The 113,372-nt window shown below is 60.2% G+C and carries 111 protein-coding genes, 1 tRNA gene, 2 rRNA genes and 1 pseudogene; 59 read left to right on the top strand and 56 right to left on the bottom strand.

What is annotated here, in order from left to right:
* Nucleotides 1-317: 317 nt before the first annotated feature.
* Together EOW68_RS09595 and EOW68_RS09590 are read right to left on the bottom strand one after the other, a co-directional pair.
* A complete protein-coding gene (locus EOW68_RS09595; RefSeq protein WP_128224939.1) occupies nt 318-884 on the bottom strand; it encodes a DUF7524 family protein in 567 nt (188 codons plus the stop codon).
* A 73-nt stretch (nt 885-957) separates the two neighbouring features.
* A complete protein-coding gene (locus EOW68_RS09590) occupies nt 958-1,152 on the bottom strand; it encodes a methytransferase partner Trm112 (RefSeq protein ID WP_128224938.1) in 195 nt (64 codons plus the stop codon).
* A gap of 232 nt (nt 1,153-1,384) precedes the next feature.
* On the opposite strand from EOW68_RS09590, the gene EOW68_RS09585 reads away from it, so the two are divergent.
* The gene (locus tag EOW68_RS09585) at nt 1,385-3,748 is read left to right on the top strand and encodes a PAS domain-containing protein (protein WP_128224937.1); all 2,364 of its coding nucleotides are present in this window, start codon (nt 1,385-1,387) and stop codon (nt 3,746-3,748) included.
* A gap of 546 nt (nt 3,749-4,294) precedes the next feature.
* Complete coding sequence (locus tag EOW68_RS09580; protein WP_128224936.1) at nt 4,295-4,975, top strand: HD domain-containing protein; 681 nt, start codon at nt 4,295-4,297, stop codon at nt 4,973-4,975.
* On the opposite strand, the gene EOW68_RS09575 is transcribed toward EOW68_RS09580, so the two are convergent.
* Both EOW68_RS09575 and EOW68_RS09570 read right to left on the bottom strand, forming a co-directional pair.
* Nucleotides 4,967-5,647, bottom strand: a complete 681-nt coding sequence (locus EOW68_RS09575) for a LysE family translocator (RefSeq protein ID WP_128224935.1) — start codon at nt 5,645-5,647, stop codon at nt 4,967-4,969. The two genes, EOW68_RS09580 and EOW68_RS09575, sit on opposite strands and share 9 nt — an antisense overlap.
* Before the next feature lie 73 nt (nt 5,648-5,720).
* Nucleotides 5,721-6,023, bottom strand: a complete 303-nt coding sequence (locus EOW68_RS09570; RefSeq protein ID WP_128224934.1) for a DUF7116 family protein — start codon at nt 6,021-6,023, stop codon at nt 5,721-5,723.
* 217 nt (nt 6,024-6,240) lie between these two features.
* Here EOW68_RS09570 and dhaK point away from each other — a divergent pair, with 217 nt between their 5' ends.
* The 3 genes from dhaK to dhaM all read left to right on the top strand — a co-directional run bounded on the left by dhaK (nt 6,241) and on the right by dhaM (nt 8,395).
* On the top strand, nt 6,241-7,239 hold the full coding sequence (gene dhaK, locus EOW68_RS09565; protein WP_128224933.1) for a dihydroxyacetone kinase subunit DhaK: 999 nt from the start codon (nt 6,241-6,243) through the stop codon (nt 7,237-7,239).
* Between the two features lie 62 nt (nt 7,240-7,301).
* Nucleotides 7,302-8,009 carry a dihydroxyacetone kinase subunit DhaL gene (dhaL, locus tag EOW68_RS09560; protein WP_128224932.1) on the top strand — a complete coding sequence of 236 codons (708 nt, stop codon included), beginning with the start codon at nt 7,302-7,304 and terminating at the stop codon, nt 8,007-8,009.
* Nucleotides 8,009-8,395 (top strand): dihydroxyacetone kinase phosphoryl donor subunit DhaM, encoded by a 387-nt coding sequence (gene dhaM, locus EOW68_RS09555; RefSeq protein ID WP_128224931.1) that lies wholly within the window; start codon nt 8,009-8,011, stop codon nt 8,393-8,395. Before dhaL ends, dhaM begins: the two co-directional genes overlap by 1 nt.
* Here dhaM and EOW68_RS09550 read toward each other — a convergent pair.
* Both EOW68_RS09550 and EOW68_RS09545 read right to left on the bottom strand, forming a co-directional pair.
* The gene (locus EOW68_RS09550) at nt 8,392-8,670 is read right to left on the bottom strand and encodes an HPr family phosphocarrier protein (protein ID WP_128224930.1); all 279 of its coding nucleotides are present in this window, start codon (nt 8,668-8,670) and stop codon (nt 8,392-8,394) included. The genes dhaM and EOW68_RS09550 overlap by 4 nt on opposite strands.
* Nucleotides 8,671-8,716: 46 nt before the next feature.
* Complete coding sequence (locus EOW68_RS09545; RefSeq protein ID WP_128224929.1) at nt 8,717-8,956, bottom strand: DUF5816 domain-containing protein; 240 nt, start codon at nt 8,954-8,956, stop codon at nt 8,717-8,719.
* Nucleotides 8,957-9,103: 147 nt separating this feature from the next.
* Between EOW68_RS09545 and EOW68_RS09540 the strand changes: the two genes are divergently transcribed.
* The 4 genes from EOW68_RS09540 (at nt 9,104) to EOW68_RS09525 (ending at nt 11,598) form a co-directional block, all read left to right on the top strand.
* Entirely contained in the window at nt 9,104-9,511 is a 408-nt protein-coding gene (locus EOW68_RS09540) for a universal stress protein (protein WP_128224928.1), read from the top strand.
* Nucleotides 9,512-9,572: 61 nt separating this feature from the next.
* Entirely contained in the window at nt 9,573-9,956 is a 384-nt protein-coding gene (locus tag EOW68_RS09535) for a helix-turn-helix domain-containing protein (RefSeq protein WP_128224927.1), read from the top strand.
* Between the two features lie 44 nt (nt 9,957-10,000).
* The gene (locus tag EOW68_RS09530) at nt 10,001-11,056 is read left to right on the top strand and encodes a glycosyltransferase family 4 protein (protein ID WP_128224926.1); all 1,056 of its coding nucleotides are present in this window, start codon (nt 10,001-10,003) and stop codon (nt 11,054-11,056) included.
* Nucleotides 11,057-11,181: 125 nt separating this feature from the next.
* Nucleotides 11,182-11,598 (top strand): DsrE family protein, encoded by a 417-nt coding sequence (locus EOW68_RS09525; RefSeq protein ID WP_128224925.1) that lies wholly within the window; start codon nt 11,182-11,184, stop codon nt 11,596-11,598.
* A 6-nt stretch (nt 11,599-11,604) separates the two neighbouring features.
* Here the strand turns inward: EOW68_RS09525 and EOW68_RS09520 are convergent, their stop codons facing one another.
* The gene (locus EOW68_RS09520; RefSeq protein WP_128224924.1) at nt 11,605-13,089 is read right to left on the bottom strand and encodes an FAD-binding protein; all 1,485 of its coding nucleotides are present in this window, start codon (nt 13,087-13,089) and stop codon (nt 11,605-11,607) included.
* A 163-nt stretch (nt 13,090-13,252) separates the two neighbouring features.
* Between EOW68_RS09520 and EOW68_RS09515 the strand changes: the two genes are divergently transcribed.
* The 3 genes from EOW68_RS09515 to EOW68_RS09505 are packed head-to-tail and all read left to right on the top strand — an operon-like array spanning nt 13,253 to nt 15,476.
* Complete coding sequence (locus tag EOW68_RS09515) at nt 13,253-13,600, top strand: winged helix-turn-helix domain-containing protein (RefSeq protein ID WP_431358845.1); 348 nt, start codon at nt 13,253-13,255, stop codon at nt 13,598-13,600.
* Nucleotides 13,601-13,653: 53 nt separating this feature from the next.
* The gene (locus EOW68_RS09510) at nt 13,654-14,607 is read left to right on the top strand and encodes a ribose 1,5-bisphosphate isomerase (RefSeq protein WP_128224922.1); all 954 of its coding nucleotides are present in this window, start codon (nt 13,654-13,656) and stop codon (nt 14,605-14,607) included.
* Entirely contained in the window at nt 14,607-15,476 is an 870-nt protein-coding gene (locus EOW68_RS09505) for an ATP-dependent ribose-1-phosphate kinase (RefSeq protein WP_128224921.1), read from the top strand. Before EOW68_RS09510 ends, EOW68_RS09505 begins: the two co-directional genes overlap by 1 nt.
* Before the next feature lie 26 nt (nt 15,477-15,502).
* On the opposite strand, the gene EOW68_RS09500 is transcribed toward EOW68_RS09505, so the two are convergent.
* Together EOW68_RS09500 and aroC are read right to left on the bottom strand one after the other, a co-directional pair.
* Entirely contained in the window at nt 15,503-16,516 is a 1,014-nt protein-coding gene (locus tag EOW68_RS09500; protein WP_128224920.1) for a halocyanin domain-containing protein, read from the bottom strand.
* A 129-nt stretch (nt 16,517-16,645) separates the two neighbouring features.
* Entirely contained in the window at nt 16,646-17,875 is a 1,230-nt protein-coding gene (gene aroC / locus EOW68_RS09495) for a chorismate synthase (RefSeq protein WP_128224919.1), read from the bottom strand.
* 103 nt (nt 17,876-17,978) lie between these two features.
* Between aroC and EOW68_RS09490 the strand changes: the two genes are divergently transcribed.
* Both EOW68_RS09490 and EOW68_RS09485 read left to right on the top strand, forming a co-directional pair.
* On the top strand, nt 17,979-18,479 hold the full coding sequence (locus EOW68_RS09490; RefSeq protein ID WP_128224918.1) for a DUF7978 family protein: 501 nt from the start codon (nt 17,979-17,981) through the stop codon (nt 18,477-18,479).
* A 218-nt stretch (nt 18,480-18,697) separates the two neighbouring features.
* The gene (locus EOW68_RS09485) at nt 18,698-19,717 is read left to right on the top strand and encodes a threonine ammonia-lyase (RefSeq protein WP_128224917.1); all 1,020 of its coding nucleotides are present in this window, start codon (nt 18,698-18,700) and stop codon (nt 19,715-19,717) included.
* Between the two features lie 8 nt (nt 19,718-19,725).
* Here EOW68_RS09485 and EOW68_RS09480 read toward each other — a convergent pair whose 3' ends face one another.
* A complete protein-coding gene (locus tag EOW68_RS09480; protein WP_128224916.1) occupies nt 19,726-21,297 on the bottom strand; it encodes a cryptochrome/photolyase family protein in 1,572 nt (523 codons plus the stop codon).
* 99 nt (nt 21,298-21,396) lie between these two features.
* Here EOW68_RS09480 and EOW68_RS09475 point away from each other — a divergent pair, with 99 nt between their 5' ends.
* Entirely contained in the window at nt 21,397-21,858 is a 462-nt protein-coding gene (locus EOW68_RS09475; protein ID WP_128224915.1) for an MGMT family protein, read from the top strand.
* Nucleotide 21,859: 1 nt separating this feature from the next.
* Here the strand turns inward: EOW68_RS09475 and EOW68_RS09470 are convergent, their stop codons facing one another.
* The 3 genes from EOW68_RS09470 to EOW68_RS09460 all read right to left on the bottom strand — a co-directional run bounded on the left by EOW68_RS09470 (nt 21,860) and on the right by EOW68_RS09460 (nt 24,341).
* A complete protein-coding gene (locus EOW68_RS09470; protein ID WP_128224914.1) occupies nt 21,860-22,570 on the bottom strand; it encodes a DICT sensory domain-containing protein in 711 nt (236 codons plus the stop codon).
* 2 nt (nt 22,571-22,572) lie between these two features.
* Nucleotides 22,573-22,959, bottom strand: a complete 387-nt coding sequence (locus EOW68_RS09465; RefSeq protein WP_128224913.1) for a DUF7344 domain-containing protein — start codon at nt 22,957-22,959, stop codon at nt 22,573-22,575.
* 119 nt (nt 22,960-23,078) lie between these two features.
* On the bottom strand, nt 23,079-24,341 hold the full coding sequence (locus EOW68_RS09460) for an NAD(P)/FAD-dependent oxidoreductase (RefSeq protein ID WP_128224912.1): 1,263 nt from the start codon (nt 24,339-24,341) through the stop codon (nt 23,079-23,081).
* Nucleotides 24,342-24,432: 91 nt separating this feature from the next.
* Here EOW68_RS09460 and EOW68_RS09455 point away from each other — a divergent pair, with 91 nt between their 5' ends.
* Nucleotides 24,433-25,611, top strand: coding sequence for a threonine synthase (locus EOW68_RS09455; RefSeq protein ID WP_128224911.1), 1,179 nt, complete (start codon nt 24,433-24,435; stop codon nt 25,609-25,611).
* A gap of 52 nt (nt 25,612-25,663) precedes the next feature.
* Nucleotides 25,664-26,542, top strand: coding sequence for a hypothetical protein (locus EOW68_RS09450; RefSeq protein ID WP_128224910.1), 879 nt, complete (start codon nt 25,664-25,666; stop codon nt 26,540-26,542).
* A 4-nt stretch (nt 26,543-26,546) separates the two neighbouring features.
* Here EOW68_RS09450 and EOW68_RS09445 read toward each other — a convergent pair whose 3' ends face one another.
* The 12 genes from EOW68_RS09445 to radB all read right to left on the bottom strand — a co-directional run bounded on the left by EOW68_RS09445 (nt 26,547) and on the right by radB (nt 38,392).
* Entirely contained in the window at nt 26,547-27,242 is a 696-nt protein-coding gene (locus EOW68_RS09445) for a V-type ATP synthase subunit D (protein WP_128224909.1), read from the bottom strand.
* A gap of 69 nt (nt 27,243-27,311) precedes the next feature.
* Nucleotides 27,312-27,506, bottom strand: a complete 195-nt coding sequence (locus tag EOW68_RS09440; protein ID WP_128224908.1) for a hypothetical protein — start codon at nt 27,504-27,506, stop codon at nt 27,312-27,314.
* Nucleotides 27,507-27,532: 26 nt separating this feature from the next.
* Nucleotides 27,533-28,321: an HAD-IIA family hydrolase gene (locus EOW68_RS09435; RefSeq protein WP_128224907.1), complete on the bottom strand. Its 789-nt coding sequence runs from the start codon at nt 28,319-28,321 to the stop codon at nt 27,533-27,535.
* Between the two features lie 57 nt (nt 28,322-28,378).
* On the bottom strand, nt 28,379-29,623 hold the full coding sequence (locus EOW68_RS09430) for an aminotransferase class V-fold PLP-dependent enzyme (RefSeq protein ID WP_128224906.1): 1,245 nt from the start codon (nt 29,621-29,623) through the stop codon (nt 28,379-28,381).
* 180 nt (nt 29,624-29,803) lie between these two features.
* A complete protein-coding gene (locus tag EOW68_RS09425; RefSeq protein ID WP_128224905.1) occupies nt 29,804-30,595 on the bottom strand; it encodes a CBS pair associated ParBc domain-containing protein in 792 nt (263 codons plus the stop codon).
* 39 nt (nt 30,596-30,634) lie between these two features.
* Complete coding sequence (locus EOW68_RS09420) at nt 30,635-32,134, bottom strand: DHH family phosphoesterase (RefSeq protein WP_128224904.1); 1,500 nt, start codon at nt 32,132-32,134, stop codon at nt 30,635-30,637.
* A gap of 58 nt (nt 32,135-32,192) precedes the next feature.
* Complete coding sequence (lrpA1, locus tag EOW68_RS09415) at nt 32,193-32,621, bottom strand: HTH-type transcriptional regulator LrpA1 (RefSeq protein WP_128224903.1); 429 nt, start codon at nt 32,619-32,621, stop codon at nt 32,193-32,195.
* A gap of 85 nt (nt 32,622-32,706) precedes the next feature.
* Nucleotides 32,707-33,645, bottom strand: a complete 939-nt coding sequence (locus EOW68_RS09410; RefSeq protein ID WP_128224902.1) for a thiamine pyrophosphate-dependent enzyme — start codon at nt 33,643-33,645, stop codon at nt 32,707-32,709.
* Nucleotides 33,646-33,647: 2 nt separating this feature from the next.
* Nucleotides 33,648-35,543, bottom strand: coding sequence for a 2-oxoacid:acceptor oxidoreductase subunit alpha (locus tag EOW68_RS09405; RefSeq protein WP_128224901.1), 1,896 nt, complete (start codon nt 35,541-35,543; stop codon nt 33,648-33,650).
* 136 nt (nt 35,544-35,679) lie between these two features.
* Nucleotides 35,680-36,834 (bottom strand): acyl-CoA dehydrogenase family protein, encoded by a 1,155-nt coding sequence (locus EOW68_RS09400; protein WP_128224900.1) that lies wholly within the window; start codon nt 36,832-36,834, stop codon nt 35,680-35,682.
* Between the two features lie 104 nt (nt 36,835-36,938).
* Nucleotides 36,939-37,541, bottom strand: a complete 603-nt coding sequence (locus EOW68_RS09395; RefSeq protein ID WP_128224899.1) for a chemotaxis protein CheC — start codon at nt 37,539-37,541, stop codon at nt 36,939-36,941.
* A 98-nt stretch (nt 37,542-37,639) separates the two neighbouring features.
* Nucleotides 37,640-38,392 carry a DNA repair and recombination protein RadB gene (gene radB / locus EOW68_RS09390; protein WP_431358849.1) on the bottom strand — a complete coding sequence of 251 codons (753 nt, stop codon included), beginning with the start codon at nt 38,390-38,392 and terminating at the stop codon, nt 37,640-37,642.
* A 58-nt stretch (nt 38,393-38,450) separates the two neighbouring features.
* Here radB and EOW68_RS09385 point away from each other — a divergent pair, with 58 nt between their 5' ends.
* Nucleotides 38,451-40,031: an ATP-binding protein gene (locus EOW68_RS09385; protein WP_431358844.1), complete on the top strand. Its 1,581-nt coding sequence runs from the start codon at nt 38,451-38,453 to the stop codon at nt 40,029-40,031.
* Nucleotides 40,032-40,063: 32 nt separating this feature from the next.
* Here the strand turns inward: EOW68_RS09385 and EOW68_RS09380 are convergent, their stop codons facing one another.
* From EOW68_RS09380 to EOW68_RS09370, 3 genes are all read right to left on the bottom strand, one after another.
* Nucleotides 40,064-40,951: an ATP-grasp domain-containing protein gene (locus EOW68_RS09380; RefSeq protein WP_128224896.1), complete on the bottom strand. Its 888-nt coding sequence runs from the start codon at nt 40,949-40,951 to the stop codon at nt 40,064-40,066.
* 53 nt (nt 40,952-41,004) lie between these two features.
* Nucleotides 41,005-41,496 (bottom strand): hypothetical protein, encoded by a 492-nt coding sequence (locus tag EOW68_RS09375; protein WP_128224895.1) that lies wholly within the window; start codon nt 41,494-41,496, stop codon nt 41,005-41,007.
* Nucleotides 41,497-41,652: 156 nt separating this feature from the next.
* Entirely contained in the window at nt 41,653-42,183 is a 531-nt protein-coding gene (locus tag EOW68_RS09370) for a 50S ribosomal protein L16 (RefSeq protein WP_128224894.1), read from the bottom strand.
* A gap of 19 nt (nt 42,184-42,202) precedes the next feature.
* On the opposite strand from EOW68_RS09370, the gene EOW68_RS09365 reads away from it, so the two are divergent.
* Together EOW68_RS09365 and EOW68_RS09360 are read left to right on the top strand one after the other, a co-directional pair.
* Nucleotides 42,203-42,409 carry a hypothetical protein gene (locus EOW68_RS09365; protein ID WP_128224893.1) on the top strand — a complete coding sequence of 69 codons (207 nt, stop codon included), beginning with the start codon at nt 42,203-42,205 and terminating at the stop codon, nt 42,407-42,409.
* A gap of 38 nt (nt 42,410-42,447) precedes the next feature.
* Nucleotides 42,448-43,446, top strand: a complete 999-nt coding sequence (locus tag EOW68_RS09360; RefSeq protein WP_128224892.1) for a glutathione S-transferase family protein — start codon at nt 42,448-42,450, stop codon at nt 43,444-43,446.
* A gap of 168 nt (nt 43,447-43,614) precedes the next feature.
* Here EOW68_RS09360 and EOW68_RS09355 read toward each other — a convergent pair.
* From EOW68_RS09355 to EOW68_RS09320, 8 genes and pseudogenes are all read right to left on the bottom strand, one after another.
* A pseudogene (locus tag EOW68_RS09355) lies at nt 43,615-46,302 on the bottom strand (valine--tRNA ligase).
* A 226-nt stretch (nt 46,303-46,528) separates the two neighbouring features.
* Nucleotides 46,529-47,182, bottom strand: a complete 654-nt coding sequence (locus EOW68_RS09350; RefSeq protein ID WP_431358843.1) for an HAD family hydrolase — start codon at nt 47,180-47,182, stop codon at nt 46,529-46,531.
* Between the two features lie 70 nt (nt 47,183-47,252).
* Nucleotides 47,253-48,287, bottom strand: coding sequence for an NAD(P)/FAD-dependent oxidoreductase (locus EOW68_RS09345; protein ID WP_128224890.1), 1,035 nt, complete (start codon nt 48,285-48,287; stop codon nt 47,253-47,255).
* Nucleotides 48,288-48,434: 147 nt separating this feature from the next.
* The gene (locus EOW68_RS09340) at nt 48,435-49,025 is read right to left on the bottom strand and encodes a riboflavin synthase (RefSeq protein WP_128224889.1); all 591 of its coding nucleotides are present in this window, start codon (nt 49,023-49,025) and stop codon (nt 48,435-48,437) included.
* A gap of 64 nt (nt 49,026-49,089) precedes the next feature.
* Nucleotides 49,090-50,931 carry a UvrD-helicase domain-containing protein gene (locus EOW68_RS09335; RefSeq protein WP_128224888.1) on the bottom strand — a complete coding sequence of 614 codons (1,842 nt, stop codon included), beginning with the start codon at nt 50,929-50,931 and terminating at the stop codon, nt 49,090-49,092.
* A 52-nt stretch (nt 50,932-50,983) separates the two neighbouring features.
* The gene (locus EOW68_RS09330; protein WP_128224887.1) at nt 50,984-51,280 is read right to left on the bottom strand and encodes a DUF7521 family protein; all 297 of its coding nucleotides are present in this window, start codon (nt 51,278-51,280) and stop codon (nt 50,984-50,986) included.
* A gap of 122 nt (nt 51,281-51,402) precedes the next feature.
* The gene (locus EOW68_RS09325) at nt 51,403-51,750 is read right to left on the bottom strand and encodes an ArsR/SmtB family transcription factor (RefSeq protein WP_431358842.1); all 348 of its coding nucleotides are present in this window, start codon (nt 51,748-51,750) and stop codon (nt 51,403-51,405) included.
* A 123-nt stretch (nt 51,751-51,873) separates the two neighbouring features.
* Nucleotides 51,874-52,953 (bottom strand): ATP-binding protein, encoded by a 1,080-nt coding sequence (locus EOW68_RS09320; protein WP_128224885.1) that lies wholly within the window; start codon nt 52,951-52,953, stop codon nt 51,874-51,876.
* 118 nt (nt 52,954-53,071) lie between these two features.
* Here EOW68_RS09320 and EOW68_RS09315 point away from each other — a divergent pair, with 118 nt between their 5' ends.
* Entirely contained in the window at nt 53,072-54,628 is a 1,557-nt protein-coding gene (locus EOW68_RS09315) for a TrkH family potassium uptake protein (protein WP_128224991.1), read from the top strand.
* A 15-nt stretch (nt 54,629-54,643) separates the two neighbouring features.
* Here the strand turns inward: EOW68_RS09315 and EOW68_RS09310 are convergent, their stop codons facing one another.
* Nucleotides 54,644-56,158 (bottom strand): TrkH family potassium uptake protein, encoded by a 1,515-nt coding sequence (locus tag EOW68_RS09310; protein ID WP_128224884.1) that lies wholly within the window; start codon nt 56,156-56,158, stop codon nt 54,644-54,646.
* Nucleotides 56,159-56,177: 19 nt separating this feature from the next.
* Nucleotides 56,178-57,515, bottom strand: coding sequence for a Trk system potassium transporter TrkA (gene trkA, locus EOW68_RS09305; RefSeq protein ID WP_128224883.1), 1,338 nt, complete (start codon nt 57,513-57,515; stop codon nt 56,178-56,180).
* A 341-nt stretch (nt 57,516-57,856) separates the two neighbouring features.
* Between trkA and EOW68_RS09300 the strand changes: the two genes are divergently transcribed.
* The 5 genes from EOW68_RS09300 to EOW68_RS09280 all read left to right on the top strand — a co-directional run bounded on the left by EOW68_RS09300 (nt 57,857) and on the right by EOW68_RS09280 (nt 63,382).
* The gene (locus EOW68_RS09300) at nt 57,857-58,726 is read left to right on the top strand and encodes a bacteriorhodopsin (RefSeq protein ID WP_128224882.1); all 870 of its coding nucleotides are present in this window, start codon (nt 57,857-57,859) and stop codon (nt 58,724-58,726) included.
* 149 nt (nt 58,727-58,875) lie between these two features.
* Nucleotides 58,876-60,876, top strand: a complete 2,001-nt coding sequence (locus EOW68_RS09295) for a bacterio-opsin activator domain-containing protein (protein WP_128224881.1) — start codon at nt 58,876-58,878, stop codon at nt 60,874-60,876.
* A 41-nt stretch (nt 60,877-60,917) separates the two neighbouring features.
* Complete coding sequence (locus EOW68_RS09290; protein ID WP_128224880.1) at nt 60,918-61,400, top strand: hypothetical protein; 483 nt, start codon at nt 60,918-60,920, stop codon at nt 61,398-61,400.
* Between the two features lie 111 nt (nt 61,401-61,511).
* Nucleotides 61,512-62,351 carry a lycopene cyclase domain-containing protein gene (locus tag EOW68_RS09285; RefSeq protein ID WP_431358841.1) on the top strand — a complete coding sequence of 280 codons (840 nt, stop codon included), beginning with the start codon at nt 61,512-61,514 and terminating at the stop codon, nt 62,349-62,351.
* A complete protein-coding gene (locus EOW68_RS09280; RefSeq protein WP_128224879.1) occupies nt 62,348-63,382 on the top strand; it encodes a Brp/Blh family beta-carotene 15,15'-dioxygenase in 1,035 nt (344 codons plus the stop codon). Before EOW68_RS09285 ends, EOW68_RS09280 begins: the two co-directional genes overlap by 4 nt.
* Nucleotides 63,383-63,459: 77 nt before the next feature.
* On the opposite strand, the gene EOW68_RS18665 is transcribed toward EOW68_RS09280, so the two are convergent.
* On the bottom strand, nt 63,460-66,588 hold the full coding sequence (locus tag EOW68_RS18665; RefSeq protein ID WP_431358840.1) for a hypothetical protein: 3,129 nt from the start codon (nt 66,586-66,588) through the stop codon (nt 63,460-63,462).
* Nucleotides 66,589-66,714: 126 nt separating this feature from the next.
* Nucleotides 66,715-66,927 (bottom strand): hypothetical protein, encoded by a 213-nt coding sequence (locus tag EOW68_RS09270; protein ID WP_431358839.1) that lies wholly within the window; start codon nt 66,925-66,927, stop codon nt 66,715-66,717.
* A 134-nt stretch (nt 66,928-67,061) separates the two neighbouring features.
* Here EOW68_RS09270 and ribH point away from each other — a divergent pair, with 134 nt between their 5' ends.
* From ribH to EOW68_RS09245, 5 genes are all read left to right on the top strand, one after another.
* Complete coding sequence (ribH, locus tag EOW68_RS09265) at nt 67,062-67,475, top strand: 6,7-dimethyl-8-ribityllumazine synthase (protein ID WP_128224878.1); 414 nt, start codon at nt 67,062-67,064, stop codon at nt 67,473-67,475.
* Nucleotides 67,476-67,483: 8 nt separating this feature from the next.
* Nucleotides 67,484-68,641 (top strand): pyridoxal phosphate-dependent aminotransferase, encoded by a 1,158-nt coding sequence (locus EOW68_RS09260; protein ID WP_128224877.1) that lies wholly within the window; start codon nt 67,484-67,486, stop codon nt 68,639-68,641.
* Nucleotides 68,642-68,817: 176 nt separating this feature from the next.
* Complete coding sequence (locus EOW68_RS09255) at nt 68,818-69,840, top strand: ABC transporter substrate-binding protein (RefSeq protein ID WP_431358838.1); 1,023 nt, start codon at nt 68,818-68,820, stop codon at nt 69,838-69,840.
* Nucleotides 69,837-70,679, top strand: coding sequence for an ABC transporter permease (locus EOW68_RS09250; protein ID WP_128224876.1), 843 nt, complete (start codon nt 69,837-69,839; stop codon nt 70,677-70,679). Before EOW68_RS09255 ends, EOW68_RS09250 begins: the two co-directional genes overlap by 4 nt.
* 20 nt (nt 70,680-70,699) lie before the next feature.
* The gene (locus EOW68_RS09245) at nt 70,700-71,485 is read left to right on the top strand and encodes an ABC transporter ATP-binding protein (RefSeq protein WP_128224988.1); all 786 of its coding nucleotides are present in this window, start codon (nt 70,700-70,702) and stop codon (nt 71,483-71,485) included.
* Between the two features lie 120 nt (nt 71,486-71,605).
* On the opposite strand, the gene EOW68_RS09240 is transcribed toward EOW68_RS09245, so the two are convergent.
* The gene (locus EOW68_RS09240) at nt 71,606-74,689 is read right to left on the bottom strand and encodes a sensor histidine kinase (RefSeq protein ID WP_128224875.1); all 3,084 of its coding nucleotides are present in this window, start codon (nt 74,687-74,689) and stop codon (nt 71,606-71,608) included.
* 192 nt (nt 74,690-74,881) lie between these two features.
* On the opposite strand from EOW68_RS09240, the gene EOW68_RS09235 reads away from it, so the two are divergent.
* Nucleotides 74,882-75,685: a sulfite exporter TauE/SafE family protein gene (locus EOW68_RS09235; RefSeq protein ID WP_128224874.1), complete on the top strand. Its 804-nt coding sequence runs from the start codon at nt 74,882-74,884 to the stop codon at nt 75,683-75,685.
* 7 nt (nt 75,686-75,692) lie between these two features.
* Here EOW68_RS09235 and EOW68_RS09230 read toward each other — a convergent pair whose 3' ends face one another.
* Together EOW68_RS09230 and EOW68_RS09225 are read right to left on the bottom strand one after the other, a co-directional pair.
* The gene (locus EOW68_RS09230; protein WP_128224873.1) at nt 75,693-75,998 is read right to left on the bottom strand and encodes a DUF7344 domain-containing protein; all 306 of its coding nucleotides are present in this window, start codon (nt 75,996-75,998) and stop codon (nt 75,693-75,695) included.
* 213 nt (nt 75,999-76,211) lie between these two features.
* Nucleotides 76,212-77,069 (bottom strand): eIF2B alpha/beta/delta subunit family protein, encoded by an 858-nt coding sequence (locus EOW68_RS09225; protein WP_128224872.1) that lies wholly within the window; start codon nt 77,067-77,069, stop codon nt 76,212-76,214.
* A 122-nt stretch (nt 77,070-77,191) separates the two neighbouring features.
* Here EOW68_RS09225 and EOW68_RS09220 point away from each other — a divergent pair, with 122 nt between their 5' ends.
* From EOW68_RS09220 to arlJ, 15 genes are all read left to right on the top strand, one after another.
* Complete coding sequence (locus EOW68_RS09220; RefSeq protein ID WP_128224871.1) at nt 77,192-77,812, top strand: methyltransferase domain-containing protein; 621 nt, start codon at nt 77,192-77,194, stop codon at nt 77,810-77,812.
* Between the two features lie 59 nt (nt 77,813-77,871).
* On the top strand, nt 77,872-78,600 hold the full coding sequence (locus tag EOW68_RS09215) for a DUF7500 family protein (protein ID WP_128224870.1): 729 nt from the start codon (nt 77,872-77,874) through the stop codon (nt 78,598-78,600).
* An 86-nt stretch (nt 78,601-78,686) separates the two neighbouring features.
* The gene (cheY, locus tag EOW68_RS09210; protein WP_128224869.1) at nt 78,687-79,046 is read left to right on the top strand and encodes a chemotaxis protein CheY; all 360 of its coding nucleotides are present in this window, start codon (nt 78,687-78,689) and stop codon (nt 79,044-79,046) included.
* A 2-nt stretch (nt 79,047-79,048) separates the two neighbouring features.
* Entirely contained in the window at nt 79,049-80,257 is a 1,209-nt protein-coding gene (locus tag EOW68_RS09205; RefSeq protein WP_128224868.1) for a chemotaxis protein CheC, read from the top strand.
* A 3-nt stretch (nt 80,258-80,260) separates the two neighbouring features.
* Complete coding sequence (locus EOW68_RS09200) at nt 80,261-80,782, top strand: chemotaxis protein CheD (protein WP_128224867.1); 522 nt, start codon at nt 80,261-80,263, stop codon at nt 80,780-80,782.
* Nucleotides 80,783-81,118: 336 nt separating this feature from the next.
* The gene (locus EOW68_RS09195; protein ID WP_128224866.1) at nt 81,119-82,498 is read left to right on the top strand and encodes a FlaD/FlaE family flagellar protein; all 1,380 of its coding nucleotides are present in this window, start codon (nt 81,119-81,121) and stop codon (nt 82,496-82,498) included.
* Between the two features lie 10 nt (nt 82,499-82,508).
* Complete coding sequence (gene arlF / locus EOW68_RS09190; RefSeq protein ID WP_128224865.1) at nt 82,509-82,952, top strand: archaellum stator protein ArlF; 444 nt, start codon at nt 82,509-82,511, stop codon at nt 82,950-82,952.
* A 2-nt stretch (nt 82,953-82,954) separates the two neighbouring features.
* Nucleotides 82,955-83,422, top strand: coding sequence for an archaellum stator protein ArlG (gene arlG, locus EOW68_RS09185; RefSeq protein WP_128224864.1), 468 nt, complete (start codon nt 82,955-82,957; stop codon nt 83,420-83,422).
* 89 nt (nt 83,423-83,511) lie between these two features.
* On the top strand, nt 83,512-84,684 hold the full coding sequence (locus EOW68_RS09180) for an actin-like salactin (protein WP_431358837.1): 1,173 nt from the start codon (nt 83,512-83,514) through the stop codon (nt 84,682-84,684).
* Between the two features lie 163 nt (nt 84,685-84,847).
* Nucleotides 84,848-86,365: a FlaD/FlaE family flagellar protein gene (locus EOW68_RS09175; RefSeq protein ID WP_128224863.1), complete on the top strand. Its 1,518-nt coding sequence runs from the start codon at nt 84,848-84,850 to the stop codon at nt 86,363-86,365.
* Nucleotides 86,362-87,129: an archaellum protein ArlH gene (gene arlH, locus EOW68_RS09170; protein ID WP_128224862.1), complete on the top strand. Its 768-nt coding sequence runs from the start codon at nt 86,362-86,364 to the stop codon at nt 87,127-87,129. Before EOW68_RS09175 ends, arlH begins: the two co-directional genes overlap by 4 nt.
* Nucleotides 87,130-87,193: 64 nt before the next feature.
* The gene (locus tag EOW68_RS09165) at nt 87,194-88,291 is read left to right on the top strand and encodes an actin-like salactin (RefSeq protein WP_128224861.1); all 1,098 of its coding nucleotides are present in this window, start codon (nt 87,194-87,196) and stop codon (nt 88,289-88,291) included.
* A 74-nt stretch (nt 88,292-88,365) separates the two neighbouring features.
* Entirely contained in the window at nt 88,366-89,529 is a 1,164-nt protein-coding gene (locus EOW68_RS09160; RefSeq protein WP_128224860.1) for a flagella accessory protein C, read from the top strand.
* A gap of 303 nt (nt 89,530-89,832) precedes the next feature.
* A complete protein-coding gene (flaI, locus tag EOW68_RS09155) occupies nt 89,833-91,509 on the top strand; it encodes an archaellum flagellar ATPase motor FlaI (RefSeq protein WP_128224859.1) in 1,677 nt (558 codons plus the stop codon).
* Nucleotides 91,509-93,269 (top strand): archaellar assembly protein ArlJ/FlaJ, encoded by a 1,761-nt coding sequence (arlJ, locus tag EOW68_RS09150; protein WP_128224858.1) that lies wholly within the window; start codon nt 91,509-91,511, stop codon nt 93,267-93,269. Before flaI ends, arlJ begins: the two co-directional genes overlap by 1 nt.
* On the opposite strand, the gene EOW68_RS09145 is transcribed toward arlJ, so the two are convergent.
* A complete protein-coding gene (locus EOW68_RS09145) occupies nt 93,270-93,863 on the bottom strand; it encodes an NAD(P)/FAD-dependent oxidoreductase (protein ID WP_128224857.1) in 594 nt (197 codons plus the stop codon). It lies immediately after the preceding gene.
* Nucleotides 93,864-94,025: 162 nt separating this feature from the next.
* Here EOW68_RS09145 and EOW68_RS09140 point away from each other — a divergent pair, with 162 nt between their 5' ends.
* Nucleotides 94,026-94,439, top strand: coding sequence for a DUF5807 family protein (locus EOW68_RS09140; RefSeq protein WP_128224856.1), 414 nt, complete (start codon nt 94,026-94,028; stop codon nt 94,437-94,439).
* 42 nt (nt 94,440-94,481) lie between these two features.
* Here the strand turns inward: EOW68_RS09140 and EOW68_RS09135 are convergent, their stop codons facing one another.
* A complete protein-coding gene (locus EOW68_RS09135) occupies nt 94,482-95,564 on the bottom strand; it encodes a DHH family phosphoesterase (RefSeq protein ID WP_128224855.1) in 1,083 nt (360 codons plus the stop codon).
* A 58-nt stretch (nt 95,565-95,622) separates the two neighbouring features.
* Nucleotides 95,623-96,054, bottom strand: a complete 432-nt coding sequence (locus EOW68_RS09130; protein ID WP_128224854.1) for a universal stress protein — start codon at nt 96,052-96,054, stop codon at nt 95,623-95,625.
* 134 nt (nt 96,055-96,188) lie between these two features.
* Here EOW68_RS09130 and EOW68_RS09125 point away from each other — a divergent pair, with 134 nt between their 5' ends.
* Nucleotides 96,189-96,638 carry a universal stress protein gene (locus EOW68_RS09125; protein ID WP_128224853.1) on the top strand — a complete coding sequence of 150 codons (450 nt, stop codon included), beginning with the start codon at nt 96,189-96,191 and terminating at the stop codon, nt 96,636-96,638.
* Here the strand turns inward: EOW68_RS09125 and EOW68_RS09120 are convergent.
* Complete coding sequence (locus EOW68_RS09120) at nt 96,627-97,148, bottom strand: GNAT family N-acetyltransferase (RefSeq protein ID WP_128224852.1); 522 nt, start codon at nt 97,146-97,148, stop codon at nt 96,627-96,629. The genes EOW68_RS09125 and EOW68_RS09120 overlap by 12 nt on opposite strands.
* Nucleotides 97,145-97,507 (bottom strand): universal stress protein, encoded by a 363-nt coding sequence (locus EOW68_RS09115; protein ID WP_128224851.1) that lies wholly within the window; start codon nt 97,505-97,507, stop codon nt 97,145-97,147. Before EOW68_RS09115 ends, EOW68_RS09120 begins: the two co-directional genes overlap by 4 nt.
* A gap of 172 nt (nt 97,508-97,679) precedes the next feature.
* Here EOW68_RS09115 and EOW68_RS09110 point away from each other — a divergent pair, with 172 nt between their 5' ends.
* Nucleotides 97,680-98,357: a DUF5806 family protein gene (locus EOW68_RS09110; protein ID WP_128224850.1), complete on the top strand. Its 678-nt coding sequence runs from the start codon at nt 97,680-97,682 to the stop codon at nt 98,355-98,357.
* Nucleotides 98,354-98,785, top strand: a complete 432-nt coding sequence (locus tag EOW68_RS09105) for a hypothetical protein (RefSeq protein ID WP_128224849.1) — start codon at nt 98,354-98,356, stop codon at nt 98,783-98,785. Before EOW68_RS09110 ends, EOW68_RS09105 begins: the two co-directional genes overlap by 4 nt.
* 161 nt (nt 98,786-98,946) lie before the next feature.
* Here the strand turns inward: EOW68_RS09105 and EOW68_RS09100 are convergent, their stop codons facing one another.
* Nucleotides 98,947-100,323, bottom strand: coding sequence for a dihydroorotase (locus EOW68_RS09100; protein WP_128224848.1), 1,377 nt, complete (start codon nt 100,321-100,323; stop codon nt 98,947-98,949).
* A 140-nt stretch (nt 100,324-100,463) separates the two neighbouring features.
* Nucleotides 100,464-101,144: a lipoate--protein ligase family protein gene (locus EOW68_RS09095; RefSeq protein WP_128224847.1), complete on the bottom strand. Its 681-nt coding sequence runs from the start codon at nt 101,142-101,144 to the stop codon at nt 100,464-100,466.
* Nucleotides 101,145-101,301: 157 nt separating this feature from the next.
* Between EOW68_RS09095 and pan2 the strand changes: the two genes are divergently transcribed.
* A complete protein-coding gene (pan2, locus tag EOW68_RS09090; RefSeq protein WP_128224846.1) occupies nt 101,302-102,522 on the top strand; it encodes a proteasome-activating nucleotidase Pan2 in 1,221 nt (406 codons plus the stop codon).
* Nucleotides 102,523-102,567: 45 nt separating this feature from the next.
* Here the strand turns inward: pan2 and EOW68_RS09085 are convergent, their stop codons facing one another.
* Complete coding sequence (locus tag EOW68_RS09085; RefSeq protein ID WP_128224845.1) at nt 102,568-103,131, bottom strand: maltose acetyltransferase domain-containing protein; 564 nt, start codon at nt 103,129-103,131, stop codon at nt 102,568-102,570.
* 172 nt (nt 103,132-103,303) lie between these two features.
* Between EOW68_RS09085 and EOW68_RS09080 the strand changes: the two genes are divergently transcribed.
* The 5 genes from EOW68_RS09080 (at nt 103,304) to EOW68_RS09060 (ending at nt 107,604) form a co-directional block, all read left to right on the top strand.
* Entirely contained in the window at nt 103,304-104,206 is a 903-nt protein-coding gene (locus EOW68_RS09080) for a serine/threonine-protein kinase RIO2 (RefSeq protein ID WP_128224844.1), read from the top strand.
* Between the two features lie 165 nt (nt 104,207-104,371).
* On the top strand, nt 104,372-105,373 hold the full coding sequence (locus EOW68_RS09075) for an NAD(P)/FAD-dependent oxidoreductase (RefSeq protein ID WP_128224843.1): 1,002 nt from the start codon (nt 104,372-104,374) through the stop codon (nt 105,371-105,373).
* 180 nt (nt 105,374-105,553) lie between these two features.
* A complete protein-coding gene (locus EOW68_RS09070; RefSeq protein WP_128224842.1) occupies nt 105,554-106,717 on the top strand; it encodes an acyl-CoA dehydrogenase family protein in 1,164 nt (387 codons plus the stop codon).
* Between the two features lie 48 nt (nt 106,718-106,765).
* A complete protein-coding gene (locus EOW68_RS09065; RefSeq protein ID WP_128224841.1) occupies nt 106,766-107,215 on the top strand; it encodes a MaoC family dehydratase in 450 nt (149 codons plus the stop codon).
* A gap of 149 nt (nt 107,216-107,364) precedes the next feature.
* Nucleotides 107,365-107,604: a hypothetical protein gene (locus EOW68_RS09060; protein ID WP_128224840.1), complete on the top strand. Its 240-nt coding sequence runs from the start codon at nt 107,365-107,367 to the stop codon at nt 107,602-107,604.
* Between the two features lie 130 nt (nt 107,605-107,734).
* Here the strand turns inward: EOW68_RS09060 and EOW68_RS09055 are convergent.
* Nucleotides 107,735-107,810: transfer RNA gene (locus EOW68_RS09055), tRNA-Cys, on the bottom strand.
* A gap of 679 nt (nt 107,811-108,489) precedes the next feature.
* Between EOW68_RS09055 and EOW68_RS09050 the strand changes: the two genes are divergently transcribed.
* Nucleotides 108,490-108,792, top strand: coding sequence for a hypothetical protein (locus tag EOW68_RS09050; RefSeq protein ID WP_128224839.1), 303 nt, complete (start codon nt 108,490-108,492; stop codon nt 108,790-108,792).
* Between the two features lie 20 nt (nt 108,793-108,812).
* On the opposite strand, the gene EOW68_RS09045 is transcribed toward EOW68_RS09050, so the two are convergent.
* Nucleotides 108,813-109,730: a response regulator gene (locus EOW68_RS09045; RefSeq protein ID WP_128224838.1), complete on the bottom strand. Its 918-nt coding sequence runs from the start codon at nt 109,728-109,730 to the stop codon at nt 108,813-108,815.
* A gap of 373 nt (nt 109,731-110,103) precedes the next feature.
* Between EOW68_RS09045 and EOW68_RS18660 the strand changes: the two genes are divergently transcribed.
* Complete coding sequence (locus EOW68_RS18660) at nt 110,104-110,238, top strand: DUF7503 family protein (RefSeq protein WP_431358836.1); 135 nt, start codon at nt 110,104-110,106, stop codon at nt 110,236-110,238.
* A 49-nt stretch (nt 110,239-110,287) separates the two neighbouring features.
* Here EOW68_RS18660 and EOW68_RS09040 read toward each other — a convergent pair whose 3' ends face one another.
* The 3 genes from EOW68_RS09040 to EOW68_RS18655 all read right to left on the bottom strand — a co-directional run.
* On the bottom strand, nt 110,288-112,411 hold the full coding sequence (locus tag EOW68_RS09040) for a caspase family protein (protein ID WP_128224837.1): 2,124 nt from the start codon (nt 112,409-112,411) through the stop codon (nt 110,288-110,290).
* Between the two features lie 239 nt (nt 112,412-112,650).
* Nucleotides 112,651-112,773 (bottom strand): 5S ribosomal RNA (rrf, locus tag EOW68_RS09035).
* A gap of 118 nt (nt 112,774-112,891) precedes the next feature.
* A 23S ribosomal RNA gene (locus tag EOW68_RS18655) occupies nt 112,892-113,372 on the bottom strand; the annotation flags it as partial.

Genomic DNA, 113,372 nt, shown 5'->3' with positions numbered 1-113,372 from the left:
CTGGACCGTTCAGCCGGGGTGACAAATCGCAAGACACACCCGGGGCAATAGCTAAATAGCGATTTGTCCGAAAGATATTTAAATATACCGGTATCGTATTTTTTCCGTCCCGCAGAACCGCCGACGAGACGATATTCGGCAGTTTTGTTTATCGTCTTAAATGTGGTATTTAATCGTGTTTCGGAAAATTTAGCGGGCTCACGGGCTATATCCGTACTACTCGGAAGTTCGACATATATAATTATAAATCATTATCGATCCTGGGCGGCCGGTCACGGTAACAGGCAGTTCAAAGCGATCCGGATCAGATCGGAGTATCAGCCAGTGTTCGAGAGAAGGAGCAACGCCGTGACGACACCGGCAAAGACGATCAGTGCACCGGCAGTAACGACCGTCTGCTGGAACAGGATCGCCGAAAGCACGGCGATCAGGAGCGCGACGACCCCCAGTACGAGAACCGGGAGCTGTTGGGTATCGAGGAGCGGCTCCCGAGTGGAATCTTTCGGTTGTGGATTCGCGAGCGATTCGTCGATCTCGATCGAGTCGGGAGTCGGATCCGGCTCGGTGAGTTCGACGTCGATCCACCGCGTCTCCGCGCCGTAGGCGGTAGCGACTTTGAGCTTTCCGAAGTGGGGCTGTTCACCGAGCGCGTCGGTGTCGACCTCGACGCGGACCCGGCGTTCTGTCTCCCCCTCGACGTAGTGGTTGCCCGCATCGAGGGTAGCAATCTCGGAGAGTGGATCGTCGAGGTGGAGATGGACGTGCAGGGACTCCGCGTGGTTGATCAGCCGGATATCGAACGATCCGTCCGCCTCGAAGGAGGCTGGTACTTCGAGGCTGTGGAGCTGGTCCCGGCTTATGTGAACGGGCAACGACTGTGGCACATCTGTCTCTCCACCCGGCGAGTAGAAAAATGTTGATGCCCCACGAGAACCGACGCTCCGGGACAGGGGATGCTCAGGCCGGGGACTCCTCGCGCATATCCGGCGGCAGAAGATTCGGAATACCGTCCTCGATCGGATACTGTTCGCTGCACTCCGTACAGGTGAGCGTCCCAGCGAGAATCTCGTCGTCGTCTTGCGCGTCGATTTCGAGTTCGAGTTCGTGTTTGTCGAGTGGACAGCAGAGAATCTCCATCAGTTCCTCTTTCATACCCAATCTCTGGGTGGGCCAGATCAAAAGCGTTTGTGCTTCGCTCCACGAAGGCGGCCGTGAACACTATACGATCTGGTTTGCATAAAACATCTGCAGAAAGTCGGAAATATATATCCCCCTTCAAAATGAAACGTGTGGACGGCTGTGTGACGAGTCGTCGTGTGGCGGATGCCCTGGGAGCGCGAAGAGAGATCTACAGCCAGACGCACCCTCCCAGCGGTGACCGTTCGTGAAGCTACGGAACCTCTTTGCGGTAGTGTTGCTCCTCGTTACCGTCGTCCTCCTCGTCGCCGTCGTCTCCGGGTTCCAGCTCTACGGGTCGGCCGTCTCCGAAAACGAGATGGAGTCACTGGAGGCGACGGCAGAAGCGACTGCCACACAGCTCGACGCCCTGTTGTCCGAACGCATCCAGACTGTCGAGTTGCTCGGGACTGATCCAGTGGTTTCCGAGGGGCTTCCCGAGCCATCAGCCACTGACTCCGACGCCGATCAACGGCAAACGTTACAACGGTTTATCGATTCGACAGAGTACCAGGGGGTCTCGATCATCGACGCCGATGGCCGGATGGTCGCCATCGAATCAGACGGTCTCACCGACGCAAACCGGATCCAGTTGCTCGGAACGAACTTCAGCGATCGAACGTATTTCCAGCAGGCGATTGCTGGAGAACCGCACGTGAGCGAACCAGTCGAGGCCGAGACTGGGAATTTTATCGTGACAGTCAGCGTCCCGATCGAGCGAGACGGGACAGTCGTCGGGACACTGAACGCAGCGCTGCACCTGCAAGACGGCTCGTTTTTCGAGTCGATCGATCCGGAGGCCGACAGTGATCTGGCTGTCAGAGTGTCGGGAGCCAACGAGATACTCTACGAGGAAGGCAACTGGGACGGAACGTCGTTGATCACTGCCAGTGCCGAAAAAACGACGACAGGCTGGACGGTGACCGTCGCCCGGCCTGAATCGGCAGTCGGCGGCCAGGCACAGACAGTTACCATGCTGCAGATCGGGGCCGTTGTCCTCGTCATCGGAACACTGCTCGGGTTCGCCCTCTGGTTCTATCAGTCGAGTATCCGGCAGACAGAACGAGTTCTCGATGGCTTCGACAGGCTATCGAACCGCGAGTACGGGACCGAAATCGACGTCGGTGGGACCGAAGAGTGGTCGAAAATCGGCACACGATTCAACCAGGTCAGTACGGAACTGGCTCGCCACGAGCGCGAACTCAAACAGTACAGGGAGGTCGTCGAGCGGCTGGAAGAGCCGATATTTCTGCAGGATACCGACGGGCGGTTCGTACTTCTGAACGAGGCAATCTCGCTGTTTGCGGAGGACAGCGAGGACGAACTACTCGGGAAACCGATCTCGACGGTCGTCGACGACGAGACAGCGACAGAACTCGACGAGCGACGGCGTAAAACGCTGGACGAGGGCCACCCGATCCAGTACGAGATCGAACCGACGTTCGAGCGGACGGAGAGCCAGCCAGTGTTCAGCGTCCGCCAGAACCCCTACTACGACGATACTGGCGAGCTTGCCGGGACGATCAGCATCTGGCGGGACGTGACTGGGCTGAAAGAACGCGAAACAGAACTGACCCAGTACAAGCGAGCGATTCAGGAAGCGACGGATCTGATCTGCGTGGTCGACACCGACGAACAGTACCAGTTCGCGAACCCACAGTACCGGAGCTACCACGGGTTCGAAGAGGAGGAACTCACCGGCCAGACGGTCAGTGACGTCCTCGACGGCTCGGAGTCCGAGAGGATACGATCCTACCTCGAACGCGCCCTTTCGGGGGCGATCGTGAAGTTCCAGTCGACACGGATGCATCCGACACGTGGGGAACGGACCCTGGACGTGCGATACTATCCGCTGGACGAGGCAGGGGAAACAACCGGGATGGTCGCTGTTCTGCGTGACGTAACAGAGCGCGAGGAACGGGCCCACCAGCTCCGCGTCGTCGACCGTATTCTCCGACACAACCTGCGGAACGATCTGACGGTCATCGGGCTACAGGCCGAACAGATCAGATCGAACGCTGCCGGGATAATCGAAGACTCTGCAGACGAGATCCTGGAACACGCGAACGGTCTGTTGACGACGAGCGAAAAATCACGGAGTATTACCGAGGTTCTCGGCGGCGACCCGACCGTTCAGTCTGTCGATATCGTCCCGCTGGTCAGGGAGGCGGCCAGTTCGCTCGCAGACGAGTACGGGATCCAGATCTCGGTCGGTGCACCAGACGAACTCTACGCGAACACGACGGTGTACTTCCGCCAGGCGATCGAGGAAGTGATCGAGAACAGTATCGTCCACAACAGTGCGCCCCAGCCATCCGTCGAGCTACAGATCGAGTCCGACGACAGCCAGGTTGTCATCCGTGTCATCGACGGCGGTCCCGGTATCCCACAGATGGACAAGGACGTCCTCGAAACAGGGCGCACAATCGACGATCTGTACCACGGGAGTGGACTGGGGCTCTGGCTCGTCTACTGGATCGTTCACCGCTCGGGCGGATCAGTCACAGTCAGAGACGAGAACTGTCCCGGAACCGTCGTCGAGATCCGACTCGCCCGTGCCGGACCAACGTGAGCCTACCCGACAGGCAATCTGACTGGCCAGCTGACAACCACTCCTTAAATTCCTAGAGTGTATATCAGATCATAGAATAATAGTACATACGTTCAGGGAAACAGCTTTAAACCTGTATGTTCGAATCGAAACTGTCGAAGAAGAAAACTATAGGACAACTGCGACGACAATACTCGGTCACGACCGTATCGGGTCGCGCGAACGCCTGTCAGACCAGCATCCACCTGACCAGTCTCTGTGAGTTCAGCCGGGCTATGTGTGAGCCCGGCTGATAGTGGTTTTTGCCGTTAGTTTCGCACCCACGACACGGGTCTCGGTATCTCACGGCGTGGTACGTATATTCTGTTTCGACAGCGTGGGACAGAGTCGTACCAACCAGTATGAGTTTTCTGCTGACCGAATCCAGCGAAAACCGGACAGTCGTTGCGCCGGCGACTACTGAACCGCAATCCCTTCGAAAATGTGTCGTAACGCTAAAGAGCCAATCAGTCCATCTATTATGTAAGATGAATATTACACGTGCTGTAGATCAATGGGGGTGGTGCCGTGGGTGTTGAGATACGCGAGTCACCCGTCTCGGAGGATGAGTTTGCGGCGATGGAACGGTTCGTCCACGACTACCTCGAAGCGAGCGTCCAGTCAGAGGATAAAGGTGGGCGTATGCGGTGGTATCCGTGGCATTCCGCGGACTACCGGTTCAACCACATCCGCAACGTGATCAAACTGTCCGGAAAGATCGCGAGTCAGGAAGGTGCCAACACCGACGTCACACGGGTTGCGGCACTGTTTCACGATATCGCCAAACTCGAAGTCGACCAGGACATCCACGCCGAAGAGGGTGCTCGTATCGCACGGGAGTATCTGGAGATCCAGACCGATTACCCCAGTTCCTTCGTCGAACAGGTCTGTTCGGCGATCGAGGACCACTCCTACCAGAGAGAGATAACCGACCTGCCACTGGAGGCACGCTGTCTCATCGAGGCCGACATCCTCGACAAGATCGGTGCGAACGGCGCTGCGCTCATGCTGCTCCGGATGGGGTACGAATCCCGCACGCACATGGACAGCGCCGAGATGGTCGAACGCGTCCTCGAACGGGGAATCGAGGCGAAAAAGCGTGTCCGGAGTCAGACGGCCAAAGATATCGCCGACCGCAGGCTCAAACGCGTCCGGTGGTTCAAGGAGTGGCTCGAGATGGAGATCGCAGGGATCGATACGTCAGAGTAGGCTTCTCAGTCCGTCGGAGAGAAACAGGACACCGAATGCAGCGAGGACAATCGCACTGAGGACCGCGACGGCCGGTGCGAGCGTATCGACACGTTCTCTGCCTGCCACGAGCACTGTCGGGAACGCGGTGATCCAGAGAACGATCCCCGCGAACAGTCCCGCGAGTAGGACTGGACTACCCGTCTCGACGATCAGGACACCTGTGAGTGCATCACCCACGTAGGGGGTATAGCCCAGTACGTCGATCCGGCCCGGTTCGAGTAGTCCGATCCCAACAGTCAGCCAGAACAGGATCTGGTACGGGTTGGTCAACGCGAGGACGAACGTTTTCGAGAAACTGCGCGCGGTCGCGTCGAGTTCACCACCAGTAAGTGTCTGGTCGGCGCTCTGGACCGCACCGACTGCGAAATACAGCATGAGAACGCCGCCAACAGTCACCATGACAGCACGGAGGGTGGGGCGATTCGCCACGACGGTGACCATCCCGGCAACTGCGAGCAGGAAGAACACGAAATCGGCGGCCATCGCGCCCAGTCCGGCCCTGAACCCTGCCAGTCGCCCCCTGACGACACTCTCCTGGGCGATGATCGCGTTCATCGGTCCCGGGGGTGCAGCCAGCGCCAGGCCGAAGGCGATGCCGGCACCGAAGGTCACGAGAGTCTCGGCCAGCATTGGGTTCGAATGCGGACTGCGAGAATATAACTGGATTGCCTCGACGAAAAGCAGTTACCGAACAGTCCCCCGATCAGGACGACCGACGGCGCACGACGTAGTCGTCGTCGTTCGTAACCCCGATGATCGCCCACTCGTAGTCGGGGTTTTCCCGACTCAGCTTCCGCTCGAACTGTGTGACCGACTCCGCGAAGGTGACGAAACACCGCATCGATCCCGACGAGGGGATCTCGTCTGGCTCTTCGGTCGGTGTCACCTGCACGACCCGCCACTTGCGTTCTGCCCGTATCTCCCCCGCCTCCGGGCTCACCGTGTACCCCAGATCGGTAAAGATCGATTCTGCCTCACGTTCGAGTGCTGTGCTAACAGTACTCATTCTTCTTTCTTTTCAGACCGCATCATCTTAAACGTATCTACCTGTTAGCTACAGGATACATCAATAATCGTATGAAATTAGCCAGTTGACTTCTCAGATCCGGTCATATAACGGTATACGTGCTTGATTCTGCTTCCTTAGCAGTTGTATGAAATATCAGCCACTATTTAAGATTGTAAAAGATTATACTCGCTGCGCTACAATGGTAGCGTGTAGCATGAAGAAACTCATCAACGAACCGGATGCCGTGGTCGACGAGATGCTCGATGGAATGGTCGCCGCCCACGACGGGCTCCGACGACTCGACGGGCAGGAGGTCGTCGTCCGCCACGATGCACCGGTCGAGGGGAAAGTCGGAATCGTATCGGGAGGTGGAAGCGGTCACGAACCGACACACGGGGGATTCGTGGGCGACGGCATGCTGGATGGCGCCGCAGCCGGCGAAATCTTCACCTCGCCGACGGCCGACCAGCTCGAAGAGATGGTCCAAGCCTGTGACAGTGGCGAGGGCGTCCTCGCCGTCGTGAAAAACTACGAGGGGGACGTGATGAACTTCGATACAGCAGGCGAGATGGCGGAGATGGACGGCGTCGAGGTCGAGCAAGTCGTCGTCGACGACGACGTCGCTGTCGAGGACTCACTGTACACGAGCGGCCGTCGTGGGGTCTGTGGCACGATCCTCGTCCACAAAGCTGCCGGTGCGAAAGCAGCCGAGGGCGCAGAGCTTTCAGAGGTCGTGAGAGTCGCCGAGAAGGTCATCGACAACGTCGGAACGATGGGCACCGCGCTCACCTCCTGTGTCACCCCGGAGAAAGGGGAGCCAACTTTCGATCTCGGCGAGGACGAGATCGAACTCGGGATCGGGATTCACGGCGAGCCCGGGGTCGAGCGCGTCGATCACATGCCAGCCGACGAGATTACGGACGAACTCACCGAGAACGTCCTCGACGATCTCGACCTCGACGACGGGGCTGAAGTGATGACGATCGTCAACGGGATGGGCGGGACACCGCTGTCTGAACTGTACATCGTCAACCGCCGACTCCAGCAGCTCATGGACGATTACGACCTGACGGTCTGGGACCAGTGGGTCGGCGACTACATGACATCGCTGGATATGATGGGCTGTTCGATTACCATCTGTGCCGTCGACGAGGAGATCAAGGAGTTACTCGCTGCACCGGCGGACACGCCAGGGCTGACGGTAACGGAGTAACGAGGCACGCACTTTTGTGCCTGTGCACAACTACCAAACCGAATGCAGACGGGAATATACGTATGAGTGAATCCAACGAGCAGACCGAAGTTGTACTGGCGGTACTACAAGCGATCGCAGACCGGATCGAAGCCGAAAAGAAACACCTCACCGATCTCGACTCGGCGATCGGCGACGCAGACCACGGCGCGAACATGCACCGCGGGTTCCAGGAAGCGCTCGAACAGGTCGAGGGGATGGACGACGAGGAGCCAGCGACCGTCGTCAAGAATATCGGGACGGCGCTGATCTCGGAGGTCGGCGGTGCCGCCGGGCCGCTGTATGGCGGGTCGATCATGAGCGCGAGCCAGGAGTTAGAGGAGGGTATCACACCGGAGACCTCGATCGCGTTCGCGGAGGCGTATCTGGACAAACTCCAGGACCGTGGCGACGCCCGGGTCGGCGACAAGACGATGGTCGACGCGCTCGTGCCAGCAGTCCACACCTACAAGAAGTCGATCGAATCGGACGAGCTGCCACCACTGACGGCTCTCTCGAAAGCCGTCGACGCCGCAGAGCGTGGTGTCGACTTCACTGTCGGCCTGCGCGCGAGCAAGGGGCGAGCCTCCTATCTGGGCTGGCGCTCCGTGGGTCACCAGGACCCCGGCGCGACGTCGACGCTGTTCATGCTCGAAGAGATCCTCGACGTCGCAGCCGACCATCTGGAGGGTGAGATCGACCGCGACGCACGCTCGCCGACCATTCCGGACGAAGAGCCGGAGGATGCATAATGGTCAGTATCGTCGTCGTCTCACACAGCAAGAGGGCCGCCGAGGGGATCCGTGACGTCGCCCAGGAGATGGGTGGCGACGCGACGATCCTCCCGGTCGGTGGTGATCCGGACGGTGGCATCGGGACGACCGCGCCGGCAATCGAGGAGGGTATCCGCGAGGCATCGGATGGATCGGGCGTCCTCGTCATCGCGGATCTGGGCAGCGCGGTGATGAACGCCGAGATCGCCGTCGAGGCCGTCGAAGGAGAGATCGAGGCGACGATCGCGGACGCACCGATCCTCGAAGGCACACTCAACGCGGCGGTGAGCGCTGCCCAGCCCGACGCGTCACTGTCGGAAGTGCTCGAACGCGCGGAGGAAGCACGAGAGCTGCGCAAACTCTAGTCTTCGAGTTCGTCGGCGGGTTTTTGCAACAGTGCTTCGAGGGCATCCAGCGCCGCCTCGGCGTCTGGCCCCTCGGCGGTGATCCGGACGTCCTCACCACCTGTAACGCCGAGACTCGTGACCGCGAGCATACTGTCCCCACGGGCTGGCTCCCGATCACCGTCTGCAGGTGCGACCGTGATCGCGGCGTCGAACTCGCCGGCAGTGCTGACAAAGGCCGATGCTGGGCGAGCGTGTAAGCCATCTTCCGGCACAACTGTCACAATCCGTTCCATACGAAAGATAGTTCGTCTGTTCCCTTTAGACTGTCTGTACCCTCGATCACTCGTGGGCAGCGTCCCACTCCTCGGCTTTCGTCCGGTTGCTGCAGTGGTTACACTGGATCCGGCCCATCGAGTCGACGGCGTTATCGAGGGTATCGCAGTTGCCACAGAGAAATCCCCAGCGGTTCGTCGCCCCGTCGTCCGTGTACACCACGAAAAACGGTCCTTTCTGTCCACGCTTGCCGGCAGTTGGATCGACATAGAGAGTCTCGCCGTCCGGACCACTAACTGTCTCCATAGGGGGGACAACGCGCTGGTGGGGTAAAATCCTGACTTTCCCCGCCGTGGACTGTTCAAATCCGGAGACAGCACGGGGAGGTAGGTAAGACAGACCTACTGACTGCAGTCGACAGCCTAACGGTGACGGCCATCCAAGCTTGAGTGAATGACCCAGATCGTTGTCCCTGTGCGGTATCCGCTGAGCGAACATTCCAGGGCGACGCTCGCGGAGGCGATCGAGATTGCACAACAGGAAGAAGGGTCACTGACGGTCCTGCATATCAATCTCTACCAGAACGGTACCCGGGCCAGCCGGAGCGAACTCAAACGTGCCGTCGAGTCGGAGTTCGGCCACCTGCCGGATACGCGGTACTCCGTCAGGAGCGGGCTGCTGGTCGAAGAGACGATCCTCGACGAGATCGCGTCAGAAGAAACTGATATCGTCGTGATCGGCAAGAAACAGGCCGGCCGATGGCGGAAGATGATTCAGCGGATCACGGACGACCCGGATGTCGAGACGTATCTCAGACAGCGTGTGAACTGCGAGATTGTGACAGTTTCACCCGACCTATAAAAACCAGCCCACATATCCGTGGTCAACCCTGGCGGGATGTGGATGAGTACAGTAAGATACAATGAGCTCCACCCCTAGTTCGACTGCCCCAGCAGACTCCCAGCACGAAACCGGTCGGGCCGCGGAGGTCGACGTTGCAACCCTTCTGGGCGCACTCGAAGACGACGACTGCCGTGCAATCCTCGAAGCGACGAGCGAACAGGCGCTCTCGACGAGTGAACTCTGCGAACAGTGTGATCTGTCGACATCCTCGGCATACCGGAAAGTCGACGAACTGACCGAGGTGGGCCTCCTCGAAGAATCAGTTCGCCTGCGCCCAGCCAAAGCCCACACCAGCGAGTACCGACTTGCCGTGAGTAAACTCGAAATCTCGCTGGACGGCGGCCAACTCGAACTGTCGGTCACCTCGCGGCAAGGGAACCCACCGTCGATCCTCGCCGATTAGGGGAGATGGCAGGGGTTTTTGAGCGGTGACTGCCTCTTGCCTGTATGCGTATCGCGTTCGTGACGCTGCAGACGACCAAGCAGACGAACACGGAAGGGGCACGTCGGTTCGAACGCGTCGCTCGCTTGCTCGCCGAGCAGGGACACGAAGTGGTACTGTTCTGTGGCCAGTGGTGGGACGATTACGACGACACCTTCGTCGAGGATGAGCTTACCTACCGCGGTGTGACGCTCGGAACGGCTGTCTCCTCTTTCTGTACGCGACTCCCCGCGCTGCTCGCGCGGTTCGATCCGGATCTGATCACCGTCAGACCCACGCCCGCAAAGCAGGTGGTGGCGGCCCGGACCGGGAGCAAGCTGGCGAGAGCACCCCTCGTCGTCGAGTGGTTCGGCGACGAGAACTACGACCCGGACGGCCGCAGCACGCGATGGGCAGCCAGCACCCCGGACCGGGTCGTTACCCCATCTGAGCTCGTACGAACGCAGGTCCGGGAACTGGGCGCCGATAGCAGACAGACCAGGGTCATCCCGGAGAGTATCGAGTTCGACCGGATCGAGACCGTCGAACCGGACGAAACCAGCGAACTCGTCTGGGGACACCCCCTGGAGACAGGTGCCAACATTCAGGATTTTCTGCTCGGGCTCGCGGAGTTGCGGGAGCGAGAGTGGTCGGCAACGATCGTCGGCGACGGTCCGAAACGCGCCGAGTTCGAACAGGAAGCAGCGGATCTGCGGATCGACGACCGGGTCCGCTTTGTCGGGGCGTGTGACCGCGACCGTCGACTCGAAATCTATCGCGGGGCTCACGCCTTCGTGCAGACGGCCTACCGGGAGTATTTCGCGACGGAGTTGCTCTGGGCGCTTGCCTGTGGCTGTATCGGCATCGTCGAGTACCAGGCCGAATCCAGTGCGCACGAACTGATCGAAAACGCCGACCGAAGCTACCGAGTCACGAACCCACAGCAACTCGCGGATGCGATCGTCGAATCCGGTGAATTCGACTTTCTCACCAGCGACAGCACCTGGAAATCGTTCGACCACGGGGCGGTCATCAGGAACTATCTCGAAGAGTACCGAGCGCTCACCGGTGCCGACCAGTAGACGGGACGTGTCGGCAGGAATACAGCAATGTATAAGATATAAAACTATCGTAGTCTGACGAATCGTCCGGACAGTGGCAATCGAACTAGACATATTGTTGTGATATCTGAAACTGTCCGGTAACGATGGGTATCTTACAATCTGTCCTCGGGAGCGGATCGGAGGAATCGAAACCGACGAAACGAAAGTACGCAGTTCTGTTGAACGCGGGACCGGACAGTACATCTGTTGCTGGGAATGGGTTCAACTACGCGCTCGAACTGGCCGACGAGGGGTTCGAGGTCGAACTCTTCCTCGACGGCGAAGCGACGGACTGGCCCGCGGAGTTCGTCGAAAACCCCGACAGACCGTACGACAGCGACTGGGAGCGCATCCAGCGAGAGGGGCTGATCGCCGGGGTCTATGGCTACTGTGCGAACGCCTTCGATGTCGTCGAAGAGTGCAAATCCTCCGGGGTCGGGCTACTCGGCGAGGAAACCAACCACGCACCCTCGGTGCCGGAACTCGCAAAACAGAACTACGAGATTCTGACCGTCGGGTGACCCCGCTCAGTACTTCCGGTCGTCACCACTCAACTCGAGTGCGTCGTAGAACCGCTGGTCGATCCGGTTGCGCCGTGAGAGCCAGTCCTCGAATCGAGCCCTGTCGTCCGGATAGTGCTCGTAGTGCTCGTCGTACTCCTCGACAAAGCCCTGCGTCTTGCGGACGCCGATGACTGCCTCGTAGAGTTCACTTTTCGTGATACCGAGCGCTTCGAAGGTCCCCCCTCGGTACTCGGAGATGAGATTTTTCGCGACGCCGAGCCCGACCAGTGCCTTGCCCTTGAGCGTCTCGATGTCGGTCTCCGTGCCGACGATCGTCTTGATCTCCTCTTCGGGTAACATTGCGGCGACGGCCCGCAGGATGTTCGGGTTGATCGAACTCGCTGCGACGTTGTAGGCGTCCCGCGAGGCGAGTTTCGGCCCCTCGTCGTGGTCGAAAATGTATCTGTTGTGGTCCCAGAGTCCGTACTCGGAGACGTCGCCGTCCGCGACGGCCTTGGCTGCGGTTTTCCCCGCGGAGTACCCCGAGATGGCCGCGCCACGGATGCCCTTTCCCGAGATGGGGTGGGTCATGCCTGCTGCTCCACCGGCGGCGAGATAGCCCGGTGCGACCATCGAATCGAGCGGTCGTCGGAGTGCGATCGACGAGCCGAGTTTGTCCTTCTCCCCGAATATCTCGGCGATTTTGGCGTCGTCGAACTCCGGACGGCGCTCCATATCCTGCCGGAGTCGGTCGTTCAGCGGGATCGGTCCCTTGGTCATCTGGAAGCCGAGTCCGACGTTTATCGTCGTCGGCGTGCGGGGGAAATACCAGATATACCCCATCTCCTCCAGCGGTTTGCCGACGATCGCGTTCTGGTAGTCGACCGGTTCTTCCGTTTCGACGATCTCCCGGTACGCCGAGCCGAAGTGGGTGTAGTGGGGCATCTCGAAGGTCGTCTCACCCCCAGTGTCCAGATTCTCGAACTCGATCAGATCCTGCAGGATAGACTGTGCACCGGCACCGTCGATCAGGACCTGGCTCTCGTAGCGGACGGGTTCGCCCTTGCGGACGGCCTCGACTCCGGTTACGCGGCCGTTCTGTGTCACGTCGTTGACCACGGTATCGAAGTGCTGGTCGACGCCGAAGTCGGCAGTCTGTTCCAGCAGTCGCTGGCCGAAGACGTACCGGTCGATGACGTTGCTGTGGCCGTCGTAGGGGATGACCTTCCGGACGTCGACCTCTTCGTCCCACCACTCGATCTGGTCGATGTTCCAGTCGATGAGCGCATCGGCGTCGTCCTCGATTGCACCCATGTCGATCGGGCCGGGGTACATCTTCGGTTTGTTCGGGCTCTTCATCGCATCCCCACAGGCGATGTGTCCACCTCGCTCGCGGGGTTTCCGTTCGAGCTGGACGACATCCGCCCCCTTCGAGGCCGCCGTCGCCGCCGCGAAGCATCCTGCAATACCCCCGCCGACGACGATCACTTCGTATGTTTCGCTCGACATAGATGGGTAACTAACACCACGTAGGCGAATTGTGAATGTAATTCTTTGGAGTCGAGACGGACAGATAATTTCTGAGTCGGGTCAGAACATATCACCGGAATAGTAGACGATATCGTTTTATTTCCAGCAACGAACAGCCCCCAAGCCAATTACTGGGTCGAGTTTGACCGACGACGTCTTTCGGGCGTTGAGTCATCCACTTCGACGCGAGATCCTCTCTCTCCTGAATCCGAGAGATGGCGAGACGATCGAACGCGAAACACTGAGTGAGGTCCTCTCGACCCTGTACGACATCTCCGAAGAGCGCACGGCCACAGCCCTCGATCACCACCACCTCCCGAAACTCGAATCTGCCGGCTTCCTCGAGTACGACATGCGATCCGGTGTGATTCGATACGACACGAACAGGCTCGTCACCGTACTCCGTGAGAACGACCTGATCGAGTGCAAGACGTGTTGCGACCAGTGCGAGACGCCGGAGATCAGACAGAAAGAATTATCGTCCACCTGACAGATCGACTCGTCGACAGGGTACTTTTCAGGCGGCACCGAGTAGGCGGTAGCATGGCCAGTATCGAGATCCACCCCGATGTCGAGGCGACCGCCGAAGAGATCGCCGCGATGGAGATCCGGGGTGCAGCAACGATTGCAGCAGCGACAGCGGGCGCACTCGGCAGTCAGGCAGCGGAGTCCACCGCGGAGACCCCCGAGCAGTTTCACGACGAACTGCAGACAGCGGCACAGCGGTTGCTCGACACGCGGCCGACGGCGGTGAGCCTCCCGAACGCACTCCGGTACGTCTTCGAGCGCATCGACGGAGAGACAGTCGAGGAACTCGCGACGAGTACGGTTGCGGGCGTCGACGAGTTTCAGCACAGACTCGACACCGCGCAAGACGACCTCGGTGCGATCGGTGCGAACCGGCTCCGTGACGGTGATACCGTGCTCACGCACTGTCACTCGACGGACGTCCTCGCCTGTATCGAGGCCGCCGTCGGTCAGGGGAAATCACTCTCGGCGATCGTCAAAGAGACCAGACCCCGGAATCAGGGACATATTACAGCCAAACAGCTTCGAGAACTCGACGTCCCGGTGACACTCATCGTCGACGGGGCGGCGGGCCGGTATCTCGACGAGGTCGATCACGTCTTCGTCGGGGCAGACTCGATCGCCGCCGACGGCTCCGTCGTCAACAAGATCGGAACCAGATCACTCGCAGTCACCGCCAGAGAGCGAGACACGCCGATGGTCGTCGCCGCCCAGACGATCAAACTCGATCCGGCGACGCTGTCGGGACACACCGTCGAGATCGAGAGCCGGTCAGAAGCGGAGGTGATCGACACCGATCGCCGGGAGTCGATCGGTGAGATCGAGGTCGGAAATCCGGCATTCGACGTGACGCCACCCCGGTACGTGGACGCGATCGTCACCGAACACGGTCAGTTCCCGCCGGAGAGTATCGTGATGGTGATGCGCGAACTGTTCGGTGAACACCACCGGACACCCTGGACGGAGTGATGACGCGGATCGTCTGTGCGGGCCACGTCAACTGGGATGTGACCCTCCGCGTCGAGCAGTTACCCGACCCCGACGGCGAGGCACAGATCACCGAACAGTGTCAGTCCGGTGGTGGAAGTGCCGCGAACACCGCCACCGTCCTCGCGGGACTGGATCACGACCCACTGCTCGTGGGTAGCCTCGGTGGCGATCGGTACGCCAAACTGGTCGAAGAAGAACTCGACCGGACAGGTGTCGACTGCCGGTATCTCCGGCGGTTCGACGGGCAGGAGACGACTGTCAAATACCTCGTCGTCGACGAGGATGGCGAGGTGTTCGTCTTCGCAAACGAGGGGGCAAACGAGGCGTTCAGCGCTGACGACCTGCCACGGGAGCGTCTCACCGAGACCGGCCACCTGCATCTGACCGGCCAGGCACCGGGGACCGCGGCAGCGTTGCTGGATCGGGCCGACGAACTGGACGTGTCGGTGAGCTTCGATCCGGGCCGACGGCTCGGACAGCGCCAGTACGAGCCCATCGTCGAGGCTGTCGATCTCCTCTTCGTGAACGAACGCGAGGCCAGCGCGGCGCGGAACCGGAATCTCTTCGAACGCCGCGAGGGACGGACGGTGATCAAGCGGGGAGACGGCGGCGCGACGCTACTCGACGGTGCCCGGACACTCGACTGCGATGGATTCGACGTGACAGCAACCGATACAGCAGGGGCCGGTGACGCATTCGCTGGTGGGTTTCTCGCTGCCGAACTCGACGGCAAAGACGACAGACAGGCACTCCGGGTGGCCAACGCCTGCGGCGCACTCGCTGTCCAGTCAGTCGGAGCCCGGGTCCCGATCTCCTGGGAAACGGTCGAAGAATATCTCGATCGCTAGCTCACCGAGCGCCCGGAGCGATCAGATTATGCCGTCTCGTTGCCGCCGGTTTCGTTGCCAGCCGCCCCGTCCCCGGTTTCGTTGTCGCCGGTCTCGTTGCCACCCGTGCTACCATCTGCGCCGCCTTCGACGACAACGACACCGTGCATGCCGATGCTGCTATGCGGTTCGCAGTGATAGAAGTGGTTTCCGCCCACCTCGAACGTACGCGAGTAGGTTGTCCCCGCTTCGGAAACAGCCTCACCGCTGCTGAACTCCGCTGGTGCCTCTGTCGAGACGACGTTGTGTGCGCCGCCGTTGCCGGTCCACTCCCAGGTAACCTCTGTGCTGGCCGAGACAGAGACTGCCGGTGGGTCGAACGAGAAGCCCTGTCCGCCAGCCCCCACTTCGACCGTGACCGAATCTGCGTCGGTTTCATCGGTAACCTCGCCCTCCCAGAGGTTGACCTCGTTTTCTTCCATGTAGGCCGTGATTGGGTCGGAGTCTCCACCGCCGCCACCACCGTCGCTGACCTCCCCGACGACGATGGCTCCGTGCATTCCGGAACCCGTGTGTGGCTCACAGTGATAGAATTGATTGCCCGCCTCCTCGAACGTGTGCGAGAATGTCTCTCCCTCTTCGTCAACTGCTTCGCCGCTGTCGAACTCGTCGGCGGAGTCCTCCCTCGAGACGACGTTGTGTGCGCCGCCGTTGCCAGTCCACTCCCAGGTGACCTCCGTTCCAGGGTCGATATTGACTGCTGCGGGAGCGAACGAAAACCCCTGCCCGCCTGCACCGACCTCGATGGTGATGGAGTCCTCGCCGGTCATGTCCTCCAGTTCCTCCTCGTAGCCGTTTGCGCCGTTGTCGGTGAGATACGTATGGACATCCTCGGGGACACCCGACGGCCCGCCACTCCCGTCTTCGTCTTCGATGATGTCGGACTTGCCGGGGACTCCCCGTCCGTCTGCCAGAATACCAGTACAGCCGGCCAGTGCTGCCACAGTGCCGGTCAGCCCCGCTGCGAGAAACTCCCGTCGGTTCTCTTTGAAAGACGTCATTGATGTTGCTCTGATCGGAGGTTATGGGCACGCCTGATTGAAACCTTCGGTTTCTCTGCCAGCGACGACCACACCCACACGACGCCAGAACAGCCGCCTACCGTCCACGCAAACCCCTTGCGGGGGGAGTTACTCCTCGTCGACGGTGTCGGCGTGTGTCGCGGCGTCGTCCGGATCGTCGACCGGACTCGTCGGGTGATACTCGGTGTCGTACTCGCCGGGCCGCCCATCCAGCCGATCGGGGTTGAGTCGACCACCGAGCAGCATGAAATCCAGAATCGTCAGCCGGAGCATCGCCTCGACGACCGGCACTGCGCGGGGCATCAGCGTCGGGTCGTGTCGCCCGACGACCTGAATCTCCTTGCGCTCGCCACTCTCCCAGTCTGCGGTCGTCTGGGATTTCGGGATGCTCGTCGGCGCGTGCCAGGTCGCCTCACCGTAGATCGGTTCGCCGGTGGTGATCCCTCCCTGCAGGCCGCCGTGGTCGTTGCCGACCGGCACCGGATCGCCCTCCTCGCTGACGGTCTCTGGGTGTGACTCGCCGTCGTCGAACTCCCAGTCCTCGTTGCGCTCGATCCCCCGCATCGTCCGGGTGTCTCGCCCTTTCCCGAACTGGAAGGCACTCGTCGCCGGAATCGAAAAGATAGCCTGCCCGAGTCGTGCCGCAAAGGAGTCGAACCGCGGCGCGCCGAGGCCACGCGGGACGCCCCGACACTCGAAGTAGACAGAGCCGCCAATCGAGTCCCCCTCCTTCTGGTACTCGTCGATCGCCTCGCGCATCTCTTCGGCAGTTTCGGGGTGAGCACACCGGACCTCGTTTTCCTCGGTGTGTTCGAGCATCTCCTCGAAGCTCACCTCGGGTGCCTCGATGTCGCCGACCTGGTTGACGTGGGCTTTCACCTGGATGTCGTACTCGCTCTGTTCGAAGACCTGCTTCGCGATCGCGCCGGCGGCGACCCAGTTGACGGTCTCCCGAGCGGAGGAGCGACCGCCGCCGCCCCAGTTCCGGGTGCCGAACTTCGCGGAGTAGGTGTAGTCGCCGTGGGAAGGGCGTGGTGCGGTGACGAAGGGTTCGTACTTGCCCGACCGTGCGTCTTTGTTCTGGATCACCATGCCGATTGGCGTCCCCGTCGTGTAGCCGTCCTGGACGCCGGATTTGATCGACACCTCGTCCGGTTCGCCCCGCGAGGTGGTGATCATCGACTGGCCCGGCTTCCGGCGGTCGAGTTCCGCCTGGATATCTTCCTCGCTCAACTCGACACCGGCCGGACAGCCAGAGACTGTACAGCCCATCGCTTCGCCGTGGGACTCGCCAAACGTCGTAATCTGAAAGAGTCGGCCGAATCGGTTGCCGTTCATTGTCATACCCGAGGTGTCCGGACAAATAAAATGCCACGACTTCCGGCCGCTGGCAGAACTGTTTTGGGTCGCTCGTGTCATCTCTCTACTACCGCGACTCTCTATGACTGGCCGATACTCCGACGGCGTCGATCTGCGGGTCAGCGCACTCGCCGGCACAGCAGCCTATCTGCTTGGCGCCCTCGTCGTCGTAGCGTCGGGTCGGTTCGGGCTGCATCCCGACGCAGGCGTCTGGGTTCGGGCAGACAGCCTCGGTGAGTATCTCGTCGTCCACATGGGAGCACACCTTCCCGTCTGGAGTGGTGAGGTGCAGATTGCAGTGCTCGGGCAGACGGTCGTATTGCTTGCGCTGCTCGTGGCCGCTGGGTATGTTGTGACGTTTATCTCCGACGACGGAGAGAATTCAGTTCAGGTTGGTGGTTCGGTTGTCCTGGGATATCTCGGTTGGACTGTCCTCGGGAGTGTGTACACTGTCTTTACCGTGGCAGCGATTACCTGGACCCAGCTGCTCGCACCGGCAGTACTCGTCGGATTTGTGCTTCCAGTCGTGTTCGGTGGATTCGGCGGGGGGCTGTATTCCCGGATGCTGGAATCTGGTACGTGATTGATTTCTTCCGAGGTGGGCACGACTGATCCACTATCGACGTCTCCAACAGCAAGAAAGCCCCCGTCCGCTCGATGTGGTTTTCCAGGCTGGGCGGGACCGAAAGGGGCGGGGCTTTCTTGCTGTATTGAATGCTACTGACCGAGGTGTTCCCAACGCTGAATTCGACATCCACTCCTCAGCCCGAAAACTAAGACCGTCCCCGTCCACCTACCAGTATGGTTGCCCGGTACGAACCCGTCGAATCACCAGACGAAACCACAGTCTTCCCGTATCACGATCTGACACCACCGACGACGGCCGATATCTACAGTGCAAAACCGATCGTCGAGCGCTACCTCCCCCGAACGCCACTCGTCCGCTGCGAGTGGCTCTCGGCCGAACTCGACGCCGACGTCTATCTCAAACGGGAGGATACACTCCCGACTGGCGCGTTCAAAGTCCGTGGCGGCGTCACCCTCGTCTCACGACTCGACGAGGAGTTTCGCGACCAGGGACTGATCGCAGCCAGCACCGGAAACCACGGCCAGTCGGTCGCCTACGCCGGCCGGGAGTTCGACGTGCCGGTGGTGATCTGCGTCCCCGAAGATGCGAACCCTGGAAAGGTCCGAGCCATGGAACGTCTCGAAGCCCAGATAGAGCATCACGGCGAAACCTTCGACGACGCCCGCGAACACGCCGAGAAACTCGCAACAGAGGAGGGGTACAGGTACGTCCACTCGGCAAACGAACCGACACTCGTCGCCGGCGTCGGCACCGCCGGGCTCGAAGTCGTCGAAGACTTGCCCGACGTGGATGTCTTCTTCTCACCAGTCGGCGGTGGCTCCAGCGCGTCGGGGTACTGCCTGACCGTCGGCGAACTCACCGACGCAGACGTGATCGGCGTGCAGTCCGCATCCGCACCGGCGATGCACCGGGCGTGGTCGGAGGGAACGCTGGCGGCACACGAGAAGATGGAGACGACGGCCGAAGGACTCGCGACGAGCGTCCCCTTCGCGGTCACGACGGAGATACTGCGCGAGCGACTGGACGAGTTCGTCCTCGTCGAGGACAGTGCGCTGTGGGATGGCGTCGAGCGGATGCTCGCCGAGGATCACGTCCTGATGGAAGCGGCGTGTGCAACTGGCGTCGCGGCCGCGCTGGAACGGAAGGAGGAATTGGCTGGAAAAACAGTCGCCTTCCCTGTTTCGGGTCGAAATCTTGCTCTCGACAAACTGCAGTCGGTACTCAGATCCTGAGCAGTCAGTTATAGCTCTCCGTCCGCTGCCAGCTTGCGGAGGTCTGCGACGCGCTCACGAATCTCCTGCAGGTCACCGTTCTCACGCTTCGTATCGACGTGGCTGTACATCAATCCCATCCGATGGTTAGAGCGTAACTGGTCTTCGTTCCGTGCGAGAAAATCCCAGTACAGTGCGTTGAATGGGCAAGCTCCCTCGCCCGTGTCCTTCGTTTTGTAGTAGTTGCAGTCCCCGCAGTAATCGCTCATCCGGTCGATGTAGTTCGCCGAGGAGACGTATGGCTTCGTCGCGAAGACGCCGTGGCCATACTGGCCCATCTCGACGACGTTCGGCGTCGTCACCCAGTGGTAGGCGTCGACGTAGGTCGCGTGGAACCACTCGTTTAGCTGCTCTGGCTCGACACCCCACAGCGTGGCGAAGTTCGCGAGCACCATCAGACGCTGGATGTGATGAGCATACCCGCGTGCGTGAACATCGTCGACAGAGCCGGAGACACAGGCCATCTCGGTGTCGCCACTCCAGTAAAACCCGGGAAGATCCTGCGCTGCGCCGAGTTGGTTCGCCGTCGCCAGTTCTGGCATCGAATGACGGTAGACGTGGCGCATGAACTCCCGCCAGCCCAGAAGCTGTCGGATGACACCCTCGGCAGAGTTGAGTGAAATCGTGTCGTTTGATTCGAAAGCCCCCTCGATCGCGGTGATCGCCTCCCAGGGATGGAGCAAGCCGAGATTGAGACTCGGCGAGAGCAGTGCGTGGGCCATCGCCCACTCCTCGCTGCGCATCGCGTCCTGGTAGGGACCGAACTCCGGCAATCGCTGTTCGCAGAAGTGATCGAGCATCGACCGGGCCTGCGATCTGGTGACCGGCCACTCGAAGGGCTCGTGCTGCCCCCAGGTATCGAACTCCGTGGCGACCCAGTCGCTCACCTCGGCCGTGAGTTCGTCGTGGTCGGGACGGTACCGGTCCGGTGGTTCCCAGTCGGCGGGTGGAAACTCCTGGTTTTCGTCGTCGAGATTCCACTCGCCACCGACGGGGTCGCCCTCGGCAGTCAGCAAAACGCCGGACTCGCGGCGCATCCACCGGTAGAAATTCTCGTGTGTGAACGGCTGGCGGTCGGTCGTGTTGGCCCACTCGTCGAAGGACCGTCGCGTACTCACGAACAGCCCGTTCTCGACGACGTCGAGGTCTCCGCCGACGTCGGCGACCAGTTCGGCCATCCGCGGCCCACTCCGATAGCTGGGTGAGCGCATCATAACGAGCGTATCCTCGGGATATCGCCCGAAGTACGTCGCAAGCCCGTCGCGAAAGGTTTCTGCCACGATATATTCGACGTCGTACCCCTGCTCTCGCAACTCCTCGCGGAACTGGCGCATCGCCGCGAAAACGAGCGTGAGTTTCTGGTGGTGGTAGGGCTTGCGCCGCGCGAATGCGTGGGCCTCGATCATGAGCACACGACTGTCCGCCGGCGTGTCGCCGAGGGGGCCGGCTCCGGGGTGGAGCTGGGTCCCCAGTACCCAGGGAACACGCTGCTCGTCGGTCATGTCGTGGTCGGGAATCGTCCCGACAACAGGGCCACCCATCGGTGTACTGTTGGTCTGCAGCGACTTATATTCCGCCACGGATCACTGTCGAGAACCGGTGGCGACACACACAAAGCCGGGCAGAACGGAACTGTTCCCATGAGCGACGTCGCCGGAATCTACGCGCGCGAGTCGGAGCATCTCGATAGGTACATCCAGTTCGGTATCGCCCAGGGGCGGGTGCTCTCCGTCGAGTTTCCCGAACAGCCGGATCCCGGCGCGGACGCCGAGCACGAACTGCTGGACCGGATCGAGGCCTATCTCAACGGCGCAGACGACAGCTTCGAGGACGTGACTGTCGCGATGACGATGCCGACCGATCAGGGGACAGTGTTAGAGAAAGTCCGGGAGGTGCCTTACGGCGAAGATGCGACAGTCGAGCAGATCACGATGATGGTGCCGGGCCACAACCCCGAAGACAGCGAGGACAGGCAGGCGGTCCGCGACGCCCTGGCATCGAACCCAGCACCGATTTTCATCCCGACACATCGGGTCGGTGACGGGCCGAGTGGACTCCCCGGGGACGTCGAGCGGCGACTCCGGTTGATAGAAGGAATCTAGTTCAGCGCGAGGAATCGTCACAGTCCGCGAGTGTCGACAGAATCTCGTCGACGAGCGCTGGATCGTACGTCCAGAACCCATCGTATCCGTTCGGTGTTTCCCGGGCGACGAGTGCACAGCTCTGTGACTCGTGATCTCCGCCGTCGAAGGCGAGCGACCAGTAGCGATCGAGTTGCGCTCCCCGGTGGTACGTGACGCCGGGAATCGGCGACGCGTCGGCCGGCTCGATGCCGTAGATGTGGATATCGAGATCGGTGTGGCTGGCGAGATACCGATACAGTTCGATCTGCGGTTCGAGCCGCGATCGGTTCTGGAAACTCGCCCGGAGTGTCCCCGTCCTGACGCGAGTGGCGCGGTCTTCGATCTCGCGGCTGACTGCGAGTAGCTGTTTGCGGTTCATCGCGGTGAACACTGTGTCGTCGAGCACCTCGAAGAGGACGCCGAACCCCTCCGAAACGTCGGTCCGTTCTCCCGGGCGGACGATCGGTGGCTCGATCAGTTTCTGGAGCTCGTCGACGGGGAGCGCTCCGGCGAACTCGCCGTCCTGCTCGATAACGACGAACGGCGCAGGGCCACCTGGCGGAAGCTCTTCCTGACGAACGGACACTGCATGCGTCTCGAACTGGGATGGAATCCCGCTCTCTTCGTCCCCTTCGTAGACCGTAAACTGGCGGCCCTGATTCTGGATTTCGGCGAGCAGGGGGTCGAACATCGTTACGAGTGTTGCTGGCGCTCTGATTCGACGCTCCGGGAGATCAGGTCGGCGACGGGCTGATCCACCGGGCCGAGCGATACGACGCCACTCCGTCGATCGTAGGTGATCAGATCGGATTCGGCGAGCAGTGGGAGGTGGTGGTGTTCGAGCGCAGTGAGGATATCCCTGCGGTCTTCCGGTGTCGCCATCCGGCCCGTCTCGGTCGCACCCCAGCCCGCAAGGACAGTTGCGAGTTTCTGGACTGTACTCTCCTCTTCGACGAGCAGCATGTACAGCAATCGGCGCCGCCGTCTCGAAGCGAGCGCACGGTACAGCTCGTCGTCGTCGAGGTGGATTGTGCCGACGGGTTCGTCCCCCTCTGTTTCACTGAACTCATTATCGGTCATGCGTACTAGATAAACTCTATATTAGTGTATAATTATTATCGTTTATTATTACATAAGTTCCTTAAATTAGATGCCACTTGTATCAGATATATCCCAGCTCCGGACAGATCAGGATGAGATTACAGGTCACGACGTGCGGCCTGTGCGGCCCGGCGACCACTCTCCATCGCGCCCTGAATCGCGGACCACTCGGTGTACTCCCCCGCGAGATAGACCGCGCCGTCGGGGTCGTCGACGTCCGGTAAGCGCTTCCTGAATCCGGGCGGCTGTGCGAACTGGGCGAAGGGAATCCTGTGGGTTTCGAGCAGTTCCAGTTCCGAGAAGTCGTGCTCGGGATACCACGAGTCGAGTGTTTCCCGCACCTCCGCAGCCAGTTCGTCGTCAGTTTCCTCGGGTGTCCCGAGGAAGGTCGCACTGAGAAGCTCGCTGTCGTGCGGTGCACACTCGGGGGCGACTTCCGAGATCGGTGCCACCGTGTTCGGGCGGGCATCGACCGTATTGAGCAGGAGTCGCCGGTCTGTGTCGAGTCGCTCCGAGGCCGGCAGCGAGAAATGCTGCGTGACACAGCCGTCGCCCTCGGTCGGGATCCCGGCACAGCCAGTCAACCCGGCGGCAGTTTTCGGGTCGGTCGCGACGACGGCGGCATCGGCAGTGATCGTCTCGCCGTCGGTTTCGACAGTCACGCCATCGCCGTCCGGTGAGACGACGTCGACTGTTCGCCCGGTGTCGATCCGGGCTCCGGCCTCGCGGGCCGTCTTCGCCAGCTGTCGGGGAATCGCACCCATCCCCTCGGCCGGGACGACGATCTCGCCCTCGGAAAGCATCTTGAAGGTGTACTCGAAGACCAGCCGTGAGGAGGAGAGCGATCGATCGAGGGTAATACCGCCGTAAAATGGTGCGGCGAACCGTCGACGGAACTTCCCGGAGAAGCCCTTCCGTCGGAGATATTCGTCGATCGAACAGTCGTCGGCAGCCATGATCTCCGCGAGCGGTTTGCGGGCGAGTGTTCGTCGGAGGGCGAGAATGCGGAGTTTGTCGGCGACGGTCACGTTGCGATTGAGAAGCGAGGGGACGAGTGCACTGGGATCACGGAGTGGGTCGGCAAGCGTCGTCCGCTCGCCGGGGCGGGCGAGAATCGCACCGGGTCGAAACGAGCGCAGATCCAGGCTGTCGAGATCGAGTTCGGCCTGGGCGGCAGGATAGGCCGTAAACAGCACCTGGAAGCCACGGTCGAGCGTAAAGCCGTCGACCTGTTCGCTTCTGACCCGGCCGCCGACATCGGCTGTGGCTTCGAGTACTCGGACACGCACCCCATCCGCGGCGAGGTGTCTGGCCGCGACGAGTCCGGCCAGCCCCGCACCTGCGACGATCACATCGGTCATACCTCAGTTGTCGGCTTCGACCACCAAAATGGCTCTGGAGCGACCGACAACGACCCAACGAGGATTAGTGACCACAGCCCAACGGGTAGGTATGCAGACGACCGACGGATTTGCCGGGCTGCGGTGTATGGACTGCGAGAGTACGGTCGAGGTCGACAGCCACCGCTGTCCAGACTGTGCGGGCGCACTCGCTCCCGTGTACGACGAGGACAGCCTGCACGAGGCTCACCAGACAATCGCATCCGGACCGGACTCCGGCGTCGGTATCGATCGCTTCGCGAGCGTTCTTCCCTTCGAGGCGGAGACGATCACGACCATCGGTGAAGGACTGACACCCACGGTCGAGGCCACATCGCTCGCTGACCGGTTCGGTGTCGAGCGCGTGCTCGTCAAAGACGAGGCGCGGAACACGACCGGTGCAGTCGTCGATCGCGGGATCGCACTCGCAGTGACGGCCGCCAGCCAGCAGGGGACAACCGACGTCGCACTGCCGACGACCGGCAACGGGGGACAGGCGGCAGCCGCCTACGCCGCGCGCGCGGGAGTCGATTCACACAGTTTCGTCCCCACGCGATCGACGTTCGCCAACAAGGCGATGATCAACGTCCAGGGTGGCGATATGAACGTCGTCGGCGGCCGGTACCCCGACGCAGTCGAAGCCTTCGAGGACAGCGACGAGGAGTGGCACTCGCTGGCCCCATTCGAGACGCCCTACCGCCACGCGGGACAGAAAACGATCGCCTACGAACTGTTCAGCCGGCTCGAGGATCTCCCGGACGCGATCGTCCACCCGACGAGCCACGGTACTGTCCTCCTCGGCCTCTATCGCGGTTTTCGAGAACTGCAACAGACCAGTACTATCGAACAGCTCCCGCGGCTGTACGCCGCTCAGCCCGAGGGCTGTGCACCGATTGTCGAGGCCCACAGAACTGGATCGGACGAGCCAGTGCCAGTCGACAGCCCGGACACGATCTCCGGACCGCTCGAAGTGCCGGACCCCGCGGGCGGACGGTACGCACTCGAGGCGATCGATGCCACCGACGGCGGCGCAGTCACGGTGACCGACGACGAGTTACTCGAAAGCGCTGTCTCGCTGGCGAAGGCAGGCGTCCCGACGAGTGCGACCGGTGGCGTCGCGATCAGTGGGGCCGAACAACTCGCCGACGACGGTGCCTTCGACGGCGACGAGACGGTGCTGTTGATCAACCCCGCGACAGCCAACCGGGAAAGCGACATCCTCCGGAGCCACCTGATGCGACAAGGTGTATAGCTGTCTGGGAAAATACAAAAGCTCTACTGCATCCAGCAGTAACAGCCAGCACATGACGCCCTGTAGACGCTGTGGGGCACCAGCAGCAGACTCGCGCTGCGAGCGGTGTCACGGAGTACGTCGGCTGGTCCCCGACGGTGGCGAACGGGAGGCAGACAGGTGGAATCCGGCTCTCAACGAGGAGTGGGACAGCCAGGCAAGAGCGGCGTATCTGGAGCGCCAGGCACGCTCGAACGATCAATCACCCAGTAGTGAGTCGGCCAATAGCTCCTCGAAATCGACAGCAAACAGCCCCACGGGAGCGCCAGATGGCGAGAGCCAGGCGGATTCCGACGAGTTACCGAAGGACGAGCGACAGTCGGACGGGTCGGGCGTGACCGATCGGCTGACTCGTCGCAGACTGTTGCTCGGCGGTGCTGGCCTCGCCGTCGTTGCGACCGGTGGCCGCCAGCTTCTCTCCGGCGGGCTGGATGGAGCAAAAGGCGTTGCCGAGAGCTACATCGAGGCGGTCGCAGCCAACGACTGGGAGGCAGCCGGACAGCTGTACCACGAGAAGTCCCGTATCAGACAGGATATCGACGATCGAGGGAGTGTCGAGAGTTACGAAGACGTCATCGACGAACGTGGGGACCACCAGTTTCTCTCGGATATCGAGCCGGAGATCGAGGGTATCCACGAGTGGAGAGACGTTCCCGACCCAAACGCGGAGCGGCCCGATGCGCGGTTCGTTCCCAGTGGTGCGAGCGAGCTGGACGGTTACAAACAGATCATCGCCATCGTCAGTCTCGACGCCGTAACGCTGTACAGAGCCCGGGGGATGGACGATATGCTGGAACAACTGGAAGGTGAGAGAACAAACGAGGTCTTCCAGATCGGCACGGTAAAAGATCTGACAGAGTGGTCGCTCTGGAGTGTCTCGTACCCGGTATGATCCGCTAGTCGTCTGCAGAGACGGTCTCCTTCTCGCGCGCTCTCTCTTCTTCGGCCTCGCGTTCGGCTTTCTCCTCCTCTTCTTTCTTGGCTTTGATCTTCTTCATGCGGAAGATCTCCTCACGTTCCTGCTCTTCGAGTTTCTGCTCGATGTACTCCTGGTTGTCGCGGAGATCCGGCAGGAGTTTGAACTCGAGGGCGTTGACACGCCGTTTCGTCGTCTCGATCTCTTCGAGCATCTTCTTCATCGCCGTCTCGACCTCCGCAGCGAGGATGATCTGATCGAGCAGATCCTCGTAGGCCTCGGCGGCCTCGTCGATCCGGGCGCTCGTACCGAGCAACCCGTAGCCCCGTTCCTGGAGGTTCTTGCTGACTTTCGTCGACTCGATCTGCGGGACGACGACACCCATGATGTTTTTCGACTGCGTCGTGATCTCCGGATGTTCTTTCAGCGCTGCCGCAGCCCCCCGGACTGCGACGTCGCCCTCCATCGCCCGCGCCATGTCGATCGAGCGCTGGGCGTCCTGGTAGGTGCCTTCCAGATCAGATCGGACGTCCTGAGCCTGATCCAGGATATCCATAAACTCCATGATGAGCCCATCACGTTTCTTTTCGAGTGTGTCGTGGCCTCGCTCGGAGAGTTCGATGCGGTCCTCGATCTGCATCAAATTCTTCCGGGTCGGCTTGACATCCTTGGCCATTTGCTCACAGGTTGTGTACGTAGCCAGTTAACCGTTTCCAGTCTTTCCCACCAGCGAGTCCCCCATCGGTCAAAACGACTCCGACCGCTGGTAGTACAGCTTCGAGGCGTAGAACACGACGACACCGAGTGTCCACAGCGCCGGCACGGTCAGTCGGCTCCCGTCGACGAAGACGAACTCGTAGATACTCAGCCCGAGCAAGACGACGATCAGGACCAGAAATCCGTTCCGTGCGGCGCGCATCACCGGATCTGCTTCGACCATCGACTGTCCGTACTCCAGCCGGCTACTTATCCCTGCTCAAGCACGGTCTCGATCTCGCCGAGATTCTCGATGACGTAATCCGGATCGACATCGGAGTTAGTGATATCGGCGCGGTCGCTCACGCCAGTCAGGACGAGCACGGTCGTCATCCCTGCGTTCGATCCCATCCGGAGATCGGTATCCAGCCGGTCGCCGACAATCAGACACTCCGAAGGATCGATTTCGAGTCTATCGAGTGCGGCCTGCAGTGCAACGTCGGATGGTTTCCCGAGGACTTTCTCGGGTTCGATCCCCATGACGGACGCGACGGAGCCGATGATCGCACCCGACCCCGGAACCATCGACTCTTTTTCCAGCGGGAAGGTCCGGTCGGGGTCGGTGCCGTAGAAGGCGATCTGCCCGTCCGAGGCGTCGAGTGCGTCCTGCATATCTGCGAAGTCGAACTCGGGCGTCCACGAGGCGACGATCACGTCCGCTGCCGCCGGATCGTCGGTTACCGGGAGTTCGGCAGCCCGGAACTGATCGCGCAGCCCCTCGTGACCGATCAGGAAGATCCGATCGTCGCTGTGGTGGTCGACGAGATAGTCGGTGGTGACAGCGCCCGCGGAGGAGGCCGCGCCCTTCGGGACGTCGAGCCCCATCTCGCGGAGTCGGCGGACGTACTGCTCGCCGTCTTTGATCGGGTTGTTCGAGAGAAAGAACAGGTCGAGACTCGCTGCCTGCATCGCGTCGATACCCTCTCGCGTGCCATCGAGCAGTTCGTCGCCGCGGTAGACGGTTCCGTCGAGATCGACGATCGCACCTCTGAGCGTCATTATAGACAGAATGGGCGGGAGCAAATTAACCCCGACGGTCGGAGGTAGTGGCCGGTATCAGGCAAACAACTGCCGTGCGTCGTCGAGTGCCTCGACGAGCGTGTCGATCTCGGATTTCGTGTTGTAGATGTAGAAGGATGCACGCGCTGTCGCGGCGACGCCGAGTTTGTCGTGTAGCGGCTGCGTACAGTGATCGCCGGCCCGGATCGCGACGGCATAATCGTTCAGGATCTCGGAGAGGTCGTGGGCGTGGACACCCTCGACGTTAAACGAGACCAGCCCACCACGGTGTTCACCGGCTGGCGGGCCGAACACCTCGATGTCGTCGAACTTCTCGAACTGCTCCAGTGCGTACTGGGCGAGTTCGTTCTCGTGGCGCTGGATCTTCTCCATCCCGATCTCGTCGATGTAGTCGACGGCCTCCGCGAGGGCGATCCCCTGCGCGATGGCGGGCGTGCCGGCCTCGAACTTCCAGGGGAGTTCGTTCCAGGTCGAATCCTCGTAGGTGACTTTCGTGATCATATCGCCGCCGTAGAGGTACGGCTGCATCTCTTCGAGGATCTGCTGTTTACCGTAGAGGACGCCGATCCCGGTCGGCCCGCAGAGTTTGTGCCCCGAGAAGGCGAAGAAGTCGGCGTCGATCGCTTCGACGTCGACCGGCCGGTTCGGGACAGATTGCGCGCCGTCGACGAAGATGTAGGCGTCGTTGTCGTGGGCCAGATCAGCGAGTTCGCCGACGGGGTTGATCGTCGCGAGCACGTTCGAGGCGTGGACGACGGAGACCATCTCGGTGTTCTCGTTTATCAACTCTGCGGCGTGGTCCATATCCAGCCGTCCATCCTCGTCGATCCGGATGTAGTTGACGTCTGCGCCAGTTCGTTTGGCGATCTGTTGCCAGGTGACCAGCGAGGCGTGGTGTTCCATCTCCGTGAGGACGACCTCGTCACCCGGACCGAGTTCGTTCAGCCCCCAGGCGTAGGCGACCAGGTTCATACTCTCGGTCGTGTTCTTCGTGAAGACGATCTCCTCGCGGCCGCTCGCGCCGATGAACTCCGCGACCCGGTCGTGGGCCGTCTCGTAGGCGATCGAGGCCTCCTGGGAGAGCTGGTGAAGCCCGCGGTGGACGTTCGCGTTCGTCTCGCGGTAGTAGTCACTGATCGCGTCGATCACCTGCTCGGGCTTCTGTGTCGTCGCGGCGTTGTCGAGATAGACGAGTTGCTGGTCTCCGAACTCCCGCTCCAGAATTGGGAAATCAGCTCTGATCGCCTCGACGTCGAGGCTGTCGGATTCAGTCGTTGCCATTACTGGATTGAGGGGCCGAACGGACAACATTATTTCGGTTCGCCAAAACCATCTTTGTCGCTACGGTAACCATAGTGGTTGTTGCGAGTCTTTATCAAAGGCTATGTGGGGTCTGTTGTGTCACGACGTGAGCGACCTGATTCCCGTCGCCATGGCTGAAAATAACCGCAACAACCACGATCACTCCTGGAGACGCTGGGTTCGCTCGACGAGCGGATGGTGTGCGTAGTCGACGATATCGATGTCGTCGACCGATTCGAGGCTCTCTTTCCGGGCAGTTTCGGCCATCCCGAGTTCGACCGGGTCGTCGATGACGATGACGTAGGCGTCCATCTCCGTGATCCCGAGCGCTTTCGCCGCCTTCGTTCGGTGGTGGCCGTCGGCAAGGAGGAGATCCGTCGGCGTCTCGATGACTACCAGTGGTTCGGCGAGTCCACGCTGGAGTTCGTACTGTCTCCCCTGGAGTTCGTCGGCGTAGACTTTCCCTTGCGTGGGTGTCAGCCTCGCCAACTCGACGTCGCGGCGCGTTTCGCTGGCCTCGACACCGTGGATATTTTCCAGTGTTGTCACGAGCTTCTCGACTTTGCTCGGTGTGGCCCGTTCGATCTGGCTGCGGATCACGTCCGCATTCGAGATGATCCCGACGAGATTCCCCGCGTCGTCGACGACCGGGAGCCGTCGGATGCCAGATCGCAGGATGACGCGGGCCGCATCTGTCAGTTTCATCTCGGGATGTGCGACGAGCAGATCCGTCGACATGATTCTGAAGATCGGCTCTTCGTCCCGTTCGAGAAGGAGATCCCGCGCGCTGACAAACCCCTCGACGTGGCGGCCGTCACAGACCGGAAAGCCGCTGTGGTCGTCGCTGTGAGACATCCGTTCTGCGACCTCACGGACAGTGTCGTCGGGCGAGACTGTCGCGACATCCCGGGTCATATAATCCTGGACGGTCGGTTTCGCTTCGTCTGCCATTGCAGTTGCTAACGACCGGTGTCCGGAAAAATCTCTCGTCTACTCGTCCGTTTGCTCGCTGTCCGTCGGAAGATCCTCGACGAGGTACTCCTCGCTGATCGCGTCGGCCATGTAGGCCCCTGTCCCCGGTGGCTCGATCCTGTTCGACATGACGTCGAGAAACCGGGAGTTGACCACCGCCTCGACGACCTCCGTCAGTGATTCCTCACGGTCTTCGACTGACTCGAGCACCCCCAGTTCGATCTGTGCGCCGGCCATATCGACGTGGCCACCAGCACTCCCGATCTGACCGAACGCTTCCCGGAGACTCTCGCCGATATCGATATTGGAGCCACGAGAGCGGGCGGAGATGTAGATCTGGCCGTCTTTGATGCCGTAGACGAGCGTCGTCGAGATACCATCGAGTGCCAGTAGCCGATCTGCTGCCTGTGCGAGTGCATCGCGTTCGCTGAGCATCCCGACACAGCTCAACAGCACCTCGTCTCTGACCTCGCGATTGCTGATCGCGCTGGCGATGGTTTCGAAGGTCTGCTGGCTGATCCTCGGTGATTCGATCCGTTCGAGCATCCCGAAGTTCGCCGTCGACGAGAGTTTTGCCGCGGCGGTGAAATCCTCCTGTGAGACTTCTCGCGAGAAGCCGGCCGTATCGACGTGGATGCCAAACATGAGTGCCGTAGCCATATCTTCCTCGATCGGGACGTTGAACCGGTCGAAATAATCGACGAGCAACGTACTGGTCGCACCGACACCACTCCGGAGGTCGACGAAGCTGGCATCGACCGGCGACCGGGGTGGATGGTGGTCGATGACGATATCCACCGGTGCGTCGGGTGGCAGCTGGTCGTTGACACCGGGACGGGAGTGATCGACGAGTGCGAGACCGTCGAACTCGGAGAGATCTTCCTCCGGATCGAGATTCCGCAACTCGATGTCGAGAACGTTGATGAACGCCCGGTTCTCCTGGTGGGTGATATCGCCGTAGTAACACAGCTCTGTGTCACAGCCAGCTCTGGTTGCGAGCGCCGCCAGAGCGAGTCCGCTCGCGATCGCATCCGGATCCGGGTTGTCGTGTGCGATGACAGCGAGCCGATCGATCCCCCGGAGTACTCGCTGGAGCTGGCGCATTCGCTGCCCACTCTCGCCCAGCCGGGCCCGAATGTGATCTACCAGCTCCCGGTCGGGATCGACGATCATATCCGCGACGGATTCGAGGGTCGGTCCGGAGTGATCGTCGTTGCCCTCCCGCTCGGCACGGTAAACGACGAGTTTTGCCTCGGGAAACACGTCGCGAACGGTGATCGCGAGCGACCGGTTCGTGGCCCGGTTCTGGCCGAACACTCCGACGATGTCGGGCCGGTCGAACGAAAGCAAGACACCGCGGTTGATCTCGTCGACATCGCGAACTCCAACGGTTCCCTGAACTGACTCGGCGAGCGCGCCGTCGGTCGTCGCAACCTCGATACTGCCCGGCCTGGTCTGGAGTGATTCGACTACGGTCGACAGGAGCGAACCAGAACCAACGAGCAGTCGGTTCGTCATACGGAGTCTTGGAGGACGTCCGTATAAAAACCAGGAGTTCCGGTCGGGAACAGAGGCATTATTTCAGACGTTCCTGGAGAAAAGAGGGATGCGCAGCGTCGACACCGTCGAGATGGATGATATCGTCGTTGATGATTTTACCCAGCGAATCGCCATCCGGCGCACGGACCTCCGCCATCAGCGTGTGATCGCCACTCGACGTGTACAGCTTCTCGATCGCGTCGAGTTCTTTCAGTTGCTGGGTGACCTCGACGTACTGTTCGCTGGCGACGTCGATCCCGACGATGGCGATAGACTGCCCTGAGAGTTTCTTCGGATCGACGTCTGCGGAGTAGCCGACGATGACTCCCTCCTCTTCGAGTTTCTGGATATACTTTCTGACTGTGGGTTTCGATACGTCCGCCCGTTGTGCGATCTCCGCGTACGACGCCTGTGCATCCTCTTCTAAGACAGATAGAATTCGTTTTTCCGTAGCCTCTGCGCTCATAGCTGTATATTTCACTCCGGCGGAAAAATATCTTCCGAATGCACAAAGCGAGATTTCGACCCGCAAACAAATGTGTGGCGGCGATTCAGGTGTGGCGTCCGACGAGTTCGTCGGCCGACCGCTCCCACTCGACGTCGTCGTCGAAGTAGCGCTCGGCGAGTGGCTGTTCTGGCATCTCGCCGGTCGATCGTTTCTCTTCACCGTAGGATGGCCGCTCGGAGTCCTGATAGAACCGACCCGTGAGGACCTCGCCCTCGTAGAGGCGGTTCTCGGCCTCGAGCATCACGTCGGCCGCCTCTCGACGGTCGGTGATGTCGAAGTCGAACTCGTCGTCCTGCTGGATGTCAGTGTAGGGGACGTACTCCTTTGCGTCCTTGTTCCAGGTCGGACACTGCGTGAGGAAATCGATGTGTGCGAAGCCGTCGTGTTCGATCGCCTCTTTCAGGATCTCCTGGGCCTGCCGCGGGTTCGTCGCGGCCGTCCGGGCGATGTACGAGGCACCGGAGGCAAGCGACAGCGTGAGCGGTCGGACCGGATCCTTCGCGGAGCCACTCGGCTGTGTCTTCGACTTGTGGCCTTTCGGACTCGTCGGTGAGGTCTGGCCTTTCGTCAGGCCGAAGATCTCGTTGTTGAACACGATATAGGTCATATCGTGGTTCTCGCGGGCGGTGTGCATGAAGTGGTTGCCACCGATCCCGTAGCCGTCACCGTCGCCGCCCGCTGCGACGACTTCGAGGCCCGGGTTCGCGAGTTTCGCCGCTCGTGCGACCGGCAGTGAGCGGCCGTGGATGGCGTGGTAGCCGTAACTCTCGAAGTAGCTGGAGAGTTTGCCCGAACAGCCGATCCCCGTGACGAGCATCACTTCTTCGGGGGAGCGGCCGACCTCCGGCATCGCTCCCTTGAGTGCTTTCAGGACCGCGAAGTCACCACAGCCCGGACACCACGTCGGCTGTGGTTCCACACCGGGGGTGAAATCGTCTTTGCTCGATTCGACGTCCGCACCGATTGCTGAGAATGCTGTCATGATCAATCACCTGCCGCTGGTTCAATTACCATGTTTTTGCCCGGCGGCTCTCCGCCGTTGACGCTCGATTCGAACCCTTCGACGACCTCGCCCGGCTCGAACGGCTCACCGTCGTATTTCAACAGGCTCGAAAGCTTGTCACCGAACCGACCCAGCTCCTTTTGTGTCAGTCCGCGGAACTGCCCGGTCGCGTTCATCTCGACGACCAGACAGTCGTCGACGCTTTCGAGGAACGCAGTGACATCGCTTTCGGGGTACGGCATCAGATCGCTGACGCCGAGTGCTTTCACTTCCTCGCCACGGGCGTTGAGTCGGTCGACAGCCTCGAACACCGTATCCTGCTGGCTCCCCCAGACGAGGATACCCTGGTCGGCGTCGGCCGGACCGTGGTAGGTCTGGTGTGAGGAGTCCATACTGTCGAGGTCCTCACGGATCGAACTGAGCTTGCGCATCCGCCGATCCATCTGTGCTTTGCGGTTGTCCGGATCCTCTTCGATGTGCCCGACTGCCTGGGACTCGTTACCGGTCGCGAGGTGTCGGCCACCCTTCTGGCCTGGGATCGACCGTGGGTTGCTGCCGTCTTCGACGTCGTGACGGTAGCGCTGGAACTTGCCAGCCTGATCGTGGGCGGCCTCTTCGAGTTCTTCCTCGGTGAGGACACCTTCGAGTTCCTCGGTTGGCTCCCGGTCGAAAAAGTCGATGGGAACGGTCCGGAGCTCTCCCTGGATCTTCTGGTCGTAGACCACGATCGCCGGGAGGTTGTAGCTGTAGGCCAGTTCGAAGGCCTTCCGTGTCTGGTCGTAGGCTTCACGCACGTTCGCCGGCGCGAAGACCACACGACAGGAGTCACCCTGGCTCGTGTACAGCACGTGTTCGAGGTCGGACTGTTCGGGTTTCGTCGGGAGACCCGTCGACGGGCCTGCCCGCATCGCCTCGACGAGGACGACCGGTGTCTCGGTCATCTCTGCCAGTCCGAGCGGTTCGCTCATCAGTGCGAAGCCACCACCCGAGGAGCCGGACATCGCCTTGACGCCCGCGTGAGAGGCACCGAGTGCGAGCGATGCCGCGGCGATCTCGTCTTCGACCTGCTCGGAGATCCCGCCGAAGTGTGGCAGATTCTGGGACATGATCGTGAACACGTCCGTCCACGGTGTCATCGGGTAGCCGGCGATGAACCGACAGCCCTCGTCGAGTGCACCGTAGGAGATCGAGTCGCTACCGCTCATCATCGCCATTTCCTCGTCGTGGCTTCCTTCTGGCACCTGGAGATCGTGTGTCGTCTCCATCTCCTGGGCCTGCTCGTAGGCGATGTTCAGGATCTCGATGTTCGCGTCCTTGGCGTCACCGGACATCGCCTCGCCGATCAGTTTCTCGAACGGCTCGGTCTCGATGCCCAGCATTGCGGCCGTGAATCCGATCCCTGCCGTGTTTCGCATGACCTCTCGGCCGTGTTCGCGTGCGAGCCCACGGAGATCGATCGGGTAGACGTGCCAGTCGTTCTCCTCTGCGCGCTCTTCGAGATTGATCTCCTCGGTTGCCTCCTCGTCGATGAGCCCGGTGTCGTAGATGATGACACCGCCTTCGTTGAGGTCGTCGAGATTCTCGGAGAGGGGTTTCAGTTTTTCTTTGCCGTACACCGCCCCTTCCTTCTCGCTCCGTGCGAAGCTGTCACCGAGCGACAGCAGGAAGTTGAAACCGTCACCGCGGGATTTGACGGGTTCGTCGTCGGCGCGGACCTCGACGTACGTATGGCCACCCCGGATCCGCGATGGGTAGTGTCTGTGTGTGAAGACGTACAGCCCCGAACGCATCAACGCTTTCGCGAAGTTCTGGCTCGTCGAGTCGATACCGTCACCCGACCCACCAGCGATGCGCCATTTCAGGCCTGAATCGCTCATTGATGCCACCTCGTTTCTACTACTGACGCCATATGCGAGTGCACGGGGGCCTCCGTCTTTAACTTTGTCAAAATGTAACAGAGAACATGGTTAATCACCAAAGATTTCGTCCGCGGTGTGTGTGATTTTTGCCGGTTTATCGGGGCGCTTGCCGGTAGATCAGGTTGCGCTGGATCGGGTTCGCGCCTTCGTAGATCACGGGCACCCTGACATCTCTGTAGACGCGGGAGATGCGGTTCTCCTCGAGGACGGATCGGCCGCCGTGGAGTTGCATCCCGCGTTCGGCGCACTCGGTTGCGGCCTCCGTCGCGACTGTCTTCGCGAGTGCCGCCCAGTAGCCAGCGTTGTCTTTGTTCGCGACTTTCTCGCAGGCCCGCCAGGTGAGCGCGCGCGCGGATTCGAATTCCATGCGCATCTCGGCCAGATCGTGCTGGACGGACTGGAACTCGTCGACGGTTCGGCCGAACGACTCCCGGTCGTGAACGAACGCGGAGGCTTCCTCGATGGCTGCTGCGGCGAGTCCGATCCCGTGCCCGGCGACGATGGCGCGACCGTGGTTGAAGAACTCGGCCAGAATATAAAATCCCGACCCTTCGACGCCGATCAGATGGTCCTCGGGAATCCGGCAGTCATCCAGCGTGATGTGGGCCTGCTTCGAGGCGCGATAGCACATCTTCTCGGGGATGTGTTCGGCCTCGTAGCCGGGTGCGTCGGTCGGAACGATAAACAGTGAGTAGTTGCCGTACCGGTTGTTCTGATCGTCGCCAGTTTTGGCGTAGATCGTCAACCAGTCTGCCTCGACGCCGTTGCCGACCCAGTACTTCTCACCGTTCAACACCCACTCGTCGCCCTCCTTCTCGGCTGTGGTATCCATCCCGGCGAGATCACTGCCGGTTTCCGGCTCGGAGACGCCCAGTCCGGAGATCTGCTCGTTGGCCGCGACGGGCCGGAGGTACTCCTCGATCTGTTCCTCGCTGCCGTGTTTTTCGACGATATCGACACCGAAGCCGGCGAGCTGGAGGGTCAACGCGATGCCGGCGTCGGCCCGGTAGAACTCCTCGGCCATCGCCAGCGTGTCGGCCAGCGAGAGCCCACGACCACCGTACTCCTCGGAGATGTTCTGGGCAACCAGCCCCGCATCCATCCCCGCTTCGAGGATCTCCCAGGGGTACTCGCCCCGGTCGTAGTACTCCTCGGCGTTCGGTTCGATCTGTTCGGCCGCGAACTCGCGAGCGTCCTGTTTGATGTCACGGGCCGCTTCGGGAACGATGCTCTCTTCCAAGAGATTCATGGTTTACATTGAAAGGTAGACTAAATAAAAGTTTTACAACGGAATGAAACGGAACTGGTGTGTAGTCACGATCGTCCACGTGTGCGTGACAGAAAATATGTCCGTCAGACTTCGATCTCCTGCATCAGGCTCACGAGTTCGTCGAGTTCGGGGAACGTGTACACCTTGACGTTGATATCGGAATCCAGTGCCTGGACACGTGAGTCGAACATCAGCGCCATCTCGTCGTCGCGGTCGCCGACGAGTTCGTTGACCATCCCGCTGCCCGGCCCGTAGGTGAAGGTGGGTGTCGACATGTCGATCGTGGTGTTGAGCACGTTCGCCCAGCCGTCGATGAATCCCGAGGTCATGATGTTGCCGATCTCCTGGATCGCAGACCGTTCCATGTCGGTAAAGCCGTTTTCGGATTCCTCGCCGTTTGCCATATCACCCATCATCCCGTGTGCGAGTTTCTTCGCGTCGGTCGCGTTGAATAGAAAGAGGATGTGACCGTACGGACGTTCGGTCATCTCGATGCTGATACCGATCTGTTTTTCGTCGCCGACGTGGGCCTTGATATCCGGGATATCGATGAAGTTGATCTTCGTAATCTCCATCTCCGTCTCCATCCCCGTCATCTGGCTGAGGTGACTGGCAACCGTGTTCCCGCCCTGCTTGGCCATCTTGTTGAACAGTCCGAGCTTCCGGATATCGATCATTAAGCTCATAAGTAGCGTTCTTGTGCTCCCGTTTTTGCCGGACATATATAATACGCACCCCCGCATTTTCGTCGCCGAGAATTGCTGACCGTCTCGACGGACGCCGACTACACCGAGTCGCCGGCTAGCCCACTGTCGGTGATCTTGAACTGGGCAGTGCCGCCGGCCGCTTTCGAGTGGTGTTTCTCTAGCGTCGCGCGCCGATTCCCCCCGCGGAACCGATCCAACCGGACGATGACAGCCGACCAGTGATCGAGCGTGTGGCCGCCGAGTCCGTTCGTCGTCTCGTCTTCGGGATTGGTGTACACCTGGTTGGTGAAAGCGACGGCGATATCGTGTTTGCGCGCGAGCGAGAGCAGGTGTGTGATCTGTCTACCGACCGCGCGCAGGGCCTCGCCCTCGTCCTGTTCGGTCCGTTCGAGCCGGTAGAAGCCGGTTGCACTGTCCAGTGCGATGAAATCGACCTGCCCCGCGAACTCGGCGGCGTCCTGGACGGCCTCCTGTTGTTCCTCGAAGGTGAGTGCCTCGGTGATGATGATCCGGGAGGCGATCTCGTCGACAGAGTCGTCGTAGCCACTCGCGAGCTGTTCGAGCCGCTGGATCGGCATCCCCTCGGTATCGATGTACAGCGCGGATTGCCCCGCTGCGGCAGCCTCGACGGCTGCCGAGAGAACGAGATTGCTCTTGCCCGCCGCCGGCGCACCGTAGATCTGTGTGACCGCACCGCGCTCGAACCCTGCACCGATGAGGTCGTCGATCGGGCTACAGCCCGTCGGGATGGGATCTGTCACTGTCGAACGTTCGTGCCCATTCGCATTTAAAGAGTGGTTTTGTCGTCTGTCGCCGCCGCGTGCAGAAATGCGTCTGTTGAGTCACTCCCCCAAACTTTTTTCGAGGGGTAGTCAGTTCCTACTGGTAATGCACTGGCGTTCGCTGTCGGCGAGTGGGCTGGTGATCGCGCTGATCGGGTTCTTCCTGACCCGATTTACAGTCACGCTGGCAGCCGACGAAACGACTTCGCAGTTCCTGTTCGCCGGCATCGTGCCCCTGGTCATGGGGCTGTCACTCACGGCCTTCGGCGTCATTCTGACCGTCGGAAGCTACGATCCCAAGCTGGTCCGGACGACAGCACGGTGGTGTGCAATCGGGACGGCATCGATGGCACTACTGGTCGCACTGACCCTGCTCGGCGCACAGCCAGACGGGATGATGGATCCGGCGGTACTACGCGAACAGACCTACCTCTCGAATTTCATGATCGGCGGTGCAGTCGGTGGGACGCTTACCGGGCTGTACGCTGCCAGGAACAGGCGCCACCGGCTGGAGCTGCGACAGCAGGCAAACAGGCTTATCCTCCTCAACCGACTCCTCCGGGATCAGGTCATCAACGCCGCCACTGCGATCAAGGGTCACTCCAGTCTGCTCGCCGAGGACGACAGCCAGGAGTCGATCGAGGTGATCGACAGACAGGCACAGGCTGTGATCGACACCGTCGAAGACGTCAAATATCTCTCGAACACGGCAGACAAGGCGGATCTCACACTCGGTCCGACCGACGTGGTTGCCTGTCTGGAGGGAGAACTCGAAGCCGCCCGCGAGCGGTACCCCGAGGCGACGTTCGAGTGGACTGCCCCCGACGAGCGGATCGACGTTCGTGCGAACGCCCAGCTAGCGGAGGTGCTGGGACAGCTACTCGAAAACGCAGTCGAGTACAGCGAGAACCCACAGATCCATCTCACAATCGAGACGATACGATCCAGAGTGATGGTTCGGGTCGCCGACAACGGCTCTGGACTCCCGGATGCACAGCAGCAACTGCTCAAGCACGGGGAGATCGCCGAGTTCGACGATCCGACGACCGGGTTCGGGCTCAATATCGTCCGGCTCCTCGTCGAGAGTTTCGACGGTGAGATCGAAACGGCAGTCGACGACGGAGGCACACTGATTACGGTCGAACTCCCACGAGCCGACTCCCGACCGGACCCGGGCCGTGCAGGTAGTTCGCTCACCGTCCCGGGTGTCACACCCCCGGAGGCCGCGATCGCAATCGGAGCCGCCCTGGTCGCTGGTGCGACGATGGGGGTCGCGATGGAGGCGACCGGCGGCGGGATTCCGATCATCGGAGCGCTGTACGGGATCGAAGAGCTGGCTGTCGGCATCATCAGCCACGAGTTTCACAGCATCGTCTTCGGCCTGCTCTACGCAGGCATTCTCTCTGCGGTCCCGGCAGCCCGTTCCCAGGAAATCCACACCCGAATCGGAATTGCACTCGGTGTCAGCCTGTTTCTCTGGCTCGTCGCAGCCGGGTTCGTCATGCCGCTGTGGCTGAATCTCGTCGGCCTCTCGACGCCGGTGCCCCTGCTCACGGCTCCGTCGCTGGTCGGCCATCTCGTCTGGGCAGTGACGCTCGCTGTCCTCTATCACTACGGAACGGCCTGGCTGACCTGGACGGAGACACACGACAGGAGCTATCTGGTTGGGCTGCTCGAACGTGGCTAAAACCGGAGCGCCCACGCCGATGCAGGCGGCTGCTACACCTGCATCCGGATCAGGTCGGCAACGTCGTCCCAGAATCCGTCTTCGTACTTCGTCGCCGAGTCGATCGTCGGCCGCGCGTTTGTTTCGTTGACGACAGCGCGACCATCGCTGATGAGCAGATCGACACCGAGCCAGGGAATATCGAGTGCCTCGGCAGCGGCCCTCGCGAGTTCTCGCAGATCGTCGTCGAGTGATACGCCGCTTGCCTCCGCGCCGCGGTGGACGTTGTGTTTCCACTGACCAGCCTCGATGGCCTCGTCGGGGAGTCGGCGTTCGACTGCGCCGACCACCTCGCCGTCGATCAGCATGACCCGGAAATCGCGGGCGTCCGGGAGATACTCCTGGACGAGGAAGGACTGGTCGCCAGTGGCGCGGTAGTCGTGGACGAGATCCAGATAATCACAGATCCCGAGAAAGGAGTCCATATCGTGGGCTTTCGCGACACCGATTCCCCGGGTGGTGCTGTTGGGTTTGACGACCACGGGCCCCTCGATGCGCTCGAAGGCAGTTTTGAGGATCGCCTCGTCGGCCGGGTTCGAGACGACGACGGTCTCCGGTGTCGGAACACCAGCCTGGGAAAGTCGTGCGAGTGTCTCGCCTTTCTGTCTGGAGCGCAAGATCGCCTCGCGGCCGTTGACCCACGGTATCTGGAGGAGTCCGTCGGCGACGCCACCTTCGGCCAGTCGTGGCGGGAAGACGAAACCGACGTCGAACTGGCTGGACACAGACTGATCCTCGGTCGCGTAGACGTCAGGGCCGTCAGAAAGTACCACTGTCCGCTCTGCAGTCGGAATATGGTCGGGGTCGATCCCCCGTTCCCGGAGTGGCGACTGCATTCGCTCGTACGTTTCGGCGTTCGTGGCCACCGCGAGCCGAAGCATACCCTCTGGTTAGCCAGGAGTGACAAAAGTTGCGGGGTCCGGTCGCCACCGACCTACCACTCTTCGAGAAACGGGAACAGCAGTCCGAGCACGAGTCCGTAGAGTGCGTGCCAGCCCAGCAGTGGGAACGTAATCCACGGGATCTCCGGCGGACTCGTCAGACCCACGAACTGTGTCCAGACCGGTAACAGGAACCCGGTCCCGACGATCGCGAGTGTGAGAGCGAAGATCAGTCCCGCGAGGACGGTTTTCGAGATCCAGTTGGTGATGTAGATCAACCCCGGATCTGAGAGCACCGCCGCAAAGATGAGGCCGAACAAGGTCCCGTGGACGAGGTGGGCAATCAACCCCACGAAGAACATCCCCTCCAGCCCGTACATCCCGGCGATCGTCTCGCTGAACATTGAGGCGTTCGTGGGGAGAATCACGAGACTCGTCGCGACTGTCGCGATGAACCCCGCCGTAACGCCACCCCGCCACGCGATCGGGGCCTCTAACTCCGATACACTCTCCTGATCACGTCCGTAGTGGTCCTCGATTGCCATTGTCTAGCATATATTTGGGCCGGAAAAGTAAATAATTAATCATGGTGGAAAGTGAAACCAGCGTGAGAAAATGCCAGGAGAGGTAAACAGTCAGCAGAGATCCACCAGAGCAGCCACTGGCGGTCGTAGGAACAAGATCAGCCCGACTGCGGGGCGTCAGGAGATAAGGAGTTCTTCGCCGCGTTCGACGACGATGCGACACGGCGGTGTGATCTTGTTGTAGGCACGGCGGTAGGCTTCCTTGACTGCCTCGGCCTGGTCGACCTCGACGTAGGCGGTGAACAGCCGTTCGCCAGCGTTGATCCGTGCGGCGGTACCGACGATCTTCCCGAAGGACTGGCGCATCCCGTCGGAGACACGGTCCGCACCCGCACCGGTCGCCTGTTTGTTCTCACGGAGCACCTGGTGTGGGAACTTCCGGAGGATCATCTTGTAGTTGTTCTCGCCGAGTTCCTGAATCAGGTGGCGATTCGCCGAGAGGCGCGAGGCTTCGAGCGAGCCGTGACGGATCTGGACGGACTCCTCGACGACGAGGGAGATCTGGACCGGGTAATCCTCGGGTTCAGTGTTCTCGTCGCCCATCTTGTGCTGTGCGATCTTCGAACCGGGGATGCCCGTAATATACTCTTTGCGGGTATAGGCGGGCTTGTCGATGTCCCGGTACATCGATGCTGGTTTTTCGGACATTGTTATTCTTAAAAAGAACGTGGCCAACAGCGAGGATAAAGCCTTCGAAACGGAGGGCGCGTGTGCACGACTGACGGCGTGGGTACCTGCCGGTGCCCGGTATCTGGACGACGCTGGCATCCGGGAGCTGGACAGACGCGCTGAGAGACGGATCTATCTCTTTCCCTGTATTTATAGCTGGAAAGAACGTATCAGGGAAGAAGACACGTTGGTAACACTCGGTTAACTGCCGCTCTTTTGCCCCTACAACCCCTACTGATCAGTATGAATATGCTCGTCGACGGCGAATGGCGGACCGATACGTACCAATCGACAAACGACAAGGGTGAGTTCGAACGCTCGGAGACGAGTTTCCGGGACTCGATCAGTAGCGATCCCGACGCACGGTTCCAACCCGAATCCGGCCGGTACCACCTCTACGTCTGCTATGCTTGCCCGTGGGCCCACCGGACGCTGCTCGTGCGCGCGCTGAAGGGTCTCGAAGACGCGATTACGGTCGATTACGTCGACCCGTTCCGCGACGAGGACGGCTGGCAGTTCACACCCGAAAAGGAGGGCTGTACGGAAGATTCCCAGTACGGCAACGACTACCTGCGTGAACTCTACCAGAAAGTCGACGACGAGGTGACCGGCCGAGTGACTGTCCCAGTGCTCTGGGACAAGAAAGAGGAGACCATCGTCAACAACGAGTCCAGGGAGATCATGCGGATGCTCGACACCGAGATGGAGGAGGTCGCGACGCGGGACGTGGATCTCTACCCCGAGGGCTACCAGGACGAGGTCGACCGAGTCATCGACGAGATCTACGAACCGATCAACAACGGAGTCTACCGGACTGGCTTCGCAAAAAGCCAGGAGGCCTACGACGACGCGGTCGACGAACTGTTCGATGCACTCGATCACTGGGATTCGGTGCTCGCCAACCAGCGATATCTGGCCGGCGACCAGTTGACCGAAGCGGATATCGCGATGTTCACGACGCTCGTCCGGTTCGACCAGGTGTATCACACGCACTTCATGTGCAACAAGCAGTTCATCCACCAGTTCGACAACCTCTGGCCGTACCTGCGCGATCTCTACCAGACGCCCGGCGTCGCCGAGACGGTCAACATGGACCACATCAAGGAACACTACTACACGACCCACCCCGACGTGACACCGACGCGGATCATCGCTGCTGGCCCGGATCTCGATTTCGAGGCCGACCACGACCGAGAGGAACTCCCCGGCGGGCCACCGAAAGCACTCGTCGCTGCTGACTAACACTGGTTTCATAGTGTTTGTTGCAGTAATTTTTGTGACCACGTCACAGATATCGGTGTTTCACGCCGTGTGACCGATATCTTGTTGCACCGTCGCGGTAAAGACTCGCAACAAACACTATCAGTCGTCGCCACGGACTCTTCGTAGAAAGGTGGCCTCGTTCGAACGTTATTCGGTGTCGACGATCACGACTGCGTGCTCGGTTTCGATCATCTCCCCGTCGCCGGAGTACCGTCGCTGTTCTTCGATCTCGAACATCTCGTCGGCGAGTTCGAACTCGCCCCCGGCCCCCCGGGGTGGGTGGCCGGCGACCGCGAACGCGCCGGCGTCGATAGCCGACTAGAAGTCACCGACCTCGCTGCCGAACTCCGGCCCGACCAGCGAGTAATCCAGATCGACACCGCTGATCTCGGTCGTGATGTCCGGTTCCTCGTCGAAGGCGTCGATGCTGCCGACGTGCATCACCTCTGCGACGGGCCCGGCGAACTCGCCGACGTGGCCGTAGATCTCGACGCGATCCAGTTCGGCGTTCAGTGGCAGGCCGTTGTCGGTCTTGTACCGGCGGAGCGCGGAGATGACCTCCATCGCCGTCTCGCCTGCGTCAAGGTCGGCCTCGTAGCCGCCGGGGGCGGGCCACGCCGAGGTGTGAATCGACGCCTGTTCGTCGTAGATGCGCGTCCAGATTTCCTCCGTGATGTGCGGGAGCAGCGGTGCGAACAGCTTCAGGAACGTCCGGTGTGCAGTGACGAGTGCGAACTCCGTCGAGGCGTTGCCGCCGTCGTCGAGACGCTGTTTTGCGATCTCCAGATAGTCGTCACAGAACGTCGACCAGAAAAAGGAGCGGAGTTCCATCCGTGCCTTCGAGAACTCGTAGTTGTCGAACCGCTCGGTGATGTTTGCGACAGTCTCGTCGAGTTCGGCCAGTAGCCAGCGGTCGATCTCCGCGAGGTCGTCCTCCTCGACGTGCTCGACAGCCCCCGTCGACGGGGTCAGCTGGTCGACCAGCCGCGAGGCGTTCCACAGTTTCTGGAGCAGGCGCTCGCCAGCCTCCAGGTCACCCTCGCGGTACGGGAAGTCGTCACCGATCGAGGTGCCGGCCGCCCAGTAGCGCGCCGCATCGACGGGGAACTTCTGGAGCACCTCTTCGGGTGGGATGACGTTGCCCTTTGATTTCGACATCGCCTCGCGGTTCTCGTCGAGCACCATCCCGTTTATCATCACGTGATCGAACGGCACCTCGCCGGTGTGTTCGTAGCATTTGATGACGGTGTGAAACAGCCAAAACGAGATGATATCGTGGCCCTGCGGGCGGAGGTTGGCGGGATACAGTTCCGGCCGTTCGTAGCTGAACTCGCCGGCGTCGGCGTCCCAGTCCCAGCCAGCGTTGACGAGTGGCGTCAACGAGGAGGTCGCCCACGTGTCGAAGACGTCCTCTTCCGGAGTGAACGTCTCACAGCCACACTCCGGACAGGCGTCGACGGGTGGCTCGTCGGCGAGTGGATCGACCGGGAGATCCTCGCGGTTGGCGAAGATCTCCTCGCCGCAGTCCTCACAGTACCACAGCGGGAACGGGATGCCGGAGTCGCGCTGGCGGGAGATACACCAGTCCCACTCCAGCCCGTCGATCCAGTGTTTGTACCGGGTGAACATCTTCTCGGGGAACCAGTCCATCTCCCGACCGGCCTCCAGATACTCTTCCTTTTTGTCCAGCAGTTTCACGTACCACTGCTCGGTGACGAGATACTCGACTTCCACGTCACAGCGCTCGTGGACCTGCACTGTATGTTCGTGGTCGCGGGATTCGAGCAGGGAGCCCTCCTCGTCGAGATCCTCGATGATCGCCTCGCGGGCCTCTTTCGTGGTCATCCCCTCGTAGTCGCCGGCGAGGTCGGTCATCGTCCCCGACTCGTCGATGGCGATACGGAGATCCAGATCGTGGGCCTGGTACCACTCGATGTCGTTCTGATCACCGAAGGTACAGCACATCACGAGGCCGCTGCCGGTCTCCATATCGACGCGGTCGTCCTCGATGATATCCACTTCCTGCCCGAAGATCGGAACTCGTGCAGTGCCGCCGACGAGATGCTGATTCTCGTCGTCCTCGGGGTGGACGAAGACGGAGACACAGGCCGGCAGGAGTTCGGGTCGTGTCGTCGAAATCGTGAAGGTATCCGATTCAGGCTCGGAGCCGTCACCGGTCTCGACGATCTCGAAGGCGATATCGTTGAACTTGGTGTGTTTGTCCAGATCCTCCTGTTCGACCTGGGAGATGGCCGTCTCACAGTCCGGACACCAGATCGTCGGCGCACGTTTGCGGTACTCCCGGCCCTGCTCGTAGAGATCGAGGAAGGAAAGCTGGGAGATGCGCTGGACGCGGGGTTCGATCGTCTTGTAGGTGTGATCCCAGTCGACAGAGATAGCGAGTGACTGGATATCGGTCGTGAACTCTGCCTCGTAGGTGTCACAGACGTCGCGGCATTTCTCCTGGAACTCCCGGCGCGGGTACTCGCTGTGGTTGATATCGAGTTCGCGTTCGGTCAGTCGCTCCGAGGCGATCCCGTTGTCGTCGTAGCCGAAGGGGAAGAAGACAGTTCCCTCGCTCATCCGGCGGTAGCGGGCGACGAAATCCTGCAGTGTGAACTGGTAGAGATGGCCCATATGCAGATTACCGGAGACTGTCGGCGGCGGGGTATCGATCGTGTAGCGGGTGTCGGCGTCCCCGTCGTAGGCGTAGGTCTCTTCAGTAACCCACTGCTCTTGCCACTCGGGTTCGACGGTACTCGGGTCGTACTCCCCGTCTATGGCGTTCTGTTCGGCTGGCGGTTCGTCGGTCGGTTGGTCCTGTGTGTCGCTCATACTCTATTGACTCTTGATCGCGGTTAGAAAACGATGCCTGCGCCGAGTGGGGGTGTTAATGGGGCAAAAACGCCCCTACTACCGATCCGATAGGTTGAACTCGGCGCAACATAGTAGTATATGAACGAACGGACGGTATTAATGACATGGTTTTCGTCCGTCGGTTGTGACCGTGTCGCAGTGTCAAAAACCGGGTATCGAGAACGGTCGACACGAGAACGGCAGTTCACTCCTGGTCGACGAGTTCGAATAGAATCCCCCGGAGATCGGAGGGATCGTCGGCGACGGCGTCGGCTTCGGGCATCTGCTCGGCTGTCGAGGACTGCTGGAACCGGATCACCGTTGCGCCCGCTGCGTCGGCCGCCCGGACGCCGTTTTCAGAATCCTCGATCACGATACACGCCGCCGGATCGACGCCGAGTTCGGCCATCGCCGCCTCGTAGACGTCCGGTTCGGGCTTCCCGGGGCCGTCGATCTCGCCGGCGCTGAGAACGATCGAGAGTGGCTCCAGATCGAACCGGTCGACGACGGCATGAATCCACTCCCGCGGCGACGAGGAGACGATTCCGACCGCGAGGTCACGATCGCGGAGGTCGTCGAACAGGGCCAGCAGTTCGTCACTGGAGCCCGCTTTCTCGGCGTAGATCTCCCTGCCGTAGCTCTCGAACTCCGACAGTACGGCTTCGAGATCGGATTCGAGTCCGTACTTTTGATCGAGTTCGGGGATCGTTTCCCTGTAATCCCGGCCGGTAACTTCCCCAAGCGAGGGATTTCCGGTCACTTTTGGAAAGATCTTCTCACGCCAGATCCGACCCCAGTGTTGCTCGGAATCGACGATAACCCCATCCATGTCAAAGAGGACCACGCGATACGGGCTCATACTGTATCGTGACGATACCGGAGTAAAAGGATATTGGAACGGGTATCGATGGAGCCAGTCACGACCAGGATCAGAGCGCATAAACGATTCGCTCGCCAGTGTCGAGTCCGTTCCGCAGGGCGGCGTGAAGTCGCCCTTCACCCGGAATCCAGTCACCCACACAGTAGAGTCCGTACTCCGCTGCCGAGTCGAGTGGACCGCTGGCAACTTCGCCTTCAGGAAGTGCGTACCGCCAGCCCTGGTGGTCGGTCCAGGCTGGTGCTGCCAGCCGGTCGTCACCGAGTATGTGGGCGGTCTGGTCAGCCAGTTCGGCGACGTTTTCCGCCGGTGGCTCGTCGTAGTGCTCGACAGACCACTCGTGGTTAGCCTGGACGATCAGCAGCGACTCACCGTCGGGGACGTGGCCCGGCTTGCACTCCTCGCGTGAGACCCAGCCCACATCGTGTTCCTTGTCGGTGTTGACGACGGCGTAGTAGGGGCGATCGAGCTCGAACTCGTAGCCGAGCACCGCGGTCCAGACAGACCGGTAGGGGACTGCCTCGACTGCCTCCACCAGTCGCTCGCGGATCTCTGCATCCCACTCTGCGTTGGCCAGCAGTTCGGCTGTCTGTGGTGCTGGGGGGTTACAGAGCAGGACGTCGAACGGTCCCCAGGACTGGCCGTCCGTATCGTGCAGTTGCCAGCTGTCGCCGGTTCGCTCGATCGTCTCGACGCGGGTCCGGCGCTCGACCGTCGCATCGGTCCGGTCGAAGAGGCGTTTTGCGATCTGTGTGAGCCCCTCGCGGTAGGTCCACTTCTGTTCTTGCTCGTCGCGGCCCTCCGAAACAGTGCCCGTTTTGTCGAACACGTAGACCGGCTCGTCGATACTGGCCATTCCCGTCGTATCGAGTGTCTCGGTGACGAGGTCGACCACGCGCTGATCGTCGTCTTTGAGATAGTTCGCGCCATAGTCGTAGTACCGGCCACCGTTTCGTCGTGTGGCCGCCCGGCCGCAGACACCACCGGATTTTTCCAGCACAGTGATGGTGGCCTCCGGGACCGCCCCGTCGAGGACGTAGCTTGCTGCTGCACTCGCAGCACCCGCACCGATGATACCGATTTCCATGCTACTGAGTTGGGCTCGCGACACTAACTGACTGCGATTCTGGGATGGGTGTTAGAGGGGGTTTTTTCGTAGCCCGAACACCCATGCTAACTTGGCTAAACTAGATTGGTTATTTCGAATAGAAATCCAGACGTACTGGATGCAGCGCTACTCTCGATAGCCTTCGGTGAGGCTCTCGACGTACTTCGCGATCACGTCGACTTCGAGGTGGACCGGATCGCCGACTGCCTTCTCCGACAGCGTCGTGATCTCGTAGGTTTCGGGGATGATCGCCACGGCGAAGGAATCGTCGTCGTGTGCTGCGACGGTGAGGCTGATCCCGTCGACAGTGATCGAACCCTTCTCGACGACGTAGGGTGCCAGTCCCTCCGGTAGGGAGAAGGCGAACTCCCAGTCGTCACCCAGCCTGGTAATCTCGTCGACGTCGGCCGTCGCGTCGACGTGACCCTGGACGAAGTGGCCGTCGAACCGGCCATCTGCTGGCAATGCTCGTTCGAGGTTCACCAGATCACCGACGCCGAGTTCGCCCAGATAGGTCCGGTCGAGTGTCTCCGTCGCGGTGAACACCTCGAAGGAGTCCGCATCGAAAGATTCGACTGTCAGGCACGCGCCGCTGACGCTGATACTCTGCCCGATCGAGAGTCCGTCGAACGGACTCGAAAGCCGGATTCGACGCCCCTCTTCGGTCTGCTCGATATCGAGAATCTCGACGGTCTCCTCGATGATCCCTGTGAACATACCCGCAGTTAGGACGCAGTCGGCGAAAGTGCTACGATATGACGAGAAGGGAGTGGAGAACGGCCTACTGCGCGACTGGCTTTTCGCCGATGCCGTCGAGCAGTTCCTCGATGCTCTGTTCGGTCGGTTCGTTGTGGAGCAAGACGTCGATCGGCAGCGTCGGCGCGCCGTCGACCAGATTTTCGAGGATGACGAGTCGTTCACGCGCACGCGACATACCGACGTAGAACACCCGGCGTTCGTTGTCCGTCAGCGTCGGGACGGTGTTTGCGTGTTTCGTGAAGGACATCTCTTCTGGGATCTCCTCGTTTGCCTGCTCGATCGCCGCCGACATCTGCTCGACGACCTTCTCGGTCAGGTCGGTCGCGACGAAGACGTGGTCGGCCTCACGACCCTTCGCGGAGTGGATCGTTCCCAGTCGAACTCGGTCGCGGTCCATCCCCTGATACCGACCGTTGAAGTACGCGTCGACACTCCGTTCCTGGAAGCTGGTCACTTTCCGCAGCATATCCGCCGCCGCCGGCGGGTCCGGGACGAACGGGACGTGTTCACGGATCAGTTCCGGCTCGATATCCAGATTCGTCAGGTCGTCGACGCCCGACTGTTCCTCACGCTCGTCGAGCACGTCGAAGAAGTCGTCGCGTTCACCAGTCCCGAAGGCCGAATCGGCGAGCATATCGGCGAGTCGCCGGGCCTGCAGCCCGGTCAGCGGCTCGTCCTCGGCGAGTGACTCGATGCCGTCGACGTACTGGGTGAGGCGGTCGGTCCACATCCGCTGGTCGGTCAGACAGCTGAAGGGGATCCCCTCGTCGATGAACTCGTCGATGAACTGGAACATCTGGTAGCGGGCACGGAACAGGACCATCGCGGTCTCCTCGGTCTCATCGACAGTTCTGGTGAGTTCGCGGGAGAGATCCAGCATCGAGCGGTTACGGATTCCCTCGACTTTGCCACCCTCTTTCCGGGGTTTCAGATCTTTCTCCTGGCGTTTCTCGATGTGGCGGACCTCCTGGTTGACGACGTTGAGGATCTTCGAGGGGAGTCGGTAGGAGTTGGGAAGGACGACGTCGTCGTCGACGGTCTCTTCGAGCAGCAGGTCGGGATCGGCACCCTGCCAGGCGTAGACGACCTGGTCGTCGTCACCGGCGATCAGCACCCGCTTCATGTGTGGCCGCCACTCGCGGTAGACCTCGTACTGCAGCGTCGTGATATCCTGGAACTCGTCGATGACGAGATAGTCGACGCTCGGCAGCAGGGAGCGCTGGTGGACCCGTTCGAGCATATCCGCGAAGCCGACGATATCGTGCTGTCCTTTCCAGGTGCGCCAGGCACGGATCGCGTCGGGGATATCCAGCCGGTCGTCGTCGCTGGGCCAGGTCGGCGTGTACTTGTTGCCCGTCTGGGCGTTGTCGTCGATCTCGGGCGGGAGGCGGACCTCTTCCTCGTTCCACTGGAAGGGAACGTCGTACCAGTCGCCGACGTCGCGTCGGGTCCGCTGGAGCCACTGACTGGTCGCGATGACTTTGTTTCCGAGCGTCGTCGACCGTGCAGACCGACGACGTGACCCCTCGTACTCGTCTTCGAATTCGAGCCCGTAATCCTCACAGAACTCTTCTTTGTCGGATTCCCCCACGACGTCGCTGCGAGAAAGATTCAACAGATCGTACGCTTTCGCGTGCATCGTACAGACGTTGCCCCGCAGTGCACGCGGTGTCGTGTCGAGTCGGTCGGCCAGCCGCTCCCGGATCTCTGCTGCCGCCGCTCGCGTATATGAAACGACCAGAATATCCCTGACTTCGAGCTCGTCGTTCGACTCGATCAACTCCTCGACCCGATCCAGCAGTGCTGTCGTCTTCCCACTGCCGGGCCCACCAAACAGGCGAGTTACCTCTGTAGATTCAGTCATTGCACACTTAATGACGCTCCTGGTTCATAAGCCCCGCGACTTTGCGCTCCGATTACCGGTACAGAGAGAGGTACAACATACTGAACCCGATGATGAACGGAATCGTCTCGACCATCTGGAAGAAAAGGAGAATGGCCTGGTCCGCTTCCGAGCCAAGCTGTGTGATCACACTGCTGATCGCGACACCCATACTGATGAACGCAAACCCCACGAACGCGTACTGTAACCGTTGGGACTGCTTTTTCCGATACGCCTGAAAGCTGATGAGTGTGAGTCCGAGAGAGAGCCCAAACACGACAAATCGCATCAGTGTCAGCACAATCCGTGCAATCGGTTCGACCTCTACCATCGATTCACCGAAGTTACAGTGAGGGGTCTAATAAGCGTGACTAATTGTGAAAGAAAGTCAACCAGATGGAACGCAGTGAGAACGAGAGGGGAGCCAGTACCGAACGAGACAGACAGTGGCGGTCACTCCGCGCCGAGTTCGTCCCAGAGCTGGCTGAACCGGTCCGGGAGGTTCTCTTCGCGGTAGATTCGAACTTTGTACTCGTCGTCTTCCAGTGAGATAACAGTACTTTCGAAATTCGACTGATACACCTTGTAGTGATTCCCATCCTCGGCGACGAGGGTCTCGTCTGTGATCAGATCGTACTCGTCTAACATCTCGATACGTCGGTAGACCGTCGGCAAAGACAGATCACATTCTTCGGCGAGTTCCTTGGCGTCTTTGGGCTCCCGGCTGATCGCCGCCAGTAAACGTCGAGCGTGTTGATCGCCGATCGTGTCCAAGATCTCCTCAATACTTCGGTCGTCCACGTTGAACACAATACATCTAATAAGACATAAACGTTTTCGCATGGCACCACGATCGACACCGGATCTCATCAAGAGAACTACACCACGTCGGCTGGTCACCACCTCGATCTGCTCGTTCACCGATCATCTATCAGTATTGATATTTGAGTTGTGCTGTCCGGGCTCGGGCGGGTCACAGACAGTCGCACTCCCACCGCCGTGTGCCGTGATCCGGGTGCGGATCTGTGCGGTGTGTACCGTCTCCGTCGAATCGTCGACGATGACGACCTCGCCCGGGGCAGTCGGCAGTCGTGTTTCCAGCGACTCGGTCATGTAGGTCGGCTGGGCGGCCGAAAGCGCCGCGATGTCCGACTCGGCGGTCAGCCGGTGTGAGACGAGGATATCGGACTGGGAGATCGCGACCTCCGGCAGCGCGGCCGGGCGCTGGGTGACGAACACACTGCTGACGCCGGGTGCTCGCCCCCGTGTGAGAACGGTTTCGAACGCCGGAGCGGCGACACCGTCGAAGAAGGTGTGGGCTTCGTCGACGAGCAGCCACGGGAGTCGCGAGACGGCATCGTCGACTCTGGCCCGGTACAGGGTATCGGCGACGCTGCGGGCGACAGCGTTCATCGGTTCGTCGTCGAGTCCGGAGAGGTCGAGAACGGTGCACTCCCCACCCGTGAGTGTGGCCACGTCGAGCCCATCGGCGTCGAAGACACCCCACGAGTCGGCGAGGTCGACGTGGTTGATCGCCGCCCGCTTGGCTGCATCTGTCGCGGTACTCGACCGGATCTGCTCGCGGATGTCGTCGAGTGTTCGCCCACCTGCGGCGGCCTGCCAGAGGAGGGCACCCGCAGCGCTCTCCGGTGAGAGTCCCACGAGGGCACACCACGATCGCCCATCCAGCGAGTCCGGCCGGACTGCTGGTTCGGAGACGACCCGCGCAGGCACGTCTGTCCCACTGGCGACCGTCTCGAAGGCAGCCATCGGATCGAGGACGACGGGTGCAACGCCGTCGACACGGGCGAGTTCCTCGGCGATGACACCGAGCGTGTAGGATTTGCCGTAGCCACGTTTCCCGACGATCAACATGGCGTGGGGACGGTTACAGTCGAAATACAGCTGTGCGCCGTCGCTCCCGTCGAGCGCACGGAAGCGACCGAGGTTGCCGGCCGGTCTCTCTTCGATATCCGCCCGATCACGTCCGATGATGAAGCTCACGCGACGGGCTGGTCCCGGCTTCGTACTTGAAGCTTCGTGTGACGGGACAGAAAAGCAGAAACTACAACTACCCGACGAGCAATCATCGAGTGAGAACGCAGTTCCGGGATATCTGAAGATGTTCGAACTGTTTACCGAAACGTACGTCGACTGGCGACAGAGTATCGCCCTCACCGGGACAGTCATCAAGTATCTCGCGGTCGCGATGATCGTCCCGCTGGTGACGAGTCTGGTCTACGGCGAGGACACAGTCGTCTTTCTGGTCTCGATGGCGATTGCCGTCCTGATCGGGCTCGCACTCGAACAGCTGGCGACCGACCGGGAGATCGGCCCGCCAGAAGCGCTCTTTTTCGTCGCGCTCGCCTGGTTTAGCGCTGCTGCCGTCGGCGCGATCCCCTACGTCATCGCCGGATTCGGGACGGATTCGACGCTCGCACACCCGATCAACGCGCTGTTCGAGTCGATGAGCGGATTCACGACGACTGGTGCAACAGTGCTGGGAGAGATTTCGACCGAGCAACACTCACACGCGCTGATGATCTGGCGACAGCTCACCCAGTGGCTCGGCGGGATGGGGATCATCGTGTTGATGATCGCGATTTTACCCGAGATCGCAGTCAACGGCGCACAGCTCATGCAACGGGAAGCACCGGGCCCGGAGCTACAGAAGCTGACCCCGCGGATCGCGGAGACAGCCCGTGTCCTCTGGCTCGTCTATCTCGGTTTTACTGTACTCTTTGTCGTGCTGATGGCCGTGCTCCACTACAGCACCAATCTCGCGCCGAACATGGATCTGTACAACGCCGTTGCACACGGATTCTCGACGCTGCCGACAGGCGGCTTTTCGCCACAGGCCGACAGTATCGGCGCGTTCGAACCGGCCGTGCAGTGGCTCGTCATCCCCTTCATGATCATCGCAGGGACGAACTTCGCGCTGTTCTGGTACCTGCTCAACCGCGATATTTCGCTCGTCACGGAGGATCCGGAGCTGCGTGGCTATCTCGGCTCGATTGTCGTCCTGACGATCGTACTCGCCGGGATTTTGTACGCCGGCGCAGCACCCACGCTACGGCTCGGTGGCACGACTGCTGGCAACCTCGAAAATGCCGCGCGACAGGCTGCATTCCAGATCGGATCGCTGATGAACTCGACCGGCTTCGCGACCAGTGACTTCGCACAGTGGGACAGCGTCGCGCAGGTCTTCCTGCTATTTGCGATGTTCATCGGCGGCTCCGCCGGCTCGACCGGTGGTGGCGTCAAGGTCGTCCGATGGGTTATCGTTCTCAAGACCGCAAAACGGGAACTCGACACTGCAGCACATCCGGATCGGATTCAGCCGGTCAGGCTCGGCGAGTATATCGTCGACGAAGATGCGATCCGTGCCATACTCGGGTTCACACTGCTGTATTTCGTGTTGCTCGGGCTCAGTGCGGTCATCATCGCGATAGATGCCAGCCGAACCGCCAATATCGTCCTCACCCCGATCGATGCCTTGAGCGCCAGTCTCGCAACGATCGGCAACATCGGCCCGGGGTTCGGCGACCTCGGTCCCTTCGGGAGCTATCTCGGGTTTCCGAACACCTCGAAACTGCTGATGATCTTCCTGATGTGGGTCGGCCGACTGGAGATCATCCCCGTGCTGGTGATCTTCACGGGTTCGTTCTGGCGGCAGTGACACCGCTGGAGACCATCAGGAGGTCCAGAACGATTTCGTAAACAGAACGAGCACGGGGATGATCTCGATGCGCCCGATCCACATCAACACGATCATGACGACTTTCGTACTCGTCGGGAAGATGTCGTAGGTCCCGAACGGGCCGGCCGCCCCGAAGGCTGGCCCGATGTTCAGGAACGTCGAGGCAGCAGCGCCCATCGCATCGAACTCCGAAACCTGAAGCGACTGGAACCGGGCAGCGTCGACGACGACGAAGATCGTGAGCATGAAGACGAGAATGATACTCAACAGGAGATAGCCATAGATATCACGAATCGTCTGCTCGTCGACCGAGTTCCCCGAGATCCGAACCGGTCTGATCGCCTCCGGGTGGATACTCGTGTACAGCGACCGCCGGAGGGATTTAAACGCGACCAGCCACCTGAGCGACTTGATCGAGCAGGTCGTGGAGCCGACCATCCCGCCGAAAAACATGCACACAAAGATCATGTGCTGACCCGCGGCCGACCACAGCGTATAATCTGTACTCGCGTATCCGGTGGTCGTGACAATCGAGGTGACGTTGAACAGCGCGTGGCGGATCGTCGCTTCACTCGAAAAGGCGATATCCGGGTTGATGACGAGGATGGCGGTGACGATGGTCCCGAAGAAGCCGACGGTGCCGAGATAGAAGTGAAACTCCTCGTTTTGCAGCAGGCGCATCGGCTCGCCCTGGATAAAAAGATACAGCAGGATGAAGTTGGTCGAGCCGACGAGCATGAACGGGATGAGAGCCCACTGTGCGATCGGCGCGAACGCAGCTGCGCTCTGGGGCTCCGGAGAGAATCCCGCCGTCGCAACAGACGTAAATGCGTGGGCAATTGCGTTGTACAGGTCCATATTCGGTGCCAGTCCGGAGAGACCGAGGGCGTAGTATACCGCGACTGCAAGTCCCGTAATGGCGACGTACAGCCCCCAGATGAGGCGGGCAGTTTCGGAGATCTTCGGCGTGAGTTTGCTGACGTCCTGGGTCTGTGTCTCCGTCTCCATGAGCTGGGCCCCGCCGACGCCGACCGAAGAGAAGACAGCCGTCACGAGAATGAGAATTCCCAGCCCTCCGAGCCACTGGATGAGCTGTCGCCACATCAGAAGCGAGTTCGAGTACACCGAAAACTCCCGAAACACGGTGCCACCGGTCGTCGTCAGCCCGCTCATCGCCTCGAACATCGCGTTCACCGGCGAGGCGGTCGTGCCGGTGCCAGCGAGCACGAAGGGAATCGCCCCCACGGCAGCGACCAGAAACCAGATCACTGCGACTGCGAGAAAGGCCTCGCGCGGGCCGAGATTCGCCTCTGGGTCCCCGACAAAATCCAGCCCCCAGCCGAGTCCGAGCGTCACCGCAATCGCCCCAAGAAACGGTAGCAGGGGTTCGCCGTAGTACACCGCGAGAACCAGCGGGAAGGCGAGCGGGACGGAGAGATAGAACAGAATCTGTCCCGTCAGATCGAAGCTCGCGCGCCAGTCGACACGGATCTGCGGTGCAGTGAACATCCAGCTGGTAGTTTTGTAGCTAGACAGATGACATAAACCCATCTGCAAACGAGGTCTCCACGAAGACGACGATGTGATCGCCCGCTTTCAGTCTGGTGTCCCCACGCGGCGTAATAAAGGAGCTGTTCCGGGTGATCGCCCCGAAGACGAACTGGCCCTCGAGTTCGCTATCGAGTTCTTCGAGTGTCTTGCCGACCATCGAACTGTCGGCATCGAGTTCCAGTTCGAATACCTCCGCCTGATCGTTTTCCAGAACCGTCAGATTTTCCGCGATGTTTTCGTAGCTGAATCGGGTGATCTCCTCGGCAGTGACGTTTCGCGGGTTGATCGCGACGTCGATCCCGATCTCCTCGAACAGAGTCACGTATTCGGTGTTGTCGACGACAGCGACGACCCGGTCGACACCGATTCGTTTCGCGAGCACGGCGATCAACAGATTTCGCTCGTCGGAGTTCATCGCCGCGACGAGGATATCCGCCTCGTCGACGTGTTCGCGTTCGAGAAAGTCCGTATCTGTCGCGTCGTGTTGCATGACGACCGTGTTGGGCAGATCCTCTGCGAGTTCGCGTGCACGCTCCTGATTGGCCTCGATAAGCCGTGGTTTCAGTCCCCGCTCTTCGAGTAGTCGAGCCGTGTGATAGCCGATCTGTGACCCACCTGTGATCACGATATCGGTGGCGTCGTCGAGTGTGTGCCCGGGAGCGATATCCGTCGCGAAGGACTGGACACTCTCCGGACGGCCGATCACTACTGCCCGATCGTTTGCCTCGATCACAGTCGACCCATCCGGGATCAACAGCTGCTCACCGCGGAACAGCCCGGCGAAGGTCAGCGAGTCGAACCGGTCGGCCTCGACGACCTTCTGGCCTGCAACTGGGCTCCCCTCGTTTATTTCGAACTCTGCCATGTGTACGAGTCCCCCTGCAAACGGATCGAGATCGAGCGCGGAGGGGAGTCCGATCACACGCACCATATTCTCCGCGGTCAACAGATCAGAACAGATGATGTGATCGGCCCCGAACGCACCGTGTTTGCGCTCCCAGGTCCGCAGGTACTCGACCGATTTCGTCCGGGCGATAGTGAACGGATCGCCGAGTGTCTTTGCCGTCCCACAGGCGACGAGATTCGTGCGGTCGTTGTCGGTGCTGGCGATGAACATATCGGCGGTGTCGACCTCTGCCTCTTCCTGGATCTCCAGTGACGTGCCGTCCCCGTGAATCGACAGCACGTCGAGGTCGAATTTCAGTCGCTCTGCGCGAGCCGCGTCGGTCTCGACAACCACGACATCGTGATCCCCCGCGAGATTTGCAGCAATCGATGTGCCGACTTCCCCCGCACCAATGATTACAACGCGCATATCGCATTCACCAACTGGAGCGACAAATCGGTTACTACATACTACAGCGTAGACCCGACCGACGAGATAGTTGTAAAAAGCAATAGGCAGACAGGTAAGGTCCATCCACAGTTCGCTGGTGGCATCCCCCACTCGCGGACGGCTGAATCGCCTGGCTCCCGTGAGCAATGAGCGTACACGGACGAGTGACGAACACCTCGGTGGCCACTGATCGCCAGCACCCGATGCGAGTTCCCACGCAATAGCGTCTGATGGCGCCATTCTACCTATGTCAGCAGAATTACCTGACTAGTAGGGATTCGTCTTCTTTACAGTACCAGGCTTACGGTGTAGCGTAGCACATGATCGAATCAGGCACACTCGAATCGGTGGTACTGCAAGTCACACAAGAAGACATGTACGAGCATGTGCTGAACGACGCCGTGCTCGGCAGTTCGATATACATAAATATCGCGCTCGCCGGGCTGTCACTGCTGTTTTTCATGTTCCTCGCACGGAACGTATCGGACCCGCGCTCACAGCTGATTATCGTATCGGCGATGGCAGTCTCCGCCGTCTCGGTTGCCAGTTACTCCGGACTCGCGTCCGGGCTGACGATCAGCGTCCTCGAAATGCCGGAGGGACACGCGATGGCTGGGCAGGTAACGGAGCTAGCCGGGCAGGATCAGACCGTCGATGGGACGATAAGCCTGTGGGGTCGGTACCTGACGTGGGCGTTCTCGACGCCGTTCATTCTGCTGGCGCTGGGTCTGATCGCGGGCTCGAACATCTCGAAGATCTTCACCGCGATCATCTTCGACGTCGGCATCATGATCACGGGGCTCGCGGCAGCACTGACGACCTCCTCGCACCTCATGCGGTGGTTCTGGTACGCGATTAGCTGCACCTTCTTCCTCGTGGTCATCTACATCCTGCTGGTCGAGTGGCCCGAAGACGCCAAAGCTGCTGGGACCGCGGACATCTTCAATACGCTGAAACTGTTGACAGTCGTTCTCTGGTTCGGCTACACGATCTGGTGGGCACTGGGCAACGAGGGACTCGCACTCATCGAGTCCGTCGGAATCACCTCCTGGGGCTACAGCGCGTTCGACGTCGTCGCCAAGTACGCCTTCTCCTTCCTGGTGATCAACTACGTCGTCAACAACGTCGAGACGATCAGCGGTGGGTCGGAGTACGGCGCGACCTCGGAGGCGATCCCGGCAGACGACTGATACTGCCGGCTGTAAATCCGGAGAGAGATGTGCCACCTCGGTGGCACAATTTTCAGTTTCTTACAGACGGCAGTCAAATTCGACGCTCGGCGTCGATCGAATAAATCGTCAGACAAAATTATATTAGGCTGCTGATCCCGATACAATATGTGGGAAACGAACGAGTTCTCGTGGTCGACGACAGCTCGACGGCCGAGGAAGCGGTGTCAACGCTCGAGGATGCCGGCTGTCGAGTGAGTGTGGATCGATCCGCAGCCGACGCGCTCGTCAGCCTGCGCAGCGAGCGCATCGACGCTGTCGTCACCGAGTTCTCGCTCCCCGACGACGACGGGGTCGAACTACTCCGGGAGATAAAATCGTTGTACGACGCGGTTCCCGTCGTGATGTACACTGCCTCGGGTGACGAACGAACCGCGAGTCTGGCGATCGATGCCGGTGTCGCAGCCTACATTCCGAAACGCGATCCGGAGGGCGCGAGCCGGCTCGTCGAGACGATCGAAGAGGTCGTGTCCGGGCGCCAGCTCGGGATCGACCGGGACGACCTCCCGGAGCCGACCGCCGAAACGATCGTCAGAGCAGTCGACGAAGCCCCTGTCGGAATCACACTCTCCGATCCGTCACTGCCGGACAATCCGATCACGTACCTCAACGAGGCCTACGAACAGCTGACGGGGTACAGCGCCGAGGAGGTGATCGGCCGCAACTGCCGGTTCCTGCAGGGACCGGATACCGAGGAGGAGCCGGTCGCACAGATGCGAAAAGCGATCGACGCGGACGAACCCGTCTCGGTCGAGTTGCTCAACTACCGCGAGGACGGGACGCCGTTCTGGAACCAGGTGACGATCGCACCGGTCTACGACGACCAGGGCGAGGTCTCACACTACGTCGGCTTCCAGAACGACGTGACAGAGCGCAAAGAAGCCGAAGCGCTCGCGAAACAGCGCGCCGACGCGCTACGCGAGGAACGCCAGGGACTCGAACGCGTACTCGGTCGGGTAAGCGGGCTAGTCAACGAAGTCAGTCACGCACTCGTCAACGCGAGCGACCGCGAGGAGATCGAAGAGAGCGTCTGCACCGAGATCGCAGCAGCGAGCGACTACACACACGCCTGGATCGGTGAGATGCGGGCGGGCGGCTCGGGGATCTCCATCCGCGTCCAGGACGGGCCACAACAACAGTCGATCGAGACCGGTGCCGGGACCGAGTGGAGTGACACCGTCTTCGAGCGGGCCATCGAGGAGGGAGCAGTCAAAATCGTCTCCGAAGCCGACGAACTTCCGCCTCCAGTCACGCCGGAGCGGTTCGACGCGACGACGATGGCGATCGTTCCGCTCACGTACCGCCGGGTAACCTACGGCGTGCTGGCCGTCTACGCCGAAGGCTCCGACGTCCTCGATCACCGCGAGACGGAGGTGTTCGGGGCGGTCGGGCAGATGATCGCAAGCGGGATCAACGCCGTCGAGACGAAACAGGTGTTGACCGCCGACCGCGTGACCGAACTCGGCTTCGAGATCACCGACGACAGCTTCCCGTTGATCCAGCTCGCGAAAGCCGCGGAGGGGTCGATCAGCTACAACGGCTCGACGATCAGTGACGGTAGATCGCTCCGGATGTTCGTCACGATGACGGAGCCACCCGAGGATTTCGACGCGCTGATCGCGAACTGTCCGGACATCAGAAACGGGTTCGTCGTCGCAAATCAGGACGGGAAGGTCGCGGCGTCGATCGAACTCGACGGAGCCGCGGCGTTCCAGGAGCTCGCCGAGTACGGGGCAACAGTACGCGATCTCTCCGCTTCGGGCAGTTCCGGAACCGCACAGTTGCATATCGACCTTCCCGTCGAGGGAGACGTCAGATCCGTCCTCTCGGTGCTGGAGTCGGCCTACGACGGCGTGAATCTGGTCCGGCAACGCGAGCGGGAACGCGACCCGCGGCCGACTGCGGAGTTCGTCGCCACGGTCGCGGATCGACTGACTGATCGCCAGTACACGGCTCTGGAGACAGCCTACCTGAGCAACTACTTCGATTTCCCCCGGCCGGTTTCGGGTGAGGAACTCGCGGAGTCGATGGATATCTCCCGCCAGACCTACCACCAGCATCTCCGCGCTGCCCAGCGAAAGCTGCTCGAAGAGTTCTTCGAAACCGACTGATCGGCGGAGATTTTTTACTGATTTGACCCATCAGGAGCAATATGTCGAGTCGGATCCTCTATCGCGGTCTCTTTGCAGTCGTCGCCATCGTCTCACTCGCTGCCGTGGCGGTCGGAGTGGGTGGTCTCTATACGGTTTTCACTGGCGGTACGGACACTGCAGACGAATCGAGTCTCCTCGGCGAGTTCCAGTGCGAGGAGTTCGACGGCGATCCCGAGATGCCACACGAATCCGAGATCGGGGAGCCACTCACCGTCCGCGGCGACTCACAGCTCGACTCGTTCAACACCACCACCGTCGACGGTGAGAGAGCGATCGAAATCGAGACCGCGGGACCGTTGATCAACGCCTCCGCACGTCGACCGGATGGTACGGTGCTGGCCGTCGATCGGTTCCCAGAGGAGAACCGGCTTGTTGTGACGGCACCAGACCGACGCCCGTTCCGGCTGTTTGTCGACAGTCTAAACGACGAGGGTACTGCTGTCAGGACAGCACTCGATATCTGCCCACCGGAGACGGCGTGACGAGATACCTGACACGTATGCTGGCAGTGTTTTTGTACTGGTTCCCATAGGTTCTGGTATGGCCACCAGAAACATTACTCGCGACCGGGGGAACACTGCGCCAGGGAAGCGGTGGTCGAGGACAGTACGAACAGACAACTGGTCGCGAACCGGGGGCGACTGATGGCGCCACTCACCTACCTGGAGTTTCTCCTGGTGTTTTTCCTCCCGCCGATTCTCCTGTTTGGGGTACTCGCAGCCGTCCGCGAGCAGTCCTGGTGGGGATGGCGACCGGTCAGCGGGCTGGCTGTGATCATCGTCATCGCCGTGATCTACACCACACCGTGGGACAACCTGTTGATTGCAGCGGGTGTCTGGGAGTACGGCGAGGGCACGACGCTCGTCCACTTCTGGGAGGCCCCGCTCGGGGAGTATCTCTTCTTCGTCCTCCAGCCGGTGTTGACGGCACTGTGGCTGTTCCAGTTTCCAGCGATTGCGGATATGTCGCTACGAGTGCCGGCGAAGAGCCGTCTCATCGGTGTGGTTGCAGGGCTCTCGGTGAGCGCGGTCGGTTATCTCCTGCTCGGAACCCAGTCGACGTTCTATCTGGGAGCAATTCTCCTGTGGTCCGGGCCAATCCTCGCGATCCAGTGGGGGTTTGGCTGGCCGTACCTCTGGGAGATCCGCCGGACAGTCGCGATTGCACTGGCTGTCCCGACGGTTTATTACTGGGTCATCGACCGATTCGCCATCGAGACGGGGATCTGGACGATATCGGCCGCGCAGACGACCGGCGTGGCGCTTTTCGGCCTGCCGATCGAGGAGGCGGTCTTCTTCGTGATGACAAATATTTTCGCCATCCAGGGGCTCGTGATGTACATGTGGCTGTTCGACCGTGTCGACCGCGGCGAACTCGAGGCGTGGACAGTCGCGATCCGTAACTGGAGACCGAGCAACAGCATCGAGGGATGACAGGGACGATTTCCATTCCGGGCGCGACTGCACGACGTGTCGCAGAGTCGTACTCGATCAAACCGGGCTGGGCGGCGCTGGCTGTGGTCGGTCTCATCTCGGTCACAGTCGGCGAGATTCCACGACAGTACCAGTATCTGCCGCTGATTGCGAGCGTCCTCGTGATCGGGCTCCCACACGGCGCTGTCGACCATCTCGTGCTGGCGCGCAATCGCGGTGAGTCACTGACTGTTCGCTGGCTCGCGGTTGTCGGCGGGCTCTATCTCCTCTTCGGCGGCCTCTACGCCATCGTCTGGTTCGTCTGGCCAGTGGCTGCGTTCGTCTTTTTTATCCTCATGACCTGGTTTCACTGGGGACAGGGCGAACTCTACCCGCTGCGTGATATCGTCGGCGCGGAGTACCTTCACGCCCCTGGTCAGAAAGCGTTGACAGTGATCGTCCGCGGCGGGGCACCGATGCTGGTTCCGCTCGTCGCCTTCCCTGGGCAGTACGAGTTCGTCGCGAGTTCGCTGATCGGCCTGTTCGACACGTCGACGGCAGCGGCGCTCGCGCCAGTCTTCGAACCCGGGCCACGGGCACTGGTTGCTGCCCTCTACGGGACGGCCGTCCTGGCCACTGTGGCGCTCGGGTTCGTTCGCAGCAGTTCACTGGAGCCGTGGCTGATCGACACTGGTGAACTCCTGGGTCTCACGGCCTTTTTTCTCGTCGTCCCGCCGATCCTCGCGATCGGGATCTACTTCTGTTTCTGGCATTCGCTCCGGCATGTCATCAGGACGGTCCTGTTGCACGACGACTCCGCCCAGGCGCTGAGCCAGAGCCAGATCGGTCCCGCAGCCAGACAGTTTGCCCGGGATGCGATGCCGATGACCGCGGGTGCCCTCTGCTTGCTCGGCGGCCTCTATCTGCTCGTCCCCCGCTCGCCCGGTGCGACCCCGGAACTCGTCGGGCTGTATCTCGTCTTGATCGCAATTTTGACGCTGCCACACGTCGTGATCGTGACCTGGCTGGACCGCGAGCAGGCGATCCTCTGACTCTCGGGGTTCGAGAGGAACCCGGGGACAAAAGCCGGCTCCCGGCTGCGACGGCCCGTTGGTGGGCCACTCGTCGCTCAGGACATCAGTACAGCCACGCCTCCGATGACCCCCATGATCACGAACAGCAGTAGTAAACCGACTGTGAGATTGAACGGCGAACTCCCCTCGCTGGCGTCTGATTCCAGTGCATCGTTTACCGGACCACCACCGACAGTGATTGTGCCCGCCTCGGTGTCTGCAATCGACACTGTTCCGCTCGACGCTTCGATCTCGAATGTCACCTCGTCTTGCTCGTTTGGCTGCAGTGTCACGGTCTGGTTTGCAACTGCTCTGCCATCGATTGTCGCCGTGAGTGTTCGGTTTGCTATCCGATCCCCAGTATTCTGGACCGTTGCACTCACCGTTATCTGGCGGCCTTCGGCCACCCAGTCGACCGGTATCGAGGCTTCTATCACCTGGATCGGATGCGCTCCGTCGCCGTTTGCACTACCGGGACTCGGTTCCGAGGACACATTGCTTTCGTTCTCCACCGTCACCGTGGCCAGCGATCTCCCACTGACGCCGACGTCGTACTCGCCGGGTTCATCGAAGCGGTGTTCGAATTCGAGCGATTCAGTGTCACCGGCACCGACGCTGACAGAGGTGGTATCGATGACCTCGTCGTCGACGGTCAGTTCTGCGTTGAACGTCCCATCCTCCTCGCCGACGTTCTCGACCCGCATACCCACCGCGACGCTTTCTCCCGGTGAGAGCTCCGTATTACTGACCGTCGACATGGGGATCCGGAACTCGGCCGGCTCCCGCTGGACTGGTTCTTGCGCTGCTGCGTCGTCGCTGGTGTCTGTCTGATCAGAACTCTCTGGTTCGTCGTCGTCTGATTCCGTCTCGGCCCCCTCCGGCTCGGCATCGTCTTCCTCAGATTCCGCATCAGCTCCGTCCTCATCCCCGCTATTTGCGTCCGTTTCGGCTGGTTCATCCTCGTCGCTGTCATCCTCTTCGTCGCTGTCGTCTTCTTCCTCATCGCTGTCTTCGTTGTCGTTCTCGTCGCCTTCACCCTCGCTGTCATCACCTTCATCGTTGCTATCGTCTTCATCGTCTTCCTCCGCCTCGTCGCTCTCGTCTTCTTCCTCGTCGTTGCTGTCGCCTTCTTCCCCGTTGCTGTCTTCGTTTTCGTCCTCGTCGCTCTCATCCTCTTCGTCACTCTCATCTTCTTCCCCGTCGCTGTCGTTGTCGTCGTTGTCGCTGTCTTCGTTGTCGTCCTCGTCGCTGTCGTTGGCGTCGTTGTCGCGGTCATCGCCGTCTTCCTCGTCGCGGTCATCGCCGTCTTCCTCGTCGCTGTCGTCTTCCTCGTCGCTGTCGTTGTCGTCGTTGTCGCTGTCGTTGTCGTCGCTGTCGTTGTCGTCGTTGTCGTTGTCGTCGTTGTCGCTGTCGTTGTCGCTGTCGTTGTCGTCGTTGTCGTCGTTGTCGTCGTCGCTGTCGTTGTCGTCACCTTCATCGTCGCTGTCGTTGTCGTCACCTTCATCGTCGCTGTCGTTGTCGTCGTTGTCGCTGTCGTTGTCGTCGTTGTCGCTGTCATCGCCGTCGTCCTCGTCGCTGTCGTCTTCATCGTCGCTGTCGCCTTCATCGTCGCTATCGTCGTCGCTGTCGTTGTCGTCGTCGCTGTCGTCCTCGTCACCTTCATCGTCGCTGTCGTTGTCGTCGTCGCTGTCTTCGTTATCGTCGTCGTCGCTGTCGTTGTCGTCGTCGCTGTCGTTGTCGTCGTCGCTGTCGTTGTCGTCGCTGTCGTCCTCGTCACCTTCATCGTCGCTGTCGTTGTCGTCGTTGTCGCTGTCGTTGTCGTCGTTGTCGCTGTCATCGCCGTCGTCCTCGTCGCTGTCGTCTTCATCGTCGCTGTCATCGCCGTCGTCCTCGTCGCTGTCGTCTTCATCGTCGCTGTCGTCTTCATCGTCGCGATCGTCGTCGCTGTCTTCGTTGTCGTCTTCGTCGCTGTCGTCTTCATCGTCCCTGTCTTCGTTGTCGTCTTCTTCCTCCTCGCTGTCATCACTGTCATCACCGTCGTCCTCGTCGCTGTCGTCTTCATCGTCGCTGTCGTCGCGATCGTCGTCGCTGTCGTTGTCGTCGTCGTCGTTTTCGTCTTCCTCGTCACCTTCATCGTCGCTGTCATCGCCGTCGTCCTCGTCGCTGTCGTCCTCGTCGTCGCTGTCGCCCTCGTCACCTTCATCGTCGCTGTCGTCCTCGTCACCTTCATCGTCGCTGTCGTCCTCGTCACCTTCATCGTCGCTGTCGTCTTCATCGTCGCTATCGTCGTCGCTGTCGTCCTCGTCACCTTCATCGTCGCTGTCGTCTTCATCGTCGCTATCGTCGTCGTTGTCGCTGTCATCACCGTCATCCTCGTCGCTGTCGTCTTCATCGTCGCTGTCGTCTTCATCGTCGCTGTCTTCCTCGTCGCCTTCATCGTCGCTATCGTCGTCGCTGTCGTTGTCGCTGTCGTTGTCGTCGTCGCTGTCGTTGTCGTCTTCATCGTCGCTGTCGTCGCTGTCGTCGCTGTCGTCCTCGTCACTGTCGTCGCTGTCGTTGTCGTCGTTGTCGCTGTCATCGCCGTCTTCCTCGTCGCTCTCCTCGTCTTCATCGTCGCTGTCGTCGTCGCTGTCGTTGTCGCTGTCATCGCCGTCTTCCTCGTCGCTCTCCTCGTCTTCATCGTCGCTGTCGTCGTCGCTGTCGTCGTCGCTGTCGCCCTCGTCACCTTCATCGTCGCTATCGTCGTCGCTGTCGTCCTCGTCACCTTCATCGTCGCTGTCGTCTTCATCGTCGCTGTCGTTGTCATCGTCGCTGTCGTCTTCTTCCTCCTCTTCGTCGCTGTCGTCCCCGTCACCTTCATCCTCGCTGTCGTCCTCCTCGTCACTCTCTTCTTCACCGTCGCTGTCGTCTTCGTCCTCCTCACTCGCTTGGGCATCGCCATCGTCATTCACGACGTCGTCTCCGTTCCCATTGGCCTGGAAGTCGAGGGCTCGTTGCGCCACCTCTGACACCGCTGGATTGTCGTCCGCAGTCGCACTGTCGGGGCCTACGATGTCCTCGGAGAGTACCCGATCAGCCGTCGTCTCCGAACCGGCGTCCGCGATAGTTGGCTGTATGAGGACAAACCCGAGCACTGCAGCCCCCAGTAGCAGAAAAATGAGTGCGATCCTGAGGGATTTGTTCATATAGATAATATACAAATTGAATCTATTGTTAGATGGTAATTATCTGCGATAAGGCGATCTTACCCCGGTTGATCGGCCAATTAGAACCGACGATCAAGAAGACGGCCCAGCCGACAACTCCGACAGTCATCCAGACAGCACCAGAGCGGGAACGACTCCCTCCAGCGAACGCGACAGCCCCCAGCAGCATCGATTCAACCCAAGCCCGATCCCGACTGGAACGACGACAAGGGTCTCGACAGCCGGAATCGCCGCGAACGGAAAGACGAGCACGAACTGGAACAACCCAGTCGCCCGCTCTTCGGTTGCAACATCGACAAACGTGAGAGGGAGGAACACGGGCTGGTTTCGAGGTGATCGAGACGACTGTTTCGAGACAGGTCACGTAAAGAGAGTCCAGAACGAAGCGCAGAAATCTGCGGGACTCGGTCCAGAACGGTAGTTCTTTTAGGGCGCAAAACCCCCTCACACACATGGTACGCCTCGGACTGGTCGTCGCCCAGTTCAACAAACAGCAACCGATCACCCAGGAGATGGCAGAGCGCGCCCGCGAGGCCGCGGCCGACCGCGGTGCCGACATCGTCGAAGAGATCGAGGTACCGGGCTCGTACGACACACCACTGGCAGCGGACCGACTCGCGCGCCGCGACGATATCGACGCCGTGGTCACGGTCGGTGCGATCATCACCGGCGACACGAACCACGATCAGGTGATCGCCGACGCCGCCGCACAGGGGTTGACCGACGTCAGTCTCGACCGGGATACGCCGGTGACACTGGGGATCATCGGTCCGGGGATGAGCCAGGACGAAGCCGCCGCCCGTATCAGCTACGGCGCAACCGCCGCCGAGAGTGCGATCGATCTGGTCTCGGAACTCGAGGAGTGATTCAAACTATGACAGAGTACGACTTTGCAGACCGCGTCGAACGTGTATCGCCGAGCGCGACGCTCGCAATCAGCAACAAAGCGGCTGAACTCGAAGCAGACGGCATCGACGTCGTCGACCTCAGTGTCGGCGCACCCGACTTCGATACGCCACAGAACATCAAAGACGCTGCAGAAGAGGCCCTCGAAGCCGGACATACGGGCTACACCTCCTCGCCGGGTATTCCAAAGCTCCGCGAGGCGATCGCCGAGAAGTTCGCAGCAGATGGCCTCGATCAGTACGGCCCGGAGAACGTGATGGTCACTCCAGGCGGGAAACAGGGACTGTTCGAACTGTTCCAGACGCTCATCCAGGAGGGCGACGAGGTCGTCCTCCTCGATCCCGCGTGGGTCTCCTACGAGGCGATGGCGAAAATCGCTGGCGCTGACCTGAAACGCGTCGACACTGCGGCCCACGATTTCCAGCTCGAACCCGCACTCGACGACCTCACGGAGACGGTCTCCGACGAAACCGACATGCTGGTCGTCAACTCGCCGGGGAACCCACACGGTGCCGTCTACTCCGACGCCGCACTGGAAGGTGTCCGAGATCTGGCCGTCGAACACGACATGCTCGTGATCTCCGACGAGATCTACAAGGAGATTGTCTACGACGACGTGGAGATGACGAGTCTCGGAACCCTCGACGGGATGGAAGACCGGACGCTGACGCTGAACGGATTCTCGAAAGCCTACGCGATGACCGGCTGGCGACTCGGCTACTTCGGCGCACCGGAAGAGATCGTCGAGCAGGCCGGCAAGATCCATGGCCACTCCGTCTCCTGTGCGGTCAATTTCGTCCAGCATGCCGGCGTCGAAGCACTGCAGAACACGGACGAGGCGGTCGTCGAGATGCGAGACGCCTTCGAACGACGCCGGGACTTCCTCATCGACGAGTTCGAATCCCGCGGTGTCGACATCGTGGAACCGAAGGGTGCATTCTACATGATGCTCCCCGTCGACGACGACGATCAGGCCTGGTGTGAGGACGCGATCGGTGGCGCCCACGTCGCGACAGTGCCCGGGAGTGCGTTCGGGACGCCAGGATACGCCCGACTCTCTTACGCGAAAAGTACAGACCGGCTACAGGAAGCACTCGACCGACTCGAAGAAGCCGATCTGCTGTAGGCTGCGGCGCCGGGTACGGTTCGCAGGGTTGTCTCTTCTCGTCGAAGTTGTCCGTCTCTTTCATCACCGGAGGGTATCGATCACGGGATACCGAGAGCTATCTGAACGCGGATTATTAATAAAATAGTCGGGTACCATAATAGTTATTAGAATAGTGTTCAATATTATTAAAACAGATGCCTACGATTTCACGACGACGGATGCTCCAGGGAGTCGTCGCGGGAACAGTCGCCGGGACGGCAGGCTGTCTCGGGGAAAACAGCGGCAGTACCGAGTCGATGACCGTCGCGTACGTTCCGATCTATCCGAACATGCAACACTACGTGATGGAAGAAGAGGGATTCTACGAGGAGATCCCGACCGACGTTTCGGTCGAGCGGTTCGGGTCCGGACCGGATATCGTCACCGCATTCGCAAGTGGTGAGGTCGACGTCGCGCTGTTCGGGATCACCCCGGCGATGGTACTGGTCGACCGGGGAGTCGACGCTAGCGTTCTCGCAGCCAACTCCAGAAACGGATTCAAAGTTGTCGCGACCAGCGAGGTAGCCGACAGATTCGAGCGAGCGGGAGCGACTGCATTCGAGAACTTCGAAGCGGAGAACGGTCGGCCGATCCGGTTCGGCGTGCCGCCGGATGGGAGTGTCCCAGATGTCGTCCTCCGGTTCTGGATCGAAGAAACACTCGGAATCGGTGCGATGGAAGAGACGATCTCGAAATCCACCGTGTCACCCCCGAGGGCAGCCCAGACGATCCAGTCGGGTGATATCGATGCGACGATGATACAGGAACCATTTGCGACGATTATCGGGCAGGACGACGGCTTCCGGGAACTAGTCTGGTCGGGGAACATTCTCGAAAATCACCCGGTTACGGTACTGTTCGCGAACCAGGATGTCGTCGAGGAGTCGGCTGTCGCCGAATCACTCGTCGAGAAACACAGTCGGGCGACAGCGTTTATACAGGATTCGCCGGACGTGGCGGCAGCGGACGCGGCGGCTGTGATCGGCGACGCAGTTGACGAAACTCGTGCCCGGGCGGCCCTGGATTCGCGTGCCTCGGATTTCCTCTCGGATCCACACACGATCGCACCGCAGACAGCGCCGATGGCTGAGTTCGTCGCTGACGTCGGAAATACCGACCAGATTGTCGCGACCGAGCAACTGTTCGAGTTCGGAGTGTACGATGCCGTCCAGCAATGAGTACCCAGATCGAGACACAAACGACCACCATCGGCGAGCGTATCCTCGGACGTGATCTCCGGCGGTATCTCCGCGGGGTCGGCGGGCTGCTGGCGTTTCTTGGGATCTGGTGGCTCGGCGCGACGATGACAGAGCCAACCTATCTCCTGCCGGGGCCGGCCGAGTCGGGACGGGCCGTCGTCGGTCTGTTCGAATCGAAAACGGCAATCCGTGTTCCAGTCACTGGCGGCGAGCTCGTCTTGCCAACTGGGCTCGCTCACCTCACACAGACGCTGTTTCATTACGTCCCCGGGCTGGTACTCGGGAGCATCGGCGGGAGTTCCCTGGGGCTCGTACTGGGGTGGAACAACACGCTCGACGACTGGCTCACACCGGTCGTCCGGCTGCTTCGACCGATTCCGCCGCTGGCGTGGATCGTCTTCGCGATCGTCTGGTTCGGGATTCACCACTCGGGGGCTGCGTTCATCGTCTTCATCGGTGCCTTCTGGATCAACTTTTACGGAGCCTACGGTGGCGTCGAATCCGTCCCGGCGGATCTCACGGACGCGGCTGCGACGCTGGGCGTCGAACGCGAGTGGTCGATGCTGGTGCTCGTCGGCGTTCCCAGCGCCCTCCCGCAGATGCTGACAGCGTTCCGGACGAGTATCGGCCGGTGCTGGATGATCGTCGTCGGTGCCGAACTGTTCGGCGCGCCGGGTGTCGGCTACGAGATCATCAACGCCGCGAACAATCTCGCGATGGCGACGAGCGTCGCCTACATGTTTCTGATCAGCCTCGCGTTCATCTGTATGGATGTCTGCTTTCGCGTCTTCGAGCGGAGGGTGGTGGCGTGGCGGTGACCGACCATCCGGGAGAGCCGATGGCCCGGAAAATCACGGTCGACGGGGTGAGCAAACAGTACGAATCACCGGATGGAACAGTGCAGGCACTCTCGGACGTGTCCATCACCGTTCCGGCAGGGGAGTTTTGCTGTCTCGTCGGCCCCTCTGGCTGTGGCAAGACGACGCTGTTACGCATGATCGCCGGCCTCGACACGCCGACACGGGGGGCGATACGACTCGATGGTGAGCCAGTGACCGAACCGGGACTGGATCGAGGAATGGTCTTTCAGGAGTATGCGCTGTTTCCGTGGCGAACCGTCAGAGAAAACATCCGGTTCGGTCTGGAACGACCGGCCTGTGACTGCAGGGACTGTGCGGCGCAGGTCGAAGAACTGGTCGAACTTGTCGGGCTCTCGGGGTTCGAGAACAGCTATCCGTCGGCTCTCTCCGGCGGGATGAAACAGCGGGTCGGGATCGCCCGTGCACTCGCCGTCGATCCGGAGATCCTGCTGATGGACGAACCGTTCGGAAGTGTCGATGCCCGAACGCGGGATCGACTCCACGGGGAGCTACTCGACATCTGGGCAGAGACCCAGCAGACGGTCGTATTCGTGACACACGATATCGACGAGGCGGTGACGCTCGGCGACCGCGTGCTGGTGATGGATTCCGATCCCGGGACGGTGCAGGCACGGATTCCGATCGACTGTCCGCGCCCACGGGAGCGAACGAGTCCGGCGTTCGTGGATCAGGTCGCCAGGATCCGGGCGAAGCTTGGCGATCCATCGATCGAGGATTCTGGCGACACGACCACCCAGAAATGAGAGCGATCTCATAGTGTTTGTTGCGGTAATTTTCGTGACCACGTTACAAATATCGGTGTTTCACGCCATGTAACCGATGTCTTGTTACACTACGGCGGTAAAGACTCGCAACAAACACTATCAGTCAATGATCTGGACACCGGTGATTTCGAACCGAGCGCCGCCGTCTGTTCCATCGGTGACACGAATCTCCCAGTCGTGAGCCTCGACAATCTGCTCGATGATACGCAGCCCGAGTCCAGTCCCATCCGGTGACGTCGAGTAGCCAGGGTCGAAGACCTGCTCGCGATCCTGCTCGGAGATCCCAGGGCCATCGTCCTCGATATAAAATCCGGTATCGACTGTCCCGACGGTCACCGTCAGGTCCTCGCCACCGTGATCGATGCTGTTCCGCAAGAGATTTTCGAGCAACCGGCAGAGTCGGTTGTAATCAGCTTCGATCGTTGGCAGGTCAGCGTTTGCATCCAGCCCCACGAGTTCGACGCCGTCGTTGCCATCGGCCACAATTGTCCACGCTGACTCGACTGCATTCTGTAGATCGACAGGATCAGTCGCTCCAATATCCGCTCCATCACGGGCCAGTTCGAGCACCTCGTCGATAATGCGCTCCATTCGGTCGAGCGCGTTTCTGATCGTATCGAGATGGTCACAGTCGGACTCCCTCCGGGCGAGTTCCAGCCGTCCATTGGCGACATTCAGGGGGTTGCGGAGATCGTGCGAAACGATGCTGGAAAACTCCTTCAGACGGCGGTTTTGCCGTTCCAGTTCCCGCTCTCGTTCCTTGCGGTCGGTGATATTCTGGTGGACGCCGATCAGACGGTCAGCGCTGTCATCGTGCTCGGCGAGCCGTCCCCGAACGTCGGACCAGATTATTCCTCCATCTTCGTGTTGTAGTCGAATCTCCGCTCTGTAAAGTCCGTCATTTTCGAGCGCCTGTTCGATCGCTTCTTGGATACGTTCCCGGTCGTCTGGATGGACACGCTGCATGACCGCTTCGATGGTCCCGTCGAACGTACCGGGGTCGAGACCGATGTCTCGCTCCAGCGACCCACTCCAGTTTATTTCGTCCGTCTCGAGGTTCCACTCCCAGATGCCGGTGTTTGTCCCCTCCACGGCCAGATCTAGCCGTTCTTTCGTCTCTCGGAGCTCCCGTTCGCGTTCTCGGATGAGTGATTCGCGACTGACACGCTGTAAGGCCGTCGTAAGCGTCGCGACGAGAATGTCCATGAAATTCTTGTCAGTCTCGTCGAAGGCATTCGCCTCGGTTGCCGAGACGATGAACACGCCCTGATCCGGGATCGGGTAAATCATCCCGCTTCCAGCGGGCGTGTTCCCCGCGAACTCTGCATGAGTACTCGTATCATCGATACCGACTGTTTCTCCAGTGTCGAACGCGTCCCAGACGACAGCTCCAACCGGATCCGCAGTGTCAGTCCGATCGTAGCCTGGGACGGTGTCGAACGCGGTCTCTATTTCGGCGGTGTCCGTCACTAGTTCGAGTCGCTGTCCATCGTCCGATAGCCGGTGAAACCCACTCAACTCTGCACCGAGCAACTCCTGTGCAGTGTCGACAGCGACCTGTGCTGTCTCTTCGACCGTCGACGTCGTCATCAACACCTGTGCCTGTTGCTGGAGACGCTCGAGTTTCGTTTTGTGGGCGGCATGCTCGGAGATGTCTCGCGAATATCCGATTACACAGGTATCTCCCTCGCCGGTGTAAAGCGGTGTCAATCGGAGTTCGAGTGTGTCGATGCCGGTGGGGACATCCGGGGAAAGTTCGACGACTTCCTCGTCGCTTTCACCATCGACAATCGCTGCGATACCCTCTTTGACTGACGCGACCTCGGTCCCGGTGAGTGTGCCGAGGTCGGTGTGAATCGAGAGGTGTTCGTCGATCCACCCCTCCAGTGGAATGCCAGACACGTCGACAACTCGCTGGTTGACGAATTCGAATCGACCGTCCTCGTCGAATACGTACATACCGTCGTCGGCTTTCTCGACGATCGCTTCGTAGCGTTCGAGTTCACGTTCACGTTCTTTCCGCTCTGTGATATCTCGACTGATGACCATGAACCGGTCTTCCCCTTCCAGCGCGAGACGCCTGATGTGGACTTCGACCGGGAATGTCGAGCCGTCACGCCGCTGGTAGACACCTTCTAGTTCTCGTCTTTCACCAACCGCCATACTCTCCCAGAGTGAACGGGCCTCGCCGGGATCGATCTCCTGATCGATCTCCCACACCGTCATATCGGTTAGTTCTGTCTCGGTGTAACCGGTCTTTTCGCAAAACGGTGGGTTCGGTTTGATGATATTGCCTGCCCCGTCGTGAATGTTGATCATGACGGGGGAATTGTCGAACAGTGCGTTCAACCGGGCGGTGGACTGTTCGAGTTGTGCTTCACGCTCTTTTCGTTCGGTGATATCCCGAAACTGTGAAAAAATCGCCACGAGTTCGTCAGTCTCGTCGGTAACGATACGGTTGTACCACTCACAGATGCGCCGGTCACCATCCTTCCGAACGTTCTCGTTGACGCTGTGATACCCACCCGCCGTTTCGAGCAACTGGTCGACGGTTTCAGCGACGGTGCCAGCAGCGGAGTCCGGAACGAGTCGTTCCCAGGAACAGCCCAGCAGTTCCGATTCAGCGTAGCCGAGGATCTCCTCGGCGGCATCGTTTACGCCGACGATATCGAAGTTGTCGTCCCATTCGATGACGCCCAGTGGCGATTGCTCGACGAACAGGGAGAGGCGCCGCTGGCTCGCTTCGAGCGCTTCCCGGGACCGAGACTGATCGACAGCGTTCTCGATACGGTTCGCGAGAACGGTGTACTGGTCCGTTCCTGTTCCTTTCTGCAGGTAGTCGGTGACGCCGGCCGAGATGGCTTCACTCGCGATCTCTTCTGAACCTTTGCCAGTGAACAGAATGAATGGCAACCCATCGCACTCGGTGCGGACCTGTTCGAGGAATTCGAGCCCATTACAGCCGGGCATATCGTAATCAGAAACAACACAGTCGATCTCCTCGCTGACGAGTCGGTCGAACCCATCCTCGGCACTGGTTTCGGTCACGACCTGGAACGTGTCACGCTCCCGTTCCAGAAACTCCGCCGTCAGATCACAGAGATCCGGCTGGTCGTCGACATGGAGCACCCGAATCCGAGCAGGTTCGGGGTGAACGGGATCAGTCTCCCCGAAATAATCCATACCGGAAAACTCGTGGAAACTAAAAAAGATCTTGTGGACCAATTATCAGGATATATATTTGAATAGGTTCGCGATTAATTGCTGCCAGTTACATGGAGCACCCAATCGAGAGTTCTAACTGTCCAACCATCCAAGAGGGCGTATGAACGGACGTCACAGCAAACCAGGACACACCACGACGGTGATCACCTGATGGTGCTAAATACGCTGCTCGGGGTCGACGTTCTCCTCTTTCTGGCCATCGGGCTGCTGGCCGGCGCACACTGTATCGGGATGTGTGGGCCGCTGGTGACGATTTACGCAAACAACATGAACGCGACGCGGACCGACGGCGGCGTCCAGACCGCGAATCGGAACCGTCAGTCCCATCTCACGCTGTACGAAGTCCGCCAGCACGCACTGTTCAACCTCGGACGGGCGACCAGCTATACCCTCATCGGGGCGCTGATGGGGCTGCTCGGAAGCATCCTCTTCGTCGGTGCCGAAGAACTGACGACAGTCGCCAGCTACGTCCGCGGAGCCGTCGGCATCGTGATCGGCGCGGCGGTGATCCTGATGGGGATCTCCTATCTGCTCGGTCGGGTCTCGGTCGGCGTCCAGCTGCCAGGCGCAGAGCGCGTGACTCGCCGGCTGACCGGCTGGGTCGAACGGCTCGCGAGTGGGCCCGGCATCGCCGGCCTCGGAGCGGTCCACGGGCTGCTCCCCTGTCCGATCCTCTACCCGGCGTATCTCTACGCGTTCAGTACTGGCTCGCCTGTGGCCGGCGGCGTCGCACTCGCCGCACTCGGCCTCGGAACGATCCCGGCGGTGTTCGCCTACGGGACGATCATCGAATCTGTCGGTGTCACACACCGCCAGCGACTTCACCGGGTGCTCGGTCTGCTCTTTGTGGTTCTGGGCTACATCCTCTTCGCACACGGGCTGATGGCCCTCGGCATCAGCATCCCGCACCCGATGTTTCCCTTCTGGGGGCCACTGGAATCACCGGGGATGTAGCGGGCTGTCAGGGCCACTCGTAGGGGAGGTCGTCGGCGTGCTCGTCGAATAGCTCGAGAAGCGGCGCGATGTCGTCGAAGTCCACCCCTCTTGTGACTGTACCGTCGTCCCTGTCCCACTGTATCAGATCTTCGTCTTCCAGCTTCGGAAGGTGGACGTGGGTCAACCCTGTCCCAACCCGTGTTTCGTCCTCGTCGTCACCGAGTATATCGTCCGGAACGGTCAGTTCCGCCCCAGGACCGTGCTCGTACAGTTCCTGCAGCAGTCGCCGACGAAGCGGATGCGACAGGATAGAAAGCTGATCACCGATCACAGTTACATATCCTTGGGGATGAACTAGAATAGTTATACATCTCAATACGGTAGTCGACAGTCGAGTAATATATTAATAAATCAGGCGTAATAAATTTATATTAAGTAGAAAAATAGCTGATAAAATATCGGCTACGACAGTCTTGTCGAAATTGTAGCAAGAAGAGAATAAGTATGTTACCCCAATTAAACGGTACTTACCAGGTCCAGACAGCTACACGTCCAGTTCAGTGATTCCTTCGTCAGTGATGATAGTATCGAGTAGTCGGGTCGGTGTGGCGTCGTAGGCCGGATTTGCGACTGTGAACCCATCGGCTGGTTCGCGCATCACCTCGCTAGCTTTCCGGTGCTCGTTTTCGAAGGCGAACCCGCCGTCGACGATCTTCGCCGACGAGCCAACGACAGAAACGGGGACGTCCAGATCCGACGCAGTGGCAGCCATCGGGTAGGTTCCCACACGGTTGTAGAGCGTATCGTCGACGATACAGGTCATCCCGAGCAACACGCGGTCGACGTCGGGAAGGAACTCCCCACAGGCACCGTCGACAGTCAGTGTCGCATCGATCCCCTCCATGTTGGCGAGTCGTCGCACCATCTTGCGGCCGAGATACCGCGGCCGGGCCTCTGTGACGTAGACGGTGAACTCGGCTCCGTCTTCGAGTGCTCGCGTAATCGCGGAGAGTACCGTCGTCGAGTAATCGTGTGTCATGATCGTCTCCCCGTTTTCGAGTTCGCTGGCCGCCTGTTCGGCAGCACGCCGTTTGGCCTGTTCGACCTGCTCGACGACCCGTTCGATCGCCTGTTCCGTTTCCCGCTTTGCCCCCTGGACGGTTTCTGGCTCACTCCCGAGCACGTGTTCGACGACCTCGCGCTGGGTGTTGTGCAACGAGGCGTGAGAGAGGTTCGCATTCCGGAGGACGTTGCTGTTCTGTTCCAGGGTCTTGAGGTAAGCATCGACCGTCGGGAACTCCCGGGCAGTCAGCTCGCGGAGCGAGCGGGCGGCTTTCACCGCAACGACGGAGGAGCTGTGGGTCTGCATATCCGCGATCTCCGCGGCAGTCTCGTCGATCATACGCCCTCTTTTTCACGGTGGCTAAAGGGCTTTCCGGCAGTTTGCCGCCCTGTAACAAAGTGGGGTATCGAGCAGCTTCGCCGAAGGGTACGTTTTTGACGACAGAAACCAATAGTCAGTCAATGGGCGTTCTCGAAGACAAGGCTCGCGCGCGAACCTTCTACAAGTATCTCTCGACGGTCTACGACCGGATCAACCCCTTCATCTGGAACGAAGAGATGCGCGACGAGGCCATCGACTGGCTCGGTATCGACTCCGACGACCGCGTGCTGGATGTCGGCTGTGGCACCGGGTTCGCGACGGAGGGACTCCTCCGGGAGACAGAACACGTCTACAGCCTCGACCAGAGCCCCCACCAGCTCTCGAAGGCCTACGAGAAGTTCGGTAAACGCGGCCCAGTCCAGTTCCACATGGGCGACGCCGAACGGCTCCCCTTCGCCGACGACAGCTTCGACATCGTCTGGTCGTCGGGCTCGATCGAGTACTGGCCGAACCCGGTCGACGCACTGCGTGAGTGCCGTCGGGTCGCCAAACCCGGCGGTAGGGTACTGATCGTCGGTCCGGACTACCCGAACAATACGGTGTTCCAGAAGGTCGCCGACGCGATCATGCTGTTTTACGACGAGGCGGAAGCCGACCGGATGTTCGAGGAAGCCGGTTTCGACTCCTTCGAGCACTACATCCAGCAAGCGAGCGCGAACAGTCCCCGAGCGATTACGACGATCGCCGACGTCCCAGAGTAGCCCTGCGAGCGTCAGACAATCGGAGTCATACTTTTAGGGTTCCATTACAGAGTACTAGTATGGTCGATGGGCCAAGCGACGAGTCGGGCGACGGTGGGACGGCCGACGAGGGCAAGATTCTCTCACCCCACGAACTCGACATCAGCGACAGCGAGTACGTCGAAGAGATCGACGAGGGGCGATACGTCGTCTCACCCGACTCGCGTGGGCCCGACAGCTCCGCTGGCCGGTCCCAGGGTGGCGGTCAGGGGTCGAATCAGGCAGCCGGAGGTGGGAGTCAACCCCAGCAGGGCGGACAGCCGAATCACCCCCCACAGGATAGCGGACAGTCACAGAGCAATAGACGACTCTCCGGGAACAGTGGCCAGCCGACACCGACTGGCGATCACTCGAACCAGCGCGGACACGGACAGGCGCAGTCGGGCCATGGCGGCCAGCTCACCGAAGAGGCTGTCCGGCGATGGCTCCGAGAGAAGTACCAGCAGAACAGCTCGAAGTACGCCTTCGACGTGACAGCCCAGTTCGACGGCACCGTCAGCCAGCGCACAATGGCATCGAACGATCTCATCACCGTCTTCGAGAGTCTCATGCTCTGGTACGCCCAGCAGGTCGACAGTGGGATGCCCGTCGAAGAAGTACTCGGGATCCTGCTGATGGAGTCGAACGTCCCCGTGAGATACCCACCAGAGAGTGTCAAGAATCTAATTAGATCGACGGATCTCGGCCCGGAAGACAGTATTGCAGATCTGCTGGACGCGGTCCAGGACAGAGACGGCGTCCAACTGTAGAGTTGTACCGCCGGCTCTAGTATCATCACCGATAATCGTGGGGCAGGGTTTATTTATACGATTCCAGTATCATTTGATGAGCAGATATGGCACAAGTACTGATAGCTGACGACTCGGAGTTCATGCGAAATCTCCTGCGGGAGATTCTGGAGGAAAATCACACGATCGTCGGCGAGGTCGAGAACGGCGTCGAAGCCGTCGAGGTGTTCAAAGAGCAACAGCCCGATCTGGTGATGATGGATATCGTGATGCCGATCCGCGACGGGATCGAGGCGACCGACGAGATCAAGAACACGGATCCGAGCGCGAACGTGATTATGTGTACGAGTGTCGGGCAGGAAGAGAAGATGAAAGAGGCTGTCAAGGCCGGTGCTGATGGGTACATCACGAAACCGTTCCAGAAACCGAGTGTGATGGAAGCGATTCAGGACGTCGTGCCTTCGTAGCGATGAAAGTAGACGTCAAATCGCTGGATACGTTCAACCAGCTCGCCCACGAGGGGGCACAGGAAGCGACGCGATCGCTCTGTGAGATGACTGGCATCGATGCAGCGGTTGACGTCACGAAAATCTCGTTGATCGACCGGGCGGATATCGGCGAGGAACTCGGCGCCAGCCAGTTTGTCGGCGTCCAGTTCGGATTCGAGGGGGCACTCTGCGGAGAGACGGTACTCATCTTCGAGGAAGCACAGACGACGGAGATCGTCGAGGCGCTCATACCGGGTGCCTCGGACGACGAGAGCATGGCGCAGTCAGCAGTCCAGGAGATCGGCAATATCATGATGAGCGGGTTCATCGACGGCTGGGCCGAGCATCTCGGCGCGACCATCGACCACACCCCGCCGGGCTACATCGAGGGCGATAGCGAGGCGATCCTCCCGGACGATCCGGACGTGGGTGCACACGATCAGGTGTTCGTCTTCAGGAGTGAGATCGAATGGGAAGGGGAGAGCGTGACCTTCTTCATCTACATGCTCCCGGAGTACGAGCCGATGGCCGAGCTGCTTGGTGAGTATGCCGAGGGAGATGGGGAAGCGATCCCTATCGAGAAGCTGGCCGTGTTCAATCAGATGACTCGACAGGGGACCGAGAAAGCAGCGGCAAACGTCCAGCAGATGACTGGTATCGAGACCGAATCAGAGGTCTCACAGATCTCGTTCGTTCCGATCGAGGACGTACCCAGACAGTTCGGCGAAGAGATGTACGTCGGGACTGTCGTCGAGTTTACCGGCGCACCGAGTGGCTTTCTGATCGTCCTGTTCGACGAACAGTCGGCAGTGACCGTCGCGGAGGCGCTGATGCCCGTCGAGATGGACAGCGACGAACTGACCGACCAGCACAAGATGGCCATCGAAGAGCTTGGCAACATCATGACCAGCGGGTTCGTCGACGGCTGGGCGAACGTGCTCCAGCAAGCAGTCGAACATACCCCACCGAGAGTGGTCCACGATATGGGGCAGTCGATACTCTCGCCGCTGGCTGCCCAGCTCGGCCAGGAACAGCACCACGCCTTCGTGATCGACTCGAAGATGAAAACCGACGAAGTCGAGTTCCAGAGTGAGATCCACGCCCTCCCGAACGATCAGGAGCTGCGGGCGGCACTCGAGGCGCTCGACGTCGACCGGGCCGACCAGACCGAGGCAGATACAATTTTCTAACTCATGAAAGTCTACGACGGGAGCCAGGCGGAGGACACCCAGGAGACCGACCCGGAACGGATCAAGGTCGGTATCGCCGAGTACGAGGTGACAGCCGACGGTGCGGAGCTAACGACCAGCGGTCTGGGCTCCTGTGTCGGTGTTGCGCTGTACGACGAGGCCAACGCTGTCGCCGGACTCATCCACGTCATGCTCCCGGAAGCCGAGGATATGGATGGCGAAAAACCGGCGAAGTTCGCGGATTCGGGCACCGAACTGTTGGTCGAAGAGATGGAACAGCTCGGTGCACGGAGCCGCCAGATGCAGGCCAAAATCGCCGGCGGCAGCGATATGCTCGATTTCTCCGAAGGTGGCGCAAGCATCGGCGACCGGAACGTCAAAGAAGTACGGGAAACCCTCTCCGAGTACGGGATTCCGATCGTCGGTGAGGATGTCGGCGGGGACCACGGCCGGTCGCTCCGGCTTGAAGCACAGAACGGTGATCTGGTCGTCAAAAGTGCAAATAGAGAGAACCAGCGCCTGTAAGGCTCTCTCGTTGCGTCCGCGTCAGACGACTGTCCGATCACGCTGTCGGTCACGGCCGAACCGATGCTTCTCCCAAGCCAGCGACCGCGGAAGAAAAGTCCGACGCTCTATTCATCGTATATCACATTATCTATCGGACTAGTATACGAAATAAAACGATTGTTATCAGATACGATACCAGAAACAATACATTGAAGAGCATGAACCCGGACGTAATAGTATGATGACCAGGTGTAACAGCGTGATGACCGGCGGTTCCTGCAGGCGGGGGGTCGAACCCGAACCGGCGGGGCTGGCGGCGTCACAGCGGTTCGCAGACCGACAGGGGTGGTCGGGATGAGTATCCGCGACATGGTCGACTCGATAATGGCCGACGACGAGAACGAGGATCCGGCCGGCACAGCCGGTGGTGATGACAGCCTCGGCGGCAGTGGTGGCGGACTGATGGGCGAAGATGGTGGTGACGACGGTGGAGACGATCTCGGTGGTCTCGGAGGACTCGACGACGGTGGCGACGACCTCGGCGGCCTCGACGACGACGGTTTCGGCGAGATGGAAGGTGGTGACGACGGGATGGCCGGCGGTGGTGGCGGTAACGTCGACGAACTCGAACACCGCCTCGACGAACTCGAAAACGAGGTCGGCAGTCTCTCCTCGACTGTGAATACAGTTCGAAACGAGAACGAACAGATCTCCAACAGCGTCGAAGAAGTCGAGGAGAACGTCCGCAAACTGCTCGATATCTACGAGATGGTTACCCGCGGCGTGAATCCGTTTGCCGACGAAATGGACGCCGGCATGGGGATGGGCGGCGGCGGGATGGATGCCCAGGACGGCTCGTTCGGCCTCTTCACCGACGACGAGGAAGGCGGCCAGGACGAGTCCGTCGACGAGGATATCGCCGACGCCGACGCCGAAGGCTTCTTCGACGACGACCTCGTCGACGACGAACCCGACATGGGCGACGAGATGGGGATGGATGCAGACGCCGACGAGGGTGGCGACGACTCCGAGGACAGCGGTGGGGGCGGCACCTCTTTCGAGGACCTCAAAAACGAGTACGAATCCGGCGAGGCAGACTGGGACGAGGATGGCGAGACGGACGACGCTGCCAGCGAGTTCGAGGATGTCGGCGGCGAGTTCGACGAACTGGACGACGGCGACGAGTTCGCAGATGACGCTGCCAGCGAGTTCGACGACGCCGGCGGGGAGTTCGAGGATGTCGGTGACGAGATCGCGGACGACGAGATGTTCGACGAGACACTCGAAACCGACGAGCCAGCCGCTGAATCCGAGCCGACGACCGAGGAGACGGTCCAGACGAGCGAACCCACTCCCGAAACGACAGTCGAGACGGCCGAACAGTCCGTCGAGACACACCAGAACGGCAGTACGGCACACTCTACTGGCGGGAAACCATATATCGCGACCGTTCCCGAGGGCTTCGCGGCGGATCTGATCGTCGTGGAGTGGCTCGAATTCCTCGTCGAAGAGGCCGGCGTCCGTGAGACGGCCAAAGCACTCAACTACTACGAGTCCGTCGACTGGATCAGCGAGGAGGCAGCCGACGACCTCGAAGCCTATCTCAACGGCTTCGAGGATACGAGACGGGGGGCACTCATGATCGACCACCACAAGCAAAGTCTCGAATTCATCAACCAGCTCAACGGTGGGACAGTCTCGGGTCTCAACGGTGTCACGGGAATCACGCGGTAAGGTGTAAGCGATGGGATTCAGTGTCAGTGGTACAACTGCACTCATTTTCGTCGCCTTTCTCATCTCCTTCGGTGCGTTTTACTCGGCCTCGATGGGGACGTTCGGCGAGATCCGGGACGCGCAGGTCGATCAGAGCGACCGAAACATCGACACGATCAACACTGACATCGAGATCGGATCGGCAACGTACAACGGAACAACCGACGAACTGGTCATCGTCGCGAACAACACAGGTGCATCAACGTTGACACTGAACAACACGGATCTGCTGATCGACGGTGAACTCGTCAGCGACTGGCAGACAACGGTCACAGTCGACGGGAATACCGACCGGAACCTGTGGGCCCCCCAGCAGACACTCGAAATAACGGTCAGTAGAGATACCCAGCCCGACCGGATCAAGATCGTTACGGAGTACGCCGTCGCTGCGACAGCAACCGTGGAGGGGAGCTAAAAATGGCGAGTGTCTCCGTCTCACACCTTATCATTTTCATCGCTGCGATGGTCGTCGCTGCCTCTGTCGCCGGCGCGCTGACGACGACAGTCAACGACATCAGCAACGCGATCGACGAACAAGGACCCTCGGTGAGTGACGACATTCGATCCGATATCACGATCATCAACGACGCCGGTGCAGATGTCGTCGATACGTCAGATAGCACCGATACGATCGAACTCTACGTCAAGAATACAGGACAACGAGAGTTGAGTACGAACACCGAAAATATAGATATTTTGATAAATGGGCAGTTTTCCGTCGCGGATTCGGTCACAGTCGTCTCGAACGAGAACGGAGTCTGGGGACAGAACGACGTGGCCCAGGTGAACGTAAGCGACAGTTCGGGGGCACTCGAAACCGACGGCGAGAACCGGGTGAAGGTTATCATTGGTGGCACAGAGGATACGTTCATCTGGGAGATCTAACAGCCGACTGAATTTTTCACAATTGAGAACAGCTCAAATCCTATAAATACCGGTTCATATATATTCCCGGGTAAACTAAGCCGGGTCGTATGAGCAAGGAGGTAGATGCCGAGACGGAAGAAATTCCGGACACACAGGCAGAGGAGACCACAGAGGAAAGCGAGGGGACAGCGGATGAAGCTGAAGCGGCGGAGGCCGCGACATCGACCGCCAACGAGACGTCGAACGCCAGTGGAACGGCGACACCGATCGGCGTCAAACTGGGGAGTACACGGACAGTAATCGCACTGCCCTCCGAACACGGCTCGGGACTCCGGACGATTCAGACGCTGACCTGTCTGGCGAGTTACCAGGACCCACTGACCGGCGAGGAGAAGTACCTCTACGGCGAGGAAGCCGCCACGGAGTACCCGGACAAGGTGCAGTACATGCTGCGCTCGGGGCTCCCGGAAGACGAGGACCGGGCCGAACTCACGAAGCAGTTTTTCAACTCGGTCATCGACTCCCACGATATCCCCGAAGACAGCGTCGTCGTCTACGCTGTGCCGACGATCAACAACCCGGCAGGGGTCGAGAACCTGCGGGACGTCATCGAGAGCAGCTCGGTCGGTGGCCGACTGATCGAGAGCTACCCCGAATCACTCTGTGGCTCGATTCCGGCGATCGGAGACGGGCTCGAAGCCGTCGAAGAGATCTTCGTCGCCTTGAATCTCGGGTCGACCAACTTCGAGGCCTCGGCGTACCGCCGCGGCGAGCAGCTCTCACCCTACCGGACGGGTGCGACAACCGGCAACGAGGTCGACCGCGCGATCGCGAACTACGTCGAGGAGGAAACCCAGGGCCGTGTCAACATCGACACCAACACCGCACGGGAGTACAAGGAGGCCCACGCGGACTTCGAGGAGTTCGAGCCCTTCACTGATATCATCCAGCAGCCCGGCGGCGGCCGCCACGAGTTCACCATCGAATGGTCGGTGATGGAGGCAGTCGACGAGTATCTCGACGAGGTCGTCGACGAGTTTGCGAACAACTTCCTCTCACAGCTGGCCAACGACCACATGAAAGTCTACCAGCTCGCACTGGACCAGCCGATCGTCCTCACCGGCGGGATGGCCTGTATCCCCGGCGTCGTCGAGGAGTTCGAACAGCGAGCGAGCGAGGAACTCGGCCGCGAGATCAACGCAGTTGCACCCGACCGTGCCGATCTGTCCGCAACTATCGGCGCACAGCGGATCGCCGCTCAACTCTCCGAAACGCAGTAAGTTCGACGCAGTAATTTTTCCCGTCGTCGTTTCCGCTTGCGTTCCCACCGGTGGCCGAGGATCGACTGTCGTCCGAGTTATTATAAACAGCTCGTACAAGTATCAGATATGATACCGTACCCGGTAGATTCAAAAGTCGAGCGGGAGTACAGCTAACAAGACCATGAGCACAGCAGTCGAACAGAGCCTGCAGATTGCCATGCAGGAACCGGCCGCAGCGATCGCGGTTGCTGTGTTGCTCGGGGGCGGACTCGTCGGCATGAGCATCCGCAATATCGTCGAGTCAGTCGTTGTCGACGACGATTCCCGGCCTGACGAGGGGGAGGGCGTTGGTAACCCCAGACAGGCCAGGACCGGGTCAGACAGTGAGAGACAGACCGGGACCACAGACGAGTCGGCCGACGCGCCGGAGCAGTCGGACGGCGCGGCCGACCCCGAGGAGCTGGAACACCGCCTCGACGACCTCGAAACCGAGGTCGGCAGCCTCTCCTCGACTGTGGATACGGTCAGAAACGAAAACAGACAGATCTCGAACAGCGTCGAAGCGGTCGAACAGAGCACGAGTCGTCTGGTGAGCCTGTTCAAGAAGGCGATCGGTGGCGGGAATGCGGCTGCTCCCGAAATGGAGGCAGCGCCGAGCCCGTCCCAGTCGCCGGCCCAGACAGAGACAGACGACGAGCCAGAGATCGAAGAGACGGAAATTATCGAACCGGAAAGCGCCGGCAACGAGTTCAGCGAGAAGTCGAACACAGCCACCGATACTGATGGGACGGCGGTGGGGGTTCGAGAGAAACATTGCGTCGACAGTGACGAAGAGATAATCGACACGCCACAGCAAGACGCCTTCCAGGTAAACGCCGATGGCAGTTCCGAATCCACCGATGGGAAGCCGGACACAGTAGAGGAAGTCGAGGAGATCGGGACCGGGACCTTCGAGGGAACACGGTTCCAGAGTCCGGATACGAAATCGGAGAGTTTCGGAATCGAGGAGACCATCGAAGCGCCAGCGGTCGCGAGCGACGGCGGCACTGCCGTTGCAAGCGAGAGTAGCGACCCGGAGAGAGACAGTGGCCCGGCCGAGCCGGAGTCACCGTCGATTCCAGAACCAGAGCCCGAGTCGGACCCAGAGGCGGAATCGTCGGACGCAGCCGCGGAGTCGGACCCAGAGGCGGACGTGCAGGCGGAGGCAGCTCAGCTCGTCGCGGAAGCCGATCCCGCGAAATCGGGCACTGACCAGTCGACTACCGAGGCGGCGTCGGAGGTAGCCTCGACGCCAGAGCCGACGATAGAGCCGGAAACGAGCCAGCCAGACGCCACGACGTCTCCGGAGCCAGCGCCACCGTCCGAGGTGGCCAGGCTGGACGAGATTACGCCGACCGACGGCCAGAAAAGCAGCGGCAAACCGTACCTGGAGACGCTTCCAGACGGATTCGGGGCAGAGTTACTCACCGTCGAGTGGCTGGAGTATCTCGTGACCGAGGTCGGAATCAGGGAGACCAGCCGTGCCCTGGAGTACTACAAGACGATCGGCTGGCTCACCGACGAGGCGGCAGCAGAACTGGACAACTACCTCGACGGGCTGGAGGCCAGTGACCGCGGTGCCCTCTCCGTGGAACACCACCTGCGGACCCTCGAGTACGTCGACGAACTGACGGTGGAGAACGCAGAGGAGATCAAATGAGCATTGCAAAACGAGATCTATACTCGATCGGACTCGGCGAACGGGATCGACTGAACAAGGAGCTGGGCGGCGGCATCCCGCCGGGCAGTATCGTCCTCATCGAGGGGGAGTACGGGGCCGGCAAATCGGCGATGAGTCAGCGCTTCTCCTACGGGCTCTGTGATGAGGGGACGATGGTGACGCTGCTCTCGACGGAGCTCACGGTTGGGAGCTTCCTCGAACAGATGAACTCGCTGGATTACGACATGGTCGATCACATGCTCAACGAGGATATTCTCTTTTTACACGCTGCCATCGGCGACTCGAAGAACACCTTCACGATGGACGACAGCGACGACGACGACCGGCGGGAACTCCTGCGCCGACTGATGGAGGCCGAGGTGATGTGGGACTCCGACGTGATCGTCATCGACACCTTCGATGCGATCCTCCGGAACGACCCCAAATTCGAGGCCCTCGTCCGGCAAAACGAAGAGCGACAGGCGGCACTGGAGATTATCTCCTTTTTCCGGGATATCATTTCGGACGGCAAGGTCGTCATCCTGACCGTCGACCCGACGACACTCGACGAGGAGGCGATCGGTCCCTTCCGCTCTATCGCGGACGTCTTCATCGAACTCGAAATGGTCGAGGTCGGCAACGAGACCCGGCGACAGATCAACGTGCTCCGGTTCGCCGGGATGGGTGAACAGGTCGGTGACACGATCGGGTTCTCGGTTCGCTCGGGCACCGGAATCGTCATCGAGAGCCGTAGCGTCGCGTAACGTGGCCCCCGCGTTTGCTTGTGATTTCGGTCGGTATTTATCGCTCGGTAGCCAACAGTGTGGCGTGACAGAGGGCACCGACACCCGCCGGGAGACGACGCTCGGACAGGCAGCCGAGACGGGGCCACTCCGGGCGGATGGCGGGCCACCGGTCCCGATCGGTGTCAAGATCGGCTCGACGCGGACCGTGCTGGTGTTGCCCGCCGACGACGGTGGACTCCAGATTATCCGCACACTGACCTGTCTGGCCAGTTACGAGAACCCGATCACCGGGGAGACGAAATACGCCTTCGGCGACGATGCGGCGGCCGAGTACCCTGAAAAGGTCCAGTTCCCACTCCGGTCCGGGCTGCCAGATGCCGGCGAGCAGACCGACCGGGCGCAGCAGTTTTTCGACGCTGTCGCCGACTCCCACGACATCCCCGCCCACAGCGTCGTGGTCTACGCGACGCCAGCGAGCGGCGACCAGTCCGGACAGGCGAACCTGCGCTCCGTGATCGAGGAGAGTCGGATCGGCGATGCGGGCATCGAGCGCTACCCGGAGGGGCTCTGTGGCTCGATCCCAGCCTTCGGTGACCACCTCGAAGCGATCGACGAGGTGTTTCTGGCGGTGAATCTGGGATCGACGAGCACCGAGTTCGCGGCCTACCGTCGTGGCGAGCAGCTGGCCCCCTACAGGACGGGCTCTGTCACCGGCAACGAGATCGACCGGGAGATCGTCAACAACGTCGAAAACGAGAGCGGGAGTCGCGTCCACATCGACATCAACACCGCGCGGGAGTACAAAGAGCAGTACGCCGATTTCGAGGCGTTCGAGCCGGTGACCGAGACGATTCAACAGCCCGGCGGCGGCCGCCACGACTTTACCGTCAGCTGGTCGATCATGGACCCAGTCGAGGCGTATCTCGACGGCGTCGTCAGCGAGTTCACCGAGCAGTTTCTCCCACAGCTCGCGAACAACTACCGGCGCGTGTACAGACCGGCGATCCAGAAGCAGATCGTCTTGACCGGCGGGATGGCCTGTGTACCGGGACTCGTCGACGCTTTCGAACGTCGTGTCTCGGACCGGCTGGACGAGGAGATTACGGCCGTGGCTCCGAAACGGGCAGATCTCGCCGCGACTGTCGGTGCCTACCGGATTGCCGACCGGCTCGCACACTGAACGTCCGCGACTATTATCAGGATTGATATTAAAGTCGGGAGATTCAATAGGAGAACGGACAAAGACCAGTGATAATGAGCGAGAGCGACGACCTCGGTGGGCTGGGAGATCTCGACGAGGGGGACGACCTCGGCGATTTCGACGATGATTTCGAGGGAGAGGACGGTTTCGGCGAGATGGAAGGTGGTAACGACGGGATGGCCGGTGGTGGCGGCAATCTCGACGAACTCGAACACCGCCTCGACGAACTCGAAAACGAGGTCGGCAGTCTCTCCTCGACTGTGAATACAGTTCGAAACGAGAACGAACAGATCTCCAACAGCGTCGAAGAAGTCGAGGAGAACGTCCGCAAACTGCTCGATATCTACGAGATGGTTACCCGCGGCGTGAATCCGTTTGCCGACGAAATGGACGCCGGCATGGGGATGGGCGGCGGCGGGATGGATGCCCAGGACGGCTCGTTCGGCCTCTTCACCGACGACGAGGAAGGCGGCCAGGACGAGTCCGTCGACGAGGATATCGCCGACGCCGACGCCGAAGGCTTCTTCGACGACGACCTCGTCGACGACGAACCCGACATGGACGAGGAGATCGACGCAGATGTCGACGACGTATTCGACGACGAGACCGACGAGGCAGACGAGGCGTTCGACGATGGGACAGACAACGCGTTCGAGGATGTCGGTGACGACCTCGACGAGGGCGGATTCGCGGAGATGAGCGACGATGGGGCTGGCGGGGCAGCGATCGACGAGGGGGATCTCGGAGACGACGAACTGTTCGACGAAGTCGTCGAGGAGGAAGCCACGACAGAAGGAGAGATGGCGGTCGAATCCGAGCCGGAGCCAGCAGCCCAGACACAGTCACCAGCCAAGATGGAGTCAGAGCCACTCGACGCTGGATCAACGGAGAGACAGGCTGCAGGCTCCGGAAAGCCGTATCTGGCAGGACTCCCCGAAGAGATCTCGGGAGAGCTGCTCGTCATAGAGTGGCTCGAATATCTCGTCGATGCGGTCGGCAACCGCCGGGCGGCCGAGGCGATCGAGTACTACGAATCAATCGACTGGATCACCGAGGAGGCAGCAGCGGGGCTCGGGGCGCATATCGACCGGTTCGAGCCACGAGAACGTGGCGCGCTGACTGTCGCAGTCCACAGGGAAAGCCTCGCCTACATCGACCAGCTAAATGGGGGTGACACCGGCGCAGCGATCGCCCTGGAGACGGGTGGTCTCCCGTGAATGCGATCAGGCAATCTGTCGTTTCTGGGTCGTTTCGACCGGAAAATCCGACATTGCAGCGATTTTCAAAATTGGCATGTAGCCCGACACAATTAACTGGATACAAACTTCTAGATAACTGTAGCTACGTCGCAGGTTCCGGGAGACAGCTGGTGTCAGAGGCCATCTGCAGATCGGTAGCGGTGATTCCATGAGTGTACGAGGACGCCGATCGGTCGGGAACCGACTCCGAACCGTCCGGGGAACTCGTCAGCAGTGTCAGTTTCACATCCAGGTCCCCCGACTGCGAACAGTCGACTATCTATGACAGACCACGGACAGCCAACTCCCTCGGACGAACTCAGACAACACGCGGCCAGACGGCCCCACCTCCGTGAGCATCTGATGAAGTTCAAACAGATCACGGGGGAGTTCCCGCTGTTCATCGAGGAGGCCGACGACGAGTACGAGTCACATCGACCGAACGTACTGTATCCGGTCGGTGGACCGATCTACTGTCACATCTACGGCGACGTCGGGCAGGACATGAAGTACTACGTCATCGAACCGGACCTCTCCGACGACGAGTGGAAAGTCTTCAACAAGGTCCGGGATCGGCTGCTCGAACGGAGCGTCACCAAGCCAGCCCCACAGGACGAAGCCGAGTACGACGACCGGATCGAGGAACTGATGGAGGAGACGACGAAGATCAGGGACGAAGACGCCGAAGAGACGGGTGTCCTGACCCGGTTGAAGAATATTACCGACGTGGGCAAAGTGGAACTGACCGAGCAGACCTACGAGAACATCCGCTACCGGCTGAACCGGGATATCGTCGGGCTCGGGCCGCTGGAGCCGGTGATGCGTGACCCGGCCAACGAGGACATTCACGTCATCGGCCCCAACCAGTGTTTCACCGATCACTCTGTGTACAGCATGATCGAGACGACCGTCGAGTGGGAAAGCGACGAGGCCTTCGACCAGTGGCTCCGGAACATGGGCGAGCGAATGGGTGATCCGGTCAGTGACTCCGATCCGATCGTGGACTCGACGCTGCCGGACGGTTCGCGTCTCAACCTCATCTATTCGGACGACGTGAGCCTCAAAGGGCCCTCGCTGACGATCCGTCAGGGCGACGAGGTGCCGCTGTCGATCTTCCAGATTACGGCCTGGAAGACGCTTTCCCCGGAGTTGTCGGCGTATCTCTGGCTCTGTCTGGAAAACGAGCAGACGGTGTTCGTCGTCGGCGAGACGGCGTCGGGGAAGACGACGACACTGAACTCGATTATGGCGTTCATCCCGCGGGATGCCAAGATCTACACCGCGGAGGACACCGCCGAGGTCATGCCGCCACACGACACCTGGCAGCAGCTGTTGACCCGGGAGGGTGACGACGAGTCCACCTCGATCACGATGTTCGATCTGGTGGCGGCCGCGCTGCGTTCACGTCCGGACTACATCATCGTGGGTGAGGTTCGTGGTGAAGAGGGTCGGATGGCCTTCCAGGCTGCACAGACCGGCCACCCCGTCATGCTGACCTTCCACGCCAGCGACATCGTCTCGATGATCCAGCGCTTTACCGGGGACCCGATCAACATCCCCGAGACGTTCATGGACAACGCCGACGTAGCCCTGTTCCAGAACCGTGTCAAGCAGGGCGACGACGTACTCCGCCGGGTGACCTCGGTCCAGGAGATCGAGGGCTACTCGAAGGAGATGGACGGCGTCGTCACCCGCCAGGCGTTTTACTGGGATCCCGTCGAGGACGAGATCGTCTTCCAGGGCCGGAACAACTCCTACGTCCTCGAAGAGCAGATCGCGACGCTGCTGGGATACGAAGATACACGCGACATCTACGACGACCTGGATTTCCGCGCGAAGATCATCGAGCGCGCGATCCAGGAGGGAATCGTGGGGTATCACGAAGTGAACGAACTGATCACCGACTTCCAGCGTGACGGCGTCGAGGGGCTCCCCTTCGATATCTACAGGGAAGACTAATGGCAACTGATAGCGCAGATCCGGCGATCGATCTCACGATTTCGGAAAACATCAAATCGCTCATCGAGTCCTACCAGCGGATGTCGATGCCGATGGGCCAGTACGTCACCTTCATTCTGGTCCCTGCGCTCGCGTTCTTCCTCGTCTCGATCGTCCTCCCCTTCTTCCTCGCGGGCCAGCCGATTTTCGTCCGCGTCCCGATCCCGCTGCTGGGACTGCTCGCTTTCGGGTCGGCAGTGTTCTACCCGAAGATCCTGCTCGGCCAGCGCCGTCGCCAGCTCAACAACCAGTTTCACCTGATGGTCACACACATGACGGTGCTGGCGATCACGAAAATCGACCGGATGGAGGTGTTCCGGTCGCTGGCCAACGAAGAGGAGTACGGCGAACTCGCAAAGGAGATGGCACGGATCGTCGAACTCGTCGACACCTGGAACCAGAGTCTCGACGACGCCTGCCGGCGGCGCGCGAAAGAGGTGCCGAGTGATACTGTCGCCGACTTCTTCGAGCGCCTCGCGTACACGATCAACGCCGGCCAGTCACTGCGTGAGTACCTGCTGACCGAGCAGGAGACGATGATCCAGGAGTACGCCACAGTGTACGAGTCGACGCTGTCGAATCTCGACGTGATGAAGGATCTCTACCTCTCGATGGTGCTCTCGATGACGTTCGCGCTGGTGTTCGCGGTCGTGTTGCCGGTGCTGACGGGGACGAATCCGACGTTGACGGTCAGTGCCGTCATCGTGATGTACATTTTCATCCAGTCGGGGTTTTTCCTGGCACTCCGGACGATGGCCCCGTACGACCCACGGTGGTACCACCCACCCGAGAAACCGTCACAGGCCGAGCCACGTATCAAAGTGAGTTTCTACATTGGTGTCTCGCTGTGTCTCGTGCTCGCCTTTGTCACCTACGGCGGACTGCTCGGGATCAGCCCGATTCGGATCTCGCAGTTGATCCCGTTTTTCGGCACACCGATGCCACTGGCGCTGTACTCCGTCATTCCGATCACACCGCTTCTCATCCCTGGACTGGTGCTGTGGCGACAGGAGAAACTCGTCAAGGCCCGTGACGACGAGTTTCCGAGTTTCATCCGCGCGCTGGGGACGACCGAATCGGTGAAACAGTCGACCAGTTCGGACGTGTTGCGCACACTCCGTGAGAAAGATTTCGGCCCGCTGACCGAGAACATCGACGACCTCTACAAGCGACTCAACATGCGGATCGAACCCGCCGAAGCGTGGCGGTATTTCACCGCAGACTGTCGGTCCTACCTGATTCAGACGTTCAGCGAGATGTATCTCATCGGCCGCGAGATGGGTGGCGACCCACAGGTCCTCGGGGAACTGATCGGCGAGAACATGAGCGAGGTCAACCGACTTCGCTCACAGCGAAATCAGGCGACGACGACACTCATCGGTCTCCTCCACGGGATCAACGCAGCAGCAACCTTCGCCTTCTTCATCGGGCTCGAAGTCGTCCGGATTCTGAGCGAGATGGATCTCGGCTTCTCTGACGGTGGTGGAGCCACCGGTGTCGCGAGCCAGTTGATCAACATGGAGGCGTACAACATCCCACTGATCAACTTCATGCTCGTCGTGGTGATCATGTTCTCGGCAATGCTGTCCTCGCTGATGATCCGGACCGTCGACGGCGGACACAAGATAAATACCTACGTCCACTTCGTCGCGATGGCCTGGATCGCGGCACTGGTCTCGATTCTCACCAGAACAGTCGTCGGTGCCTTCCTCTCGGTGTGATTACTCCTCGCCCATCGAGCCGAACACGGCGTCGGCGTCCGCAGGCACGTCGAAGTCGTGGAAGTGTTCGCCTTTCTCTTTCGTGAGTATATTGAGTGCCGCCGCAGCGCCGTCGCCGGCTGAGATGATCGCCTGCCACTCTTCGGCCCGCCCCATCGCACCGGTCGCGTAGGCGTCGTCGACGCTGGTCTCCATCGTCACGTCGACATCGACGACGTCGCCGTCGAAGGCACAGCCGAGTGACTCCGCCAGATCCCGGTTCGCACCGGTCGCCAGAACGAGATACGGCGCCTCGTACTCGCCGTCCTCGGTGGTGACGCTGAATCCGTCGTCGGTCTCCGCAACGTCGGTGACTTCCTCGCCCTGGTGGCGGTCGACACCGAACCTATCGACTTGCGTGCGCGCGGTATCGAGGAACGACGAGCCATCCTGTGAGCCGACGCCGAGGTAGTTGAACAGGTGGGCCTTGTGCATCCACGTTCCGTCGGTGTCGAAGACGGTCGTTTCGAGCCCGTTTTTCTGTGTGAACAGTGCTGCACTCAATCCGGCTGGTCCGCCGCCGACGACGAGTACGTCAGGTGTTGATTCACTCATACAGGATCATCCGACTCCCGTAATCAAAAAACTGTGTATATTCACCGACAGATACACAGATCGAAGAGAGCAATCGACTGACTCTCGGAGGACACCAGCAGTGGACGGAACCCGATCTGGCGGTATCAGTGTGCTTATTCCCAGGCAGCCACAGGTGGAGATATGACCAGCGACCGCGAGCAGTTTCTGGCAGGCGAACGACCGACGGACGTCCACATCTATCTCGACGAGGGGAGTGTCTCGGATCTCGCTGCGCTCGAAGCACACGGAGAGCGTGTCGACGACGGGATCGTCCTCGTGATGGACGGCGAGAAAGCACGCGGCGTCTTCCAGAAGGCGACCGGCATCGATCCGATGGCATTTGCCAAAGAGGCGATGGGGACCGACGGGGAGATCGACCACGACTGTGCCGGCGGCAGCTGTCCGGACGGTGCAGATCATACGCCGAAGTTCATCTTCGCGTTCGCCGAGGAACAAAACGAGGAGGTCGGCGGCCTCTACGCCGAAGGGGAGGTGATCCACGCCTACGCCGCTTGCGAGTGTGGCACACGGTACTCCGACAAGTGGGTTGCCTGATCGATAGCTGCCGACGCATTCTTTTGTCAGGTTTTTAACTTGTTACGTTTCGTCAGAGTCGCTTTCGGCAGCGAGTCGCCGGAACCCCTCGACGATGGCCTGTTTCGCGACGGCACCGTGGGTCGTCCAGTGGTGTGCGTAATCCATCATATCGTCGTAGATATCGGGTTTGCAGCCGGCAGCCTTCGGGTGGCCACCGCCGTTGACCTGTGCGGCGACCTCGTGGCAGCGTTCGAAGCTGTCGGTGCCACGGATCGACGCCGAGCCGGCGGGTTTGACGATCACTGCGGCGTCGGAGCCCTGTTCACGGAGCGCCTCGGCGACCTCGTTCTGTGAACAGCGCCCGTAGGTAATTCCGACCGTCCAGGGGCCGACCTCGCGGAGTTCGGCGCGGTCGACGGCTTTCTCGATGAGCGCCTCCTTCTCGACGCGGCGTTCTGCGAGCAGTGCCTCGGCTTCGGGCGGAAGATCCGCGCCGTGTTCCAGGACTGTCTCGATGTACTCCTCGGGTTCGACCCAGTGGGCGTAATCCGCGAGGTCGTCGGAGCGTTCGTCGTCGCGGATCCAGAGGTCGTGGTCGCGCGTGACCGCAGCGAGTTCGCGAAACCGGTCGTCGAAGCCGTGATCGAGTTCTGCGAGCGCCACGTCGGCAGTACAGACCTCGTCGGAATCACCGACGACGAGTTCGACACCGGCCTCGCGGACCTGCGTTGCCAGATCCGCGTCCCACTGGTGGTGGTCGTACCAGGTGACGGATGCCGTCCCGTCGACGACAGTCGGTATCGACTCGATGTCGTACTCGCTGTCTGGACAGAGATCACAGATGTAGACGTCGGCGTCCTCGGGTGCGTACTCGCTCACCCACGACAGCGACTCCTGGAGTTCGTGTGGGCTCGCTGGGAGAAGTCGACCCGCGCCGCGGGCCTGCCGAACGAGTGCGGTACAGGCGAGTCCGTCGGCGTCCGGGTCGGCGACCACGATGACGCCAGCCCCCTCGATCGTCTCGGCGGCCTCGCGTTCGGCCTGCTGTTCTTCGATCGAGTCCGGGCGAAAAAAGCCCTCGCCCGGGAGGACAGATCTGCGGGCGAGCGACAGTGTCTCGTCGTCGATAAGCCAATCTTTCATACCTGATAAAGCAGAGGGGTAATCAAAAGGCGTGCGGTCGTCAGCGCATCCGGCAGTATCAGTTCTCTTCCAACTGGCGAACAGTCAGCACGGGCATCGGTGCGTGGCGGACGACTGCTTCGGCGACGCTGCCGAGCAGAAAGGCGTGCTCGCCGTCGCGGCCCCGTGTCCCCATCGCGATGGCGTCGGCGTCGACTGACTCCGCGTAGTCGATGATCTCTTCTGCGGGTGTCCCGTCCCGGATCGCGGTGACAATCTCCTCGTCACCGGCCTGCTCCTCGACGTACGAGAGGGCCTCCTCACCAGCTTCCTGGATCGCAGTTTCGACATCGGACTGGATTTCAGACGGCGAGTCCTCGACAGTCCTGCTATCGGCGACGTACAGCGCGTGAACGGTCCCATCGAACCGCTCGGCCAGGTCGATCGCGGCCGTGACACCCCGCTTTACGCTCTCGGAGCCATCCGTCGCGATCACCACAGTCTCGAACATAGGGAGACAATCGTGGTGCAGTACAAAAAACCGACGGGGTTTGCGGCGAGTGTCCCAACGAAGCGGTCAGACGGTGCCACTAAAACGAGTGCCGACCGGCGGCTTTTTTATCGCGCCCACCGGAGTTTGGCCAAATGGGTCTCGATATCGATCTCGTTCTCGTCGCCGCGGACAATACCCAGGAGGCCTCGGATGCGACAGTGTATGCAGTAGCTATCGCAGACCGGTACGACGCGGATCTGCACCTGCTACACGTCACGGATCAGCGGATCGTTCGCGGGCTCGAAAGCGGCGATCTGGCAGCTGATGCGGTCGCCAAGCGAATGCAGTGGATCACAGCCCGCGCCCGGCAAGCGGTGCCGGAGGGCAGTGAAACGACGGTTCGTGAGTCGTCCGCACCCGGCTTCTCGCAGGATCGACTGGGTCGAACGCCCGGTGGCGTTATTCTGGACGCTGCGGAGCATCTCGAAGCCGACTTCCTGGTCGTCCCACGTGTCACACCCGACGGTTCGACTGACGAAGTACTCGGGAAAGCAGCAACGTACGTGCTCGAATACGCAGAACAGCCGGTCCTATCCGTCTAGCCGGAGTTTCATCATCTTCTCGAAGTGATCGTCACCGGTCTCCTGGAATCCGATCTTTTTGTACAGTGAGACAGCAGGTCTGTTCCAGCGCTCGACAGAGAGCCAGACGCGTTCGATTCCCTCCTCGGCCGCACCACCCAGCGCCGTCCGGAGGAGTTCGGTGCCGATGTGCGCGCCCTGGTACTCTTGCAGGACGAAGATAGCGAGTTCGTACGCGTCCTCCTCGTCGGAGACGAGCATGACGTGGCCGACCGGGTTACCCTCGTGATAGGCGATCACGTTCAGCTCTTCGTCCCTGGTGACGACCGATAGCCACTCTCTAATATCCGATTCGTTGGTCGGTGGGATCCCCTGTGCCCGGTCCTCGGCGTGAAAATCCAGATACATCTCGACGAGTTCTTCGAGACTGTCGTCGGCCGTGCGGATCTCGATCTTTCGACCGTCGGCGTCGATTATCGTCCGCGGCGGTGTCGGGAGCCCGCCGACAGTGTCGTCCGGATACTCCGTCATCGTACGAGTTTCACCGTCGTTCGGGCGTTTAATAACACAAACTCGTGAACGCTATCGAGTTTGATCTTGCCCAGAGGAGATCGCTGCCCGCCGGAGAGCACGACCTGATCGAAATCCTCCCGCTCGGCAATTTCGACCAGTTTACTCCCCGGTTCCTCCTCGATCTGGATGATATCGACGTCGATATCAAGTGTCGTGATCCGGTCGCGTATCGCTGCTGTCGTCTCTTCGAGTGACTCATCGGACACGGTGTAAACGGCAACAGTCAGCTCGTCGCCAGATTCACGAGCCCGCTCGGCCGACGCTTCGAGCGCCTGCATACCGCGGTTGCTATCTTCAATCCCGATCAGAACGCGCATGTGGAATCCGATGGCCGCCGTATATAAAAGCACAGCGACCAGCTACCACTGTGAGCCGAAATCTCACACGACGGGACACGGGGGAACAGTTACAGCCGGTGCGCTGCCGACTGGGGACTGTTGCTCCGACCTACCCGACATGCTTTTTCCCGGTGGGCTCCCAGCCACGCGTATGCCAGAGGAGCCAGGCGAGTCGCCGGATTCGAGTGAGGAGTCGGACCCGGACCCCTCGGATGATCGGGCAGACGAACAGCCACCGGCAGAGTCAGACGGCCCAGTCACAGAGCAGACGGAGGAATCGACACCGGACGAGTCGGAGATTCCCGCGGATGTCCAGTCCTACGACAAGTTCAGCAAGATCGACGGCGGCACCTACGACCGGGCCAACGAGTTCCTCCGCGATCGGACCTACATCACGGCCCGGGAGTGGGCGATTGCACGACTGTGTGCCGACTTCCGGACCGAAACCGGCGTCGAAATGACGAAAATCGGCGAGAATCTGCCACATCTGGTACCGTTCATGACGGACACCTACAGCCCGCAGGCGGTCAACCAGGCGAAACACTCCTTCGAGGAGAAGGTCCGCAAAGCCGGTGCGACCTTCCTCTACGGGGCGATGTGTGATTTCTTCACTGCGGAGGAACTCGACGACGTGATGTACGAGGCGACGGAGGTCGCCAAGTTCCTGCTGGAAGTCGAGGGTGTCGAGCTCTCCGTCGAGGAGGAACTCGACGCCGAGGACCGCATCACAGAGGTGATGCGTGACGTCCGCGAACACAGCGTCGCGCTCCGGCACGACGAGGTGACCTGTCCGGAGTGTGGCCACCACTTCGACGCCAGCGAGGAATGACGACAGCCAGACGGCAGGCGCTTTACGTCGACTTTTCGCTCGCGGTGACGGCACTCCTCTTCGCGACGCTGGCTGGTGGGACGCCGCTTTCCGGCGAGGGAGTCCTTATCGCTGGCGTCGGATTGGGTGTCTTCGTCGGGACTCTCTTCGTCGCCGAACGCAGTGACGTACTCGCCCTGATCAACAGGACCCGCCCGATGTCGCTGGTGGTCGCGACGGCTGCCTTCCTCGGCGTCGGTGTCGCACTGATCGCCGGACAGGGTATCGTCGCTGCACCGGCAGCGAACCTGCTGTGGGGGATGGGCGTGGGGCTCGGTGGCTACCGGATCCAGTACGGCGTCCGGACGCCGCTGCCGAAGAAACGCCGCAAGCAAGCCGAGATGTGGGGAGAACCACCAGACCCAGAGGAACTGGACGGAAACTCCTGACCGGCCTAATTCGAAAAAGTAGCTACCTGTTGCTGGGTACTGTCTGTCTCGGGGTCTGATAGTGATTATTGCGAGTCTGTACCGCGAAGTTCAGATAGAACTGGTCTAGGAGGGCCGAAACAGCCTCGGTTTCGCTGCCGTGCTGAAAATTACCGCAACAATCAGTATGAATCGACTTCGGTCTCCGTGTCGGTGTCCGGTGCTGACGACTCCGAATCGGTCTCGGAATCTGCCGTCTCGCTGGCAGAATCGCGAACTCGACGAACGTTTCCGCCCTCGAATTCTCCAAAGGGCTCGTCTGCCCCGCGCTCGTAGACTATCTCGCCGCGGACCATCGTCCACTCGGGGAAGACGCCGTCCCAGCCCTCGAACGGCGTCCAGTCGCAGTTCGTATGCAGCGAGTCTGCACGGATCGTCTCCACGCGGTCGGGATCGACGAGCACGAGATCGGCGAAGTTCCCCTCGGCGACACGACCGCGGTCGGGAAGATCGAAGCGGTCGGCTGGATTGGTCGACGTGAGGTCCCGGAGACGTTCGTAGCTCAAATTATCATTGCGGGCCTCGACCAGCAGGAGCGGCAGGGCCGTCTCGACGCCGGGGACGCCGCTGGGCGCGTCCCAGATGCTCGCGTCTTTTTCTTCTGCAGTGTGTGGTGCGTGATCGGTCGCGATCATATCTACGGTGCCGTCGACGACACGGTCGTAAACCTGCTGTCGGCTCCGCTCGCGGCGCAGCGGCGGGTTCATCCGGCCGTGAGTTCCCAGCTCGTCGAGATCGCTCCGGGAGAGAAACATATGGTGGGGCGTTACCTCGGTAGTCATCCCCGTTTCGGCGGCGATGTCGATCCCCTCGGGCGTGCTCGTGTGTGCGATGTGGATACGTACATCGCGCTGGTCTGCGAGCGCGCAGGCGCGTCTGATCGCCTCGATCTCGGCACGATCCCGCCGGTAGGCACTCCAGGCGTCGGCGTCGGTCCGTTCCTGGGCGCTCCGGTTGAACAGGGAGGCATCCTCTGCATGGACAGTGACAGTGACACCCCCTTCGTCTGCGCGCTCCAGCGCGTCGACGAACAGCGAGCCCTCGATCCCCATATCGCCGGTCGAATCAGCCAGGAAAATCTCACCGAGTGCGAACAGCTCCCGGTCGAACAGTTCCTCGGGGTTCCAGTCCGGTGTGACGCCGCCGTTGAGTCCGAAATCGACGATCGCCTGCTCGGTGTATTCGAGTTTCGCGTCGAATCCCTCGCCGTCGATCGTCGGTGGGTCCGTGTTCGGCTGGTCGACGACAGTCGTGACACCGCCCGCAGCGGCGCTTTTCGTTCCGGTCTCCCAGGTCTCCTTGTGGCCAAAGCCCGGCTGGCGGAAGTGGACGTGGACGTCGATCATCCCCGGCAAGAGTCGGTTTCCCGCCCCGTCGACGACACGTTCGTCTTTCTCGGCGTCGAGCTGTCCCGCCACGGCCACCTCGGTGATGCGCTGGCCGCTGACCCGGACATCCCGTCGATCGCCGTCAGCGAGCGTCGCGTTCTCGATGAGCATACAGACCGTCTATACCGGGATACCCTAAGTCTCTCGGAGTCTGATGAGGATGGGTTATTTGTGGAGCAGGAATTACGTTCGGAATAGGCTAACCAAGGCCATTCCTGCTGGTTGTGTCAACAGTTGTAGAACAACCGCTTCTAGCTGACTCCCACCCTCTCGATATTCGCCTCACCAACCGAAAGCGCACGCTCGAACTCCCGGCAGACACGCTCCGGATCAGACTCACCGCCCGCCCGGGCGATACTCCCCGTCGCAGTCCGCTCGAAGGGGATTTCGAGCGCCTGATAGATGGGATCGAGCACCTCGTTGATCTCTTCGTGGTCCCGAACCACGACGATCCCAGAAATAACAGCAGTATCACGTCTGACCCGCTGTGCGAGTCCGACGATTTTCCCCTCGGCAGACAGCGAGTGCGTGCCCGGACAGAACGCGGCCTCTGGTTCTCCCTCGCTGGTCTCGACACCGAGTCTGGAAAGAGCCCCCTTTACCGCTTCAATCGTCGTCTCGTAGCGGTCAGTGATCGACGACCGACCGTCCTCGACCGGCGTGGCCCGCAGAAATGAGACCGTCGTCCCCGAAAAAAAGACGGCGTGACCTCCAGTCGCACGCTCTACGTATGGAATGTCACGCTCCGCGAGGTGCTGTCTGGCCCCATCGTACCCCTCGCGATGCGCGTCGCGGCGTCCGAACGCGACCTGCCGCGGCGGCTGCCAGACCCGAAGAATCGGCTGACCAGTCTCACCGACAGCCGAAACCAGCCGGTCGGTCACCCCACGGTCGGCCGCCGGAGTGTCTGCACGCCCTCGAACCAGTCGCATACGACAGTGTTCGCAGAGCAGAGCAAAAGATCTCCCGTCACTCGTGGCCAGACCAAACAGTGAGGCGACAGATTAAAAAGCGGCCAGTCTCGCCCGCGTGTATCTTCCCGGTGCCGAAGAGCCTATATTCCCCTGTTCCCAACGATTTAGTATTCAGATGTCTCGCAGTCCGTCACTTCCTGATCGGCCGCGTCTTGATCTCGACCCGGACATGGCTCCAGACGAGCGTCTCGAAGCGCTCCGGGAGCACCTGGTGGATGTCCTGAATGTGAACGAACAGCTACAGGAACAGCTCGATTCGGCACAGAACCGGAGAGAACGGCTCACCGACAAGGTGGACAAAATCGAGCGGGAAAACGAGACGCTCAAATCCTCGTCGCTGTACATTGCGACCGCCGAAGAGCTCCTCGAAGACGGCGTCGTCGTCAAACAGCACGGCAACAATCAGGAGGTTCTCACGGAGGTCTCTCCCGGCATCCGCAGCGGACTCGAAGCGGGTGACCGCGTGGCGATCAACGATTCCTTCGCCGTCCAGACGATTCTCGATCCCGAGACCGACGCACGCGCACAGGCGATGCAAGTCGACGCGAGCCCGGACGTGAGCTACGACGATATCGGCGGCCTCGAAGAACAGATCCAGGAAGTCCGCGAGACTGTCGAGCAGCCACTCATCAACGCGGAACAGTTCCGCGCGGTCGGCATCGAGCCGCCGTCGGGCGTGTTGCTCCACGGGCCGCCAGGCACCGGGAAGACGATGCTCGCCAAAGCGGTCGCAAACGAGACCGACGCCACGTTCATCAAGATGGCCGGCTCGGAACTCGTCCAGAAGTTCATCGGCGAGGGGGCTCGACTCGTCCGCGATCTGTTCGAACTCGCGAGCGAAAACGAGCCGGCTGTGATCTTCATCGACGAGATCGATGCCATCGCGTCGAAGCGAACCGAGTCGAAAACGTCGGGTGACGCGGAAGTACAGCGGACGATGATGCAGTTGCTCTCGGAGATGGACGGCTTCGAGGAGCGCGGTGAGATCCGCATCATCGCCGCGACGAACCGCTTCGACATGCTCGACCGCGCAATCCTGCGCCCTGGCCGGTTCGACCGGCTCATCGAGGTGCCAAACCCCGACTGGGACGGCCGCGAGCGCATCCTCGAGATCCACACGGAAGAGATGAATCTCGCAGACAATGTCGAACTGGCGACGCTTGCCCAGGACACCGAGGGCTTTTCCGGTGCCGAGCTCGCCTCACTCGCGACCGAGGCCGGAATGTTCGCTATCCGGGACGAACGCGCCGAAGTCCGGATGGAAGACTTCGAGGATGCCCTCGAAAAGGTCAAAGAAAGCGAGGACGCACCCGGCACACCGATCGCGTTCGCCTGATCGGAGGAGCGACTGACCACGAGTTTTTGCGGGATCGGTCACTGATCAGTTATCCGAGTCGAGTTGTTTCGTCATCGTCGCGGGATTGCACCGCACGACGACATCGTCCGGGACGTCCTCGGTGACGACTGCACCGGAGGCGACGACAGCGTTATCACCGACAGTTACGCCGGGGTTGAGTACCGCCCGCCCACCGATCCAGACGTTGTCGCCAACAGTGACTGGTTTGCCGTATTCGAGGCCTTCGACTCGCTCGGCTGCGTCGATCGGATGGGTCGCGGTGTAGATGTGGACACCCGGGCCGATCTGGCAGTTCCGACCGATATCCACCTGGCAGACGTCCAGGATGATGTCGAAGTTCGCATAGAAGTTCTCACCGACCGAAATATTGTAGCCGTAGTCACAGCGAAACGGGGGCTCTACGTGACAGTCGTCACCGAGTGCGCCCAGTAGTTCTTCCAGCAGGTCTCGTCGTTCCCCGCCCTCGGTCGGAGTCGTTCCATTGTAGCGTCTCGTGAGCTCGCGTGCGCGTTCCCGTTCAGCCACGAGTTCTGGATCGGCGGCGTCGTACAGTTCCCCTCGTAGCATCTTCTCTTTTTCACTACTCATTGGCTCCAGTTGGCCGCCAACAGAAAATACGCTCCCGACAGTCTCGATACTCCGGCGAATTCGAACCGTCCAATCGCGAGAGTCCGAGAATTGATATAGCAGTATAGAATTTACAAGCGCACTGTCCCCAATCACGCTGGTCTTATACGAATCCGGCGACTACGGCCATGTAATGGTCCAGAACGTGGCGAGCGAGATGGCGGATCTCGAAGACGAGGATTTCTACTTGCTTTCGGGCCTCGAACAGGGAATGCGCTTTTCGAAGTGGGTCGCCCGACCGAAACTCCCCGAGTTTGCGGAGCTGACGGACGAAGAAGTGGAGTACCGACTCGACCGCTGTGAGCGACGCGGCCTGCTCGAACGCAAAACGATCCAGTACGAGGGGTTTCGGCTCACCTTCGAGGGCTACGACGCACTCGCACTACACACCTTCGCCGAACGCGAATCCATCGAGGGGATGGGCGCGCCACTCGGCGTCGGCAAGGAAAGCGACGTCTACGAGGTCCGGTCGTACAAACCCCTGGCACTCAAATTCCATCGCGAGGGGTACACCGAGTTCCGTGAGGTCAACCGCGAGCGCGAGTACACGGCAGATCACGAACACGTCTCCTGGATGTACACCGCAAGAAAGGCAGCCGAGCGAGAGTACGAAACCCTCGAAGCGCTGTATCCGACGGTCTCGGTCCCCCAGCCCCACGACCACAACCGCCACGCAGTGCTGATGGAACGGATCGACGGGGTAGAGCTGGCCCGAACGAAACTGACAGAAAAGCAGATACTCCCGGTACTTGATCTCGTCCTCGACGAGGTTTCGAAAGCCTACAACGAGGGATACGTGCACGCAGACATGAGTGAGTACAACATCTTCATCGCCGAAGACGGTGTCACCGTCTTCGACTGGCCGCAAGCAGTGCCGACCGAGCACGAGAATAGCAAGGAGTTGCTCAAACGGGATGTCGAGAACACGGTCGGCCACTTCCAGCGGAAGTACCCGAACATCGTCGGCGAGGTCGACATCGATCGAGTGGTCGACGAGATAATCGACGACGAACTCTCTGCATTCGCCCACAACTGAGCTGTTCCTGGCGGTTTGCAGCGAATTTCTAGAATTTATTTTACCAGAAATATCGAGAGTTACTGTGCAAATAAACCAATAACTGCTATATCAAATCGGGTGGGTGTGTGGACTGCGCGCATAAAAATAACAGAGTCTTATGGCTCAAACCCATAATATGCTCTAATGAGTTCGGAAACGCAGACTGAAGATGAATCAGCAGACAGCTACGAAGTAATCGTCGTTGGCGGCGGGCCCGGTGGATTGACGACGGCACTGTACACGACCCGTCTCAACCACGAGACGGCACTGATCAACCGTGGTGGTGGCCGGGCGGCAATGATGGTCGACACCCACAACGTGATCGGTGTTCCAGAAGAAGTCTCGGGTAACGAATTTCTGCAGACTGCAAAAGAACAGCTCGAACACTACGGAACGGATCTCTACCAGGATTTCGTAACCGAGGTCGAGTTCACTGACCAGGAAGAGCACCGATTCGAGGTTTCGACGACCAGCGAGACATACTATGCAGACAGCGTCGTCCTTTCGACCGGCTTTACCGACGGCAGGCCAGAACCGCCGCTTCCCCGGACCGGTCGCGGACTGCACTACTGTCTGCACTGTGATGGCTACATGTTCCGCGGCGAATCGGCCTACGTGATGGGTCACGACGAGGGTGCAGCCCACGTCGCGATGATCCTGCTGAACTTCGCCGACAGCGTGGATATTCTTCTCCGTGGCGAAGAGCCGACCTGGAGTTCGGAGACGGACGAACTCGTTCGCGCACACCCGGTCGAGATTATCGAATCGGACATCGAGAGTATGTTCAAAGACGAAGACGATCCGGAGTGGCTCGGTGGCTTCGAGTTCGAGAACGGCGAGCGACGGGAATACTTCGGTGGCTTCGCGATGTACGGCTCCGATTACAACAACGATCTCGCAGCGGGACTGGGCTGTGAAATCAACGATGACGGAACTGTCGCTGTCGACGACGACGGGAAGACGACTGTCGACGGCGTCTACGCAGTCGGTGATCTCACACCAGGCAACAACCAGATCCCCGTCGCGATGGGCAAAGGCGCGAAAGCTGGGATCTCGATCCACATGGAGCTTCGGACGTATCCGAAATCACTCGACGAACTCGAAGCCGAGGGCGAAATCGAAGCAGCGGCGGCAGACGACGACTGATCGATCGCGTATTGACGCCGAAAATTCGCAAAAACTCCTGACGACTCGACACCAGGCCATTCCCGCGGTGTAGTCTACAAATTGTTGATTGCTATATCAGATATGCCGGAGTCGAGAGTGTCGACGTCGGCTACCACCGACAGACAGCACCCTCAATACAGTTGATTCCCAAGATGAGGTATGCTAGACTTTCTCCAGCTAGAGGGGGATCTCGGAGAAGAGGAGCGGATGATCCGCGACACAGCCCGGGAGTTCGTCACCGAGGAGGTCAAACCCGAGATCGGAGATCACTTCGAGGCGGGAACCTTTCCCACCGAACTCATCACCGAGATGGGAGCGATGGGGTTCTACGCGCCGAATCTGGAGGGCTACGGCTCGCCGAACGTCTCCGGGACTGCCTACGGTCTGTTGATGCAGGAACTCGAAGCCGGTGACTCGGGGATTCGCTCGATGGCTAGCGTGCAGGGCGCACTCGTCATGTACCCGATCCACGCCTACGGGAGCGAGACACAGAAAGAGCGATGGTTGCCGGATCTCGGCACCGGAGAGACAGTCGGCTGTTTCGGACTGACGGAGCCCGAACACGGCTCCAACCCGGGCGGCATGGAGACCCGCGCCGAGCGAACTGACGGCGGCTTCCGCCTGAACGGCTCGAAGACCTGGATCACGAACTCGCCGATCGCCGACGTGGCAGTCGTCTGGGCGCGGGATCACTCGGAGCCGGACAGTCCAGTCCGGGGCTTTCTCGTCGAGACCGACCGGGAGGGCGTGACGACCAACGAGATCGACGAAAAGCTCTCGATGCGCGCGTCGATCACGGGCGAGATCGGGCTCGACGACGTGGAGATCCCGGAAGAAAATCGCCTGCCCGGCGTCGAGGGAATGAAGGGGCCGCTGTCCTGTCTCACACAGGCTCGCTTCGGGATCGCCTGGGGTGCAGTCGGGGCCGCACGGGACTGTTTCGAGACTGCCAGGGAGTACGCGCTTGATCGCGAGCAGTTCGGCGGTCCGATCGCACGTTTTCAGCTCCAGCAAGAGAAACTCGCAGAGATGGCGACACAGATCACACTCGCACAACTGCTCGCCTACCGACTCGCCACCCTCAAGCAGCGCGGTGAATTACGGCCCCAGCAGGTCTCGATGGCGAAACGGAACAACGTTCGGATGGCCCGCGATCAGGCCCGTATCGCTCGCGAGATGCTCGGCGGCAACGGGATCACGACGGACTACTCGCCGATGCGCCACATGGCGAACATGGAGACGGTGTATACCTACGAGGGAACGCACGATATCCACACCCTGATTCTCGGGGAGGAGCTGACCGGACTGAGTGCCTACCAGTAGCCGGCTCGGGATTTTTATTGCTGGCTCCCCTCTCCCGTATCGAGACCGATGACCAGATACTACGAGGAGTATGCAGTCGGTGATTCCTGGGAGTTCGGTGAGGAGACCGTCACCAAAGACGAAATCATCGAGTTCGCGGAGAAGTACGACCCACAGCCGATGCACGTCGACGAAGAAGCCGCCGAGGAGTCAATGTTCGGCGGGTTGATCGCGAGTGGCTGGCAGACGGCCGCGATCTGTATGCGGATGTTCGTCGAACACAGGATCGACGAGGGCTCGAAGGGTGCCCGCGGCGTCGACGATCTCCGGTGGATCAGACCGCTTCGACCGGGGGACACACTCCGGGCAGAAGCTGAAGTCGTCGACAAGTATCCCGACGACGAGAACCAAGATATCGGCTACGTCGACACGAAACTCACGGCCTACAACCAGAACGACGAGGCAGTCATCACCTGGATCGGTCTGGAGATCGTCGAACGGAAGTCCGAAAGGGCGTAGGGGCGCGTCGTCGAGAGAGACGATCTTTCGACGAAACGACCGTTATTCAGAGACAAAAATGAGGGGTTGAGAAAGTAATCACCGACGAGCAGCCCGGGGTTAACAGATTAACCGCACGGTTGACCTCGGGTAAGCGATTCTGTCGAGGTATGGAACGGGCAAAACAGACCGAGAGGCGAAAACGAGTCTCGTCAGTTGGCTGGACTGATCTATCCGAGAACGACTCACTCGAACAGGCCGGCTCCGAGTCACCGGCGAACGGGGAACCAGACGTAGCCCGGAGCGAGGACTGTCTCGTTGCAAACTCGAACAGACTCAAAGAGTCGTTCGAGGACCTCTCCGCAAGCCTTGCAGAGCTATCCACAGCGATGGAAGAGACCATCCGGTGATCGATCGCAGCCGGTTTTGAACCGGCAGAGACAGACAGTCCAAAAGAGATCGGCGACCAGATTCGAACTGGCTGTCCGGCTCGCACTGGCAGTGTTCGACGTTTCGTTCTCACTGCCGTTCACAGCAGAAAGCCAGGGGCCGGATTTGAACCGGCGATGATCCGCTCTGCAGGCGGACGCGTTCGGCCAGACTCTGCCACCCTGGCGCATCTATACATTCTTGACTGGATTGCTTAAGTTCGTCGGAGTTGCCCCACGCACGGCAGTACCGTGTGTATGGGAGACACACTCTGAGTAGTTTTAATATCATACCTCTTATCAAAATCGAATGAACTGTCACGAGGTGACTGGAGTATGATCGACTATACCCCATTGGCCCGACGCCCGGCATCCAGTGCCGGCTGTGGCGCCAATTTTGCCATGGGGTGGTCGGTCGAAACTAGGATTCCGGCTCACGTCGTGGACGCAGTTGGCGCAGGGCCAACCTGACGCCCGAATAACCGTCACCCGGACACGGAGTACCCGACCGGGGTGGTGAACGCGGGCAGTTTTCTCGAACTCCGACACGACACCCACAGGAGTGTGTCTGTTTCGACCACTGTCAGTTTCCGACAGTGACAGGCCCAGACGGCAGCGGAGCCACAGCAACGGCGAGTGGCGACGCTGTCCAATCCAGCGAAAGCGAGAGACAGCTCGGCTACCGGTTCGAATCCGGCTTTCGTCCTATGTTGGTTCAACTACTCCAACGACGCAGAACAGACGACGAATCGACCTACACCCGCCGGTTACGCGGTTTCCGGTACCACCAGAACCGGCGGCTGTGATCACGCGAGCGGTGTGGACCGTCGACGGGCGTTCGACTCGCCCCTCGCGCCTCGGAGCACAATGGCAACGAAACATTCAACAGACCACCGAAAGCGATGGACCGCAGAGGTAGCTGTGCGGATTCCCCGCGACGGTGGTGCAGCTCTCGAAAGTGATGCTGCTCGGCGCCTCCAGCGGGTCCAGAGTGTCGAACGTGTCGAAGTCCGCGAACTCCGCGGGATCGAACCCGCACTGGCAGCCACGGTCGCGCAGTTCGAAATCGCAGTCGTGACAGCCACAGAAATCGACGAACACAGACTACAAGAACTGCTTTCCTCAGCATCGGGGACGGAGCGTGTCGATGGAGTCGAACCGAACAGGTAACGGGCGAAATTCGACCGGGACTACTCCTGTGGCCAGAGAACCCCGACACAGGCTGGATCCCCGTCGTACTCGATCGAACCGCCCCGTAGTTCGACAGCAATCGGTGTGTCGTCCGCACGAGAGCAAGTGAACTCGCGGGTGAAACTGTAGCCAGGGTCCTCGAATGATCTCTGCAACTCCTCGAACACTGCTTCATCCTCGGGGTCGTCCACGATACAGCGAGGCGATTCACCGAGCAGTTCGGATTGCAGATACCCGAACAGATCTGCCATACGTTCGTTGACGTAGACGAACTCCCGGTTCTGGAGGATGAAGACGCCAGCCAGATCCTGTTCGATGATCCGGTGGTACCAGGAGAGTGCGTCCCAGAACTGCTGTTGGGACCGGTAGCGGTCGACGGCCTTGCGAATCCGGTTTGCCAGAACCTCGTACTGTTCGTTGCTCGTCTCCTTTTGCATATACTCTGTAACGCCTGCGGAGATCGCCTCGCTCGCAATCTCCTCGCTGCCCTGGGCGGTGTACAGGATAAAGGGTAGATCGGGGTACTGCTCGCGAACGATTTCGAGCAGTTCCAGACCGTCGGTGGTCGGCATATCGTAATCGCTGATGAGGCAGTCGAAATCGCCTTCCTGCAGGCAATTGATCGCCTCGACAGCGCTCTGTTTCCCGACGACAGTGAACGCGTCATCGGTCCGTTCCAGGAACAGTTTCGTCACCTCCAGGATTTCGGGGTTATCGTCGACGTGCAGGACACGGATCTCCGATTGCTCCTCGGCGATCGAGACCGGGGCTGGAATCTCCAGCGCCGTCTCGTCGAACTGATCCGAGGTTTCGTTTCGGAGAAGTGGCGGGTGCTCCCGGGACGCTCGCCGACTCCTCCGTAGACTCTCCCGTGAAAGACGAAGCGGTCGGGATCGACGGGAGAGATGGTCGGTCATCGAACGCTCACCGGCCAGTGGCGTGCCGACAGCGGACTGGTGCAGTAAGTTCCCGTCCCTTTTGAACTCTGTCTATCTGTTTCGTGCATATAACTATATACTACTAATCGGTATCCAAAATTATAATAATTTCGCCCATCTGATTGAACTGATTGGCTCTTCTGGCGGGCCCGAAACAATGAAAGAACAGAATAACATTTGTGTCGGTGTCGGTGGTTACAGGTGTTTATATGGGATTGCGGGAATACAGATGATTTATTAGTTTATCGAAGTAGCCAAAAATAACATAGAATTCACTGTTAAAATTACTAAATTCATGTTTTTTAATATCAATTAAATTTAAATTCCCCCCAACCAACAGTTGAGGTGTAGTATGTCAGACTCAAAAACTGCCGAATTCCTCAAGAATCACCCACGACTGCTCGCTGCGCTGTTCGGACTGACCGTCCTGCTTTCCCAGACTGGTGGTGCGCTCGCTGGGAACGGGAGAACAGTTAGTGGAATATAATAACGTTTTACACTACATCCGACATTTAAGAAATTGCAGAGATATTGTCTTATCTAAGATCAGATAAACGCACAGTAGAACTCCAGAATAACATTTCATCATCAGATCGAACTGGAACCTCCTCTAACTGAAGGAATTCTCTCAGCATAGCACTATTTATATGAAACCTGTCAAGATAGCCAGAAGACAAAAAATACTCGTTAACATCTTCTATCGATGGCGTATAAATAGAACCTAATCCAGCCGTATCTGTCGGGAAAGTCATTATATCTAATGTGAAGCCATCTTCACAGGGAGTAATCTCGAGAAGATTTGGTGTTCGACTCTCCGCCTGTGTGAGGATCATACCCCCATCCCCGACGACAATATACTGACCCCCGAGAATACTCTGTTCGCGGGCAATGGCCAGTGCGGCCTGTAGCGGGAATCCAGTGTTGAGCAGGCGCGCGATACACTCACCCATACGGACTGCTTCAGTGTTGATAATATCAGTCAGTGTGACGATTCCACCGATCGCACCCGCTTCGATCAACGCGAGCCCCTGATGATAGGAGCTACAGGCATTCAGCAAGAACGCATCGACCTCTGTGTGATCGAGATCCACGACGTCGAGTTTCCCATCGGTACACTCGAAGCCATCGGGCTCTGTATGCCCGATGTAGTGGAAGAAGTCACAATCGGTCTGCAACTCTTCTTTGAGCTCCTCGACAGTGAGATCTCGGCAGATAGTGACGTCGAACGGAAGGTGCTCACGGTCCCCATACGCGGCATCAACTAGATCACGCTCTTCGCCCATCCGAGTGTCGTTCAACACGATTGTGATCGAAATATCACCGACGCCAACCTCGCGATCCAGGCGGTTGTAGAAGGCCTCGGTCACCATCTTGCTTGCACCGATCGGAATTCCATCACCAATCCAGCCCTGTTCGATCGAGTCTGACGGTTCGAATTCGATATACTGTTCATCGACGGGATCTGCCCGGTCCGGATCGGTCTGTTCGCTCTCACTGGACCGTGAGACCGACCTGGTCAACACTGCCCGTTGGGATGCGTCCGCTGTGGCTCCTCCAGTAATATCGGGATCTGTTTGAACAGGATTCGTGACTGTTCGAACGACTGCAAGATCGTCCACGACAAATGGAAGCTGTTCGATCGTCCCACTAGTCGGTTCAACGTTCGCGGTGAGCCGCCAGTTCGGGACGAAATCTGCGACGTCACTCCAGGGAACTTCGAGATACGTCTCGAGACGGTCCGCGATCGACTGGTCGTACAATGACACCCAGTCGAGTGAAAGAGTCTCGTCGAGCACCCGACGCTCGTGAAGAGGCATATTATAAAAACCCTCGGTCCTGGTGAGACAATCGAGCAAGAATAGCTGTTTGAGTGTCCGTTCGACAGTCTGCTCAAATCCCCGAGAACGCTGGAGTCCATACTCGAACCCCGATGCTGTCGTGAGTTTCGGGCTGTTGCCTGGAACCACCTCGGCACCGAGATAGTAGGCAAGCGGTGCGACAGGATACAGCGATTCCAATATTGGTGGGGTTTCTATTTGGATGCCGGTGTTCGGACTGTCAATCCCATCCGGGATTTCGACCGATGACCCGAGTTCGATCTGCGGTGGGTGGCCGCGTAGTGTTGGGAACGACCGCTCCGGGCTCTTCGATTTCAGTGCAGATCCAAACGTACTAATTGCCGCCATCATATCGACAGGGTCTGTTGTAGTCGTCACCGTTGCTGCCGGACGAGTATGCCGAGACCGAAATCCGATATCGACAACGGTCTCTGAATCAAATGTAAATCGGATTTCGAACAGATCGGCCGTAATCTCGACAGGACCGTCGATCCGCATGTAGGTTTTTATCTGCGTACTGAGGTCGATGATGTAGCGACCGTCAGGAAACGAGTGACTCTCGAGATGCTCCACTTCCGTCAGCATCTCACCAGACCAATCACGGACGAATACACCGACCGGGTTCGGCAACACGAGCTGCTCCGTCCGAATACGAATCCCTTTCCCGACGGGAAACAGGAACTCCTCGGTCGGAACTGTTGTCGGCGCTACCTGCTCCGGCGTGTGTAGCTGATACCGTAACTGCTCGAGTCGGTCGATTATCTCTAACCCCGATGGCTCGTCGAGTGTATCGAACGCGAGAATTGGATCGGGGTGAGACATAGGTACACGAACTTGATAAAATTATCTACGCGAGTGGTGATGAAAAATGCACCGACAGGCTAGTAACAAACAGTTGATCGAACTGACCATCGAGATGCTCCCGTTTCACACCGAGACAGCATCTAACTGTCACCATCGAGCCGTCGGTAGATCCAGGCCAGAACATACAAAAAACCCCCGACCAGCGTTGTGACTGGCCGAGGGTTGATGAGGCGACCCGAGTGGGTCGCAGTATGAATGGGAGGCGGCGAACCAGATTTCCCAGAGACTCTCGTACTCCAGTACTGACTGGAACGCTGGCGGGCTTAACTTCCGTGTTCGGGATGGGTACGGGTGTGAACCCCGCCGCTATGGCCGCCTTAACGCCGATCTGCGGAATCGAACCGCAACCCGAATGGGCATCCAATATCGGTGGTCAATACGACCGTGTGTACGTGCGATCCAGTTTGCGCCTGGACTCGTTCAACGAGTCATGCGGTATGAATGGTGGCTTCGACCTGTTAGTGCTCGTGGACTGAACGTCTCGTTGCCTCGACGCGTACATCCCGAGTCTATCGATCTCGTCTTTGACGAGTGGTCTCGACGGTGCCTCTTTTCCAGGTGGGTTTCGAGCTTAGATGCGTTCAGCTCTTACCCCGTGTGGCGTAGCTTCTCAGCAATGCTCTCTCGAACAACTGATACACCAGTGGCCACCAACCGTAGTTCCTCTCGTACTATACGGTCGTTCCCGTCAGGCACCAAAACACCCCCAATAGATAGCAGCCGACCTGTCTCACGACGGTCTAAACCCAGCTCACGACCTCCTTTAATAGGCGAACAACCTCACCCTTGCCCGCTTCTGCACGGGCAGGATGGAGGGAACCGACATCGAGGTAGCAAGCCACTCGGTCGATATGTGCTCTTGCGAGTGACGACTCTGTTATCCCTAGGGTAGCTTTTCTGTCATTTTTGGCCCGCATCA

The sequence above is a fragment of the Halovenus amylolytica genome (assembly GCA_004015825.1).
Lineage (GTDB): Archaea > Halobacteriota > Halobacteria > Halobacteriales > Haloarculaceae > Halovenus > Halovenus amylolytica.
This window is presented reverse-complemented; position numbering and strand designations above follow the sequence as displayed.

Excerpts from the sequence above, each read along its gene's own strand:
- EOW68_RS09590 (WP_128224938.1), bottom strand. The coding sequence starts at position 1,152 with ATGAAAGAGGAACTGATGGAGATTCTCTGCTGTCCACTCGACAAACAC.
- EOW68_RS09575 (WP_128224935.1), bottom strand. The coding sequence starts at position 5,647 with ATGCTGGCCGAGACTCTCGTGACCTTCGGTGCCGGCATCGCCTTCGGC.
- EOW68_RS09570 (WP_128224934.1), bottom strand. The coding sequence starts at position 6,023 with ATGAGTACTGTTAGCACAGCACTCGAACGTGAGGCAGAATCGATCTTT.
- dhaK (WP_128224933.1), top strand. The coding sequence starts at position 6,241 with ATGAAGAAACTCATCAACGAACCGGATGCCGTGGTCGACGAGATGCTC.
- dhaL (WP_128224932.1), top strand. The coding sequence starts at position 7,302 with ATGAGTGAATCCAACGAGCAGACCGAAGTTGTACTGGCGGTACTACAA.
- dhaM (WP_128224931.1), top strand. The coding sequence starts at position 8,009 with ATGGTCAGTATCGTCGTCGTCTCACACAGCAAGAGGGCCGCCGAGGGG.
- EOW68_RS09550 (WP_128224930.1), bottom strand. The coding sequence starts at position 8,670 with ATGGAACGGATTGTGACAGTTGTGCCGGAAGATGGCTTACACGCTCGC.
- EOW68_RS09545 (WP_128224929.1), bottom strand. The coding sequence starts at position 8,956 with ATGGAGACAGTTAGTGGTCCGGACGGCGAGACTCTCTATGTCGATCCA.
- EOW68_RS09540 (WP_128224928.1), top strand. The coding sequence starts at position 9,104 with ATGACCCAGATCGTTGTCCCTGTGCGGTATCCGCTGAGCGAACATTCC.
- EOW68_RS09535 (WP_128224927.1), top strand. The coding sequence starts at position 9,573 with ATGAGCTCCACCCCTAGTTCGACTGCCCCAGCAGACTCCCAGCACGAA.
- EOW68_RS09530 (WP_128224926.1), top strand. The coding sequence starts at position 10,001 with ATGCGTATCGCGTTCGTGACGCTGCAGACGACCAAGCAGACGAACACG.
- EOW68_RS09525 (WP_128224925.1), top strand. The coding sequence starts at position 11,182 with ATGGGTATCTTACAATCTGTCCTCGGGAGCGGATCGGAGGAATCGAAA.
- EOW68_RS09520 (WP_128224924.1), bottom strand. The coding sequence starts at position 13,089 with ATGTCGAGCGAAACATACGAAGTGATCGTCGTCGGCGGGGGTATTGCA.
- EOW68_RS09510 (WP_128224922.1), top strand. The coding sequence starts at position 13,654 with ATGGCCAGTATCGAGATCCACCCCGATGTCGAGGCGACCGCCGAAGAG.
- EOW68_RS09505 (WP_128224921.1), top strand. The coding sequence starts at position 14,607 with ATGACGCGGATCGTCTGTGCGGGCCACGTCAACTGGGATGTGACCCTC.
- EOW68_RS09500 (WP_128224920.1), bottom strand. The coding sequence starts at position 16,516 with ATGACGTCTTTCAAAGAGAACCGACGGGAGTTTCTCGCAGCGGGGCTG.
- aroC (WP_128224919.1), bottom strand. The coding sequence starts at position 17,875 with ATGAACGGCAACCGATTCGGCCGACTCTTTCAGATTACGACGTTTGGC.
- EOW68_RS09490 (WP_128224918.1), top strand. The coding sequence starts at position 17,979 with ATGACTGGCCGATACTCCGACGGCGTCGATCTGCGGGTCAGCGCACTC.
- EOW68_RS09485 (WP_128224917.1), top strand. The coding sequence starts at position 18,698 with ATGGTTGCCCGGTACGAACCCGTCGAATCACCAGACGAAACCACAGTC.
- EOW68_RS09480 (WP_128224916.1), bottom strand. The coding sequence starts at position 21,297 with ATGGGTGGCCCTGTTGTCGGGACGATTCCCGACCACGACATGACCGAC.
- EOW68_RS09475 (WP_128224915.1), top strand. The coding sequence starts at position 21,397 with ATGAGCGACGTCGCCGGAATCTACGCGCGCGAGTCGGAGCATCTCGAT.
- EOW68_RS09470 (WP_128224914.1), bottom strand. The coding sequence starts at position 22,570 with ATGTTCGACCCCCTGCTCGCCGAAATCCAGAATCAGGGCCGCCAGTTT.
- EOW68_RS09465 (WP_128224913.1), bottom strand. The coding sequence starts at position 22,959 with ATGACCGATAATGAGTTCAGTGAAACAGAGGGGGACGAACCCGTCGGC.
- EOW68_RS09460 (WP_128224912.1), bottom strand. The coding sequence starts at position 24,341 with ATGACCGATGTGATCGTCGCAGGTGCGGGGCTGGCCGGACTCGTCGCG.
- EOW68_RS09455 (WP_128224911.1), top strand. The coding sequence starts at position 24,433 with ATGCAGACGACCGACGGATTTGCCGGGCTGCGGTGTATGGACTGCGAG.
- EOW68_RS09450 (WP_128224910.1), top strand. The coding sequence starts at position 25,664 with ATGACGCCCTGTAGACGCTGTGGGGCACCAGCAGCAGACTCGCGCTGC.
- EOW68_RS09445 (WP_128224909.1), bottom strand. The coding sequence starts at position 27,242 with ATGGCCAAGGATGTCAAGCCGACCCGGAAGAATTTGATGCAGATCGAG.
- EOW68_RS09440 (WP_128224908.1), bottom strand. The coding sequence starts at position 27,506 with ATGGTCGAAGCAGATCCGGTGATGCGCGCCGCACGGAACGGATTTCTG.
- EOW68_RS09435 (WP_128224907.1), bottom strand. The coding sequence starts at position 28,321 with ATGACGCTCAGAGGTGCGATCGTCGATCTCGACGGAACCGTCTACCGC.
- EOW68_RS09430 (WP_128224906.1), bottom strand. The coding sequence starts at position 29,623 with ATGGCAACGACTGAATCCGACAGCCTCGACGTCGAGGCGATCAGAGCT.
- EOW68_RS09425 (WP_128224905.1), bottom strand. The coding sequence starts at position 30,595 with ATGGCAGACGAAGCGAAACCGACCGTCCAGGATTATATGACCCGGGAT.
- EOW68_RS09420 (WP_128224904.1), bottom strand. The coding sequence starts at position 32,134 with ATGACGAACCGACTGCTCGTTGGTTCTGGTTCGCTCCTGTCGACCGTA.
- lrpA1 (WP_128224903.1), bottom strand. The coding sequence starts at position 32,621 with ATGAGCGCAGAGGCTACGGAAAAACGAATTCTATCTGTCTTAGAAGAG.
- EOW68_RS09410 (WP_128224902.1), bottom strand. The coding sequence starts at position 33,645 with ATGACAGCATTCTCAGCAATCGGTGCGGACGTCGAATCGAGCAAAGAC.
- EOW68_RS09405 (WP_128224901.1), bottom strand. The coding sequence starts at position 35,543 with ATGAGCGATTCAGGCCTGAAATGGCGCATCGCTGGTGGGTCGGGTGAC.
- EOW68_RS09400 (WP_128224900.1), bottom strand. The coding sequence starts at position 36,834 with ATGAATCTCTTGGAAGAGAGCATCGTTCCCGAAGCGGCCCGTGACATC.
- EOW68_RS09395 (WP_128224899.1), bottom strand. The coding sequence starts at position 37,541 with ATGAGCTTAATGATCGATATCCGGAAGCTCGGACTGTTCAACAAGATG.
- EOW68_RS09385 (WP_431358844.1), top strand. The coding sequence starts at position 38,451 with ATGCACTGGCGTTCGCTGTCGGCGAGTGGGCTGGTGATCGCGCTGATC.
- EOW68_RS09380 (WP_128224896.1), bottom strand. The coding sequence starts at position 40,951 with ATGCTTCGGCTCGCGGTGGCCACGAACGCCGAAACGTACGAGCGAATG.
- EOW68_RS09375 (WP_128224895.1), bottom strand. The coding sequence starts at position 41,496 with ATGGCAATCGAGGACCACTACGGACGTGATCAGGAGAGTGTATCGGAG.
- EOW68_RS09370 (WP_128224894.1), bottom strand. The coding sequence starts at position 42,183 with ATGTCCGAAAAACCAGCATCGATGTACCGGGACATCGACAAGCCCGCC.
- EOW68_RS09360 (WP_128224892.1), top strand. The coding sequence starts at position 42,448 with ATGAATATGCTCGTCGACGGCGAATGGCGGACCGATACGTACCAATCG.
- EOW68_RS09350 (WP_431358843.1), bottom strand. The coding sequence starts at position 47,182 with ATGAGCCCGTATCGCGTGGTCCTCTTTGACATGGATGGGGTTATCGTC.
- EOW68_RS09345 (WP_128224890.1), bottom strand. The coding sequence starts at position 48,287 with ATGGAAATCGGTATCATCGGTGCGGGTGCTGCGAGTGCAGCAGCAAGC.
- EOW68_RS09340 (WP_128224889.1), bottom strand. The coding sequence starts at position 49,025 with ATGTTCACAGGGATCATCGAGGAGACCGTCGAGATTCTCGATATCGAG.
- EOW68_RS09335 (WP_128224888.1), bottom strand. The coding sequence starts at position 50,931 with ATGACTGAATCTACAGAGGTAACTCGCCTGTTTGGTGGGCCCGGCAGT.
- EOW68_RS09330 (WP_128224887.1), bottom strand. The coding sequence starts at position 51,280 with ATGGTAGAGGTCGAACCGATTGCACGGATTGTGCTGACACTGATGCGA.
- EOW68_RS09315 (WP_128224991.1), top strand. The coding sequence starts at position 53,072 with ATGTTCGAACTGTTTACCGAAACGTACGTCGACTGGCGACAGAGTATC.
- EOW68_RS09310 (WP_128224884.1), bottom strand. The coding sequence starts at position 56,158 with ATGTTCACTGCACCGCAGATCCGTGTCGACTGGCGCGCGAGCTTCGAT.
- trkA (WP_128224883.1), bottom strand. The coding sequence starts at position 57,515 with ATGCGCGTTGTAATCATTGGTGCGGGGGAAGTCGGCACATCGATTGCT.
- EOW68_RS09300 (WP_128224882.1), top strand. The coding sequence starts at position 57,857 with ATGATCGAATCAGGCACACTCGAATCGGTGGTACTGCAAGTCACACAA.
- EOW68_RS09290 (WP_128224880.1), top strand. The coding sequence starts at position 60,918 with ATGTCGAGTCGGATCCTCTATCGCGGTCTCTTTGCAGTCGTCGCCATC.
- EOW68_RS09280 (WP_128224879.1), top strand. The coding sequence starts at position 62,348 with ATGACAGGGACGATTTCCATTCCGGGCGCGACTGCACGACGTGTCGCA.
- EOW68_RS18665 (WP_431358840.1), bottom strand. The coding sequence starts at position 66,588 with ATGAACAAATCCCTCAGGATCGCACTCATTTTTCTGCTACTGGGGGCT.
- ribH (WP_128224878.1), top strand. The coding sequence starts at position 67,062 with ATGGTACGCCTCGGACTGGTCGTCGCCCAGTTCAACAAACAGCAACCG.
- EOW68_RS09260 (WP_128224877.1), top strand. The coding sequence starts at position 67,484 with ATGACAGAGTACGACTTTGCAGACCGCGTCGAACGTGTATCGCCGAGC.
- EOW68_RS09255 (WP_431358838.1), top strand. The coding sequence starts at position 68,818 with ATGCCTACGATTTCACGACGACGGATGCTCCAGGGAGTCGTCGCGGGA.
- EOW68_RS09250 (WP_128224876.1), top strand. The coding sequence starts at position 69,837 with ATGAGTACCCAGATCGAGACACAAACGACCACCATCGGCGAGCGTATC.
- EOW68_RS09245 (WP_128224988.1), top strand. The coding sequence starts at position 70,700 with ATGGCCCGGAAAATCACGGTCGACGGGGTGAGCAAACAGTACGAATCA.
- EOW68_RS09240 (WP_128224875.1), bottom strand. The coding sequence starts at position 74,689 with ATGGATTATTTCGGGGAGACTGATCCCGTTCACCCCGAACCTGCTCGG.
- EOW68_RS09235 (WP_128224874.1), top strand. The coding sequence starts at position 74,882 with ATGGTGCTAAATACGCTGCTCGGGGTCGACGTTCTCCTCTTTCTGGCC.
- EOW68_RS09225 (WP_128224872.1), bottom strand. The coding sequence starts at position 77,069 with ATGATCGACGAGACTGCCGCGGAGATCGCGGATATGCAGACCCACAGC.
- EOW68_RS09220 (WP_128224871.1), top strand. The coding sequence starts at position 77,192 with ATGGGCGTTCTCGAAGACAAGGCTCGCGCGCGAACCTTCTACAAGTAT.
- EOW68_RS09215 (WP_128224870.1), top strand. The coding sequence starts at position 77,872 with ATGGTCGATGGGCCAAGCGACGAGTCGGGCGACGGTGGGACGGCCGAC.
- cheY (WP_128224869.1), top strand. The coding sequence starts at position 78,687 with ATGGCACAAGTACTGATAGCTGACGACTCGGAGTTCATGCGAAATCTC.
- EOW68_RS09205 (WP_128224868.1), top strand. The coding sequence starts at position 79,049 with ATGAAAGTAGACGTCAAATCGCTGGATACGTTCAACCAGCTCGCCCAC.
- EOW68_RS09200 (WP_128224867.1), top strand. The coding sequence starts at position 80,261 with ATGAAAGTCTACGACGGGAGCCAGGCGGAGGACACCCAGGAGACCGAC.
- EOW68_RS09195 (WP_128224866.1), top strand. The coding sequence starts at position 81,119 with ATGAGTATCCGCGACATGGTCGACTCGATAATGGCCGACGACGAGAAC.
- arlF (WP_128224865.1), top strand. The coding sequence starts at position 82,509 with ATGGGATTCAGTGTCAGTGGTACAACTGCACTCATTTTCGTCGCCTTT.
- arlG (WP_128224864.1), top strand. The coding sequence starts at position 82,955 with ATGGCGAGTGTCTCCGTCTCACACCTTATCATTTTCATCGCTGCGATG.
- EOW68_RS09180 (WP_431358837.1), top strand. The coding sequence starts at position 83,512 with ATGAGCAAGGAGGTAGATGCCGAGACGGAAGAAATTCCGGACACACAG.
- EOW68_RS09175 (WP_128224863.1), top strand. The coding sequence starts at position 84,848 with ATGAGCACAGCAGTCGAACAGAGCCTGCAGATTGCCATGCAGGAACCG.
- arlH (WP_128224862.1), top strand. The coding sequence starts at position 86,362 with ATGAGCATTGCAAAACGAGATCTATACTCGATCGGACTCGGCGAACGG.
- EOW68_RS09160 (WP_128224860.1), top strand. The coding sequence starts at position 88,366 with ATGAGCGAGAGCGACGACCTCGGTGGGCTGGGAGATCTCGACGAGGGG.
- flaI (WP_128224859.1), top strand. The coding sequence starts at position 89,833 with ATGACAGACCACGGACAGCCAACTCCCTCGGACGAACTCAGACAACAC.
- arlJ (WP_128224858.1), top strand. The coding sequence starts at position 91,509 with ATGGCAACTGATAGCGCAGATCCGGCGATCGATCTCACGATTTCGGAA.
- EOW68_RS09145 (WP_128224857.1), bottom strand. The coding sequence starts at position 93,863 with ATGAGTGAATCAACACCTGACGTACTCGTCGTCGGCGGCGGACCAGCC.
- EOW68_RS09140 (WP_128224856.1), top strand. The coding sequence starts at position 94,026 with ATGACCAGCGACCGCGAGCAGTTTCTGGCAGGCGAACGACCGACGGAC.
- EOW68_RS09135 (WP_128224855.1), bottom strand. The coding sequence starts at position 95,564 with ATGAAAGATTGGCTTATCGACGACGAGACACTGTCGCTCGCCCGCAGA.
- EOW68_RS09130 (WP_128224854.1), bottom strand. The coding sequence starts at position 96,054 with ATGTTCGAGACTGTGGTGATCGCGACGGATGGCTCCGAGAGCGTAAAG.
- EOW68_RS09125 (WP_128224853.1), top strand. The coding sequence starts at position 96,189 with ATGGGTCTCGATATCGATCTCGTTCTCGTCGCCGCGGACAATACCCAG.
- EOW68_RS09120 (WP_128224852.1), bottom strand. The coding sequence starts at position 97,148 with ATGACGGAGTATCCGGACGACACTGTCGGCGGGCTCCCGACACCGCCG.
- EOW68_RS09115 (WP_128224851.1), bottom strand. The coding sequence starts at position 97,507 with ATGCGCGTTCTGATCGGGATTGAAGATAGCAACCGCGGTATGCAGGCG.
- EOW68_RS09110 (WP_128224850.1), top strand. The coding sequence starts at position 97,680 with ATGCCAGAGGAGCCAGGCGAGTCGCCGGATTCGAGTGAGGAGTCGGAC.
- EOW68_RS09105 (WP_128224849.1), top strand. The coding sequence starts at position 98,354 with ATGACGACAGCCAGACGGCAGGCGCTTTACGTCGACTTTTCGCTCGCG.
- EOW68_RS09100 (WP_128224848.1), bottom strand. The coding sequence starts at position 100,323 with ATGCTCATCGAGAACGCGACGCTCGCTGACGGCGATCGACGGGATGTC.
- EOW68_RS09095 (WP_128224847.1), bottom strand. The coding sequence starts at position 101,144 with ATGCGACTGGTTCGAGGGCGTGCAGACACTCCGGCGGCCGACCGTGGG.
- pan2 (WP_128224846.1), top strand. The coding sequence starts at position 101,302 with ATGTCTCGCAGTCCGTCACTTCCTGATCGGCCGCGTCTTGATCTCGAC.
- EOW68_RS09085 (WP_128224845.1), bottom strand. The coding sequence starts at position 103,131 with ATGAGTAGTGAAAAAGAGAAGATGCTACGAGGGGAACTGTACGACGCC.
- EOW68_RS09080 (WP_128224844.1), top strand. The coding sequence starts at position 103,304 with ATGGTCCAGAACGTGGCGAGCGAGATGGCGGATCTCGAAGACGAGGAT.
- EOW68_RS09075 (WP_128224843.1), top strand. The coding sequence starts at position 104,372 with ATGAGTTCGGAAACGCAGACTGAAGATGAATCAGCAGACAGCTACGAA.
- EOW68_RS09070 (WP_128224842.1), top strand. The coding sequence starts at position 105,554 with ATGCTAGACTTTCTCCAGCTAGAGGGGGATCTCGGAGAAGAGGAGCGG.
- EOW68_RS09065 (WP_128224841.1), top strand. The coding sequence starts at position 106,766 with ATGACCAGATACTACGAGGAGTATGCAGTCGGTGATTCCTGGGAGTTC.
- EOW68_RS09060 (WP_128224840.1), top strand. The coding sequence starts at position 107,365 with ATGGAACGGGCAAAACAGACCGAGAGGCGAAAACGAGTCTCGTCAGTT.
- EOW68_RS09050 (WP_128224839.1), top strand. The coding sequence starts at position 108,490 with ATGGCAACGAAACATTCAACAGACCACCGAAAGCGATGGACCGCAGAG.
- EOW68_RS09045 (WP_128224838.1), bottom strand. The coding sequence starts at position 109,730 with ATGACCGACCATCTCTCCCGTCGATCCCGACCGCTTCGTCTTTCACGG.
- EOW68_RS18660 (WP_431358836.1), top strand. The coding sequence starts at position 110,104 with ATGTCAGACTCAAAAACTGCCGAATTCCTCAAGAATCACCCACGACTG.
- EOW68_RS09040 (WP_128224837.1), bottom strand. The coding sequence starts at position 112,411 with ATGTCTCACCCCGATCCAATTCTCGCGTTCGATACACTCGACGAGCCA.